The sequence below is a fragment of the Streptomyces capillispiralis genome (assembly GCF_007829875.1).
GTDB classification, from domain to species: Bacteria; Actinomycetota; Actinomycetes; order Streptomycetales; family Streptomycetaceae; genus Streptomyces; species Streptomyces capillispiralis.
In genome coordinates, this window is sequence record NZ_VIWV01000001.1 from 1,367,369 (window position 1) to 1,482,711 (window position 115,343).

General features: G+C 73.3%; 99 protein-coding genes (2 of these 99 running past the window's edge). 51 read left to right on the forward strand and 48 right to left on the reverse strand.

Annotated features, from left to right (window positions below; genetic code table 11):
* Positions 1-543, forward strand: partial view of a CAP domain-containing protein gene (locus FHX78_RS05440; protein ID WP_145866333.1) — the 3' portion only. Its footprint begins 360 nt before the window's first position; only the last 543 of its 903 coding nucleotides appear in the window; its start codon lies off the left edge, out of view; its stop codon occupies positions 541-543.
* 11 nt (positions 544-554) lie between these two features.
* On the opposite strand, the gene FHX78_RS05445 is transcribed toward FHX78_RS05440, so the two are convergent.
* From FHX78_RS05445 to FHX78_RS05485, 9 genes are all read right to left on the reverse strand, one after another.
* The gene (locus FHX78_RS05445; protein WP_145866334.1) at positions 555-2,075 is read right to left on the reverse strand and encodes an NCS1 family nucleobase:cation symporter-1; all 1,521 of its coding nucleotides are present in this window, start codon (positions 2,073-2,075) and stop codon (positions 555-557) included.
* 27 nt (positions 2,076-2,102) lie between these two features.
* On the reverse strand, positions 2,103-3,104 hold the full coding sequence (locus FHX78_RS05450; protein ID WP_145866335.1) for a TIGR03842 family LLM class F420-dependent oxidoreductase: 1,002 nt from the start codon (positions 3,102-3,104) through the stop codon (positions 2,103-2,105).
* 11 nt (positions 3,105-3,115) lie between these two features.
* A complete protein-coding gene (gene hydA / locus FHX78_RS05455) occupies positions 3,116-4,519 on the reverse strand; it encodes a dihydropyrimidinase (RefSeq protein WP_145866336.1) in 1,404 nt (467 codons plus the stop codon).
* Between the two features lie 31 nt (positions 4,520-4,550).
* Positions 4,551-5,393: a nitrilase-related carbon-nitrogen hydrolase gene (locus FHX78_RS05460; protein ID WP_145866337.1), complete on the reverse strand. Its 843-nt coding sequence runs from the start codon at positions 5,391-5,393 to the stop codon at positions 4,551-4,553.
* Positions 5,394-5,548: 155 nt separating this feature from the next.
* Positions 5,549-7,108 (reverse strand): PucR family transcriptional regulator, encoded by a 1,560-nt coding sequence (locus tag FHX78_RS05465; RefSeq protein ID WP_145866338.1) that lies wholly within the window; start codon positions 7,106-7,108, stop codon positions 5,549-5,551.
* A 27-nt stretch (positions 7,109-7,135) separates the two neighbouring features.
* Positions 7,136-8,422, reverse strand: coding sequence for an aspartate aminotransferase family protein (locus tag FHX78_RS05470; protein WP_145866339.1), 1,287 nt, complete (start codon positions 8,420-8,422; stop codon positions 7,136-7,138).
* Positions 8,419-9,261 carry a nitrilase-related carbon-nitrogen hydrolase gene (locus FHX78_RS05475; protein WP_145866340.1) on the reverse strand — a complete coding sequence of 281 codons (843 nt, stop codon included), beginning with the start codon at positions 9,259-9,261 and terminating at the stop codon, positions 8,419-8,421. Before FHX78_RS05475 ends, FHX78_RS05470 begins: the two co-directional genes overlap by 4 nt.
* Before the next feature lie 174 nt (positions 9,262-9,435).
* On the reverse strand, positions 9,436-11,277 hold the full coding sequence (locus FHX78_RS05480) for a hypothetical protein (RefSeq protein WP_145866341.1): 1,842 nt from the start codon (positions 11,275-11,277) through the stop codon (positions 9,436-9,438).
* Positions 11,278-11,447: 170 nt separating this feature from the next.
* Positions 11,448-11,711: a helix-turn-helix domain-containing protein gene (locus FHX78_RS05485; protein ID WP_145866342.1), complete on the reverse strand. Its 264-nt coding sequence runs from the start codon at positions 11,709-11,711 to the stop codon at positions 11,448-11,450.
* A gap of 33 nt (positions 11,712-11,744) precedes the next feature.
* On the opposite strand from FHX78_RS05485, the gene map reads away from it, so the two are divergent.
* The 7 genes from map (at position 11,745) to FHX78_RS05520 (ending at position 20,380) form a co-directional block, all read left to right on the forward strand.
* A complete protein-coding gene (map, locus tag FHX78_RS05490) occupies positions 11,745-12,521 on the forward strand; it encodes a type I methionyl aminopeptidase (RefSeq protein ID WP_145866343.1) in 777 nt (258 codons plus the stop codon).
* Positions 12,522-12,917: 396 nt separating this feature from the next.
* Positions 12,918-13,028 (forward strand): keywimysin-related RiPP, encoded by a 111-nt coding sequence (locus FHX78_RS05495; RefSeq protein ID WP_107056101.1) that lies wholly within the window; start codon positions 12,918-12,920, stop codon positions 13,026-13,028.
* Between the two features lie 25 nt (positions 13,029-13,053).
* Positions 13,054-14,907 carry a lasso peptide isopeptide bond-forming cyclase gene (locus tag FHX78_RS05500; RefSeq protein WP_145866344.1) on the forward strand — a complete coding sequence of 618 codons (1,854 nt, stop codon included), beginning with the start codon at positions 13,054-13,056 and terminating at the stop codon, positions 14,905-14,907.
* Positions 14,908-14,955: 48 nt separating this feature from the next.
* A complete protein-coding gene (locus FHX78_RS05505; protein WP_145866345.1) occupies positions 14,956-15,210 on the forward strand; it encodes a lasso peptide biosynthesis PqqD family chaperone in 255 nt (84 codons plus the stop codon).
* A complete protein-coding gene (locus FHX78_RS05510) occupies positions 15,207-15,644 on the forward strand; it encodes a lasso peptide biosynthesis B2 protein (protein WP_145866346.1) in 438 nt (145 codons plus the stop codon). Before FHX78_RS05505 ends, FHX78_RS05510 begins: the two co-directional genes overlap by 4 nt.
* Positions 15,641-17,752, forward strand: coding sequence for an ABC transporter ATP-binding protein (locus FHX78_RS05515; protein ID WP_208766179.1), 2,112 nt, complete (start codon positions 15,641-15,643; stop codon positions 17,750-17,752). Before FHX78_RS05510 ends, FHX78_RS05515 begins: the two co-directional genes overlap by 4 nt.
* Positions 17,753-17,851: 99 nt before the next feature.
* A complete protein-coding gene (locus FHX78_RS05520; protein ID WP_145866347.1) occupies positions 17,852-20,380 on the forward strand; it encodes an ATP-dependent Clp protease ATP-binding subunit in 2,529 nt (842 codons plus the stop codon).
* A gap of 39 nt (positions 20,381-20,419) precedes the next feature.
* Here the strand turns inward: FHX78_RS05520 and ggt are convergent, their stop codons facing one another.
* Positions 20,420-22,246, reverse strand: coding sequence for a gamma-glutamyltransferase (gene ggt / locus FHX78_RS05525; RefSeq protein WP_145866348.1), 1,827 nt, complete (start codon positions 22,244-22,246; stop codon positions 20,420-20,422).
* A gap of 152 nt (positions 22,247-22,398) precedes the next feature.
* Here ggt and FHX78_RS05530 point away from each other — a divergent pair, with 152 nt between their 5' ends.
* On the forward strand, positions 22,399-23,154 hold the full coding sequence (locus FHX78_RS05530; protein WP_189908624.1) for a hypothetical protein: 756 nt from the start codon (positions 22,399-22,401) through the stop codon (positions 23,152-23,154).
* 277 nt (positions 23,155-23,431) lie between these two features.
* On the opposite strand, the gene FHX78_RS05535 is transcribed toward FHX78_RS05530, so the two are convergent.
* The 5 genes from FHX78_RS05535 to pcaDC form a co-directional block, all read right to left on the reverse strand.
* Complete coding sequence (locus tag FHX78_RS05535) at positions 23,432-24,175, reverse strand: amino acid ABC transporter ATP-binding protein (RefSeq protein ID WP_145866349.1); 744 nt, start codon at positions 24,173-24,175, stop codon at positions 23,432-23,434.
* 145 nt (positions 24,176-24,320) lie between these two features.
* Positions 24,321-24,728 (reverse strand): DUF6278 family protein, encoded by a 408-nt coding sequence (locus tag FHX78_RS05540; RefSeq protein ID WP_145866350.1) that lies wholly within the window; start codon positions 24,726-24,728, stop codon positions 24,321-24,323.
* A 75-nt stretch (positions 24,729-24,803) separates the two neighbouring features.
* Positions 24,804-25,583, reverse strand: a complete 780-nt coding sequence (locus tag FHX78_RS05545) for an exodeoxyribonuclease III (RefSeq protein ID WP_145866351.1) — start codon at positions 25,581-25,583, stop codon at positions 24,804-24,806.
* Between the two features lie 53 nt (positions 25,584-25,636).
* Entirely contained in the window at positions 25,637-26,272 is a 636-nt protein-coding gene (locus tag FHX78_RS05550; protein WP_145866352.1) for an MBL fold metallo-hydrolase, read from the reverse strand.
* A 62-nt stretch (positions 26,273-26,334) separates the two neighbouring features.
* Positions 26,335-27,633, reverse strand: coding sequence for a bifunctional 3-oxoadipate enol-lactonase/4-carboxymuconolactone decarboxylase PcaDC (pcaDC, locus tag FHX78_RS05555; RefSeq protein WP_145866353.1), 1,299 nt, complete (start codon positions 27,631-27,633; stop codon positions 26,335-26,337).
* A gap of 583 nt (positions 27,634-28,216) precedes the next feature.
* Between pcaDC and FHX78_RS05560 the strand changes: the two genes are divergently transcribed.
* The gene (locus tag FHX78_RS05560; RefSeq protein ID WP_145866354.1) at positions 28,217-28,825 is read left to right on the forward strand and encodes a hypothetical protein; all 609 of its coding nucleotides are present in this window, start codon (positions 28,217-28,219) and stop codon (positions 28,823-28,825) included.
* Positions 28,826-29,178: 353 nt separating this feature from the next.
* Here the strand turns inward: FHX78_RS05560 and FHX78_RS05565 are convergent, their stop codons facing one another.
* Positions 29,179-30,825, reverse strand: a complete 1,647-nt coding sequence (locus tag FHX78_RS05565; protein ID WP_145866355.1) for a glycoside hydrolase family 27 protein — start codon at positions 30,823-30,825, stop codon at positions 29,179-29,181.
* Between the two features lie 406 nt (positions 30,826-31,231).
* Complete coding sequence (locus tag FHX78_RS05570) at positions 31,232-32,245, reverse strand: LacI family DNA-binding transcriptional regulator (protein WP_167531692.1); 1,014 nt, start codon at positions 32,243-32,245, stop codon at positions 31,232-31,234.
* A gap of 206 nt (positions 32,246-32,451) precedes the next feature.
* Between FHX78_RS05570 and FHX78_RS05575 the strand changes: the two genes are divergently transcribed.
* The 8 genes from FHX78_RS05575 to FHX78_RS05605 all read left to right on the forward strand — a co-directional run bounded on the left by FHX78_RS05575 (position 32,452) and on the right by FHX78_RS05605 (position 44,984).
* A complete protein-coding gene (locus FHX78_RS05575) occupies positions 32,452-33,417 on the forward strand; it encodes a glycoside hydrolase family 6 protein (protein WP_145866356.1) in 966 nt (321 codons plus the stop codon).
* Positions 33,418-34,162: 745 nt separating this feature from the next.
* A complete protein-coding gene (locus FHX78_RS05580) occupies positions 34,163-39,331 on the forward strand; it encodes a DUF6531 domain-containing protein (RefSeq protein WP_244403722.1) in 5,169 nt (1,722 codons plus the stop codon).
* A gap of 125 nt (positions 39,332-39,456) precedes the next feature.
* A complete protein-coding gene (locus FHX78_RS05585) occupies positions 39,457-39,861 on the forward strand; it encodes a hypothetical protein (RefSeq protein WP_145866357.1) in 405 nt (134 codons plus the stop codon).
* Between the two features lie 22 nt (positions 39,862-39,883).
* Entirely contained in the window at positions 39,884-40,027 is a 144-nt protein-coding gene (locus tag FHX78_RS38330) for a DUF7919 family protein (protein WP_483025211.1), read from the forward strand.
* Between the two features lie 257 nt (positions 40,028-40,284).
* On the forward strand, positions 40,285-41,427 hold the full coding sequence (locus FHX78_RS05590; protein WP_167531693.1) for a polyprenyl synthetase family protein: 1,143 nt from the start codon (positions 40,285-40,287) through the stop codon (positions 41,425-41,427).
* Positions 41,424-42,995, forward strand: a complete 1,572-nt coding sequence (locus FHX78_RS05595) for a phytoene desaturase (protein ID WP_145866359.1) — start codon at positions 41,424-41,426, stop codon at positions 42,993-42,995. The genes FHX78_RS05590 and FHX78_RS05595 overlap by 4 nt, the downstream gene beginning before the upstream one ends.
* A complete protein-coding gene (locus FHX78_RS05600; RefSeq protein ID WP_145866360.1) occupies positions 42,982-43,974 on the forward strand; it encodes a phytoene/squalene synthase family protein in 993 nt (330 codons plus the stop codon). Before FHX78_RS05595 ends, FHX78_RS05600 begins: the two co-directional genes overlap by 14 nt.
* Positions 43,971-44,984: a DUF5914 domain-containing protein gene (locus FHX78_RS05605; protein ID WP_145866361.1), complete on the forward strand. Its 1,014-nt coding sequence runs from the start codon at positions 43,971-43,973 to the stop codon at positions 44,982-44,984. Before FHX78_RS05600 ends, FHX78_RS05605 begins: the two co-directional genes overlap by 4 nt.
* A 46-nt stretch (positions 44,985-45,030) precedes the next feature.
* Here FHX78_RS05605 and FHX78_RS05610 read toward each other — a convergent pair whose 3' ends face one another.
* The 12 genes from FHX78_RS05610 to FHX78_RS05665 all read right to left on the reverse strand — a co-directional run bounded on the left by FHX78_RS05610 (position 45,031) and on the right by FHX78_RS05665 (position 63,596).
* Positions 45,031-46,599: an FAD-dependent oxidoreductase gene (locus tag FHX78_RS05610; RefSeq protein ID WP_145866362.1), complete on the reverse strand. Its 1,569-nt coding sequence runs from the start codon at positions 46,597-46,599 to the stop codon at positions 45,031-45,033.
* A 25-nt stretch (positions 46,600-46,624) separates the two neighbouring features.
* Positions 46,625-47,863: a lycopene cyclase family protein gene (locus FHX78_RS05615; RefSeq protein WP_145866363.1), complete on the reverse strand. Its 1,239-nt coding sequence runs from the start codon at positions 47,861-47,863 to the stop codon at positions 46,625-46,627.
* A gap of 389 nt (positions 47,864-48,252) precedes the next feature.
* The gene (locus tag FHX78_RS05620) at positions 48,253-49,269 is read right to left on the reverse strand and encodes a MerR family transcriptional regulator (RefSeq protein WP_145866364.1); all 1,017 of its coding nucleotides are present in this window, start codon (positions 49,267-49,269) and stop codon (positions 48,253-48,255) included.
* Positions 49,270-49,705: 436 nt separating this feature from the next.
* Positions 49,706-51,622 (reverse strand): ABC transporter ATP-binding protein, encoded by a 1,917-nt coding sequence (locus tag FHX78_RS05625; RefSeq protein ID WP_145866365.1) that lies wholly within the window; start codon positions 51,620-51,622, stop codon positions 49,706-49,708.
* A 245-nt stretch (positions 51,623-51,867) separates the two neighbouring features.
* Positions 51,868-53,697, reverse strand: coding sequence for an SWIM zinc finger family protein (locus FHX78_RS05630; RefSeq protein WP_229924005.1), 1,830 nt, complete (start codon positions 53,695-53,697; stop codon positions 51,868-51,870).
* 1,307 nt (positions 53,698-55,004) lie between these two features.
* Entirely contained in the window at positions 55,005-57,902 is a 2,898-nt protein-coding gene (locus FHX78_RS05635; protein ID WP_145866366.1) for a DEAD/DEAH box helicase, read from the reverse strand.
* 103 nt (positions 57,903-58,005) lie between these two features.
* Positions 58,006-58,584: a sugar kinase gene (locus tag FHX78_RS05640; protein ID WP_145866367.1), complete on the reverse strand. Its 579-nt coding sequence runs from the start codon at positions 58,582-58,584 to the stop codon at positions 58,006-58,008.
* Entirely contained in the window at positions 58,581-59,729 is a 1,149-nt protein-coding gene (locus tag FHX78_RS05645; protein WP_145866368.1) for an ROK family glucokinase, read from the reverse strand. Before FHX78_RS05645 ends, FHX78_RS05640 begins: the two co-directional genes overlap by 4 nt.
* 64 nt (positions 59,730-59,793) lie before the next feature.
* A complete protein-coding gene (locus FHX78_RS05650; RefSeq protein WP_145866369.1) occupies positions 59,794-60,636 on the reverse strand; it encodes an ATP-binding cassette domain-containing protein in 843 nt (280 codons plus the stop codon).
* On the reverse strand, positions 60,633-61,676 hold the full coding sequence (locus FHX78_RS05655) for an ABC transporter permease (protein WP_145866370.1): 1,044 nt from the start codon (positions 61,674-61,676) through the stop codon (positions 60,633-60,635). The genes FHX78_RS05650 and FHX78_RS05655 overlap by 4 nt, the downstream gene beginning before the upstream one ends.
* On the reverse strand, positions 61,673-62,677 hold the full coding sequence (locus tag FHX78_RS05660) for a sugar ABC transporter substrate-binding protein (RefSeq protein WP_145866371.1): 1,005 nt from the start codon (positions 62,675-62,677) through the stop codon (positions 61,673-61,675). The genes FHX78_RS05655 and FHX78_RS05660 overlap by 4 nt, the downstream gene beginning before the upstream one ends.
* Before the next feature lie 181 nt (positions 62,678-62,858).
* Positions 62,859-63,596: a GntR family transcriptional regulator gene (locus tag FHX78_RS05665; protein WP_189908629.1), complete on the reverse strand. Its 738-nt coding sequence runs from the start codon at positions 63,594-63,596 to the stop codon at positions 62,859-62,861.
* 128 nt (positions 63,597-63,724) lie between these two features.
* Here FHX78_RS05665 and FHX78_RS05670 point away from each other — a divergent pair, with 128 nt between their 5' ends.
* Complete coding sequence (locus FHX78_RS05670; RefSeq protein ID WP_145866372.1) at positions 63,725-64,747, forward strand: Gfo/Idh/MocA family protein; 1,023 nt, start codon at positions 63,725-63,727, stop codon at positions 64,745-64,747.
* A 10-nt stretch (positions 64,748-64,757) separates the two neighbouring features.
* Here the strand turns inward: FHX78_RS05670 and FHX78_RS05675 are convergent, their stop codons facing one another.
* Complete coding sequence (locus tag FHX78_RS05675) at positions 64,758-65,429, reverse strand: response regulator transcription factor (RefSeq protein ID WP_145866373.1); 672 nt, start codon at positions 65,427-65,429, stop codon at positions 64,758-64,760.
* A gap of 57 nt (positions 65,430-65,486) precedes the next feature.
* The gene (locus FHX78_RS05680; RefSeq protein ID WP_229924004.1) at positions 65,487-66,665 is read right to left on the reverse strand and encodes a sensor histidine kinase; all 1,179 of its coding nucleotides are present in this window, start codon (positions 66,663-66,665) and stop codon (positions 65,487-65,489) included.
* A gap of 251 nt (positions 66,666-66,916) precedes the next feature.
* Here FHX78_RS05680 and FHX78_RS05685 point away from each other — a divergent pair, with 251 nt between their 5' ends.
* Positions 66,917-67,117, forward strand: a complete 201-nt coding sequence (locus FHX78_RS05685) for a hypothetical protein (protein WP_145866375.1) — start codon at positions 66,917-66,919, stop codon at positions 67,115-67,117.
* Between the two features lie 27 nt (positions 67,118-67,144).
* On the opposite strand, the gene FHX78_RS05690 is transcribed toward FHX78_RS05685, so the two are convergent.
* On the reverse strand, positions 67,145-67,573 hold the full coding sequence (locus FHX78_RS05690) for a guanyl-specific ribonuclease (RefSeq protein WP_145866376.1): 429 nt from the start codon (positions 67,571-67,573) through the stop codon (positions 67,145-67,147).
* A gap of 1,005 nt (positions 67,574-68,578) precedes the next feature.
* Here FHX78_RS05690 and FHX78_RS05695 point away from each other — a divergent pair.
* Positions 68,579-69,808 (forward strand): 2-isopropylmalate synthase, encoded by a 1,230-nt coding sequence (locus FHX78_RS05695; RefSeq protein ID WP_145866377.1) that lies wholly within the window; start codon positions 68,579-68,581, stop codon positions 69,806-69,808.
* Between the two features lie 10 nt (positions 69,809-69,818).
* Entirely contained in the window at positions 69,819-70,514 is a 696-nt protein-coding gene (locus tag FHX78_RS05700; RefSeq protein ID WP_145866378.1) for a hypothetical protein, read from the forward strand.
* Between the two features lie 103 nt (positions 70,515-70,617).
* On the opposite strand, the gene FHX78_RS05705 is transcribed toward FHX78_RS05700, so the two are convergent.
* On the reverse strand, positions 70,618-71,244 hold the full coding sequence (locus tag FHX78_RS05705; protein ID WP_145866379.1) for a dihydrofolate reductase family protein: 627 nt from the start codon (positions 71,242-71,244) through the stop codon (positions 70,618-70,620).
* Positions 71,245-71,384: 140 nt separating this feature from the next.
* Here FHX78_RS05705 and FHX78_RS05710 point away from each other — a divergent pair, with 140 nt between their 5' ends.
* Positions 71,385-72,212 (forward strand): SDR family NAD(P)-dependent oxidoreductase, encoded by an 828-nt coding sequence (locus tag FHX78_RS05710; protein WP_229924003.1) that lies wholly within the window; start codon positions 71,385-71,387, stop codon positions 72,210-72,212.
* 179 nt (positions 72,213-72,391) lie between these two features.
* On the opposite strand, the gene alc is transcribed toward FHX78_RS05710, so the two are convergent.
* The gene (gene alc / locus FHX78_RS05715; RefSeq protein WP_145866380.1) at positions 72,392-73,507 is read right to left on the reverse strand and encodes an allantoicase; all 1,116 of its coding nucleotides are present in this window, start codon (positions 73,505-73,507) and stop codon (positions 72,392-72,394) included.
* Between the two features lie 33 nt (positions 73,508-73,540).
* A complete protein-coding gene (gene allB, locus FHX78_RS05720) occupies positions 73,541-74,881 on the reverse strand; it encodes an allantoinase AllB (protein WP_145866381.1) in 1,341 nt (446 codons plus the stop codon).
* Positions 74,882-75,121: 240 nt separating this feature from the next.
* On the opposite strand from allB, the gene allR reads away from it, so the two are divergent.
* Complete coding sequence (gene allR / locus FHX78_RS05725) at positions 75,122-75,928, forward strand: allantoin degradation transcriptional regulator AllR (RefSeq protein WP_145866382.1); 807 nt, start codon at positions 75,122-75,124, stop codon at positions 75,926-75,928.
* Between the two features lie 33 nt (positions 75,929-75,961).
* Here the strand turns inward: allR and FHX78_RS05730 are convergent, their stop codons facing one another.
* On the reverse strand, positions 75,962-76,276 hold the full coding sequence (locus tag FHX78_RS05730; protein WP_145866383.1) for a DUF5955 family protein: 315 nt from the start codon (positions 76,274-76,276) through the stop codon (positions 75,962-75,964).
* A gap of 204 nt (positions 76,277-76,480) precedes the next feature.
* Between FHX78_RS05730 and FHX78_RS05735 the strand changes: the two genes are divergently transcribed.
* Both FHX78_RS05735 and aceB read left to right on the forward strand, forming a co-directional pair.
* Positions 76,481-77,116, forward strand: coding sequence for a nucleotidyltransferase family protein (locus FHX78_RS05735; protein WP_145866384.1), 636 nt, complete (start codon positions 76,481-76,483; stop codon positions 77,114-77,116).
* 187 nt (positions 77,117-77,303) lie between these two features.
* The gene (gene aceB / locus FHX78_RS05740; RefSeq protein ID WP_145866385.1) at positions 77,304-78,929 is read left to right on the forward strand and encodes a malate synthase A; all 1,626 of its coding nucleotides are present in this window, start codon (positions 77,304-77,306) and stop codon (positions 78,927-78,929) included.
* A gap of 55 nt (positions 78,930-78,984) precedes the next feature.
* On the opposite strand, the gene FHX78_RS05745 is transcribed toward aceB, so the two are convergent.
* Complete coding sequence (locus FHX78_RS05745; protein WP_145866386.1) at positions 78,985-79,899, reverse strand: HipA family kinase; 915 nt, start codon at positions 79,897-79,899, stop codon at positions 78,985-78,987.
* 191 nt (positions 79,900-80,090) lie between these two features.
* Between FHX78_RS05745 and FHX78_RS05750 the strand changes: the two genes are divergently transcribed.
* Complete coding sequence (locus tag FHX78_RS05750; protein WP_145866387.1) at positions 80,091-81,287, forward strand: 4-hydroxybenzoate 3-monooxygenase; 1,197 nt, start codon at positions 80,091-80,093, stop codon at positions 81,285-81,287.
* 23 nt (positions 81,288-81,310) lie between these two features.
* Here the strand turns inward: FHX78_RS05750 and FHX78_RS05755 are convergent, their stop codons facing one another.
* Positions 81,311-82,909, reverse strand: coding sequence for an IucA/IucC family protein (locus FHX78_RS05755; RefSeq protein ID WP_167531695.1), 1,599 nt, complete (start codon positions 82,907-82,909; stop codon positions 81,311-81,313).
* Between the two features lie 100 nt (positions 82,910-83,009).
* Between FHX78_RS05755 and FHX78_RS05760 the strand changes: the two genes are divergently transcribed.
* The 3 genes from FHX78_RS05760 to FHX78_RS05770 are packed head-to-tail and all read left to right on the forward strand — an operon-like array spanning position 83,010 to position 86,656.
* Positions 83,010-84,527, forward strand: a complete 1,518-nt coding sequence (locus FHX78_RS05760; protein WP_145866388.1) for an IucA/IucC family protein — start codon at positions 83,010-83,012, stop codon at positions 84,525-84,527.
* Positions 84,528-84,572: 45 nt separating this feature from the next.
* The gene (locus FHX78_RS05765) at positions 84,573-85,847 is read left to right on the forward strand and encodes a VWA domain-containing protein (RefSeq protein ID WP_145866389.1); all 1,275 of its coding nucleotides are present in this window, start codon (positions 84,573-84,575) and stop codon (positions 85,845-85,847) included.
* Positions 85,847-86,656 (forward strand): hypothetical protein, encoded by an 810-nt coding sequence (locus tag FHX78_RS05770; protein ID WP_145866390.1) that lies wholly within the window; start codon positions 85,847-85,849, stop codon positions 86,654-86,656. The genes FHX78_RS05765 and FHX78_RS05770 overlap by 1 nt, the downstream gene beginning before the upstream one ends.
* A gap of 46 nt (positions 86,657-86,702) precedes the next feature.
* Here FHX78_RS05770 and FHX78_RS05775 read toward each other — a convergent pair whose 3' ends face one another.
* Positions 86,703-87,335 (reverse strand): winged helix-turn-helix transcriptional regulator, encoded by a 633-nt coding sequence (locus tag FHX78_RS05775; RefSeq protein WP_145866391.1) that lies wholly within the window; start codon positions 87,333-87,335, stop codon positions 86,703-86,705.
* A gap of 83 nt (positions 87,336-87,418) precedes the next feature.
* Here FHX78_RS05775 and FHX78_RS05780 point away from each other — a divergent pair, with 83 nt between their 5' ends.
* Positions 87,419-88,627 (forward strand): pyridoxal phosphate-dependent aminotransferase, encoded by a 1,209-nt coding sequence (locus FHX78_RS05780; RefSeq protein ID WP_145866392.1) that lies wholly within the window; start codon positions 87,419-87,421, stop codon positions 88,625-88,627.
* 39 nt (positions 88,628-88,666) lie between these two features.
* Here the strand turns inward: FHX78_RS05780 and FHX78_RS05785 are convergent, their stop codons facing one another.
* Positions 88,667-89,542, reverse strand: coding sequence for a helix-turn-helix domain-containing protein (locus FHX78_RS05785; RefSeq protein WP_145866393.1), 876 nt, complete (start codon positions 89,540-89,542; stop codon positions 88,667-88,669).
* Positions 89,543-89,723: 181 nt separating this feature from the next.
* Here FHX78_RS05785 and FHX78_RS05790 point away from each other — a divergent pair, with 181 nt between their 5' ends.
* Positions 89,724-90,617, forward strand: coding sequence for an MBL fold metallo-hydrolase (locus FHX78_RS05790; protein ID WP_145871682.1), 894 nt, complete (start codon positions 89,724-89,726; stop codon positions 90,615-90,617).
* A 236-nt stretch (positions 90,618-90,853) separates the two neighbouring features.
* Here the strand turns inward: FHX78_RS05790 and FHX78_RS05795 are convergent, their stop codons facing one another.
* Positions 90,854-91,759, reverse strand: a complete 906-nt coding sequence (locus tag FHX78_RS05795) for an oxidoreductase (RefSeq protein ID WP_145866394.1) — start codon at positions 91,757-91,759, stop codon at positions 90,854-90,856.
* 140 nt (positions 91,760-91,899) lie between these two features.
* On the opposite strand from FHX78_RS05795, the gene FHX78_RS05800 reads away from it, so the two are divergent.
* The 7 genes from FHX78_RS05800 to FHX78_RS05830 all read left to right on the forward strand — a co-directional run bounded on the left by FHX78_RS05800 (position 91,900) and on the right by FHX78_RS05830 (position 97,079).
* Positions 91,900-92,784 (forward strand): helix-turn-helix transcriptional regulator, encoded by an 885-nt coding sequence (locus FHX78_RS05800; RefSeq protein WP_145866395.1) that lies wholly within the window; start codon positions 91,900-91,902, stop codon positions 92,782-92,784.
* 176 nt (positions 92,785-92,960) lie between these two features.
* Complete coding sequence (locus FHX78_RS05805) at positions 92,961-93,788, forward strand: helix-turn-helix domain-containing protein (protein ID WP_145866396.1); 828 nt, start codon at positions 92,961-92,963, stop codon at positions 93,786-93,788.
* The gene (locus tag FHX78_RS05810) at positions 93,788-93,994 is read left to right on the forward strand and encodes a DUF397 domain-containing protein (protein WP_145871684.1); all 207 of its coding nucleotides are present in this window, start codon (positions 93,788-93,790) and stop codon (positions 93,992-93,994) included. Before FHX78_RS05805 ends, FHX78_RS05810 begins: the two co-directional genes overlap by 1 nt.
* Complete coding sequence (locus tag FHX78_RS05815) at positions 93,991-94,617, forward strand: hypothetical protein (RefSeq protein ID WP_145866397.1); 627 nt, start codon at positions 93,991-93,993, stop codon at positions 94,615-94,617. The genes FHX78_RS05810 and FHX78_RS05815 overlap by 4 nt, the downstream gene beginning before the upstream one ends.
* Before the next feature lie 58 nt (positions 94,618-94,675).
* The gene (locus FHX78_RS05820) at positions 94,676-95,098 is read left to right on the forward strand and encodes an acyl-CoA thioesterase (protein ID WP_145866398.1); all 423 of its coding nucleotides are present in this window, start codon (positions 94,676-94,678) and stop codon (positions 95,096-95,098) included.
* Positions 95,099-95,433: 335 nt separating this feature from the next.
* Positions 95,434-96,315 carry a lysozyme gene (locus FHX78_RS05825; RefSeq protein ID WP_145866399.1) on the forward strand — a complete coding sequence of 294 codons (882 nt, stop codon included), beginning with the start codon at positions 95,434-95,436 and terminating at the stop codon, positions 96,313-96,315.
* A gap of 98 nt (positions 96,316-96,413) precedes the next feature.
* Positions 96,414-97,079, forward strand: coding sequence for a peptidoglycan recognition protein family protein (locus FHX78_RS05830; protein ID WP_145866400.1), 666 nt, complete (start codon positions 96,414-96,416; stop codon positions 97,077-97,079).
* A 158-nt stretch (positions 97,080-97,237) separates the two neighbouring features.
* Here FHX78_RS05830 and FHX78_RS05835 read toward each other — a convergent pair whose 3' ends face one another.
* The 7 genes from FHX78_RS05835 to FHX78_RS05865 form a co-directional block, all read right to left on the reverse strand.
* Complete coding sequence (locus FHX78_RS05835; RefSeq protein WP_145866401.1) at positions 97,238-98,626, reverse strand: nucleobase:cation symporter-2 family protein; 1,389 nt, start codon at positions 98,624-98,626, stop codon at positions 97,238-97,240.
* A 219-nt stretch (positions 98,627-98,845) separates the two neighbouring features.
* Positions 98,846-100,225, reverse strand: a complete 1,380-nt coding sequence (locus FHX78_RS05840; protein WP_145866402.1) for an 8-oxoguanine deaminase — start codon at positions 100,223-100,225, stop codon at positions 98,846-98,848.
* A gap of 127 nt (positions 100,226-100,352) precedes the next feature.
* Complete coding sequence (gene pucL, locus FHX78_RS05845; protein ID WP_145866403.1) at positions 100,353-101,282, reverse strand: factor-independent urate hydroxylase; 930 nt, start codon at positions 101,280-101,282, stop codon at positions 100,353-100,355.
* Between the two features lie 4 nt (positions 101,283-101,286).
* On the reverse strand, positions 101,287-101,694 hold the full coding sequence (uraH, locus tag FHX78_RS05850; protein ID WP_145866404.1) for a hydroxyisourate hydrolase: 408 nt from the start codon (positions 101,692-101,694) through the stop codon (positions 101,287-101,289).
* Positions 101,695-101,700: 6 nt separating this feature from the next.
* The gene (uraD, locus tag FHX78_RS05855) at positions 101,701-102,210 is read right to left on the reverse strand and encodes a 2-oxo-4-hydroxy-4-carboxy-5-ureidoimidazoline decarboxylase (protein ID WP_145866405.1); all 510 of its coding nucleotides are present in this window, start codon (positions 102,208-102,210) and stop codon (positions 101,701-101,703) included.
* 150 nt (positions 102,211-102,360) lie between these two features.
* Positions 102,361-102,729 carry a helix-turn-helix domain-containing protein gene (locus FHX78_RS05860; protein ID WP_145866406.1) on the reverse strand — a complete coding sequence of 123 codons (369 nt, stop codon included), beginning with the start codon at positions 102,727-102,729 and terminating at the stop codon, positions 102,361-102,363.
* Complete coding sequence (locus FHX78_RS05865) at positions 102,726-102,977, reverse strand: YkoF family thiamine-binding protein (RefSeq protein ID WP_145866407.1); 252 nt, start codon at positions 102,975-102,977, stop codon at positions 102,726-102,728. Before FHX78_RS05865 ends, FHX78_RS05860 begins: the two co-directional genes overlap by 4 nt.
* A 304-nt stretch (positions 102,978-103,281) precedes the next feature.
* On the opposite strand from FHX78_RS05865, the gene FHX78_RS05870 reads away from it, so the two are divergent.
* The 12 genes from FHX78_RS05870 to FHX78_RS05925 all read left to right on the forward strand — a co-directional run.
* Positions 103,282-104,304 carry a lytic transglycosylase domain-containing protein gene (locus tag FHX78_RS05870; RefSeq protein ID WP_145871686.1) on the forward strand — a complete coding sequence of 341 codons (1,023 nt, stop codon included), beginning with the start codon at positions 103,282-103,284 and terminating at the stop codon, positions 104,302-104,304.
* Between the two features lie 52 nt (positions 104,305-104,356).
* A complete protein-coding gene (locus FHX78_RS05875; protein WP_145866408.1) occupies positions 104,357-105,472 on the forward strand; it encodes an RNA polymerase sigma factor in 1,116 nt (371 codons plus the stop codon).
* Between the two features lie 111 nt (positions 105,473-105,583).
* Positions 105,584-106,513 (forward strand): ABC transporter ATP-binding protein, encoded by a 930-nt coding sequence (locus FHX78_RS05880; RefSeq protein ID WP_145866409.1) that lies wholly within the window; start codon positions 105,584-105,586, stop codon positions 106,511-106,513.
* Complete coding sequence (locus FHX78_RS05885; RefSeq protein WP_145866410.1) at positions 106,510-107,280, forward strand: MlaE family ABC transporter permease; 771 nt, start codon at positions 106,510-106,512, stop codon at positions 107,278-107,280. The genes FHX78_RS05880 and FHX78_RS05885 overlap by 4 nt, the downstream gene beginning before the upstream one ends.
* Positions 107,281-107,283: 3 nt before the next feature.
* Positions 107,284-108,108 carry an MlaE family ABC transporter permease gene (locus FHX78_RS05890; RefSeq protein ID WP_145866411.1) on the forward strand — a complete coding sequence of 275 codons (825 nt, stop codon included), beginning with the start codon at positions 107,284-107,286 and terminating at the stop codon, positions 108,106-108,108.
* Between the two features lie 5 nt (positions 108,109-108,113).
* Positions 108,114-109,358 (forward strand): MCE family protein, encoded by a 1,245-nt coding sequence (locus tag FHX78_RS05895; RefSeq protein WP_145871688.1) that lies wholly within the window; start codon positions 108,114-108,116, stop codon positions 109,356-109,358.
* Complete coding sequence (locus tag FHX78_RS05900) at positions 109,355-110,392, forward strand: MCE family protein (RefSeq protein WP_145866412.1); 1,038 nt, start codon at positions 109,355-109,357, stop codon at positions 110,390-110,392. The genes FHX78_RS05895 and FHX78_RS05900 overlap by 4 nt, the downstream gene beginning before the upstream one ends.
* 110 nt (positions 110,393-110,502) lie before the next feature.
* On the forward strand, positions 110,503-111,483 hold the full coding sequence (locus FHX78_RS05905; protein ID WP_145871692.1) for an MCE family protein: 981 nt from the start codon (positions 110,503-110,505) through the stop codon (positions 111,481-111,483).
* 8 nt (positions 111,484-111,491) lie between these two features.
* Positions 111,492-112,592: an MCE family protein gene (locus FHX78_RS05910; protein WP_145871690.1), complete on the forward strand. Its 1,101-nt coding sequence runs from the start codon at positions 111,492-111,494 to the stop codon at positions 112,590-112,592.
* On the forward strand, positions 112,589-113,902 hold the full coding sequence (locus tag FHX78_RS05915; RefSeq protein WP_145866413.1) for an MCE family protein: 1,314 nt from the start codon (positions 112,589-112,591) through the stop codon (positions 113,900-113,902). The genes FHX78_RS05910 and FHX78_RS05915 overlap by 4 nt, the downstream gene beginning before the upstream one ends.
* The gene (locus FHX78_RS05920) at positions 113,899-115,179 is read left to right on the forward strand and encodes an MCE family protein (protein WP_145866414.1); all 1,281 of its coding nucleotides are present in this window, start codon (positions 113,899-113,901) and stop codon (positions 115,177-115,179) included. Before FHX78_RS05915 ends, FHX78_RS05920 begins: the two co-directional genes overlap by 4 nt.
* On the forward strand, positions 115,176-115,343 hold the start of the coding sequence (locus tag FHX78_RS05925) for a hypothetical protein (RefSeq protein WP_145866415.1). It continues 357 nt past the right edge of the window; only the first 168 of its 525 coding nucleotides appear in the window; it begins with the start codon at positions 115,176-115,178; its stop codon lies beyond the right edge, outside the window. The genes FHX78_RS05920 and FHX78_RS05925 overlap by 4 nt, the downstream gene beginning before the upstream one ends.

Below are 115,343 nucleotides of genomic sequence, written 5' to 3' on the forward strand. Positions count from 1 at the left end.
TCCACCCCCCGGCCCGCCACGACGGCCCCCAAGGCGACCACCGCGGCCCCGAAACCGACCACCGCGGCCCCGAAGCCCACCACCGCCGCGCCCGAGCCCAGCACGGCCGCCCCCGAAGCCACCGCCGGTGCGTCGAGCCCCGCCGCGACGGGCGGCACCCAGGCCTCCTCGGCCGTCGCCCGGGTCGTGGAACTCGTCAACGACGAGCGCGGCCGGGTCGGCTGCGCCCCGGTGAAGGTGAACTCCGCCCTGACCGAGGCCGCGCAGAAGCACAGCGAGGACATGGCGGCCAGCGGCAGCATGTCCCACACCGGCTCGGACGGCTCCTCGCCCGGCGACCGCATCACCCGCGCCGGCTACGCGTGGAGCACCTACGGCGAGAACGTCGCCTACGGCTACTCCACTCCCGAGCAGGCGATGGCCGGCTGGATGTCCAGCCCCGGCCACAAGGAGAACATCCTCAACTGCGCGTTCAAGGAGATCGGCGTCGGTCTCGCGCAGCCCGGCGGCTACTGGACCCAGGACTTCGGCGCGGCACGGTAGGAGCCGTACGCTCAGCCGCGCCGGTGGCCCGCCATCAGCGCGGCGTAGACCACGAGCGAGGCCGCCAGGCCCACCGCCCAGCCGTAGTCCGCGAGGGGCTTCAGGAAGGGGATGAGCCCGTCCTCGGGGAAGGGACCCTTCCCCGGGGCCGAGTGGGAGCCGCCCACCGCGAGCACCCCGCCGAGCAGGAACGCGGCGACGGCCCGCAGGTTCCAGCCGGAGGTGTACCAGTAGCGTCCGCCGGGCGTGTAGAGGCCGGGCAGGTCCAGGACCGTGCGGCGGACCAGCCAGTAGTCGGCGATGAGGATCCCGGCGACGGTGCCGAGCAGCCCACCGACCAGGCCCAGCCAGGTGAAGATGTACAGCTCGGGCGTCTCGGTGAGCTTCCACGGCATGATCAGCACGCCGACCACACCGGTGATCAGCGCGCCGGTGCGGAAGCTGATCAGGCGCGGCGCCAGGTTCGCCAGGTCGTACGCCGGTGAGACCACGTTCGCCGCGATGTTCACCGAGATGGTGGCGACGAGCACCGTCACCAGGGCGAAGAGCAGCCCGAAGACGTTGTCGGTCCGGGCGGCGAGCGCGACGGGGTCCCACACCGGGGCCCCGTACACCGCCTGCGAGCCGGAGGTGACGAACACCGACAGCAGCGCGAACAGGGTCATGGTGGTGGGCAGTCCGAGGGTCTGCCCCCAGATTTGGGCGCGCTGGCCCGCGCCGAAGCGGGTGAAGTCGGGGATGTTCAGGCTCAGGGTCGACCAGAAGGCGATCATCCCCATGAGGGAGGGGAAGAACACCGGCCAGAAGTCGGCGCCCCAGCCGAGCCGCGACGGCTGGTCGAGCAGCGGCCCGAGGCCGCCCGCCTTGTGCCCGATCCAGGCCAGCAGCACCAGCGCGCCCACGATGACGAACGGCGCGGCCCAGTTCTCGAACCGGCGCAGTGTCTCCATGCCCCGGTGGATGATGGCCAGTTCGAGGGCCCAGAACAGCACGAAGCACACCCACAGCGTCCACGGCTGGCCGCCGACCTCCGCCGCCTCGGCCCAGCCGCCGAACACCTTGCCGAGCAGCACGAAGATGCCCTGACCGCCGATCCACGTCTGGATGCCGAACCAGGCGCAGGCCACCCCGGCCCGGATCATCGCCGGCAGGTTGGCGCCGCGCAGCCCGAACGAGGCGCGGGCCAGCACCGGGAAGGGGATGCCGTACTTGGGGCCGGCGTGACCGGTCAGCAGCATCGGCGCGAGCACGATGACGTTGGCGAGCGCGATGGTGAGGACGGCCTGCTTCCAGTCCATGCCCAGCGCGACGAGACCGGAGGCGAGGAGCCAGGAGGGGATGTTGTGCGCCATCCCCACCCACAGGGCGGTGAAGTTGTACGTGGTCCAGCGGCGGCGGGCGAGCGGCACCGGCAGGAGGTCGTCGTTGACGAAGCGGCTGTCGGTGAGGGTGGCACCGGGCGGGAGCTCGACGCGTCCCGCCGGGTCGGGTATGGGATCGTCGGACGGCGTGGGCGGGACGGTCGCGGTCATGGGCGTGCCTTTCGGCGGAGGAACCGGTCAGCGGCTGAGTGCCGGGATGATCTCCGCGCCGTACGCGTCGATCGTCGTCTCCTGCGCGTCGTGCATGTCGTACACGGCGAACTGGTCCACGCCCAGGTCGCGCAGTGCCTTCAGCTTCTCGATGTGCGCCTCGGCCGGCCCGAGCAGGCAGAACCGGTCGACGATCTCGTCGGGCACGAAGTCGGTGGAGGGGTTTCCGGCCCGGCCGTGGTGGCTGTAGTCGTAGCCGTGGCGTTCCTTGATGTACTCCGTGAGCGCCTCGGGGACCATGCCGGAGTGCTCGCCGTAGCGGGCGACCAGGTCGGCGACGTGGTTGCCGACCATGCCGCCGAACCAGCGGCACTGCTCACGCGCGTGCGCCAGGTCGTCGCCGACGTACGCGGGGGCGGCGACGCAGATGGTGACCGAGGCCGGGTCGCGGCCCGCCTCCACGGCCGCCGCGCGGACGGCCTTCACCATCCACTCGGTGAGGTACGGGTCGGCGAGCTGGAGGATGAAGCCGTCGGCCTTCCGCCCGGCGAGGGCGAGCGCCTTCGGCCCGTACGCCGCCATCCAGACGGGCAGCTTCCCGCCCTCGATCCACGGGATCCGCAACGGCTGTCCGTCGACCTCCGCCTCCCGCCCCTCGGCGAGGTCGCGGATCACGTCGATCGCCTCGCCGAGGCGGGCCAGGGTGTTGGGTCTGCGTCCGGCGACGCGCATCGCGGAGTCGCCGCGGCCGATGCCGCAGACGGTGCGGTTGCCGAACATGTCGTTGAGGGTGGCGAAGGTGGAGGCGGTGACCTCCCAGGTGCGGGTGCCGGGGTTGGTCACCATCGGACCGACCTTCAGTCTCGTGGTGTTCGCCAGGATCTGGCTGTAGATCACGAAGGGTTCCTGCCACAGCACGGCGGAGTCGAAGGTCCAGCCGTGGGTGAAGCCGTTGCGCTCGGCGCGCTTCATCAGGCTGACGACCCGCGAGGCCGGCGGGTCGGTCTGCAGGACGAGTCCGAAGTCCATGGGCGGCGCTCCTAGGTGAGGTACTGGCAGGTGGACCGCGGGGTGTAGACGCCGTGTCCGGCGCGCCCGGTGTACTCCCGCTCGGTGATGACGGGCACGCCGCGCGAGAGGACCGTCTCGACCCGGCCGGTGATCCGCCTGCCCTCGTAGGCCGAGTAGTCGACGTTCATGTGGTGGGTCTCGGCGGAGAGGACCTGCTCGGCGTGCGGGTCGTAGATGACGACGTCGGCGTCGGCGCCGGGCGCGAGGGTGCCCTTCTTCGGGTAGAGGCCGAACATCCGGGCCGGGGTGGCGCAGGCGATCTCGATCCAGCGGCGGCGGGAGATGTGCCCGTCGAGGACGGCCTGGTGGAGCAGGTCCATGCGGTTCTCCACGCCCGGCAGACCGTTGGGGATCCTGGAGAAGTCGCCGCGGCCGAGTTCCTTCTGGCCGGTGAAGCAGAAGGGGCAGTGGTCGGTGGAGACCACCTGGAGGTCGTTGGTGCGCAGCCCCCGCCACAGCGCCGCCTGGTGCTCCTTCGGCCTGAGCGGGGTGCTGCACACGTACTTGGCGCCCTCGAAGTCCGGCTCGGCGAGGTTGTCGGTGGACAGGAACAGGTACTGCGGGCAGGTCTCGCCGAAGACGTTCAGGCCCTCGTCGCGGGCCCGGGTGAGTTCGGCGACCGCCTCGGTCGCGGACACGTGCACCACGTACAGCGGGGCGCCCGCGACCTGGGCGAGCCGGATGGCGCGGTGGGTGGCCTCGGCTTCGAGGAGGGCCTTGCGGACCTCGCCGTGGAAGCGGGGGTCGGTCTCGCCGCGGGCGAGGGCCTGCTCCACGAGCACGTCGATGGCGATGCCGTTCTCGGCGTGCATCATGATCAGCCCGCCGTTCCCGGCGGAGCGCTGCATGGCGCGCAGGATCTGGCCGTCGTCGGAGTAGAAGACCCCCGGGTAGGCCATGAACTGCTTGAAGCTGGTCACGCCCTCCTCGACCAGCAGGTCCATCTCCTTGAGCGTCTCCTGGTTCACATCGGAGACGATCATGTGGAAGCCGTAGTCGATGGCGCAGTTGCCCTCGGCCTTGGCGTGCCAGGCGTCCAGGCCGTGGCGCAGGGAGTGTCCGACGCTCTGTACGGCGAAGTCCACGATGGTGGTGGTGCCGCCCCAGGCGGCGGCCCGGGTGCCGGTCTCGAAGGTGTCGGAGGCGAAGGTGCCGCCGAAGGGCAGCTCCATGTGGGTGTGGGCGTCGACGCCGCCCGGGATGACGTACTTCCCGGTGGCGTCGATGGTCCGGTCGGCGGTGAAGGCCGCGGCGGCCGGGGTGGGGGAGGCGGCGAGGGCGGCGATGCGGCCGTCCTCGATCAGGACGTCGGCGTGGATCTCGTCGGAGGCGGTGACGACGAGGCCGCCACGGATGACGGTACGGCTGCTCATGGTGCTCCCTCTCCTCGCGTGCTCGGTGCTGTCAGGGGGCGGTCAGCGGCCCGTAGGCGCCGGGGGCGCGGTCGCGGTAGAACTGCCAGCGGTCGCGGACCTCGCGCAGTTTCGCCAGGTCGAGGTCGCGGACGACGAGTTCGGTCTCCTTGTCGCTCGCCGGCTCGCCGACGAACCGCGCCTCCGGGTCGACGAAGTAGCTCGTGCCGTAGAAGTCGTTGTCGCCGTACTCCTCGACGCCGACCCGGTTGATGGCGCCGACGAAGTACTCGTTGGCGACGGCCGCCGCCGGCTGCTCCAGCTGCCAGAGGTAGCCGGACAGTCCGCGCGAGGTGGCGGAGGGGTTGAAGACGAGTTCGGCGCCGGCGAGGCCCAGCGCCCGCCAGCCCTCGGGGAAGTGGCGGTCGTAGCAGATGTAGACGCCGACCTTGCCGACGGCGGTGTCGAAGACGGGCCAGCCGCTGTTCCCGGGCCGGAAGTAGAACTTCTCCCAGAAGCCTTTGACCTGCGGGATGTGGGTCTTGCGGTACTTGCCGAGGTAGGAGCCGTCCGCGTCGATCACGGCGGCGGTGTTGTAGAGGACGCCGGGCTGTTCCTCCTCGTACATCGGCAGGACCAGGACGAGTCCCAGCTCTTCCGCGAGTGCCTGGAAACGCCGGACGACCGGACCGTCGGGGACGCGCTCGGCGTACGCGTAGAAGGCCGGGTCCTGGACCTGGCAGAAGTACGGTCCGTAGAACAGCTCCTGGAAGCACAGCACTTGGGCGCCCTGGGCAGCCGCGTCGCGGGCGGCCTGCTCGTGGACCTGGATCATCGACTCCTTGTCGCCGGTCCAGGCGGTCTGGAAGACGGCGGCACGGATCACTCGGCTCATCGGGACCTCCGCTCGCTCGGTGTGCGGCGAGCCTAGGGAGGGGACGAGCGCGCGGTGAGGTGCACCGTGTCACGTCCGCGGGGGTGCGGCGTGCCACCGTGTCATCCGTCGACGAGCCCATGTTTCACCGCCGTTGTCGCAGGTGGTCGCTTGTTTCAGCGCTGTTGCGCGTCGTGCGCGAGGAGCGCGATGTGCACGGAGGCGGCCTGTTCGAAGTCGTCGAGGTCCACGCCGAGCCGGGTCTGTATCGCCTCCAGCCGGCGGTACAGGGCGGGCCGGGAGACGTGGTGGAGCTGCGCGGTGCGGGACTTGTTGCGGCCGGTGGCGAGATAGGTGCGCAGCACCGGCAGCAGGTCCTCGCCGGGCGCGCACAGCAGCCCGTCCAGCTCCCGCTCCGCGAAGGACTGCACCTCGGGGTCGTCCCGCAACAGCCGGATCAGCCCGCGCAGATGGACGTCCCGGAGCCGGACCACCAGCGGCAGGTCGAGGGCGGCGGCACAGTCCGCCACGGCGTCCGCGACGTGCCGGGCCTCGCGCAGCCCGGCGGGCACCTCGTCGAAGGAGGTGCGCGGTCCGGCGCCCGCCACCACCACCGGGCCGGCGCCGGGTTCGGCGCGCAGCCGGGCCGCGAAGTGCGCGGCGAGCGCGTCGGCGTCCTGGTCGCCGGCGAGGCTGAGCAGGACGGCGGTCGCCGTGCCGTCGAGTGCGGCGACGATGCCGGGCAGCCCCAGCAGGCGCAGTACGCGGTCGAGCCGGGCCGCCTCCCGGCCGCGCACGACGAGCGGGACGAAGGTGCGCCGGTTGACGGGCAGTCCGGCAGCGCGGGCCCGGGGCAGCAGCTGCCGGGCCGGTACGGCACCGCCGACCAGGTCGGTGAGCAGGCTCCGCGCGGACTGCTCCTCCCAGGAGGGGGTGCCGCCGCCGAGCATGCGGTGCAGCACCAGTGCCTCGGCGGCGCGGTCGGCGAGCAGCCGCCCGGTGGCCCGGTCGCCGCGGTAGCCGCACAGCACGATCCGGCCCCAGCGTTCGCCGCGCCCGCCGAGTTCGGCGCGGATCCAGCCGTCGCCCTCGCCGCCGCCGGCCTGCCGGGCGACGCGCTCCCAGTCGCGCAGGACGTCGTCCACGGCCGGCCGCTCCCCCGCCGTGCCGAGCACGCGGTGGGCGAGGTTGGCGACGACGACGGGGCAGCCGCTGTGCCGGGCGACCTCGTCGAGCAGGCGCTGCAGCGGGGCGCCGGCGGTAATCAGGGCGGTGAGGCCGGTGCGGACGGCCTCGGAGAGGCTCACGGCGGCGAACTTCCGCCGCACCAGCCGGGACTGGACCTCCTCCGTCAACTGGGCGAAGGGAAAGGGGCGGTGCAGCACCACCAGGGGCAGTCCGCACCGCTCCGCGACGCGCCGCATCGCCTCCGGCGGGGAGGGGAAGGCACGGCCGAGTCCGAGGACCAGCGCGGCGGCCTCCGCGCGGTGCAGGGAGCGGACGTACTCGGCCTGCTTGCCCTCGTCCCCGGCGAGCAGCACCCCGGTGGTGAGCACCATCTCGCCGCCGCTGAGCATCACCCCGACGTCGGCCGCCTCGGCGACGTGCACCCAGCGCACCGGCCGGTCGAGGCGGCCGGCGCCGGCGACCACCTCGGGCTGCCCGGCGAGCACCCGCTCCAGCGCGAGGACCTGCCGGACCGACAGGGCCGGTGCCGCGGCTTCCCAGGGGGTCATGGCGGGGTCCTTCTGTCTCGGTTACCGCTACGGGATGCTCCGCAGAGCGCTCTCGAGGATCGCGGCGCCCTCCTCGGCCTCCGCGACGTTCAGGGACAGCGGCGGGGCGATGCGCAGGGCGCTGGTGTCGTGGCCGCCGCCCTTGCCGATGAGCAGGCCGCCCGCGCGGGCCGCCTCCAGGACGGCGGACGCCGCCTCGGGATGGGCCTCGTCGGTGCCGGGCTTCGTCAGCTCGATGCCGATCATCAGCCCGCGTCCGCGTACCTCGCGTACGGCGGGGACGTGGGCGGCGGCGGCGCGCAGCCGCTCGATGAGCATGCCGCCGACCCGGCGGGCGTTGCCCTGGAGGTCGTGTTCCAGCAGGTAGTTCAGGTTGGCCAGGCCCGCCGCCATGGTGACCTGGGTGCCGCCGAAGGTGGAGATGCTGTTGGCGTCCAGGCAGTTCATGATCTCGGCGCGGGCGACCACGCCGCCGATGGACATGCCGTTGCCGATGCCCTTGGCGAAGGTCAGCATGTCGGGCGGGCCACCGCGGCCGTGCGCCTGCCAGCCCCAGAAGTGCTCGCCGGTGCGGCCCCAGCCGGTCTGCACCTCGTCGGAGATCCACAGGACGCCCCGCTCGTGCAGCACCTCGCGGAACGCCGCGTACAGGCCGTCGGGCGGCGAGGTGAAGCCGCCGACGCCCTGGATCGGCTCGGCGATCAGCGCGGCGGGCGGGCGGGTGTGGCCGAGGAGGTCCTTCAGGTCGTCGACGCAGGCGGCGACGAAGTCGTAGTCGTCGAGGTCGGCGAAGGGGCCGCGGGTGCGCACCCCGCCGTGCACGTACAGGGTCTGGAGCGGGGAGAGCGAGGTCGGGGACCAGCCGCGGTTGCCGGTGATGCCGACGGCGCTGAAGGAGCGGCCGTGGTAGCTGTTGCGCATCGCCAGGACCGTGTTGCTGCGCCGGTAGGTGGTGGCGAGCAGCAGGGCGGTGTCGTTGGCCTCTGTGCCGGAGGTGGTGAAGAAGACCCGGGCGTCCGGGATGCCGCTCAACTGGGCGATACGCTCGGCGAGTTCCACCATCTGCCGGTTGAGGTAGAGGGTGGAGGAGTGCAGGATCCGCCCGGCCTGGTCGCTCACCGCCTTGGTGACCTCGGGCAGGGCGTGGGCGGTCATGGTGGTGAGGATGCCGCCGAAGAAGTCGAGGTAGCGGTTGCCCGCGGAGTCCCAGACGTGGCGGCCCTCGCCGTGGGTGATCTCGATGGGCTCCTCGTAGTAGAGGGCGAGCCAGTCGGGGAGCACGCCGCGGTGGCGGCCGAGGAGGTCGTCGGTCACGGCTGTACCAGCCCTTCGTAGGCGTCGGGGCGGCGGTCGCGGTAGAAGGCCCACGTCTGCCGCACCTCTTCGATGAGGTCGAAGTCGAGGTCGCGGACGAGCAGTTCCTCCTCGGTGTCGCTGGCGGTGTCGCCGACGAACTGTCCGCGCGGGTCGACGAAGTAGGAGGTGCCGTAGAAGTCGTTGTCCCCGTACTCCTCGACGCCCACGCGGTTGATGGCCGCCACGAAGTACTCGTTGGCGACGGCGGCCGCCGGCTGTTCCAGCCGCCACAGGTGGGAGGAGAGGCCGCGGTGGGTGGCGGACGGGTTGTAGACCAACTGGGCTCCGTTGATGCCGAGTTGCCGCCAGCCCTCGGGGAAGTGGCGGTCGTAGCAGATGTAGACGCCGACCTTGCCGACGGCGGTGTCGAAGACCGGCCAGCCGAGGTTGCCGGGCCGGAAGTAGAACTTCTCCCAGAAGCCCCTGACCTGCGGGATGTGGTGCTTGCGGTACTTGCCGAGGTAGGAGCCGTCCGCGTCGATCACGGCGGCGGTGTTGTAGTAGAAGCCGGACTGCTCGATCTCGAACACCGGCACGACGATCACCATGCCGGTCTCGCGGGCCAGGTCCCGCATCCGGCGGGTGGTCGGGCCGTCCGGCACGGGCTCGGCCCAGCGGTAGTGCGCGGGGTCCTGGACCTGGCAGAAGTAGGGGGAGTTGAACACTTCCTGGAACCCGATGACCTTCGCGCCCCGCCGGGCCGCCTCGCGGGCGTGCGCCTCGTGTTTCGCCAGCATGGACTCGGTGTCGCCGGTCCAGGTGGCCTGGACCAGGGCGGCACGTACGACGTTGGGCATGAGCTGCTCCTTCGACGCGACGTCAGCGCCTCTACGCCCGTAGAAAAGGGCGCGTAGAGGGACGAACGTAAGCCTCCCGGACGGGCTTGCCAAGACCATCGTCGCCGAGGCCGCGGAGTCGATCGCGTTTGACACCCCTGTGGGTGAGTCGGGTGCGGGGCGGTGGGCGGGTGGTCAGGTGGTCAGTCCGGCGACGCGGAGGGCGTGGAGCACATCCCAGTGCCGCTCCTGCGAGACCTGCCGGGCGGCGGCGAGCAGCAGGGGGACGAGGCGCGGCGGGTCGGGGGCGGTGGCGCGGGCCGCGTCCTCGGGGGTGCGCATGCGCACGCAGGCGTCGAGCAGCGCCCGCGCCTCGCGGTGCCGCTCCTCGGCGGCCAGGTCGAGCACGGCCCGGCCGATCTCGTCGGCCGGCCGGACCACGCCCTGCCGCAGGATCCGCTCCGCGTCCCGCGCCCGGCCGGCCGTGGTGAGCGCGTCGGCCGCGGCGACCAGCCGGCCCGCGGGCAGCGAGGCGGCCTCCCACAGCAGGGTCGCCCAGTCGGCGTCCAGCCCGGCCCGCCGCATCTCGTCGGCGAGCAGCGGGTACCGGGCGGCGGGCCCGTACGCGGCGTCGGTGAGCAACGCGTGCGCCTCCCCGCTGCGCCCCTCGCTCCGCAGCCGCGCGAGCAGCCCCACGGCCCGTGCGGCCTCCCGACGGTCCGCCGCGTCGACACGCCGCCCCTGCGGGACCACCTCCTCGCCCTCCGCCTCCGCGACCCCGGCGAACCGCGCGCCCCGCGCGGCGGGCGTGACCGCGGGAGCCTCCGGATCGCCCGGGGCGCGCCGCTCGGCCCGCCTGGGCTCTGCCTCGGCGTCCGCCCCTGCGGCTCCGGCGAACCGCGCGCCCCGCGCGGTGGGCCCGGCGGCGGGAAGGACCGGTACGGCCGCGGGGGGCGGGACGGCCGGACCCTCGCCCCGGTCCACGGCGCCGGCGAACCGGGCCCCACCCCGCCGGCGCCTGCGCTGCCCACGCGCGGCGGGCGCGGGCGCGGGCGACATGGGCGCGGGCGGCACGGGCATGGGTGACACGGACGCGGGTGACACGGACGCGGGTGGCACGGGCGCCGGTTCGCGTACGGCGGCAGCACCGCGGCCACCGGCCCCGAGCGCTTCCCCTTCACCGGACCACATCCCCCGTGGCTGCCGGACCCCGCCCACGTCGCGGTCGGCGAACGACTCCCGGTCGACCGCCGGGTCCTGGACGACGCCCGGATCCTCAACCACGCCCGGATGCCGGACAACCCCGGGTTCCCCGCCGGCGGGATGCCGCACCGCCATGGCGTCGCCCTCGCGGGGCGTCCCGCCCCTGCCGGGGCCGGGCGCACGCCTGGTGGCGCCGTCCCGCCCCACCGGAGACGAACGGTCGGCGGGGCCGGGCCCCTCGGGTAACGGGGTGCGGGGTGGTGCGCCGTGGACTCCCGGCCGCCCGGGAGCGGCCGGGGGGCCGGTCCGCGGCGGCGTCGTCCGCCCGCGCCGGTCGAGGGACGTCACGCGGGCGGTGATCTCCGCGCACCTGGCCGTGGCGCGCCGGTGGTCGTCCTCGGCCCAGGCGAGGTCGACACCGAGGGCGTCGGCCTCCTCCCGGGTGGCGGCACGGGCCAGCCGGCGAATCAGCTCCGCCCGGCGCTCCGCCGCGTACCGCTGCTCGCGCAGCATGACGTCGAGCCGGTCGCCCAGGGCCTCCCGGGCCCCGGGACGGGCGTCGTGGGCGTCCAGCGCGGCCGCGTGCAGGGCGCGGGCCCTCGGCGTCTCGGTCGCTGCGGCCTCGGGCCCGTACCCGGCGGCGAGGTCCTGGAGCAGGGCTTCCAGCACGTCCCAGGGCAGCGGCTCACGCCCGTCGACGCAGGCCCGCATGCCGTCGGGGTCCCGCTGCCAGAACACCGCGCACCAGCCGCCCGACCGGTCGAGGCGGACCAGCAGCCCCCGCAGGTAGTCCGTGAACTCCCGGACCGGCGCCGGGAGTTGCTCCGCTTCCATAGCCCGCTCCCGCCAGCTCCGGAGATCTCAGCTCCGTAGGAAACACCCGGCGTGTTACGACGGCGCTACGGAGAGTTTTCCGGCGGGATGCAGGCCCGGCACCCCTGATGGGCCCACGCACCCGCGACGGGCCCACGCACCCGCAATGAACTCGGGCACCCGCGACGGGATCAGGCTGCGGCGGCCGGCGTGTCCGGCGCGCAGCGCCCGACCAGCTCGTCCATCGACAGCCCGAGCGCGCTCGCCAGGGCGGCCACGGTGAAGAACGCCGGGGTCGGGGCCCGCCCGGTCTCGATCTTGCGCAGGGTCTCCGCGGAGAGACCGGCGCTCGCCGCGACCTCGGTCATGCTGCGGCCGCCGCGCGCCTCGCGCAGCAGCCGGCCGAGCCGTTCGCCGCGTTCGCGCTCTTCGGGGGTCAAGGGGGTGCGCACCATGCCCCTTATTCTAATACCGGTATAGTAATTGGCATGGTGGAGCTGAAGACCGACACATCGATCGATGCCATGTACGAGGCGGGCCAGGTCGTCGCGAGCGCGCCGACGGCCGTACGGAAGGCCGCCGGCGTGGGCGTTTCCCTGCTGGAGCTGGACGAGGTGGCGCGGGACGTGCTGCGCTCGGCGGGCGCGTCCTCGCCCTTCCTGGGCTACCGGCCCTCCTTCGCGCCGACGCCGTTCCCCGCCGTGATCTGCGCCTCCGTCAACGACGCGATCGTCCACGGCATCCCGGACACCTACCGGCTGCGCGACGGCGACCTGGTCTCCATCGACTGCGGCGCCGAACTGGGCGGCTGGGTCGGGGACTCGGCGATCAGCTTCATCGTGGGCACGCCGCGCCCGGCGGACGTACGGCTGGTCGAGACGGCCGAGCGGGCCCTCGCGGCGGGGATCGCGGCGGCCGTCGTCGGCAACCGCATCGGCGACATCGCGCACGCGATCGGGACGGTGTGCCGCGCGGCGGGCTACGGCATCCCGGACGGCTTCGGGGGGCACGGCATCGGCCGCCGCATGCACGAGGACCCGTCCGTGCCGAACGAGGGCCGGCCGGGCCGCGGCATGCCCCTGCGGCACGGCATGGCCCTGGCCATCGAGCCGATGGTCATCGGGGGCGGCACGGACGTGTTCCACGCGGCGCCGGACGGCTGGACGCTCCGTACGCACGACGGGTCCCGGGCGGCCCACGCGGAGCACACGGTGGCGATCACCGAGAGCGGACCGCGCGTACTGACGGCCCGGGACGCCGGGTGACGCCGTCCACCGCCCGCTCGACCCGGAGGAAGCGGAGGAGCGTGGTGTGCACGGCAGGGCCGTGCGCGCGCCCCGGCGGCTCCCCTCCCCGCTCCCCTCGGATCCGGCCCGCCGGCCGGGCGAGCCCGGCAGTTGAAGCCCACGTGACAACGTTTCTTCACACACCCGTCCGAGCGACCGGCGCACGCGCGCCCCGCCGAGCTGGACGGAAACGTCCCGGCTGACAAGTGGAAGCACCACCCTTTGGCACATTGTCATACTTTCCCGGATCTTCTTGCCCTGACGGCCGGTTCTGCCGCTAGCTGGTGCCGCACCGCTCCTCGCCCCGGGCTCCGGATGGGCCCCGGGCATGTCGACGAGGGGAGCGGTCCGGACAGTCAGCACGCGAGGAGCGTCATGAAGAAGGCATACGAAGCACCGACCCTCGTCCGTCTCGGCACGTTCCGCAAGGAGACCGGCCTCCTGGGCCGGGCCGGGAACGACCGCCTCATCCTGAGCAAGAACTGACGGACGACGGTACCGACCCGACGTCATGACACCACTGCACGCGAGTGCGGGGACGGGCCCCGGCGAAGCGCACTTCACGGTCTTCACCGACCGTGAGGAAGCGGCCGCCGTGGCCCGCTCCTTCTCCCCGCCCGGCTGCCGCACTGTGAGCCACCCGTCGGGCCGGCCCTGGCTGGTCGGTCACTGGCGCGACGACGAGGCCGTCACCGTGCGCGCCGGTGACACCGCCCTGGCCGTCATCGGCTGCTGCCCCGTGGACGCGGACGAACTGCGCCGCAGGGCCGCCCGGTTGCGCGACCTCGCCGAGGTCGACGCGCTGGCCCGTTCCCTCCCCGGCAGCTTCCACCTGGTGGCCGCCCTCGACGGGATGATCCGGGTCCAGGGCACGGCCTCCGGACTCCGGCTGGTCTTCCACACGGAGATCGCCGGCACCCGGGTCGCCGCCACCCGGGCCGACCTGCTGGCCGACGTCCTCGGCCTCGACCCCGATCCCGCGGAACTGGCCGTGCGGCTGCTGTGGCCCGCGCCGTACCCGCTGTACGAGACGTCCCTGTGGCCCGCGGTCACCGCCGTACCCCCGCAGGACGCGGTGGTCGTCGCCGCGGACGGGCGCACCGCCCGGCACACCCGCTGGTGGACACCGCCGGAACCGGTCGTGCCGCTGGCCGCTGCGGCCGTCCCGGTCCGCGAGGCGCTCCAAGAAGCCGTCGACGCACGGACCCGGCGGGGCGGCGTGGTCAGCTGCGACCTGTCCGGCGGGCTGGACTCCACCTCCGTCTGCTTCCTCGCCGACCGCTCCCCCGCCCACGTGGTGGCGGGCACCTGGCCGGGACGCGACCCCGCGGACACCGACCTGTACTGGGCCGAACAGGCGGCCCGGCACCTGCCGGACGTCGACCACGTCGTCTGGGACGCCGAGGCCTCGCCGCTGGTCTACGACGATCTGCTCGGCATCGACGACATCCTGGACGAACCCACCATCGGCGTGATGGACCGCTCCCGGGCGCTGCACCACCTGCCGGGCCTCGCCGAGCGCGGCAGCCGCGTCCATCTGACCGGCATCGGCGGCGACCACGTGGCCTGGTGCTCCGAGGCGTACTACCACCGGATGCTGCGCACCCGTCCGCTGCACGCCGTGCGGCAGCTGCGCGGGTTCCGGGCCCTGTGGCAGTGGCCGCTCGGCGGCACCGTCCGGGCCCTGGCCGACACCCGGTCGTACGGGAAGTGGCTCCGCGACGCCGCCGGAGGGCTGCGTGCGCCGGCGGCCACGTCCTCCGCCGCCACGGGACTCGGCTGGGGCATGGCGCCCCGCCTGTTCGACTGGGTGACCCCCGACGCCGAGCGGTTGGCGCGGCGGGCGCTGCTCGACGCCGCCGCGACGGTCACGCCCCTGCACCCCGACCGGGGCATGCACGCGGACCTGGAGCAGATCCGCTCCACCACCCGGGTCATCCGGCAGTGGGACCACATGGCGGCCCGCACCGGACTGCCGATGGCCTCGCCCTTCCTCGACGACCGCGTCATCGAGGCGTGCCTCGCCGTCCGCCCGGCCGAGCGGGTCACGCCGTACCGGTACAAGCCGGTGCTGACCGCCGCGATGAGCGGGGTGGTCCCCGAGCCGTGCCTGCGCCGGACGACCAAGGCCACGGCCTCCATGGACGCCTCCAACGGCCTGCGCGAGAACCGCGCCGACCTGCTGGCGCTGTGGGAGGACTCCCGGCTGGAGCGGCTCGGCCTGGTGGACGGGGCGGAGCTGCGCCGGCTGGCCCGGCGGCCCGCCTCCCCCGGTCTGTCCGACGCGATCCTCTACTCGACGATCGCCGCCGAGGTGTGGCTGCGCGGGTTGTCCCGCAGCCGCAGCACCACCCGTATCCCGTAGCTCCGCGCGGCCGCGCGGCAGCGCCTCGCGGCCCGGAAAGGCGATGCCATGCCCCTGCGTTTCGACGCGCACGTCTCCACGGCCGAGACCGACTACGGAACCGTACTGCTGGATCAACGGGCCGGGACCTACTGGGAGTTGAATCCGACCGCCACGCTGGTGGTGCGGACGCTGCTGGACGGCGGCGAGGCCGCGGACGCGGCCGCCGCCCTGGTCCGCGAGTTCGACATCGAGCGGGAGCAGGCCCTGCGGGACGTCGAGGCGCTGGTCGGCGGCCTGCGGGACGCGGGGCTGGCCTCATGACGACGCCCAGCGCGCTGGACCGCCCCACCGGAGTGCCGCTGGGGCAACGCCTGGCGGCCCGTCTGGTCCTGGTGCCCGCCGTCGTGCTCGCCCTGCTGCCGCCGCGCCGCATCCGCGCGGTGCTGGCCGTGCTGCGGCGCGGCGCGGCACCCGCCACCGCCGTCCAGGCGCAGGCGGCGCGGGACGCCCTGTGCGCGGTCAGTCTGCGCTGCACCGGGCCGAAGGGGTGCCTGCCCCGGTCCCTGGGGGCCGCCCTGCTGTGCCGGCTCGGGGGGACGTGGCCGACCTGGTGCGCCGGGGTCCGTGTCGTGCCGCCCTTCACCGCCCACGCCTGGATCGAGGCGGAGGGCCGCCCGGTCGGGGAGGGTGTCCCCGACGGCTACTTCGCCCGCCTGGTCTCCGTGGAACCGCACACCCGCCCACCGGCCCGATGACCGACGCCGCCACCCCCGACGGACCGCCGGCCGAGGACCCGTCCCCCCTCGGCCGGCCCACCGGCACCACGGACAACGGCACCACGGACAACAACCGCACGGAGAACGACCGCACGGACAACGGCACCACGCACAACAACCGCACGGAGAACGACCGCACGGACAACGGCCGCACGCCAAGCGGCCGGACGCCGGCCGGTATCCCGAAGGCCGGCGGCACCGCACCCGAAGGCCCGCCCGGCCTCGACGACCCCGCCCCGGAACGCGCCGGTGCCGCCGCCCCGCCGGGTCCCCCGGACGAGGACCGCTCCACCCGGGCGGCGCTGCGCACCCTCCACCGCCTCACCGCCGGGCACCGGCGGGCCATCGCCGTGGCCGTCCTGCTGACCCTCGCGGGCTCCGCGCTCGGACTGGCCCAGCCGCTCGTGGCCCGGCACGCCGTGGACGCGAGCACCCGCGGACAGGTGGTGTGGCCGCTCCTCGGCCTGCTCGGCGCGCTGTTCGTCGCCGAGGCGGTGACCGGCTCGCTGGGCCGCTTCCTCCTGGAGCGCATGGGCGAGGGCGTCGTACGGCAGCTCCGGCTCGGCCTGGTGGACCGGCTGCTCCGGCTGGAGATGCGCGCCTACGACCACCACCGGTCCGGCGACCTCGTCTCCCGGGTCACCGCCGACGCCACCCTGCTGCGCGAGGTCGTCTCCCAGGCGCTGGCCGACCTGGTCACCGGAAGCATGGTCGCCGCCGGGGCGATCGTCCTCATGGCGTGGCTCGACCCGCTCCTGCTGCTCCTCGTGACGCTCACCGTGGCCGTCGCCGCCGCTGTCGTCACCTCGCTGCTCAAGGCGATCAGGTACGCCTCCGAGCGCATGCAGCACGCGGTCGGCGCCATCGCCGCCGACCTGGAGCGGGCGCTCGGCGCGCTGCCGATGGTCCGGGTGCACCGCGCCGAGGCGCGGGAGACGGCCCGCGTGGGCGCGCGCGTGCAGGAGGCCCACGACGCGGGCGTACGGACCGCGAAGCTCGCCGCCGTGATGAGCCCCGCCGTCGAACTCGCCGTCCAGGGCTCCTTCCTGATCGTCCTGGTCGTGGGCGGCCTGCGCGTGGGCAGCAGGACGGGCTCCCTCGGCGACCTCGTCGCGTTCCTGCTGTACGCCTCCTACCTGGTCCTGCCGCTGTCGTCCGTGTTCCAGGCGGTGGGCCTGATCCAGCGGGGCATGGGCGCCCACCGCCGTATCGAGCAGGCGATGCGCCTCCCCGTCGAGCACACCGGGCCGGCCGTCCCGGCCACCCGCGCCCCCGCCCGCACCCGGCCCCGCCTCGAGGCGCCGCGCGGCAGCGAGCCGCCCGCGCTCGCCCTGCACAACGTCCGCTTCGGCTACGACCCGGACCGGCCGGTGCTGCGCGGTGTGTCCTTCACCGTCGCCCCGCGCCGCCAGGTCGCCCTGGTCGGCCCCTCGGGCGCGGGCAAGAGCACGGTCTTCGCGCTGGTCGCGCGCTTCTACGAGCCGGACGCGGGCACCGTGCTCTTCGACGGCCGGCCGGCCGTCGAACTCGGCCGCGACGCGTGCCGGCGCCGCATCGCCGTCGTGGACCAGGACACCCACGTCGTGCACGGCACCCTGCGGGAGAACATCGCCTACGCGGTGCCCGACGCCCCGGAGGCGGAACTCCGGCGGGTCGTGGCGCTGGCGGGGCTCGATGAGGTCGTCGACCGGCTGCCGGGCGGCCTGGACGCCTTCGTCGGCGAGCGCGGGAGCACCCTGTCGGGCGGTGAACGCCAGCGCGTGGCGCTGGCCCGTGCCCTGCTCGCCCGTCCCTCACTGCTGCTCCTCGACGAGCCGACCTCCCACCTGGACGCGATCAACGAGGCGGCGCTGACCTCGGTGATGCGGGACGTGGCCCGGGAGTGCGCCCTGCTGGTCGTCGCCCACCGCCTGTCCACCGTGCGGCACGCCGACCACATCGTCGTCCTGCACCGGGGCCGCACGGTCGGTCAGGGGCGGCACGAGGAACTGCTGGCCTCCAGTGGCCTCTACCGCGAGCTGGCCGCGAGCCAGATGCTGCGGCCGGACGGCGACCGGTCGGCGGGCCGCGCCCCCTCGCCTTCCTGAACATGCCCGGCGATACGGAACGTGTCATCGTGGCATGAGCGAGCCCGGACCGGGTTACCCGGCCCGCGCACGTGGACCCAGCGAAGGAACGGATGGACGATGACGAATGGTTTCGTCGGCCCGGAGGGTGACCCGTTCGCAGAATTCCTCGCCCGCTTCTTCGGCGGACAGCGCCCCCGCCAGATCGACATCGGCCGCCTGCTCAGCCAGCCGGCCCGGGAGTTGGTGCGCGGTGCCGCCCAGTACGCCGCCGAGCACGGCAGCCGGGACCTGGACACCCAGCACCTGCTGCGCGCCGCGCTCGCCGCGGAGCCGACCCGGAGCCTGCTGAGCCGGGCGGGCGCGGACCCCGATTCGCTGGCGTCCCAGATCGACGACCGGTCCGGGCCGGTCCAGCACGGGCCGGGCGACGCCCCGCCGCCGACGTCGCTGTCGCTGACGCCCGCCGTCAAGCGGGCCCTGCTGGACGCGCACGAGATGGCCCGCGCCAGCGGCGCCGGCTACATCGGCCCCGAGCACGTGCTGAGCGCCCTGGCCGCCAACCCCGACTCGGCGGCCGGGCACATCCTGCACGCGGCCCGGTTCGCCCCCTCCGGCCCGCCGGAGGCGGCGGAGGCACCGCCGTCCCGGACCGAGCGGCCCCGTCCCGCGACCGGCACGCCGACCCTGGACAAGTACGGACGCGACCTCACCGCCCTGGCCCGCGAGGGCCGCGTCGACCCGGTGATCGGGCGGGACCAGGAGATCGAGCAGACCGTCGAGGTGCTGTCCCGGCGCGGCAAGAACAACCCGGTGCTGATCGGTGACGCGGGCGTCGGCAAGACCGCCGTGGTGGAGGGGCTGGCGCAGCGAATCGCCGAGGGCGACGTGCCCGACATCCTCCTCGGCCGGCGCGTGGTGGCGCTGGACCTGACGGGCGTGGTCGCCGGGACCCGCTACCGGGGCGACTTCGAGGAGCGGATGAACCACATCGTCGAGGAGATCCGCTCGCACTCCGACCGGCTGATCGTCTTCATCGACGAGCTGCACACCGTGGTCGGCGCCGGGGGCGGCGGCGAGGGCGGCTCGATGGACGCCGGCAACATCCTCAAGCCCGCCCTCGCCCGCGGGGAGCTGCACATCGTGGGGGCGACCACGCTGGAGGAGTACCGCAGGATCGAGAAGGACGCCGCGCTGGCCCGCCGCTTCCAGCCGATCATGGTGCCGGAGCCGACGCCCGCCGACGCGATCGAGATCCTGCGCGGTCTGCGGGACCGCTACGAGGCCCACCATCAGGTCCGCTACACCGACGAGGCGCTGATGGCGGCCGTGGAGCTGTCCGACCGCCATCTGAGCGACCGGCGGCTGCCGGACAAGGCCATCGACCTCATCGACCAGGCGGGCGCCCGGGTGCGGCTGCGGGCCCGCACCAAGGGCACGGACGTACGGGCCATGGAGCGTGAGGTCGAGCAGCTGACCTGCGACAAGGACCAGGCGGTCGCCGACGAGCAGTACGAGCAGGCCACGCAGTTGCGGGACCGCATCGTGGAGCTGAAGCGGCGGATCGCGGAGGCCGGCGGGGACGACGAGGTCGACGAGGGCCAGAGCCTGTGGGTGGACTCCGAGGCGATCGCCGAGGTGGTGGCCCGGCAGACGGGCATCCCGGTGAGCCGTCTGACCGAGGAGGAGAAGGACCGGCTGCTGGGTCTGGAGCAGCACCTGCACCAGCGGGTGGTCGGCCAGGACGAGGCGGTGCGGGTCGTCTCGGACGCGGTGCTGCGTTCACGCGCGGGGTTGGGCAGTCCGGACCGGCCGATCGGCAGCTTCCTGTTCCTGGGGCCGACGGGCGTCGGCAAGACGGAGCTGGCGCGGGCGCTGGCCGAGGCCCTGTTCGGCAGCGTGGACCGGATGGTGCGCCTCGACATGAGCGAGTACCAGGAACGGCACACGGTGAGCCGGCTGGTGGGTGCCCCGCCCGGCTACGTGGGGCACGAGGAGGCCGGGCAGCTGACCGAGGTGGTGCGCCGGCACCCGTACTCGCTGCTCCTGCTCGACGAGGTGGAGAAGGCGCACCCGGACGTCTTCAACATCCTGCTCCAGGTGCTGGACGACGGCCGGCTGACCGACTCGCAGGGCAGGACGGTGGACTTCACCCACACCGTCATCGTGATGACCAGCAATCTCGGCTCCGAGGCGATCACCCGGCGCGGGGCGACGCTGGGCTTCGCCACCGGTGACGCGGAGGCGGACGAGGAGGCGCGGCGCGAACAGGTGCTGCGGCCGCTGCGGGAGCACTTCCGGCCCGAGTTCCTCAACCGGATCGACGAGGTCGTGGTGTTCCGCCAGCTGACCGCCGAGGAGCTGCGGCGGATCACCGACCTGCTGCTGGAGAACACCCGGCGCGCGCTGAAGGGGCAGGGCATCGCGGTCGACTTCACCGACGCGGCGGTGGACTGGCTGGCCGAGCGCGGCCACCAGCCCGAGTACGGCGCCCGGCCGTTGCGCCGCACCATCCAGCGGGAGGTCGACAACGAGCTGTCCCGGCTGCTGCTCGACGGCCGGGTCCGGGAGGGCGGCCGGGTGACGGTGGACGCCGAGGACGGCCGCCTGACGTTCCGTACGCAGGAGACGCCGGCCGCCGAGCTGTGAGGGCGGGGGCGCCCCGGTCCGGGACGCCCCCCGTGCGGTCTACCGCGTCGGCTGCACGACCATCGCCGAGCCGCCGCCCCTGCGGACCTTCTCGGCCGCCGCGAGCCACTTGCCGCCGGACAGGCGCTGGACGCCCGTGGTCGCGCCGATCTCCGGGTTCTGCCGGAAGGAGTGCCCGATGGCCTCCAGGCTCGCCCGCAGCTCACTGTCGTACAGGCCGGGTTCGAGTTCGGTCTGGGCCGTGTTGCGCTGGCTGGCGCGCGGCGCGGCGATCGCGTCGACCAGCGGCAGTCCCCGGTCGAGGAAACCGGTGAGGGTCTGGAGCACGGTGGTGATGATGGTGGAGCCGCCGGGCGAGCCGAGCGCCACCACCGGCTGGTCGTGCCGGTCCAGCACGATGGTCGGCGAGATGGACGAGCGGGGCCGCTTGCCGGGGCCCGGCAGGTTCGGGTCGTGCACGGCCGGGTTGGCCGGGGCGAAGGAGAAGTCCGTCAGCTCGTTGTTGAGCAGGAACCCGCGGCCGGGCACGGTGATGCCGCTGCCGCCGGTCTGCTCGATGGTCAGGGTGTAGGCGACGACGTTGCCCCACCGGTCGGCGGTGGTGAGGTGCGTGGTGTTCTCGCCCTCGTACGTCGTCGGGGCCGCCTCGCCGCCGGTCGCGCAGGGCCGCGGGTCGCGCGGGTCGCCGGGGGCCAGCGGGCTGGTGAGGACGGCGTCGTCCTTGATGAGGCACGCGCGCGAGTCGGCGAACCGCTGGGAGAGCAGTTCCTTCGTCGGTACGTCCTCGAAGGCGGGGTCGCCGACCCAGCGGCCCCGGTCCGCGAACGCGATGCGGCTGGCCTCGATGTAGCGGTGGAGGTACTGGACGTCGCTCGCCTTGGACAGGTCGGTGCGCTCCAGGATGTTGAGGGCCTCGCCGACCGTCGTGCCGCCGGAGGAGGACGGCGCGATGGAGTACACGTCCAGGCCGCGGTACGAGGTCTTCGTGGGCGCCTGGGACTTGGCGCGGTAGGCGGCGAGGTCGCGCGGGGTCAGGTCGCCGGGGCGTGCGTTCCAGCCGGAATCCGGGTCCACGGGCGGCTTGTTGACCGTGTCGACGATGTCCTGGCCGATGTCGCCCCGGTACAGGGCGTCGACGCCCTTGTGGCGCAACTCGGCGTAGGTGCGGGCCAGATCGGGGTTCTTGAAGGTGGAGCCGACCACGGGGAGCCGGCCGCCGGGCAGGAACAGCTCGCGCGTGTCGGGGAAGTGGCGGAAGCGCGTCTCGTTGGCGGCGGTCTGCGCGCGGAAGGTGTCGTCGACGGTGAAGCCGTCGCGGGCGAGGCGTTCGGCGGGCCGCAGGACCGTGCCCAGGCCCCGCTTGCCCCACTTGTCGAGGGCGCGCTGCCAGGTGGCGGGCGTGCCGGGGGTGCCGACGCCCAGGCCGCTGGTGACGGCCTCGGCGAACGGGATCGGCTTGCCGTCCTCCAGGAACAGGCCGGAGTCGGCGGTGAGCGGGGCGGTCTCACGCCCGTCGAGGGTGTGCACGGTGCGGGACCGTGCGTCGTAGTAGACGAAGTAGCCGCCTCCGCCGATGCCGGCCGAGTAGGGCTCGGTGACGCCGAGCGCGGCGGCGGTGGCGACGGCGGCGTCGACCGCGTTGCCGCCCTTGCGCAGGACCTCGATGCCGGCGGCGGAGGCGTCGGCGTCGACGCTGGAGACCGCGCCGCCGTATCCGACGGCTTCCGGGACCTTGGGCATGTGCGGGGAGGGTCTGTCGTGCTGCGCGGGCCGGTCGTGGGCGCCGGGCGGAGCCGCCGCTCCCACCGACACCACGGCGGCACCGACCGCCAGGACTGCGAGACTCCGTGCGACAGGGCGACGCATCCGCACCTCCAGTAAGGGAACGTCCGCGCAGCTTAGTTCGTCGCCATGCTCTCGTCAGCGAGGCCACGGGGTGTGCCGCGCCGCTGTGCCGGTACGGGCCGCGACCTGCGGCTCGAACACGGGTTTGCGCGGGCCCGCTAGCATGCGCGCCCATGACCGACGACGTGCGCAACATCGTTCTGGGCGTGGTGGCCGCGGGCATCAGTGCCGCGCTGGGCTGGCTCGCCCGTACCTACCTCTGGAAGCGCAAGCTCCGCCGCAAGCAGGCCTTCTTCGGCCTGCCGGAGAACTCCGAGTCCCTGCTCGTCGTCAACCGTGATCCGGCGACGGCGGAACCGGCGGTGCACCGCTTCGACGTGTTCGCGCTGCTCGAACTCTCCGCGCTGGTCAAGGACTGCGGGGCGCACGTGCAGGTGGTCACCCAGGACGCGGCGCACCAGGGCTTCGGCGAGCGGACCGAGTTCTGCGTGGGCGGCCCGGGCTCGAACCGGCGGATGGTGGCGCACATGGCGGCGATGCTGCCGGGGGTGCGGGTGAACATCGATCCGGAGCCGGGTCCGGACCGGGGTGCCTTCCAGATCGGCGCCGAGCGCTACCGCATGGACCCGGGGGTCACCGAGTACGTGCTGCTGGCCCGGCTGACGGCGGGTGAACGGCGCGAGACCCGGCCGGTGTTCCTGTTCTGCGGCCAGCGCGCGATCACCAACCAGGCCGCCACCCGCTATCTCGCCCGCAACCACGAGCGGCTGGCCCGCAAGCACGGCTCGCACTCCTTCGTGCTGCTGCTGAAGGTGATCAACTCGCAGGCCTACGGGCCCGATGTGGTCGAGCTGGTCGCGGACGTGACGAGGGCCGCGCAGACGCCGCTGCCGGCTCCCGAGCCGCGCAAGACCCACCGGGCGACCTGAGTTCCCGCCTCCGGTCCTCCAACGGGGCACCACCCGTCCGGCGCGCAGCTGACCTTCTCCCCGCGCGGACGACCCTGTGTACGGGTCGGGTCCGCTGCGCGAGCAGTGATCTCCGGCTGCCGCCGGACGGGACTGGCCGATGTGACCGCCGCCCTCGCGGGCGGTCCCCTCCCGGCGGTGGCGTCCCCGCACCTGACGCGAAGTCCCCTCCCCCGCCGGGATGAAGGGAACATCCTAGTCGAGGTCCGGACGGACGGGTCCGCGGACGTCACCCCGCTCAGTGCTTGAGGATCTTGGAGAGGAAGTCCTTGGCCCGGTCGCTGTGCGGGTCGCCGAAGAACTCCTCGGGCGTGCGGTCCTCGACGATCCGGCCGTCGGCCATGAAGACCACGCGGTGGGCGGCCGAGCGGGCGAAGCCCATCTCGTGCGTGACCACGATCATGGTCATGCCCTCGGCGGCCAGTTGCCGCATGACCTCCAGGACCTCGTTGATCATCTCCGGGTCCAGCGCGGAGGTCGGCTCGTCGAAGAGCATCGCCTTGGGCTCCATGGCCAGCGCCCGGGCGATCGCCACGCGCTGCTGCTGCCCGCCGGAGAGCTGCGCCGGGTACTTGTCCGCCTGGTCGGCCACGCCGACGCGGTCGAGGAGTTCGCGGGAGCGCCGGTCGGCGTCCTCCTTCTTGCGTCCGCGGACCTTGACCTGGCCCAGCGAGACGTTCTGCAGCACGGTCCGGTGCGCGAAGAGGTTGAACGACTGGAAGACCATGCCGACGTCGGCGCGCAGCCGCGCCAGTGCCTTGCCCTCGTCCGGGAGCGGCTGCCCGTCGAGCACGATGGTGCCGGACTGGACGGTCTCCAGGCGGTTGATGGCCCGGCACAGGGTCGATTTCCCCGACCCCGACGGGCCGATGACGACGACCACCTCTCCCCTGCCCACGGTGAGATCGATGTCCTGGAGGACATGCAGATCCCCGAAGTACTTGTTGACGTCACGCAGCTCGATCAGCGGATCGACGGCCATACCCACCTCTACTCACTCCCGGCTGTGCGGTGGCCGCCGCACCGTATCCGGGCAAGATCGCCGACACGGCGCGACACGCACTCCCCGCCCATTAGCCGTATTTACGGCGGGCGACGGGACGGGTGCCGGCTCGCGGGCCAGGGTGTCACGCCTCGGCGACCTCCGCGTACAGCTGCGACAGCTCGGGAACTCCGTGGGCCGCCCACTGGTGTCCCGCGTCCACGACGTCGAACTCCCGGCCGGAGGTGAGCCGTACGACCGGCTGACCGTCGGGCCGGATCTCCCAGGCGGCCCCCGGCACGGTGCGCACGATGACGGTGCCGAGGTACAGCCCGGCGTCGTTGCCCAGCCAGGTCGACGTCTCCTCGTCGTCCCGCCAGCCCGGCACCAGCTGGTCCAGCGCCTCCAGCGAGGCCGGGGAGTCGTCCAGCCGGACACCCGCCCGGGACGCCTGGGAGCGCAGCAGTTCGCACTCGGCCAGGAGTTCCGCGATGCCCTCGGGACCGGGAACCCCGGCCTTCCGGCGCCCGTTGCCCAGGAAAGGGATGTTCATACCGCCAGCCTGTCATTCGTACCGCCCTCTGCACCACAGGCGCGCGGGGGCCGGGCGACGGCCGGCGGCGGGTGGCTACACGTCCAGGTCCACCACGACCGGCGCGTGGTCCGAGGCGCCCTTGCCCTTGCGCTCCTCGCGGTCGACGTAGGAGTCGGTGACCGCCTTCGCGAAGGGCTCGTTGCCGTAGACCAGGTCGATGCGCATGCCGCGGTTCTTGGGGAAGCAGAGCTGGCGGTAGTCCCAGTAGGTGAACGGGTGGTCGTACTTCAGCGGGCGCGGCACGACGTCGGACAGGCCGGCCCCGCGCAGGGAGGCGAGGGCGGCGCGCTCGGCGGGGGTGACGTGGGTGGAGCCCTCGAAGGCGGCCGGGTCGTGGACGTCGTCGTCGGTCGGCGCGATGTTGTAGTCGCCGAGGACCGCGAACGGGCGGCTGCCCGCCGCGTCGCCGGTCACGGCGGCCCGCAGCGCCTCGAGCCACTGGAGCTTGTACGCGTAGTGGGGGTGGTCCACCTCGCGCCCGTTCGGCACGTAGACCGACCAGACGCGGACCGGGCCGCAGGTCGCGGAGATCGCGCGGGGCTCCGCCGAGCCGTCGTAGCCGGGATCGCCGGGCAGGCCCTTGACGACGTCCTCCAGGCCGACGCGGGAGAGCACCGCCACCCCGTTCCACCGGCCGGTGGCGTGGACCGCCGACTCGTAGCCCAGCTCGCGCAGCTGCTCCGCCGGGAACTGTGCCTCGGCGACCTTGGCCTCCTGGAGGCACAGCACGTCCGTGCCGCTGCTCTCCAGCCAGGCCAGGAGCCTCGGCAGGCGGGCGGTGATCGAGTTCACGTTCCAGGTCGCGATGCGCATGTCCCACAACCTACCCGGCGCCTCCGACAACCCTCGACCGCCGACCCTGCGGCTCACAGCTCGGCGGTGCCGCCCGGGGCGAGCCGCAGGTGTTCCGAGCCGCCGAGGGCGCCGATCTGGCGGTCGTAGACAGGGCGGGCGAGGTCGGTGAGCAGGGCGTCGTGGATGTCGTAGGCGCGTACCGGCCGCACCTCGCGGACGTAGTCGATGACCTCCGCGATCTTGTTCCAGGGGGCCATGACGGGCAGCATCAGCGTCTCGACGGGGTGGTCGGGGACGGTGAGCGCGTCGCCGGGGTGGAAGAGCTTCCCGCCGTCGACGAGGTAGCCGACGTTGGTGACGCGCGGGATGTCCGGGTGGATCACCGCGTGCAGTTCGCCGTGGACCTGCACGTCGAAGCCGGCGGCGGTGAAGGTGTCGCCGTGGCCGACGGTGTGCACCCGGCCGGGGAACGCCGCCGAGATCCGCTCCGCCACCGACTTCAGCGTCCAGATCCCGGCGGCCGGGTTCGCCTCCAGGGCGGTGCGCAGCCGGCCCTCGTCGAAGTGGTCGGGGTGCTCGTGCGTGACCAGGACGGCGTCCGCGCCGAGCGCGGCGTCCTCCTCGCTGAACCCGCCGGGGTCGAAGACGAGGACCCGCCCGTCCTTCTCCAGGCGGACACAGGAGTGCGACTTCTTCGTGAGCTTCATGCGTCCATCCTGCCCCTCGCGTCCGCTCCCGCGCCCGGGTGCGGGGTGCGGGGGTGCGGGGCTCACTCCTGGGGTGTGGTCTCCTCGCGGACGACCTGCCGGGCCACCTCGAACGCGCGGTTCGCCGCGGGGACGCCGCAGTAGACGGCCGTCTGGAGCAGCACCTCCTTGATCTCGTCCGGCGTGAGCCCGTTGCGCAGGGCGGCCCGGGTGTGGAAGGCGAGTTCCTCGAGATGACCGCCGGCGACGAGGGCGGTGAGGGTGACGCAGCTGCGGGTGCGGCGGTCGAGTCCGGGCCGGTCCCAGACCTCGCCCCAGGCGTAGCGGGTGACCAGTTCCTGGAAGTCGCCGGAGAAGTCGTCGGTGTCGGCGAGCACCCGGTCGACGTGCGCGTCGCCCAGCACCTCCCGGCGGACCTTCATCCCGGCGTCGTACGGGTCCGGTCTGCCCTGCGTCTGCTGCGGCGGGGCGGGCGGGGCGATCTCGGCGACGGCGACGGGCTGCGGCGGGCCGGCGGCCGGCCCCGTCTTCACCACCGCCGCGGGCAGCGCGACGTGGCCGGTGGCGGTGTCGAAGCCGGGCTGCCAGGCGGTGGAGAAGTGCCTGACCAGCAGGTCGGTGACGGCGGCGGGCTGCTCCACCGGCACCAGGTGGGAGGCGCCGGGTACGACGGCGAGCCGGGCGTCCGGGATGCCGGCGACCAGGGTGCGCGCCTCGGCGGGGCCGGTGACCTGGTCCTCGGAGCCGACCAGCACCAGGGTCGGCACGCCGACGCTGCCGAGTCCGGCCCGCACGTCGAAGGAGGCGAGCGCCTCGCAGGCGGCGATGTAGCAGCCGGGGTCGGTGGTGCGCACCATCTGCACGGCCCACTCGGTGATCGCGGGCTGGGCGGCGGCGAAACCGCCGGTGAACCAGCGCTCCGGCGCGGACCGGGCGATCGGGTCGAGCCCGTTGGTCCGCACGATCACCCCGCGCTGGCGGAACTCGTCCGCGGTGCCGAAGCGGGGCGAGGCGGCGATCAGCGCGAGGGACGCCAGCCGGTCGGGGTGGCGCAGGGCCAGCTCGATGCCGACGGCACCGCCGAGCGCGCAGCCCGCGTAGCCGAAGCGGTGCACGCCGAGCCCGTCGAGGGTGGTGAGCAGCCGCGCGGTGAGGTCGGCGACGGAGCCCGCGGGGTAGGCGGGGGCGCCTCCGTGGCCCGGCAGATCGAACCGGAACACGCGCCACTGCTTCGTCAGCTCGGGGACCTGCCGGTCCCACATGTGCCATGTGGTGCCCAGTGAGGGACCCAGGATCAGCACCGGAGCGTCTTCCGGCCCGTCAAAGCGGTATTGCAGGGGGTTGGGTGGTGTCTCACTCACGGCTCCGACCCTCTCACGTCTCGCGGACGCCTTTATAACGCGGGGGTACGGGAAACCGGCTTGAGGCATCGGATGATCTCACGTCGGGTCCCGCCCGCCTGGGTGCGGTGTTCGTCGTACGCCCGGGTGCGCGGGTCGTGGCGCAACCGGGTGAAGACGATGCCGCGGAGATGACGCGTCGGCAGGCACGGGCAGTCCAAGGTCACAGGGCGTGGAGGGCTCCGTGATCGCCGCGTTGTCGGACCGTCCCTGGTTTCCGCCGCGCTCTTCGAGATGCACGACGAATGGATCGCCTTACCTCGCCGCCACTTCCGCGAAGGGGATATGGGCGATATCTACCGCAAGCTCTCTTTTGGTTCCTCCATGCCACCCAACGCACCGAAATGCAATCGCCAGTTGATCCCCAACACCGTGACGAGGGATACTAACTGGCGGATGCGTGTTCCCGACCGAGTGGCTCGCTTCGATATCCTCCCGTGCAAGTCTCCGGAAGTCATTTACCCAGAGATTACTGGGCAGTTGACCTCAGGATCTCGTGGTAGCGTCCTCGCTCGGAGGGACAGTGCAATCTGAAAGGGAAATCGTGAACACGGAGAAGATAGCCGCTCGCCGCCTCTCGCTGGAAGAGGTGACGGAGCTCGGCGTGAAGGACAGGCTCTTCGTTTCCGCCGACACGGCAGAACTCAAACTTCCCGACTGCTATGTCCCTGCTTTTCTGACCAAGGCCGGTAAGGATTTCGAGGGCGGCTCGATCACGGCGAGGACCGTATTCCAGGAAGAGGTCTCCTGCCTTCCCGACGCCGAGGACGAAGCCGGAGTCTACTTGGCCGACGAGGACGGCTCGGAGACCATCGAGGTCCTCCAGTCCGCCGGTGTCGTGCTGGACCTGGCACTGTTCGTCCCTGGTGGGGACAAGGGGTCCCTCACGGCCCTTTACGCTGCGGCCCGGCAGGCGTTCGGCGCCGACATCGTGCAGATCTGGCGCCAGGGCCTCAAGGAGGTTCCCGACGTGAAGGTCGACATCTTCGAGGAGCAGATTCCCCGGGGGCGCAAGGGGGGCGACAGCCCCAAGCGTGACCGTCGCGCGATCGACACCTACCCCACCCGCGCGGACTTCATCGAGTTCTCCGCGGGGTGGAAGCCGGTCGTAGAGGTTCACCGGCCAGTTGTTGACGACACCCCGACCATCTGAGGCGGCGTTACCTCTCGTCTCGGCCTGAGGGAACGCCGAGAACGCGTGCGCTGGACCCGGTCACCCCTGGCGTCTTAGGGAGCCGTCGGAAAACAACTCACGAACGCCGAAACGCCGTTCCCCTCGACAACCTCACGAGACAGCACAATCGAGCTCACGACGAAGCCGCCCCGGAGCACTCGGGTGCGGCTTCGTCGTTTCACGGCTCCGCGTAGAGATCTCGTCAGGACGGACGCCGGCGGGGCCTCACTGTCGCCGCATCGGCCGCCCGCCGAAGGTCTTCCCGATTGGCCGGCCGGCACGGTCGCCTTCCCCCTCCCTCGACTGCTGGGTGGAGCCCGGTGCCGTGCCGCTCACGCGCGGGTCCACTTCTGGTTGGCCTGGCCGTTGCAGGTCCACAGCACCAGCGGGGTCCCGTTGGCGGTGCCCGCCCCGTTGGCGTCGAGGCACAGTCCGGAGCGGACGTTGCGGATGGAGCCGTCGGAGCCGATGGTCCACTTCTGGTTGTTCTGGCCGTTGCAGGGCCAGGTGATGACACGGGTGCCGTTGGTGGTGCCCTGGTTGTAGGCGTCCAGGCACTTGTCGCCGTAGACGCGGATCTCGCCGCCCGCCCATGTGGTCCACAGTTGGTTGGCGGCCGTGTGGCAGTCCCACAGCAGAGTCGCGGCGCCGGCGGCCGTGGAGGCGTTGTCCACGTCCACGCAGCGGCCGGAGGCGTTGCCCCGCAGGCGTGAGGTGGTGGCGGCCAGCGGGCTGCCGCCGCTCACCCGGTACGCGGCGACGCCGTGCGCGGGGACGCTCGCCGAGATCTGCCCGGACGTGCTCGACGTGCCGCCGGTCCACAGGTCGGTGAGGGTGAACGGTCCTCCGCCCAGGCCGACCTGGGCAGCCGTCGTGGTGACCGTCGCCGCGCTCCCGCCCCGGTTGAACAGCCCCACCGCGACCGAACCGTCCGCCAGGGGCTTGGCGAACACCTCGATGGTGCCGTCGTCGCGCACCCTGCGTCCGTCCGCGCCCTGGGAGTCCTGGTTCACCGCCAGCAGACGCGGGTTGCGCAGGATCGCGCTGACGTCGGCGGACATCGTGCGGATGTCGTTGCCGGCCATCAGCGGGGCACTCATCAGCGCCCACAGGGCGAAGTGGGAGCGGGACTCGGTCAGCGACAGGCCGGGGCGGCCGACGACCAGCATGTCGGGGTCGTTCCAGTGCCCCGGGCCGGACTGTGCGGCCAGCGGTGCGTTGACGTCCAGGACGTTGCCGACGCCCATCGGGTAGCTGTTGGTGTTGCCGTTCTGCCAGATGTCGAGCAGGTCCTCGGTCGTCCGCCACAGGTCGGCGACCTCGCCCCAGTCGTACGTGGACCCCGTGATGGCGTGGAAGCTGTTGGGGTTGATGCTGTAGACGATCGGCCGACCGGTGGCGCGCAGGGCATCACGCATCAGCTTGAACCGCGCGACCTGCTCGTCACGCGTGCCGCTCGAGGAACACCAGTCGTACTTGAGGTAGTCGACCCCCCACGAGGCGAACGTGGCGGCGTCCTGGACCTCGTGGCCCCTGCTGCCCGTGGAGCCCGGGTACGTACCCACGGTCTGCGCGCAGGTGCGCTCGCCCGGCACCTGGTAGATGCCGAACTTCAGCCCCTTGCCGTGGATGTAGTCCCCCAGGGCCTTCATCCCGCTCGGGAACTTCGTCGGGTTGGCCCGCAGGTTGCCCTGCGCGTCACGCTGCGGGTCGAACCAGCAGTCGTCGACCACCACGTACTGGTAGCCGGCGTCCCGCATGCCCGAGGACACCATCGCGTCGGCGGCCTGGCGGACCTGGGCCTCGGTGATTCCGCACCCGAAGCTGTTCCAGCTGTTCCACCCCAGCGGAGGGGTGAGCGCCGGACTGCCCGGCGCGGCCGTGGCGGTGGACTGCGCTGAGGCCGTCACGGACGCGGTCACCGTCAGCACGGCGGCCGTGAGGAGGCGGAACAGTCGTCCGCCTGATCGTCTGGGCACCGGGACTCCTTCGGCAGAAAGAGAGGAGAGGGTTCGAAATTTCGACTGGCGTTCGGAAACTTCTGACGCGCCACGGATACTAGAGAGGCGACCGGTCATGTCAACACCTCGTCGAAGAGCAGGATGTGTCGCATGATCAGCAAGGGAGCAAGGCCGAGGCGCACCGAATCCGCACCAGGCGCCTCGAAGGTTTCGACGCGGCGCACGACTGGTGCGAGAAGGGTTGACGGGGTACGCCAACCTCCTACCATCCAGAACGCTCGACAAGTCGCACCATGTTCGACATGCCGAATGCGGCAGAGTCACTCCGCCCGGCGAACCGAGGTGAACACCTTCATGGATTGCCATGACCACATCAAGACACACCCGTTCGGACCGGGGCCCGCCCCTCCCGGACAGTGAGGAGTCAGGCGCTGGCCCGGACGGCCAGGCGGGTGGGGAGGACCAGCGGGGTGGGGTCCTGCCCGTTGACGAGCGCGACGAGCATGCGCGCCATCTCCCGTCCGAGAGCCTCTACAGGCTGATGGACGGTGGTGAGCGGCGGATCGGCGATCTGGGCGACCGTCAGGTCGTCGAAGCCGACCACGGCAACGTCGGCGGGGACCCGTCGGCCGGCCTCCCGCACGGTGCGCAGCGCTCCCACCGCCATGTTGTCGTTGGCGGCGAACACTCCGTCCACGTCGGGATGTTCCGCCAGTAGCGCCGCCATGACGGCGGCTCCGCTGCGCTCCGTGAAGTCCCCCTCCAGCGGCGGGAACGGATCGAGACCGGCGCCCAGCATGGCGTCCCGGTAGCCGCGGTACCGGGCGCGCCCGGCCTCGGTGTCCAGACGCCCGCAGATCACGGCCACGCGCCTCCGGCCGAGTGAGACCAGATGTTCGGTCGCCTCGCGCGCTCCGCCGACGTTGTCCACGTCCACGTACCACCGGGGAGCCGGTCCGACCGGGCGCCCGCCGAACACGACGGGCATCTGCGCCTCGTCGGCCATCCGGGTCAGCGGATCGTCCTCGCGCAGCGCCATCAGCATCACACCGTCCGCACCCCTGGACCGCAGGAGCTCCTCGACCCGCTTGCGGCCCCGGTCGGAAGCGGCCAGGCACAGCATCAGATGCAGGTCCGCCTCGTCCAGGGCGGCCGACGCCCCCACGATCACCCGAGCGAAGAACGGATCGGCGAAGATCGACGGATCCTCTCCCGAGACGACCAGGGCGGCCGCTCCCGTCTGACGGGTGGCCAGCGCGCGAGCGGTCGGATTGGGTACGTAACCGAGTTGCCGCACGGCCCGTTCGACAGCCTCGCGCTTGGCGCGGCTGACGTGCGGGGCGTTGTTGAGGGCGCGGGAGGCAACGGAGCGGGAAACACCGGCGCGTTCGGCCACCTCGTCGAGCGTCGGATGCCGACGCGGCGCTGCTTCTGCCATGGCTCGTGAGTCTTTCACAGGCGGGGAGCACTCAGGGGCACAGAGGATGGGACCGCTTCCAGTGCAGTGGCCCACAGGACCCGCGCCCCCTGTGAAAGTCGAATGCCGTACCGCCCATTGACAGCTCAACCACCCACCCGGACCATTGGGACCGCTTCCAGTGGGAGCGCTCCCAAAGCGCACCTCCTCCGAAACGAGGTACTGTCTTGAGCCGCAGACTTCGCACCCTGATGGCAGCGCTCTGTGCTCTGCCGCTGGCCTTCGCCGCCGCACCCTCCGCCCACGCGGCCGACCCCACCACCATGACCAACGGGTTCTACGTGGACCCCGACTCGAGCGCGAGGCGGTGGGCCGCCACCAACCCCGGCGACGGCCGGGCCGCCGCGATCAACGCCTCCATCGCCAACACACCGATGGCCCGCTGGTTCGGCTCCTGGAGCGGCACCATCGGCACCGCAACAGGTGCCTACGCCGGAGCGGCGGACCAGCAGGACAAGCTGCCGATCCTCGTCGCCTACAACATCTACCACCGTGACTACTGCGGCGGGCACTCCGCCGGCGGAGCCTCCTCGCCGTCCGCCTACGCCAACTGGATCGCTCAGTTCGCCGGAGGCATCGCGGCCCGCCCCGCCGTCGTCATCCTCGAACCGGACTCCCTCGGAGACTACGGCTGCATGACCCAGGCGCAGATCGACGAACGCGAGGCCATGCTCACCGGTGCCCTCGCCGAGTTCAGCCGCCAGGCCCCCAACACCTGGGTCTACATGGACGCCGGCAACCCACGCTGGGCCGACGCGGCGACCATGGCCCGGCGTCTCCACGAAGCCGGCCTCCGACAGGCGCACGGCTTCTCGCTCAACGTCTCCAACTACATCACCACCGCCGAGAACACCGCCTACGGCAACGCCGTCAACAGCGAGCTGGCCGCCCGCTACGGCTACACCAAGCCGTTCGTCGTGGACACCAGCCGCAACGGCAACGGCTCCAACGGCCAGTGGTGCAACCCCTCCGGCCGCCGCATCGGCACGCCCACCCAGAAGGGCGGAGGCGCCGAGATGCTCCTGTGGATCAAGACTCCGGGTGAGTCCGACGGCAACTGCGGTGTCGGAACCGGCTCCACGGCCGGCCAGTTCCTCCCCGAGGTCGCCTACAAGATGATCTACGGCTACTGATCCGGGACTCCCGCCGCCCGCACAGGCGACCGACAGTCCGCCGGGGCGGCGGGCACTCCCCCACCACCTCACCGGAGAGCAACGGGGCAACCCCCCGGTCCAGGGATCACCGGGGACGAGGTGCACGTTCACGAGGCTGCGGCTCGCAGGAGGTCCCGGTTGAGCACGCCGAGCCGGACCGACGCACGAGGTGGTCCCGACATGTGGAGCTCACAGAGCCCGATGCAGCCGGGCTCGTGGCAGGACGGTACGCCGACCGGCCGGGCCGGACGACGGTTCCGCCCGGGCGGCCCCTGCGGTCGTCCCGTCCGTTTCCGGCCGCGTCACCTGCTCTTGACCCGCCGTCGAGGACCGATTCACCCGCTCCGGCGCGCACCCAGGGTCGTGTTCACGCCAAAACGAGCGCCCGGTCGGAGCCCTTCGTCCGCTCGGCCAGGAACCCCAGGGGCGGGGCGGGGACGGCCCCGTCGTGTTTCGGCCCCCCGTTCGGCGCGACGTTAGTTCGAGGGTCTTCCTGATCATGCATCACCGCGACCCCTCTTCACTCCTGACCCACAGGTGATGCACTGTGCGCACACAAGCGCGAAGACTCGTCACGGCCGTCCTGGCCATGGTTCTGCTGGCCATGGCCGGCGTCGCCCCTTCCTGGGCGTCGCCCCCGGACCGCCCTGCCGCCGCGGCCCCGGGGGCCGTCACGCAGGCGAAGGCCAGGACGGCCGCCGACCTGCCCGAGCCCCCCGAGGCGATGACCCTGGCCGAGCGTCGCAGGCAGGTCGGCGAGGACCGGCACGAACGGTCGCCGATGCGTGCCTACTTGGAGGCGCCGGAGCGCAGGTCCAAGGGCGAGCCGCACCGCCGGCCGGACAGCGACCGCGTCGAACGCGGGCCCGCCGCCGAGTCGAAGGTGTCCCTGCGGCCCCTCGCGGCGGCGGCCGAGAACCCGACGTGGGTGTCGTCCTGGGCCACCGCGTACCCCGGGATGCTGTCGATCGGCGGGCAGGTGAAGCTGCCCCAGCGGGGAGACGCGTACACCGGGATGTGGCTGTACGTCCTGGACGAGGGCGGCTCCCCGGTCGTCCAGCAGGAGATCAAGAAGACCACGGACGACCCCAGCGGTGCCACCCCCGACACCGGCGCCTGGTGCTACGACTGGTGGTCGACCAACTCGTACCCCACCGACCAGTGTTTCTGGTGGGCCGGCAGCGCGCTGGGCGGCATCCTGGAGGACGGCAAGAAGTACTACGCCTGGGTCTTCCTCAACAGCGCCGACGGGACGTCGAGTCCGGGCGGCACCACCTCGCCGCTGGTGGAGGCGTTCTACACTCCGGTGATCCCCGGCGCGCAGGCGGGCATCTGCACCTGTTACGCCCAGGCGCACCGCGCCGACCCGGTCAACACGGCCACCGGCATGTTCTTCGAACAGCTCACCGACGCCTCCCTGGTGGGCCCCGGTGTGCCTCTGGCCCTGGAGCGCACCTACCGCTCCGACTCGGGCGCCGTCGGCCTGCTGGGGCGCGGCTGGGCGACACCGTTCGACGCGAAGCTGACACTCGCGACGGGGAAGGCGACGTACCGGACGGACGACGGGGCGTCGTTCGTCTTCACCCAGAACAGTGACGGCACGTACACCGCTCCGGCGGGTTCAGCGGCCAAGCTGGTCAAGGGCACGAGCACCTACACGATCACCACGCCGGACCACACAAGGCGGACGTTCAACAGCGGCGGCCAGCTCACATCCGTGGTCGACAGAGCCGGCAAGGGGCTGAGCCTGACGTACGCGTCCGGCACGCTCGCCTCCGTCAAGGACGCCGCCGGGCGCACCACCACCTTCACGCCCGGTGCCGACGGACTGCTGTCCAAGGTGGGCCTGCCCGACGGCACATCGGTCTCGTACGGCTACACCGGCGGTCTGCTGACCTCGGTGACCGACCCGGCCGGACGGACGTCGTCGTACGCCTACGACACGAACAAGCGACTGTCGTCCTACACGGACCCGGCGGGCGGCAAGGTCACCAACGTCTACGACACCGCGGGCCGTATCAAGTTGCAGACGGACCAGAACGACAAGACCACGACGTTCACCTGGGACGGCAGGAGCGAGTCGCACACCACAGCACCGGACGGCGGTGTGTGGACCGACGTGTACGCCGGCAACGTCCTGATGGAGACCATCGACCCGTACGGCAAGAGCATCGCCTACGACTACGACCGTCACCTGCGCCCCGTCGCCATCACCGACCAGCGCGGCAACACCACGGAGATGACGTACGACAGCGCCGGGCGGATGCTCACCCGCAGCGCCCCGTCCGCGCTCGGGTACGTGGAGAGCTGGACCTACGACGGTGCGGGCAACATCACCAGTCACACCGACGGCCGCAAGAACAAGACGACGTACACCTACGACACGTCGAACCAGCTGACGTCCACCACGGACCCGTTGGGCGGCAGGACCGCCTACACGTACACCGCGCTCGGTTCGCTGGAGACCGTGACGACGCCGCGCGGCAAGGTCACCACCTACGGCTACGACGCGGCCGGCAACCGGACCTCGGTCACCACGCCGCTGGGTGAGCAGACGACGTTCACCTACGACAAGGCCGGCCGGGTCCTGACGAAGACGGACCCGCGCGGCAACGTCTCCGGCGCCGACCCGGCCGCCCACACCACGACGTACGCCTACGACGGCCGCGGACTGCTCAGTTCGGCCACCGATCCGCTGGGCCGCACCACGGCCTACGCGTACAACGGCGCCGAACAGTTGACGTCGGCCAAGAACCCGGCGGGCGACACCACCACGTTCGCCTACGACGACGCCGGGCACCCGACCCGGACCACCGACCCGGCCGGCCACTCCGTCACCCGCACCTACGACGCGAGTGGACGCCTGACCTCCGAGACCGATGCGACGGGCGGCAGGACCACCTACGCCTATGACAAGGTGGGCCGCCTGCTGAGCAGCGTCTCGCCGCGCGGCAACGTCTCCGGCGCCGATCCGGCCGCCCACACCACGAGTTACGCCTACGACGCGGCAGGCAACACCACGAAGGTCACCGGCCCGACCGGCGCGTCCACCAGCACGACCTACGACGCGATCAACCGGCCCCTCGTGGTCACCGACCCGCTGGGTCACACCACCGGCTACACCTACGACGCCAACGACAATGTCACCAAGGTCACCGACGCCGCGGGTGAGACAGTCACCTCCGTCCACGACAAGAACAACCGGCTGACCAGCAGCACCAATCAGCTGGGCAAGACCACGACCTACGCCTACGACGCCGACGGCAACCTGCTCAGCCGCACCTCCCCGCTCGGCCACAAGGCGAGCTGGACGTACGACGCCGACGGCCGCCAGGCCACCGCGGTCGACCCGCGCGGCAACGCCACCGGCGCCGACCCCGCCCCGTACACGACCACCTACGGCTACGACCCGGCCGGCAACCCCACCACGGTCACCGACCCGCTGGGCGGTGTGACCACCACCGCCTACGACGCGGTGAACAACGTCGTCAAGCGGACGGACGCCGACAAGCGCGCCACCGTCTACGGCTACGACACGCTGGACCGGCTGACCGAGGTCACCGCTCCGGACGGGGCGGTCACCACGTACGGCCACGACTCGGCCGGCAACGTCACCGAGCGCACCGACGCCAACGGGCACGTCACCGCGTACGGCTACGACGCGGCCCGCCGCCTCACCTCGGTCACCGACCCGCTGAAGCGGCAGACCACCTACGCCTACGACGCCGCCGGCAGCCTCACGAAGAAGACCACGCCCCGCGGATCCACCGGCTACACGTATGACCCGCGCGGTCTGCTCACCAAGGTCGACTACTCGGACGCCACCCCCGACGCGACGTTCGGCTACAACGACGCCGGCCGCATGACGGCCCGCGCCAACTCCAGGATCTCCGAGGACTTCGTCTACGACGCGGTCGGCAACCTCACCAAGACCCGCGGCTTCGCCTACACCTACGACGCCGCCGGACAGATGCTCACCCGCAAGTACTCCGACGGCAACACGACCACCTACACCTACGACAACGACGGCCGCACCGCCACGATGCTGGCCGACGGCAGGACCACCACGTACACCTGGGACCCGGCCGGCAACCTCACCAGGTCCGCGCTGCCCAACACCGAGACCGAGGACCGCGCCTACGACCGGGCGGGCCGGGTCACCGCGGTGACCGCCACCAAGGCGGGCGCCACGGTCACGAAGACCGCCCTCACCCTCTCCCCCGCGGGCCTGCCCACCCACGTCGACGTCACCCGCGCGAGCGTCGGCACCGGCGGCTACGACCTGACCTACGACACGGCCGGCCGCCTCACCTCCGGCTGCTTCCCCCAGCCCTGGGTCGCCGGCTGCGCCGCGAGCCGCACCACGTCCTACACCTACGACAAGGTCGGCAACCGCCTGACCTCCACCCTCGGCACCACCTCCACCAGCTACGCCTACGACGCGGCCGACCAGCTCACCTCCACCACCACCGGCACCACGACCACCGCCTACGACTACGACGCCGAAGGCAACCAGACCAAGAAGGGCGCCGACACCTACGCCTACGACCTGGCCGGGCAGATCTCCGCCGCCACCGTCGCGGGCGCCGCCTACACCTACGACCACGACGCCAGCGGCAACCAGGTCGCCACCCTCAAGGACGGCACGGTCACCCACCGCACCCAGTGGGACCCCAACGCCCCGCTGCCGATCCTGGCCACCGAATACGACAGCGCCTGGACCATCAAGCAGTCCTTCCGCTACGACCCCCTCGGCCAGCCCACCTCCGTCAAGACCGGCACGGGTGCGCTCTTCTACTACCACCACGACACCCAGGGCTCACCGGTCGACGTCACGGGCAGCACCGGCACCCTCCACCAGCGGTGGGCCTACGACCCGTTCGGCACCCGGGTCCTGGGCACCACCACCGGCGGCGCCCCCGCCAGCCCGCCCTCCTACACCGGCGCCCGCTACGAGACCACCACCGGCCACCTCGACCTCCACGCCCGCCAGTACGACACCACCACCGGCCGCTTCACCCGCTCCGACCCCGCCACCCGCGCCCGGACGACCCCGTACCTCTCGCCCTACGCCTACGCCGACAACGTCCCCACCCTGCTCACCGACCCCAGCGGCCTGACCCCCGACGACCCGAACAACGACCGCGTCGACAGCCTCGGCGAGGCAGCGGGCATCTTCGGGGACGCCTTCGTCGACGTCTTCAAGTCGCCCTTCGTGCTCGCCGGGGACCTGCACGACGCATTCACCGGCGAGAACGGCGGAGCCGGCGCCTTCGTCGACAAGTACCTCCCCGTCCGCCCCGCCTACCGCCTCTACCGCGCCGAATACATGCTCCGCCAGCAGGGCTGCGACGCCCTCGCCGACCTGTACGCCGAAGCCGCCGAGGAACTCACCCAGCAGGTGGTCCTCGTCGGGGTCGGCGGCCTGACCGGGTGGCGCAAGGCCGCAGCGTCTCCTCACGGTGCGGCCGGAGCGACCGTAATGGGAGTTCCGCCTGCCGCGTCATTCACCTGGGCCGGCGGAAGTGTCCGCTACACGAGGACCGCCACAGCGATCGGCGACGACGCGAACACGATCCAGAATCTGTTGCGATCGAAGGGAAATTACGGGCATGACGTCATAGTTCACGGAAACGAGCAGGGAGAATTCATCGTCGACGGCAAGATAACGCACCCCCAGCAAATCGCTGATCTGGTCAGGGAGAATCCGTACTACGACGGCGGTCCCATCCAGCTGGTGACCTGCCACGGCGCATGCAAGGCCGCGGACGAACTTTCCGACGCGCTCGGTGGCGTGGAAGTGAGGAACGCGAGCGGTCATCAGGTGGACCTCGATCCACGCACCGGCAAGGTCCGTGAATGGCCTGAGGGCAGCCTGGGCGACCCGAGGTGAACCGGCCCGGAACAGCCCGGCAGTAGCCCGGCGGGGGCGCCCGGAACCGCGTTCTCGGGCGCCCCCGCGTGCGCTAGCGTGACCACATCCCCCGCCGCCAACAGTCCGACCCAGGAGGACATCGCATGCGTCAAGTCACCCCCCTCGGCTTGTTCGGCAGCATCTCCGGCCAGTCCCACTTCAGCCGCAACGCGGAGGAGATCAAGGCACTCTCCGGTCAGATGCCCCTCCACGAACGCGCACGTGTAGCGGAATATCTGAGAGAGGCACCCGTGATCATCGCTCTCATGGGACACACCGAGGATGTCGTGGATCAGAAATTCTCGGTCATGGGCGGATCCGCCCTTCACAGTGACGGCACCTATTACTGGCGGCGCGACACAGCCGAGTACGTGGAAACCTACGGCACGCGCCTTCCTTCCGCGTTCATGGAACACGGCGCGACAACGGATTGGCACGCACCCTCCCTCACCGACGAAGAGATCATGGATATCGACGACTTTTTCATGTCTCTCCGCACACAGGGCTGAGTGTGGTCCGAGGGTCGTCCTACTGCCCCGCACGCTCCACGCGGCGCCGAACCTGGTGATCCACCACATGACGGCGCACCACTACTGCCCGCCCGAGGAGTTCTGCCGCGCGGTGGCACGGACGGCGGGGATCGCAACGGCCAGGGAACTGACCCCGGCCGAGTGATCCACGCCGGATCGTGGCCCCCGCACCCGCGGAAGGCCACGATCCGGCGGCCGGCCCCGTGCCGGTCGCTTCCTCGGCAGGTGCGACCACCGCGGCACACGGCGCATGCATCCGGGTGTGATCCCCCCGTCGATGGGCCGCTGAGGTGAGATGTGTCCGCGACCGGCGCCGTACCGGGCAGACATCAGCGCATCCGGAACAGGGCACTCGGCGGAAGCACTGATGTGCAGATGACCGACAGTGAGAAGGGGTCGCGCATGCTTGGACCGCCGCAGGTGGTGGCCGCACCCGCCGGACTCGTCGACGACCCTCCGACCGCGTCCGACGCCGCCCGGGGGGCCGACGCAGTCCTGCGGCAGTTCCTCGACGCGCGGCTGCGCCAGTCCCGTGCCGTCGATCCGGTCTTCGCCCGGGAGCTGGCCGACCGCCTGGGCGCGCTGGTCGTGCGGGGCGGCAAGCGGCTGCGTACGGCCTTCGCGTTCTGCGGCTGGCGGGCGGCGGGCGGCTCGGGCGACGCCGGCGCGGTGCTGCGCGTGGGGGCCGCCCTCGAACTGCTCCAGGCGTGCGCCCTCGTCCACGACGACGTGATGGACGGGTCGCTGCGCCGCCGGGGAGGCCCGGCCCTGCACGTCGAGCTGGCGCGCGGCCACTGGGCCGCGGGCCTGCACGGCTCCGCGGAGACGTTCGGGACCTCGGGCGCGGTGCTCGCCGGTGACCTGGCCCTCGCGTGGGCGGACGACCTGCTGACGGAGACGGCGCTCGGCACGCCGCACGGCAGGCGTCTGCACGAGGAGTGGCGGGCGATGCGCACCGAGATGGTCGCCGGGCAGTACCGCGACCTGCACGCCCAGGCCACCCGCTCGGCGCGGGTGGACGAGGCGCTGGACATCGCCACCCTGAAGAGCGCCCTGTACACCGTCGCCCGGCCCCTCGCCCTGGGCGCGGCGCTGGCCGGCGCCGACGACCGCACCGCGGACGCGCTGCGGGCCGCCGGCCGGTGCGCCGGTCTGGCCTTCCAGCTCCGCGACGACCTCCTCGGCGCCTTCGGCGACCCGGCGCTGACCGGCAAGCCGGCCGACGACGACCTGCGGTCGCGCAAGCTCACCTACCTCCTGGCCACGGCACTCCGACTCGCCGAGGCCACCGGGGACCGCCACGCGGCCGCCGTGCTCGCCCCGGACGCCGACGCGCGGCCGGAGCGCGCCGTCGAGCGGATGCGGGCGGTGATGGAACGCACCGGCGCCAGGGAGGCGGTGGAGGCGAAGATCGTGGAGCTGACGGCCCTGAGCCTCGAACACTTCGAGCGCGCGGGCGCCCGCCCCGCCGTGCGGCGCGAGTTCGCCGCGCTGGTCGAACGCGCGTCGGGCGTGGCTCCGCGCCGGGCCGAGGAGGTCGCGTGAGGAGGGTGCCGGGGCGCACGGACCATGTGGTCGTGGTGGGGGCCGGCCTGTCCGGACTGGCCTGTGCCCTGCACCTGCTGGGCGCGGGCCGCAGGGTCACGGTCGTCGAACGGGACGGCGGCCCGGGCGGCCGGGCCGGCCGCGTGCGCCTGGGCGGCTACCAGGTGGACACCGGCCCGACGGTGCTGACCATGCCGCACCTGGCCGACGAGGCGTTCGCGGCCGTCGGGGACAGCCTGTACGACCGGGTCGAGCTGACGGCCCTGCATCCGGCCTACCGGGCGTGCTTCGCCGACGGCTCCTCGCTCGACGTGCACACCGACGGGGAGGCGATGGAGGCGGAGGTGCGGCGTTTCGCCGGGCCGGCGGAGGCGGCCGGGTACCGCGGGCTGCGGCAGTGGCTGGAGCGTCTGTACCGGGCGCAGATGCGCCGTTTCATCGACACGAACTTCGACTCCCCCTTCCAGCTGCTGCACCCGGACCTGGCCCGGCTGGCGGCGCTGGGCGGGTTCGGGCGGCTGGACGGCCGGATCGGCCGTTTCCTCTCCGACGAGCGCCTGCGCCGTGTCTTCTCCTTCCAGGCCCTGTACGCGGGTGTGGCCCCGGCGCGGGCGCTCGCGGCCTACGCGGTGATCGCGTACATGGACACCGTGGCGGGGGTCTGGTTCCCGAAGGGAGGCATGCACGCGCTGCCCCGGGCGATGGCCGACGCGGCGGCGGAGGCCGGTGCCGACCTGCGGTGGGCGGCCGAGGTGAGCACGCTGGAGCGTTCGGCGGGCCGGGTGCGGGCCGTCCGGCTGGCCTCCGGCGAGCGGATCCCGTGCGACGCGGTCGTCCTGACCTGCGAACTGCCCGCCGCCTACCGGCTGCTGGGCCGCACGCCCCGGCGTCCGGCGCGGCTGCGCCACTCGCCGTCCGCGGTGATCCTGCACGCCGGCACCGACCGCACCTGGTCCCACCTCGCCCACCACACGATCTCGTTCGGCGCCGCGTGGGAGCGCACGTTCGACGAGCTGACCCGCTCGGGCGAGCTGATGAGCGACCCGTCGCTGCTGATCACCCGCCCGACCACGCACGACCCCGGCCTGGCCCCGCCCGGCGGCCATCTGCACTACGTGCTCGCCCCCTGCCCGAACACGACGGTCGGCCCCGGTGCGGCGGCCTGGCGGGACCTCGGCCCCCGCTACCGGGACCGGCTGGTCGGTGAACTGGAGCGCCGGGGCCTGGACGGGTTCGGGGCCAGTGTGCGGGAGGAGCTCCTGGTGACCCCGCTCGACTGGGCGGCCCAGGGCCATGCGGCGGGCAGCCCCTTCTCCGTGGCCCACACCTTCGCCCAGACCGGTCCGTTCCGGCCGCGCAACCTCGTGCGCGGGCTGGAGAACGTGGTCCTCGCGGGCTGCGGGACCACTCCCGGTGTCGGGGTGCCGACGGTGCTCATCAGCGGCAAGCTCGCCGCCGCCCGCGTCACCGGCGGCCCCGGCCGTCGTGCCGCGGGCGCGCGTACGCCCGTGACGGCTGTTCCCGCGCCCTCCGCCTCTACCCCGGCAGGTGCTGATGACCCGTCGTGAACTGGACGCGGCCGGGATCACCGATCCCGCGCTGCGCGCCGCCTACACCCGGTGCCGGCGGCTCAACGCCCGCCACGGCAGGACGTACTTCCTGGCCACCCGTCTGCTGCCGCTGGAACGCCGGTCGGCGGTGCACGCCCTGTACGGCTTCGCCCGCTGGGCCGACGACATCGTGGACGACCTCGACCGGCACCGGACGCCCGACGCGCGCGACCGGCTGCTGCGCCGTCTGGAGCACGGCCTGGCGGGCGCGCTGCGGGCCGGCGGCGGGGACGAGCCCGTGGTGCGGGCCGTGGCCCACACCGCCGACCGGTACGCCATCGAGCACGAGCTCTTCGCCGACTTCCTGTCCTCGATGCGCGCCGACCTGACGGTGACGGAGTACCCCACCTACGCGGACCTCCAGGGCTATGTGCACGGTTCGGCCGCGGTGATCGGGCTGCAGATGCTCCCGGTGCTGGGGACGGTCGTACCCCGCGAGGAGGCGGCACCGCACGCGGCGGCCCTCGGGGTGGCGTTCCAGCTCACCAACTTCCTGCGGGACGTGGGCGAGGACCTCGACCGCGGCCGCGTCTACCTGCCCGGGGACCTGCTCGCCGCCCACGGTGTGGACCGGCCGCTCCTGGAGTGGAGCCGGCGCACCGGGCGCCGCGACCCGCGGATCCGCGCGGCCCTCGTCGCGGCGGAGGCCATGACGCGGGAGGTCTACCGGGCGGCGCAGCCGGGCATCGCCCTGCTCGACCCGCGGGTGCGCCCGTGCATCCGGACCGCGTTCACCCTGTACGGCGGCATCCTCGACGCGATCGCGGCGCAGGACTACGACGTGCTGCACCACCGTGCGGTGGTGTCCCGGCGGCGGCGGGCGGCCACGGCCGCGGGCGGAGCGCTGGCCGTGGCCGGTGCCCGGTGGCACGCCCGCGTCCCGCGCCGGGCGGTGGCGGCGGCTCCGGTCGCCGAGCGGAAGGAGACGATGCGGTGAGGGGGCGATCGGGTGGCGGGGCGCGCTGGACGCCACCGTTGCGGCGCCGGCGTCACGGCCCGGACTGGGCGGCTCAGACGCCGACCTGGCACCGGGCGAGGCCGGCGCTCATCGCCGACGCCCTCAAGCGCGCGTCCGCCCGCCCGTCCGGCAACTGGTTCGTGGTCGGTGCCTCCCGGGCCCTGCGCGCCGCGGACCGCCCGTACGGCAGGACGGTCGGTGGCACGGAGGTCGTGCTGTGGCGCTCCGGCACGGGTGAGCTGCGGGCGGGTCCGGGCGCGTGCCCGCATCTCGGTGCTCCGCTGCGTGACAGCCGGGTGGTGTGCGGCACGCTGGTGTGCCACTGGCACGGGCTGGCCCTCGAGGGGGCGCCGTTCGCCGGGTGGCAGCCGTTCCCGGTGCACGACGACGGCGTGCTGGTGTGGGTGCGCCTGGACGAGGTGGGCGGTGAAGAGCCCACCGAGGGTCCCGTCGTCCCCGTACGGCCCGTGGCGGGCAGCGGGGTGGACGCCGTGTTCACGGCGGTGGGGCGGTGCGAGCCCCAGGACGTCGTGGCCAACCGGCTCGATCCGTGGCACGGCTCGTGGTTCCACCCCTACTCGTTCGTCGACCTGTCGGTGGCACGGGAACCCCGGGGCGAGGAGGACGACGCCTTCGTCGTCGACGTCTCCTTCCGGGTGGCCGGGCGTCTGGTGGTGCCGGTGCGGGCCGAGTTCACCGCGCCGGAGCCGCGTACGGTCGTCATGCGCATCACCGACGGCGAGGGGGCCACGTCCGTGGTGGAGACCCACGCGACGCCGCTGACCGGCAGGGACGACGAACGGCCTCGGACGGCCGTGGTCGAGGCGGTCGTCGCCGCCTCGGACCGGCGCGGTTTCGCGCTGGCCAGGGCCGCCGCCCCGGTGCTGCGTCCCTTGATGCGGCGTACGGCCGGGCGGCTGTGGCGCGACGACCTGGCCTACGCCGAACGGCGCTGGGCGCTGCGCAGCACCGGACGGTTCCCCGGATGATCCGCGCCGGGGGCTTACGGGCCCCCGGCGCACCGCCGGCCGTCGGTCAGGGGGACGGGTGGTGGTCCGCGAGGGCGCCGAGTGCCCGCAGCACGGGGGAACGGCCCGCCCGGGGGACCGTCCACAGCACCTGGCCGCGTACGCCCCAGTCGCCGAGGAGGGCGTTCGCCGCGAGGAAGCCGGTGGTGGCGGCCCGTTCCATGAGGGCGACCGGCAGGTCGCAGCGGATCGCGTCCCCGGCGAGGGTCAGCCACCGGTGGGGGGTGCGGACGGTGGGGCGCCGGTGGTGCGAACCGACCGGGAAGAGCGGGCAGTCCGCCCGCCACTCGTGCCGGGCGTCGACGACGCGCGCCGCACCGGTCTCCGGGTAGACCCGGTGCAGCCGGTCCACGAGCATGTCCCGCACCTCCTTCGGTTCGGCCACGGGGTCCACGGCGTAGGCGTGCAGTTCCACCACCGAGCCCCCGGTCCGCGCCGCCCAGCGGGCGGCTTCGCCCTCGTACCGCTCCAGGACGCTGATGTTGTCCAGGCCGTCGTAGCCGCTGGTGCCGAGGAAGCCGGGGCGGTCGTGGCGGACCGGGCGGTCGAGCCAGAGCCGGGAGACGAGGAAGGGCGGGGCGGTGCGCAGGGCGGCGATGTCGTCGCGCCAGGCGGCCGTGCCCAGTGCGGGGGACGCGTCGACGATCCGGCGCAGTCCGCCGGTGTCGGCGGCGAGCACCACGGCCCGGTGGCGGTGGACGCCGGTGCCGGTGCGCACCTCCGCGCCTCCGCCGTCGTGGGGGCGCACCTCGTGCACGGGGACGCCGGTGCGGACGTCGGCTCCGAGCCGTCGGAGGTAGTCGCCGAGCGGCTCCCACAGTGCCTGCGGGAACGGCTCGTCCGGCACGTCGAAGAGCAGTCCCTCCGCGGATCCGAGGAAGTAGATGTGGAACATCAGCAGCAGTTCGGCGGCGGACAGTTCGCGCGGGTCGGCGAAGAAGCTGCGCGAGAACACCTCGAAGGCCAGGTGGTGCGCGGCTTCGGGGAAGCGCACGCGCTCCAGGAAGCCGGTGGCGCTGACCTCGTCGAAGCGCTCGTACACCTCGGGCACGCGCACGTCGAGGAGCGGCAGGGCCGCCCGGGCGTTCAGGGCGGCCAGGTCACGCCAGCCGAAGGTGGGGCTCAGGGCGACGAAGCCGAGCGCGCTGAACGGCGGGGTCCTCGGGACGCGGGCGAAGCTGTCGGTCAGGCCGCCGCTGTGCCGCAGGGGGTAGTCGGGCAGCGGGGTGAGCCGGGCGAGCGCGGGGTCGGTGCGGCGGAGCAGGCCGCGGAGGTTGTAGTACTGGCGGAAGAAGGCGTGGAAACCGCGGGTCATGGTCACCTGCGAGCCGTCCACGAGCGTGGTGCGCCGGCCGGACAGCCGACCGCCGAGGGAGTCCTCCCGCTCGTAGAGGGTGACGCGGGCGCCGCGTTCGGCCAGCAGGGTGGCCGCGGCGAGTCCGGCGATGCCGCCGCCGATCACACCGACGGACGGCGCGTCGCCGTGCGGGAGGCGGTTCCTTCCGGGTGGGGGGTGGAGGATCTCGGCCTTGCGGTCGCGGCCGCGTCGCGCGGCGGGGCCGGGGCGGGCGTTCACCGGCCGTGCTCCTTTGCCTCGGGGCTCATCGGTGGCTCTCTCCGTTTCGTGCGGGGGGCCGGGAAGGGTGTGAACGGCGGGGCAGGAAGGGCAGTTCGGCTGCCGTGCGGAGCATCGGCCAGACGGGGGTGCGCAGCCCGATGCTCCCTTCCTCCGCCGGTGTGGTGGCGCCGTCGAGGAAGCGCAGCAGGCGTTCGGGCGGGACGCGGCGGAACAGCCTGGTGAAGAAGTCCGGTCCGTTGATCCGCCCGGTGTCCAGGGCGCGCAGCAGTACCGCGTCCATGGCCAGCGCCCGTCGCCCGTGCGGCGGGGGCACGGTCCCGTGTCCGTCGCGCAGGGCGGCGGCGATGGCCCTGCTCTGCCGTTGCACGGCGGCGAAGGTGTAGCCGGTGGCCGGACGGGTCGCGCCGCCGGCGGTGCCGATGCGGAAGACGGCCTTCCCGGTGCGGAGGGGGAAGCGGGCGTCGGTCATGGGGATGACGCCCTGCTCCGTCCGCTCCACGGTGAACGCGCCGAGTCCGAGGACGTCGTGGCAGTAGTGGCCGAGTGCCGCCTCGTAGGCGTCGGTGGTCAGCGGGGTGCGGGAGAACTCGGTGTACTCCACGAGCGCCCGGTCCGGGGCCAGCGGCAGCACGTAGCCGAAGGCGAGCCCGTGCGCGGGCTGGGGCACCCGGAAGTCCATCAGGTCGGCGACCGCCGGGTCGAACCGTGCGGCGTCGGTGTGCACGAACCAGCCGCGGAAGTGCTGGAGCATCCGCGTCCGGGCGGGCGGCAGGCCGGGCAGCGGACGCGAGTCGAACACGCGCCGGGCGCGCAGGGTCAGGTGCCGGCCCGTGGGGAGCGTGCACCGGACCACCGCGCCTCCGGGCACGTCGCGTACGGTGTCCGCCGTCGCGCGCAGGAGGCGCCCGCCCGGTGAGCGGGCCAGGAGCGAGTGGACGCGCTGTTCGAAGGCCGTGGAGCGCACCATGCGGTAGGTGAAGGGGGCCGGGTCGACGGTGACCCGCCGGCCGTCGGCACCGTGCACGCGCAGCACGGACCAGGACGCGCAGACGACGTCGTCGAGGTCGCCGCGGCCGGTGTCCCAGTAGCACCAGGTGCGTTCGGCTGGGCGCGGTGGTCCGTCCGGCGGCTCGACCACGGTCACGGTGGCGCCCGTCCCGGTGAGCCGGTGCGCGAGGCTGAGACCGGCCGCGCCGCCACCGAGGATGACCACGTCGGACGTGTCCGATGTGCCGGACGTGCCGCCGGGGGGAGGTGTCACCGGGGCCGCCGCTCGTTGCGGCGCGGGGCGGTGGGCGGCGGGTTCGGGGCGGGGGTGGTGAGGGGCGGGTGAGTGCGCCCGGGGGCCGGTCCGTCGGTGGTGGCATCACCCGGGGCACCGGTGGCACCGGCCACCGGGGCGTGTGCGCCGCTCACTTCCACGCTTCACTCCGGATACGGGTCGGGGAGTCACATCGGATCGTTCACTGCTTCCGGCCGACGGCCCGCCGCGGATGCGGTGGGGCGCGGATGCGGCGGGGCGCGGCCGGCACCGCCGGTCGCCCGTCGGCGGAGTGCGGCCGCGACCGCGACCGCGACCGCCGGCCCAGCGGACCACGTTCCCCCTGCGGATGTCAGGCACCACGGCCGAGTGCCCCGGACGACCACGCCTCAACGGGCGACCACCGACTCCAGGGCGGCGACGGCTTCGGCGAGCCCCGCCGGACGCGCCAGTCCGGCCACCGTCTGCCCCGCCCAGCCCGGCCCGAGGGTCAGCACGACCGGCCTGCGACGGGCACCGCGCACGCCCCACTCCATGCCGGCGACGTGCTGGGCCAGCGGCCGGCTCGCGGTGGTGCGGGACTGCGCCCACAGTCCCACGGCGGCCGGCCCGGTCCGCCGTACCGCCGCGACCAGGGACTCCACGGGCAGGGCGCCGCCGAACATGCGCACCGGGACGCCGCGTTCGGTGAGCGCGGCGGACAGCACTTCCAGCGGGAGCGTGTGGTTCTCCCCCGGCACGCAGGCGAGCACCGTGGTGGCGCCGGGGCGGTCGGCGACCGTGGCGGGCGTGGTGCGCCGCAGCGCGCCGGAGACGTGCCAGGACAGGAAGTGCTCGACCTCGACGTACCTCTCGCCCGACGACTCCCACTTGCGGCCGACGGCCTGCAGCGTGGGCACGATCACCTCGGTCCAGGCGGCGACCAGTCCGTGGTCGGTGATGGCGGCGAGCAGGAGCCGGTCCAGGGCTGCGGCGTCGAGGCGCAGCGCCGCGCGGGCGATGCCCTTGCACTCCTGGCGCACGTCACCGAGCCGCAGCCCGCTGCCCGCCCGGCTGCGGGCCGGCGGCCGCCGTGACCCGGCGGCCGTCTCGCGGGCCGGGGCCCTGCGCTCCGGGGTCGGGGGCGGCGGCTCCTCGCCGCGTGCCAGGCGCGCGGCCTCGGCCGGGGGCAGTCCGGTCGCCGTCAGCGCGCACATCCGCTCCAGCCGTGCCACGTCCCCGGCGGTCCAGCGCCGGTGCCGGCCACCGGTGCGGTCCTCGGGGCCGAGCCCGTAGCGGCGGTCCCACGTGCGGACGGTGGTGGGAGCCACCCCCAGACGCCGTGCCACCTCGCCGGTGGTCAGCCCGCCGCCCGGCGGGACGCGCTCGCCGTCCCCCTGCTCACCGTTGCCCGTCAACGCGCTCATCACCCCACTGTACGACGCACAAACGACGCAGGTCGTCCGCGTCGTCCGGTGCCTCCCACACTGGGGCCACACGCACGGCAGGCCGGGCGGAGCAGGCCGTCGGACGTGCCGATCGGCGGGCGGACCTCCGTCCCGCGCGACGCACGGCAGGAGGAGTCAGGCCATGAGCACCGACACGCGATCCGCCACCGCCCCCGTGACGCCCGGGGAGGAGACGCGGTACGAGGAGGAACAGCCGGACGGAAGAAGCACGCCTGTGCGGTGCGGGCCGGCGGCCGCGGTCTCCGGTGGCACCGTGGGTGCCGGGACCGCCGCCGCCGACGGCGCGCCCGGTACGGGGAGACGTACGCGGGTGCCGGGACCGGGCTCCCGCTGTCGGATCAGTGGGGCGTCCGAGACGGTGCGGGACGTCGAGGACGTCCGGCAACCGGTCCGGTCACGGGGAGCCGGCGCTCGTCCGAGCGGGCGACGGCGTCCCGCGGTCCCCGTCCGGCACCGGGTCGGCCGGTGCGGGCAGGCCGGCGGGTCCGGCTACCGGGTCGTCGCCGGGGGCCGGCTCCTCGTTCTCGCCGAGGAAGCCACCCGACTGGTGCTGCCACAGCTTGGCGTAGGCGCCGTCCGCGGCGAGCAGTTCCTCGTGGGTGCCCTGCTCGACGATGCTTCCCCGGTCGAGGACGACGAGCCGGTCCATGCCGGCGACGGTGCTCAGACGGTGGGCGACCACAAGGGCCGTACGCCCGTCCATCAGCCGCCACAGGGCGTCCTGGACGAGGAGTTCGCTCTCCGAGTCCAGCGCGCTGGTCGCCTCGTCGAGCAGCAGGACCGGGGCGTCGCGCAGGATGGCCCTGGCGAGCGCGACGCGCTGGCGCTGGCCGCCCGAGAGCTTCACTCCCCGCTCCCCCACCAGGGTGGCGAAGCCGTCGGGGAGTTGTTCGGCGAACTCCGTGACGTGCGCGGCCGCGGCCGCCGCGTGGATCTCCTCGTCGGTGGCGCCGGGCCGGGCGAAGGCGATGTTGTCCCGCAGGCTGCGGTGGAACATGGCGGGTTCCTGCGGGACGTAGGCGATCAGTGAGCGCAGGTCCGACTGGCGCAGCCGGCTGATGTCCTGACCGCCGATCAGGATGCGTCCTTCGTCGATGTCGGACATCCGCAGCAGGAGCCGGGTGAGTGTGGTCTTGCCGCCGCCGGACCTGCCGACCAGACCGATCCGCGCGCCCGCGGGCACGTCCAGGTCGAGCCCTCGGAAGATCGGCTTCGCACCCGCGTGGGCGAAGGTCACCGCCTCGAAGCGGATGCCGGTGTCCCGCGGCGCGAGCGGTTCGGGCCGCTCCGGGTCGAGCACGGTGGGCGGATCCAGCAGCAGTTCCGTGAACTGCGCCGCCTCGGTCATCGAGCTTTCCAGACGCCGGTAGATCTGGTTGAACTCGAACATGATCTGGGTCGCGTTGAAGTAGTAGGTGAACGCGACGACGACCTCCTCCACCCCCTGGCCCGAGCTGCCGAAGGCGATGACGACCAGCAGACCCAGCACGTTGGTCAGCACGGACAGGGGGGCGATCAGGGTGTCGACCCGCAGATTGCCGTAGTCCCACGATCTCAGCGTCAGGCGCCGGGAGTCCGCGACACGGCTGCGGTGTTCGTCGGCCTCCCGCCGCTCGGCCGCGAACGCCCGGATCGTCTCCATGTTCGTGAGGCTGTCGGCGACATGGCCGGAGACCCGGGCGATCGCCGCCTCACGGTCGTTGACGAGCCGCTGCCGACGGCGGATCAGGGGCGTCGCGGCCACCACGGTCAGCGCGATCATCAGCAACAGGCCGACGACGAGCATCGGTTCGTAGCTCCACAGGACGACGGCACCGAACGCCAGGGGGACGAGACTGCCCACGATCCGGTACGTCATCGTGTCGACGAAGTCCTCGAAGCGCTTGCCGAAGCTGAGCACCCGCTTGGTCAGGGAGCCGGCGAAGTTGTCGTGGAAGAACGCCGCGTCCTTGGCGAGGAGTTCGTCCATACCGCTCACATACAGGTGTTCCATGCCGAGCGCGTCCACGCGGTTGAGGCAGTGCAGTCCGATCCGCCACACCACCTCGGCGAGCAGCAGCGTCACCCCGAAGCCCAGCACGTACGGCAGCGCCGACGCGATGGTGAGGCCGTCGTCGGCGGCGGCCTGGCCCGCCAGCTTGGCGATCAGCAGGGGTGCCACGTACCGGATGCCGATGTTGCCCACGGCCGGTAGCAGCAGCGCGGGCAGGGCCAGTAGTCGTAGTCGCAGCAGTTCCCGGACGTAGTGGCGCAGTGCCAGAACGACCGCGCTCCTGCCGGGTGTCGGTCCTCGCGTATCTGTCGTCCCCATCACACTCCCCGAATTTCGGAAGACGGAAGTCTCCCGTCCGCGGAGCTTCCCAGTCCAGGCATTTACGGCGGACCGGAGAGAACCGGACACGGCTGTGTTCGTCGTGCGCGAGAAGCGTATCCGGTGGTGGGGCGGTTATGGGGCGGGACGGCGGTGGTCGGTGGCCGTCGTCCCCGGGTCCCGGACCCTGCCGGCGGGCGTTGGTCCGTTCGGGTCATGGGCGGCCTCGTGCCCTCGCCGCCGGCTCACAGGTCGTCCGGGGTGTCCAGACCGGTCAGGGCGCCCACCGGGTCCGGGTCGGGGGTGCCGCGGGGCCACCAGTCGTCGCGGCCCGGCTCGGACTCGTAGGCGTACCAGAGGTTGTCGCGGCCGAGGCGGAGCTGGACGTGGCCCCGCGGATGGGTGAGGCGGTTGCGCCAGGGGCGGAAGGCCGGGTGGTCCGCGGCGAGGAGGAGGGGGCGGGCCCGGTCGAAGCGCCCGGCCGGCGGGTCCCACGGCTCCTCCAGGACGGCGAGGCCCCTCCGTCCGCCCTGGCGCCAGGCGGCGACCGCGCGCGCCAGCTCGGCGGGGGCACGGCCGGTGGCGGTGGCGAGCGAGGAGTACAGCGCGCGGGTGGCCGCGGTGAGGCCGGAGCCGGGGCGGGCCGCGGCGAGCCGCACCGCGTCGTGCCACAGGGTGAGCCCGCCGACCGGGTCGCGGCCGGTGGTGAGCAGCGCGTGCGCGCGGGCGGCGGCGTCGGTGGCCAGCTGGTCCAGTGCGAACGGGTCCGGCCCGCCCGGGGACGCCGGGTAGACGGGCGGCTGTTCGGGATGCGGCGGTGCGGGCAGCGGGGCCGGGAGCGGCGGAAGGCCGCCGTCGCGCCGGGCGAGTGCTTCCGCGGCCCGTACGCCGGGCAGGGGCTCCGGTTCCCTTCCCTGGGCGGCGCGGGCCGCGCGGGCGGCGCTGAGCCGGGACAGCGCGTCGATCACCTCGCGCTCGCCGCGCCCACGCAGCAGGAGCAGCACGAACGGGTCGGCGTCGAGGAGCCGGGCCGTCTGGTAGCAGAGGGCCGCGGCGTGCTTGCAGGGGTGCCCGGAGTCGGGGCAGCTGCACCTCGGGGCGAGGTCGCCGGGGCCGGGCAGCAGGGGGACTCCGCAGTCGGCGAGGGACTGGGGCATCTCCTTGTCCAGCAGGGCGGCGATGTGTCCCGGCCGCTCGGCGGCGGCGTCCAGGAACCGCTCCCATTCGGCGTCCTCGAAGGTCCGCAGCCGTACCTGCACGCGGTACGGCCGCGGGCGGCTGCCCCGCACATAGGCGAGGACGAGCCCGGGTGTGACGGTGATCGCGTCGACGTGGCCCTGCTCCGCGTACCCGCGCCCGCGCGCCAGGCGGGCCGCGTCCAGCGCGCCGTCCTCCAGCGCGGTGATCCACGCCCTGCCCCACCACGTCTCGGCGCGGCCCTCGTCGGCCGAGGGGCGGGGTGGGAACGCCGGGAAGGTGCGGCGCAGGTCGCCGTCCCGCGCGGGGGCGGCCATCGAACGCGGCGTGGCGCGGGGGGTGTCGGGCACGCCGGACGTGCTGGAGACACCGGGGATGCGGGGCGCCGCCGGCGGCACCGGGGCGGGGGTGGCGGATGCGGTGTGCGGCACGGGGGCGGGAGTGGCGGGGGTGGTGTCCGGTACCGGGGCGGGAGTGGTGTTCCGCGCGGGATCCGGTGGGGCCGGGGTGTGGGGAGCGGAGGGCGTCGCGGCGGCTGAGGTCTCCTGATGCGCGCGGGTGTCGGGACCGGGCTCGCCCTGGGGGGCGTCCTCCGGGGCGGGCAGCTGGAAGGCGTCGGCGAGCGCCGCGCGTAGCTCCCGCGCACGCTCGTCGGCGGCACGGTCGCCGCGCGTGGTGCGGGGCACCCGGGGGGCGGGCGACGGTGCGCGCCGGTGCGGGGCGGGGGCGAGACCGGGCCGGTCGTCGGCCTCCTCGCGGGCGCGCCGCGCCTCCTGACGGGCGGACCGCAGGGCCTCCCGCGCGATGTCCCCGGGACGCCGGGCGGCCGGGCGCGCCGCGTCACCGGGCCCGGTGACAGGACCGGGAACCGAGGACACGGAGCCGGGACCCGAGGACACAGGACCAGGAGCCGAGGACACGGGTCCGGGACCCGAGGGCGCGGGACCGGGACCCGAGGGCGCGGGACCGGGACCCGAGGGCGCGGGACCGGGACCCGAGGGCGCGGGACCGGGACCCGAGGGCGCGGGACCGGGACCCGAGGGCGCGGGACCGGGACCCGAGGGCGCGGGACCGGGACCCGAGGGCGCGGGACCGGGACCCGAGGGCGCGGGACCGGGACCCGAGGACACGGGTCCGGGACCCGAGGGCGCGGGACCGGGACCCGAGGGCGCGGGACCGGGACCCGAGGGCGCGGGACCGGGACCCGAGGGCGCGGGACCGGGACCCGAGGGCGCGGGACCAAGACCCGAGGGCGCGGGACCAAGACCCGAGGGCGCGGGGCCAAGACCCGAGGGCGCGGGGCCAAGACCCGAGGACACCGGACCGGGCGTCGCCGCGGCGGCCCGGCCGCTGCGCGGCGCCGTGCCCCGGTTCGTCCCTGGGGCGGGCGGCACCGCGTCCCGTGCTCGGGCCGCGTCCGCGCCCTCCCTCGCGCCCTCGCCCTGGACCTCGACCGTCGTGGCGTCGGGTACCGGCTCGTCGGGCGCCACGGCACGTCCCGCCGCCGTGTCGGCGTCCGCCGTCTCGGGGGCGTCCGCCGGCTCGGCGGTCGCCCCGGACTCGACGCCGCCGTCCGCCCCATCGTCCGCTGGTGTCCCGGAGGACGTCGCGGTGCCGGACGCCCGACCACCGACCGTCGGCCCGTCGGACGGCAGCGCGCCGGACTCGGCGCCTCCGCGCGCTTCCTCGTCCGGAGCATGCTCGTCGGCCCCCGCCCCGCCGGAGGCCACGCCACCGGCCGGCACCTCGGCGGCCGCGGCGTCACCCCCCGCGTTCCCGTCCTCACCGCTTACGCCCTCACCGGACCTCGACCCGGCGGACCTCACCCCTCCGGACCTCCCCTCCCCGGGCGTGACGCCCTCGCCGGGCTGCGTGCCGTCGAGGGGCGCCTCGGTCCGCGCCGGCGCGTCTTCGGGGGCGATCCGGTCCGTGGGGGCCACGGTGTCTCCGCTGCCGGAGGCAGGGGCGCCGCTGCCGCGCCGGGCCCGTACCGCGCGGCGCAGGGCCTCGCGGGCCATGTCGGCCGGACGGCGCTCCGGCCCGGCGGCGGGCGGCCCGGCGGCGGGCGGCGCGGTGCCGGGCGGCGTCGTGGGCCGGACGGGACCGGCGGGGGGCGCCGGCTCGCGGGTCGCCCGTGCGCGTGCCGCGCGCAGGGCCTCGCGGGCCTCGTCGGACGGGCGGGGAGTCATGCCGGCCTCCGCAGCGACACCAGGTCGGCGAGGTCACGGTCCGACAGTTCCGTCAGGGCCGACTCGCCGGAGCCGAGGATCGCGTCGGCGAGGGCGCGCTTGGACTCCAGCATCTCGGCGATGCGGTCCTCGACCGTGCCCTCCGTGACGAGGCGGTGGACCTGGACCGGCTGGGTCTGGCCGATGCGGTAGGCGCGGTCGGTGGCCTGTTCCTCGACCGCCGGGTTCCACCACCGGTCGAAGTGGACGACGTGGCCCGCGCGGGTCAGGTTCAGTCCGGTGCCGGCGGCCTTGAGGGACAGCACGAGCACCGGGGTCGCCCCGCTCTGGAAGCGGTCCACCATGCGCTCCCGCTCCGGCACCGGCGTACCGCCGTGGAGGAGGTCGACCGGGACCGCCCGCTCGGCGAGGTGCGCGGTGATCAGACGGGCCATGCCGACGTACTGGGTGAACACGAGCGCCGAGCCGTCCTCGGCGAGCAGGGTGTCCAACAGCTCGTCCAGCAGGGCGAGTTTGCCGGAACGGGCGGCGAGCCGGTCACCGCCGGCCCGCGCGTGCTCCTCCTTCAGATACAGGGCCGGGTGGTCGCAGATCTGCTTCAGCGAGGTCAGCAGTTTCAGCACCAGGCCGCGGCGGCCCATGCCCTGCGCGGTCTCGATGGCGGCCATCGACTCGCGCACCACCGCCTCGTACAGCGCGGACTGCTCGCGGGTGAGCGGTACGGGGTGGTCCGTCTCGGTCTTGGGCGGCAGCTCGGGCACGATGCCGGGATCGGACTTCTTGCGCCGCAGCAGGAAGGGGCGCACCAACCGGGCGAGCCGCCGGGCCGCCTCCTCGTCCTCCCCGGTCTCCACCGCGCGGGCGTGCCGGGCGCGGAAGGACTTCAGCGGGCCGAGGAGTCCCGGGGTCGTCCAGTCGAGGAGGGCCCACAGCTCGGAGAGGTTGTTCTCCACGGGGGTGCCGGTCAGCGCCACGCGCGCGGGCGACGGGATGGTGCGCAGGGCCTTGGCCGTCGCGGAGTGGGGGTTCTTGACGTGCTGGGCCTCGTCGGCGACGACCATGCCCCAGGCGTGCCCGGCCAGGGCGGGCGCGGCCGAGCGCATGGTGCCGTAGGTGGTGAGGACGAAGCCGCCGGTCGGGCCGTCCAGGGTGCGGTCGGGGCCGTGGAAGCGGCGGACGGGGACGCCGGGAGCGAAGCGGGTGATCTCCCGCTGCCAGTTGCCGAGCAGGGAGGCGGGGCAGACCACCAGGGTCGGTTCGGTGCGGGCCCGCTTGAGGTGCAGCGCGATGAGGGTGATCGTCTTGCCGAGGCCCATGTCGTCGGCGAGGCAGCCGCCGAGGCCGAGGGAGGTCATCAGGTCGAGCCAGGCGAGGCCCCGGAGCTGGTAGTCGCGCAGGGTGGCGTCGAGACCGGGCGGCGGTTCGGCGGGCCGGACGCCGGCGGTCAGACGGGCGTGCAGCGCGGCGAGGGATCCGGCGGGGACCGCCTCGACCGTCTCGCCGTCGATCTCCGTGCTGCCGGTGAGGGCGACGGACAGCGCGTCGACCGGGTCCAGCAGCCCCAGGTCCCGTTTGCGGGCCTTGCGGACGAGGGCCGGGTCGACCAGCACCCACTGGTCGCGCAGCCGGACGACCGGGCGGTGGGCCTCGGCCAGGGCGTCCATCTCGGCCTCGGTGAGCGGGTCGCCGCCGAGGGCGAGCTGCCAGCCGAAGCGCAGCAGGTCCTCGCTCTCGAAGAAGCCGGTGCCGTCGGTGGCGGAGCCGGGGGCGGGGCGGACCACCGCGGTGGCGGTCAGGTCCTGCGCGAGGTCGCGCGGCCAGTGCACGGCGACCCCGGCCGCGGCGAGCCGGGTGGCCGCCACGCCCAGCAGGTCGTTCAGCTCGTCCTCGGACAGGGCCAGCACGTCGGGCACGTCCTGGTCGGAGAGTCGGTCCAGCGGGGGCCAGACGCGGGCCGCGCGGCGGACGGCGAGGGCGGCGTCCACCCGCGCGCGGGGGCCGAAGGCGCCGTCCGCCTCACCCGACCACAGGGCCGCCGCGTCGGCCACCAGGGTCGGGTCGGCGAGGCTGTGCACCTGCACGATCGCGGCACCGGCGCCGCGGGTGCCGCTCCCGTCCCCGCCGGCTCCGTCCCCGGCGTCGAAGAGGTCGTACGCGGAGAGGTCCAGGCGGAGCGAGATCCGCACCCCGGCGTCCATGCCGGCGGCGACCTCGGCGGCCCAGTCGTGGGCGTGGGGCAGCCGCTGGGGCTTCCGCGCGGCGAACGGCAGTCCCGAGGCGTAGGGCGCGGCCGGGGTGCGGGGCAGGGTGTCGGCGACGGCGTCCAGGAAGGCGCGGACCAGTGCTTCCGGCCGGGGCAGCCGGAGGGCTCCGGGGCCGGGCAGCGGGACGGCGTGGCCCTCGGGGGGCAGGGCGGCGGCCACCGCGCGCAGATGGGCCACGTCGTCCGGGTCGAGGGGTCCCGCGCGCCAGGCGTCGTGGCCGGTGGCGGTCAGGCCGGGCAGCAGCCGGCCGCGGGCCGTGAGCCGCAGGGCGTGCAGGGCGGCGGCGCCCCAGCAGGCGGTGGCGGGGTGGGCCGCGGGGTCGTGGCGGGCGCGGACGAGCAGCGGCAGGGCCTCGTCGACGGGGAGGGACAGGGCGGGGACGGTCCGGCGGCGCACCCCGGCGCCGTGCGGACGGACGACGGTGAGGTCGGCGGGCCGCGCGGGGCCGTCGGTGGAGTCCGGGATGCCTTCCCCGGCGGGGGCGGCCTCGGGGTCGTAGAAGGCGAACCGTCCCTCGCGCGGGAGGGGTGCGGGCAGGAAGACGGCGGCGAGCCGGACGGGGACGTCCGCCCCGTCCGCGCCGCCGGGGCCGGTCGTGTCCCGCCCGGCCGTCACGGTCCGCTCACTCATGCGTCCGGTCACCTCCCGCCCGCGTGTCGCATCAGCCGTCTTCGACTCTACGGGCGGGGTCTGACAATCGGCCCCGGCGGCCGGTCCGGTGCCGCGCCCGGGATCAGGGCACGGTGCGGGAGACGAGGTAGACCCTCGGGTAGCCCGGCTTGTCGTGGTTGACGACGACGTCGTGCGTGGGCGCCGGGTTCTCCTGTTCGTGGACGAGGCCCGACCAGGTGCCGGGGCCGTCGAAGGTCCAGCCGGTGACGTCCCGGTCGCGCTCGCCGATGGTGATGTCGTCCCGCTTCAGATCGCTCTGCTGCACGCCCAAGCTGGTGAGGAAGGCGCGCAGGCCCGCGTCGGTGGTCTCGAACTCGACGTACAGGCGGCTGGTCTTCCAGTTGTTGGTCTCGTAGGTGGCCACCCACCACGCGGGGTGCGGGACGGGCACCTGGTAGAGCCGGCGCTGGAGCTTCGACGGCCAGCCGTAGGTCAGGCCGGTCGCGGAGTACTTCGCCTCCTTGTCCTTGCCGCTGGCCCTGCTCTGGTTGGCGGAGATCACCAGGTAGCCGGCCGGGATGCCGATGAGCAGCACGATGGTCAGCAGGGTGAGCGCCCTGCGCCGGATCCTGTGCAGTCGGTCCTCGGGCGGGCGGGGCTCGCCCGGGGATCCCACCTGCTGGGGGAACGGGCCGGTCACAGCGTCTCCTGGGTGGTGCGGCGGGCCTCCGCGTACCGCTCGTAGCGCTCGTACCGCTCGACCCGGCGGCGCTTGGCGCGGCGGAAGCGGCGGGCGACCAGGCGGGCGAGGTCGGCGGCGCCGACCATGCCGGCCTCGGGGCCGAGCTGGGCGCGGACGATGTGGGCCTCGGGGCGGTAGCCGCGGCCGGTGAGCTGGCGCTTGAAGGCGTCCCGCGCGGGGCCGATCAGCAGGTCGTCGGCGGCGGAGACGCCGCCGCCGATGACGAAGCAGGAGGGGTCGAGGGCGGCGGCGAGGTTGGCGATGCCGACGCCGAGCCACTGGCCGATGTCCTGGAGCAGTTCGATGCACATGGCATCGCCCTCACGGGCCAGCTCGGTGATCATCGGACCGGTGATGTCGGCGATGTTGCCCTTGACGTGCTCGATGATCCCGTAGGCGACCGGGGAGTCGGCCGCGGCCAGCTCGCGTGCCTCGCGGACCAGCGCGTTGCCGGAGCTGTACTGCTCCCAGCAGCCGCGGTTGCCGCAGGGGCAGCGGTGGCCGCCGGGGACGACCTGCATGTGGCCGAACTCGCCGGCCACCCCGTACTTGCCGCGCTTGACCTGCCCGTCCTCCAGGATCGCGCCGCCGATGCCGGTGCCGAGCGTGATCATGACGAGGTGGTCCTCGCCGCGCCCGGCGCCGAAGCGCCACTCGGCCCAGGCGGCGGTGTTGGCGTCGTTGTCCACCAGGACGGGGACGGCGAGGCGGCCGGCGATGCGGTCGCGCAGCGGTTCGTTGCGCCAGGACAGGTGGGGGGCGAACAGCACGCGGTTGCGGTCGGCGTCGACCCAGCCGGCCGCGCCGATGCCGACGGCGTGCACGTCGTGCCGGTCGGACAGGTCCAGCACCAGTTCCACGATGGTGTCCTCGACGACCTTCGGGCTCTTGGACTTGTCCGGGGTCTCCGTGCGCAGCCGCTCCAGGATGTTGCCGTCGGCGTCGACGACGCCCGCCATGACCTTGGTGCCGCCGATGTCGATGCCCACCGTCGGGACGCGGGGCGCCGTCAGGTGGGAGCGGCGCTCCCTGGTGCCGACGGTTCTCAGGACCGGGGCGCGGCGGGAGCCGATGGGGGCGGTGAAGTCGCGGTAGGTGCTCATCGTGTGCGATTGTGCCGCACCGGTGCGGTGATTGTGGTGCGGGGCAGGTGGGGGGTGGTGCGGATCATGGCCGGGTGCGGGTGCGTCGTGGCCGCTCGCGCGGTTCCCCGCGCTGTTCGGCCGGCCGGAGTTCATGGCGTAGGTCGTCCAGTTCGTTGCCTCCGGCCATTTGTCTGGTCAGCTCGTCGAGGGTGATCTCGTCCCGCGTGTGGTTGCCCGCCATCGTGCCGCGCTTCAGGAGGACGAAGCAGTCGCCCACCAGGTACGCGTGATGCGGGTTGTGGGTGATGAAGACGACGCCCAGACCCTGGTCGCGTGCTGCGGCCACATATCTGAGGACCACACCTGACTGCTTGACGCCCAGTGCCGCCGTCGGCTCGTCCAGGACCAGGACCTTGGCGCCGAAGTACACGGCGCGGGCGATCGCCACGCACTGGCGTTCGCCGCCGGAGAGGGTGCCGATGGGCTGGTCGACGTCGCGCAGGTCGATGCCCATGCGCAGGAGTTCCGCGCGGGTGGTGCGGCGCATGTGGTCGACGTCCATGCGTCGGAAGGGGGCGATGCCCTTGCGCGGTTCGGAGCCGAGGAAGAAGTTCCGCCAGACCGGCATGAGGGGGACGACGGCCAGGTCCTGGTGGACGGTGGCGATGCCGCGGTCCAGGGCCTCGCGCGGGGAGGCGAGGCGGGTCGCCTCCCCGTCGAGGCTCAGTGTGCCGCCGTCGTGCTGGTGCAGACCGGCGATGATCTTGATGAGCGTCGACTTGCCGGCTCCGTTGTCGCCGAGCACGCAGGTGATCTCGCCGGCGTGCACCGCCAGGGACACGTCGTGGAGGGCGCGGGCGGTGCCGTAGCGCTTGCCGACGCCGGACAGCTCCACGAGCGCCGCGCGGTGGTGGGTCGGTGTCACTTCGTGGCCTCCGCGCGGCGGCGTACCCAGGTGTTGAGCAGGGTGGCGAGGAGCAGCATCGCCCCGAGGAAGAACTTGAACCAGTCCGGGTTCCACTCGGCGTAGACGATGCCCTTGCTGGTCATGCCGAAGAGCAGGGCGCCGACCGCCGCACCGACGGCGCTGCCGTGGCCGCCGGTGATCAGGCAGCCGCCGATGACGGCCGCGATGATGTAGATCAGCTCGTTGCCGACGCCCTCGCCGGACTGGACGACGTCGTAGCTGAAGAGCAGGTGCTGGCCGCAGATCCAGGCGCCGAGGGCCACGCCCATGTAGAGGGCGGTCCTGGTCGCGGTGACGGGGACGCCCACCGCGCGGGCGGCGTTCTCGTTGCCGCCCACGGCGAAGATCCAGTTGCCGGCGCGGGTGCGCAGCAGGATCCAGCTGCCGAGGGCGGTCAGGGCGAGCCACCACAGGACGGTGACCTTGATCTGTACGCCGCCGAGGGTGAGGGTCGAGGCGAACAGGGCCCGTGCGCTGTCGAAGCCCTCCATGTCGGCGACGGTCCGGGTGGAGACGGTGCCGCTGATCAGTTTGGTGAGGCCGAGGTTCAGGCCGGTCAGCATGAGGAAGGTGCCCAGCGTGACGATGAAGCTCGGCAGTCCGGTACGAGCCAGCACGAGGCCGTTGAAGGCGCCGACGGCCAGGGTGACCAGCAGGGACACGCCGACGCCGACCCAGACGTTGGCGGTCAGCTGGTAGCTGAACATCGACGACAGCAGGGCCGACGAGGTGACCATGACCCCGGCCGAGAGGTCGAACTCGCCGCCGATCATCAGCAGGGCGACGGGGACGGCCATGATGCCGATCGTGGAGGCCGCGTAGAGCACCGTGCCGAGGCTGGAGGCGCGCAGGAAGCCGTCGGCGGCGAGGGCGAAGCAGCAGAAGACGGCGAGGGCGCCGGCGAGGGAGCCGAGTTCGGGGCGGGTCAGCAGCCGCTGGAGCGCCGGAGACCTGCGCAGAAACCTTTCACCAGGGGCCTCGTGGGGTGTCTCGCTCATCGGGTGCCCCGCTGTGCGTAGGCCGCGAGCGCGGCGGCGTCGTCCTCGGTGATGATCTGCGGTCCGGTGAGCACCGGCCGGCCGCCGCCCAGGACGTCCGCGTTGTACCGGTACAGCCACAGCAGGTCGACCGCCTCGTAGCCCTGGAGGTGGGGCTGCTGGTCGACGGCGAACCCGAGGCTGCCGTCCTTCAGGCCGGCGGCCACCTTCGCGTTGAGGTCGAAGGTGTCGATCTCGGCGTCGCTGCCCGCGCCCTCGCGCGCCTTCGCGGCGGTGTCGGCGTAGGGGGCGCCGAGCGTGACGACGGCGTCCACCCCGGCGTCGGACTGGAGCCGGGCCTCGATCGCCGACTGCACGTCGGGCATGCTCGTGCCATTGACGTGCAGCCGGACCAGTGTCCCGTCGAAGGTCTTCGCCACGCCGTCGCAGCGCTGCTCGTGACCGACGTTGCCCTGCTCGTGCAGGACGCAGAGGGCCTTCTCGCGGCCCCGCGCGTTCAGCTCCTCGCCGACCGCCTCACCGGCGATCGTCTCGTCCTGGCCGATGTGGGTGAGCGCGCCGAACCGCTTCGACTCGGCCGAACCCGAGTTCACGGTGACCACGGGGATGCCGGCCTCGCGGGCGCGCGCCAGGGACGCCTTCAGCGCGTCCGGCTTGGCGAGGGTGACGATGATGCCGTCCACCTTCTTGTCGATGGCCGCGTCCACGAGCTGCGCCTGCTGCTGCGCCTCGTCGTCGTGGGAGTACAGGAAGCGGATGTTGTCCTTCGCGGCGGCCTGCCGCGCACCGTTCTGGACGATGTCCCAGAAGGTGTCGCCGTCCCCCGCGTGGGTGATCATCGCGAAGGTCCAGCGGGGTGTGTCCACCGCCGCCGTTCCCCGGGCAGCCGCGGCCGCACGGGCGTCCTCCGCCCGTTTGCCGCCGGTACCGCTGCACCCGGCGAGCGAGAGGCCCAGCGCCCCCGCCACCGCGATGCCCACCCAGGTCGAAAACCGTGCCACGAGGACTTGCCCTTCTTGCTGTGCTCTTGCGTGCGAAGGGGCTGATGACCACACCAGCCCCAAACGCCCCATTCTCGAACACGGGCTTCGGGCGTCCCCGCGCGGGGACCGCATGCCGGTCACATTGTCCGGACATTGCGACGAAGCGGGGTGCGGGGCGCCCCGCGGGGCGCCGCGGCACTCAGGGCCGTACGAGCAGCTGGAACTCGAAGGAGTAGCGCGAGGGCCGGTAGGTGTGGGTGCCGAACTCCACCGCGCGGCCGGTGTCGTCGAAGGTCACGCGCTCCATGGTGAGCAGCGGGGCACCACTCCGCTCGCCCAGCCGCTCGGCCTCGGCGGCGGTGGCGGCCCGCGCGCCGATGGTCTGGCGGGCGCTGTGCAGGGTGATCCCGGCGGCCCGCATCAGCCGGTACAGACCGGTGGCCTCCAGCTGCCCGGTGTCCAAATCGAGCAGGCCCGGCGGCAGGTAGTTGCACAGGTACGCCATCGGCTCCCCGTGCGTGCACCGCAGCCGTTCGAGCTGGTGCACCTCGCTGTCCTCGGCCACCCCGAGCGCGGCCGCCACCTCGGCGGACGCCGCGACAAGGGTGTTGACCAGCACTTTGGTAGAGGGTCGCTGACCGGCCGTCTCCAGGTCGTCGTAGAGGCTGCTGAGCTCCAGCGGGCGCTTGACCCGGCTGTGCACCACCTGGGTGCCGACCCCGCGGCGGCGCACCAGCAGCCCCTTGTCGACCAGGGACTGGATGGCCTGGCGCACCGTCGGCCGGGACAGGCCGAGCCGGGCGGCGAGCTCGATCTCGTTGCCGAGCAGGGTGCCGGGGGTCAGCACGCCGTGCTCGATGGCGGACTCCAGCTGCTGGGACAGCTGGAAGTACAACGGCACGGGGGAGCCGCGGTCCACGCTCAGCTCCAGCTGCACGGTCGGGTCCACTTCTGGTTTCGGCACGGGCCGAGCGTAGCTCCGTGCGCTGTTGACGGGAAGTCGTGTAGTTCGGTTGTCCGGACATACGGATTGACAGGGAGCGACGCCGGCCCCACTTTGTTTCCATGCGCATCGGGGTCATCGGTACGGGCCGCATCGGCACCATTCACGCCCACACACTCAGCAGGCACCGCGACGTCGGGTCCCTGATCCTCACGGACGTGGATCCGGCGCGGGCCCAGGCCCTCGCCCACCGGCTCGGCGAGACGGCGGCGCCCGGAGTGGACGAGATCTACACCTGGGGCGTGGACGCCGTGGTGATCACGGCGGCCACGTCCGCCCACGCCGATCTGATCGGCCGGGCGGCGCGGGCGGGGCTGCCGGTGTTCTGCGAGAAGCCCATCGCCCTGGACCTCGCGGGCACGTTACAGGCGATCACGGAGGTCGAGACCGCCGGGACCGTGCTGCAGATGGGCTTCCAGCGACGGTTCGACACCGGCTACACGGGCGCGCGCGAGGCGGTGCGTTCGGGCAGGCTCGGGCGGCTGCACACCGTACGGGCGATGACGAGCGACCCGGAGCCGCCGCCGGCCGGGTATCTGCCGCAGTCCGGCGGGCTGTACCGGGACACCCTGATCCACGACTTCGACGCCCTGCGCTGGGTGACCGGCCGGGAGGTCACCGACGTCTACGCGACCGGGTCCGACGCCGGGCCCCCGATGTTCCGCGAGGCGGGCGACGTCGACACCGGCGCGGCGCTGCTCACCCTCGACGGCGGCGTGCTCGCCACCGTCACCGCGACCAGGATGAACGGCGCGGGCTACGACGTGCGCATGGAACTCGCCGGGGAGCGGGACCAGATCGCCGTCGGCCTGGACGACCGTACGCCGATCGCGTCCACCGAACCGACCGGGCCGCCCGCCGCCGACAAGCCGTGGACCGGGTTCCTGGAGCGGTTCGGGCCCGCGTACCGGGCCGAGCTGATCGCGTTCGTCGAGGTGGTGCGGGGCGAGCGGGCCAACCCCTGCGACGGCCGCGAGGCCCTTCAGTCGCTGCTGATCGCGGAGGCGTGCGAGCTGTCCCGGCGCGAGCGCAGACCCGTGCGGCCGACGGAGCTGGTGAGCGGGGCCACGGCGGCGTTCACCTGACACCCGGGGCTCACGGGCCGTCCGTGTCCTCCAGGAGGCCGGCGTCGTGGGCGAGCAGGGCGATCTGCACGCGGTTGTTGAGGCCCAGCTTGGCCAGGACGCGCGAGACATGGGTCTTGACGGTGGCCACGCTCATGTAGAGCTCCGCGGCGATGTCGGCGTTGGCCAGACCCCGGCCGACGGCGAGGGCGACCTCGCGCTCGCGGTCGTTGAGGCCGGCGATCCGGGCCCGCGCGCGGGCGCGCCGCGTCCCGGCGGCGCCGGCCGCGTGCGCCATCAGCTGCCGGGTGACGGCGGGCGACAGCACCGGATCGCCGGCCGCGACCCGGCGCACCGCGGCGACGATCTCGGCGGGCGGTGTGTCCTTGAGGACGAATCCGGCGGCGCCCGCGCGCAGCGCCCGCAGCACCTGCTCGTCGGCGTGGAAGGTGGTGAGCACGACGACCTGCGGGGCGTCCTCGCGCCCGCGCAGCGCCTCGGTCGCGGTGAGACCGTCCACCGCCGGCATCCGGATGTCCATCAGGACGACGTGCGGGCGGGTGCGGTCGACGAGCGCCTCGACCTCGCCGCCGTCGGCGGCCTCACCGACGATCTCGATGTCGTCCGCGCCGCCCATCATGAAGGCCAGCCCGGCCCGCACCAGCGGGTCGTCGTCGACGAGGAGCACTCTGATGGCAGTCATGGTCCGTACGTAACCACGGCCCGGCGGGGCGCCGACACCGGTACCGGCCGTTCCCAGTCATCCCCACGGCAGCCGTGCCCGCACCTCGAACCCGCCGTCGGGGGTGGGGCCGTGCTCCAGGGCGCCGGCCGCCAGGATCGCCCGTTCGGTGAGACCGATCAGGCCCTGCCCGGCGCCGGGAACGTGCGGTACGTCCCGCTCCGGCGCGGGGTTGCGCACGGTCACCTCCAGGCCCTCCCCCGGGCCGCCGGTGACGGTCACGGTGACCTCGGCGCCGGGGGCGTGCTTGCGGGCGTTGGTCAGGCCCTCCTGGGCGATCCGGTAGGCGGTGCGGCCGACGGAGGCGGGGACCGCGCCCGGGTCGGTGACCCGCTGGTCCAGGGTGACCTTCATGCCGGCCCGGCGGGACTCGGCGACCAGGGTGCCGAGCGCCGCGAGGGTCGGCTGCGGCCGTCCCGAGTCGTCGGACTCCCCGGCACGCAGGACGCCGATGATCTCCCGCAGGTCCTGCAGGGCCTCGTGCGCGCTCTCCCGGATGACGCCGGCCGCCCGCGCGATCTCCGCGCCCGGGGCGTCGGGCCGGAACTCGAGCGCGCCGGCGTGCACGCTCAGCAGCGTCAGCCGGTGCGCGAGCACATCGTGCATCTCCCGCGCGATGGCCTCGCGGGCGAGCCGCTGGGCCTGCTCGGCCCGCAGCCGCGCCTCCGTCTCGGCCCGCCGGGCCCGGTCCCTGAGGCTCAGCATGAGCTGCCGCTTGGACCGGACGAACATGCCCCAGCCCACGACGGCGACCATCAGCACCATGAGGAGGACGATCGAGGCGAGATACGGCAGGTCCGGGTCGGGGCGCCACCAGAAGTAGAGCGGGACCAGGGCCACCTGCGCGCCGGCCGCCCAGGCGACGTAGCGGAAGGGCCGGTGCACGGCGAGCGTGAACAGGGCGATCACGGCGACGCCGCCGGAGGTCTCCGAGACGAAACCGACCGGGGCCATGACGGCGGCCAGCCCGAACGGCCACCGCCTGCGCAGCCAGAGCGCGGCGCAGGACAGCGCGCCCAGCGCCTGGTCGACGGCGGCCAGCGGCTCGGGGACACGGGGGTTGGCGCTGAGCGCCTCGGCGCCGAGCAGGCCCACCCCGGCGGCCAGCAGGAAGCAGGAGAAGTCGACGAGCCAGTCGCGCACGGTGCGCCGGGGGCGGCGCCCGGAGCGGGCCGCGTCGGGGGCGAGCTCATGCATGAGGGCGGACGGGAAGAACCACCGTCGTCCCGTGAACTCCGGGGCGTCGCGAGCCCCCTGGTCACCAGTCACGGTCGACAAATCTATGCACGGGGCACCACGGGCGCCGTGCCGTCGGGGGGATCCGCGACCGAAGTCGCGGCACCGCAGACTTTCGGCGGTCCGCACGACTGCGATCGTGCCCTTCCGTCGGTGAGGGCTCGCCCCGCGGCCGATGTGGGTGGGGGGTCCGCGGGGCGAGAGTCGGTGGCATGAAGCAACTGCTGGAAGTGCTGGGTTTCCTCGCCCTGGTGCAGGGCGTCGCGGGTCTGGTGAGCGCGTTCTCCGACGCGGACTGGGGGCTCGTGCGGCGCGTCGGTCTCCTCGACGGCCGCGAGGTCCACGGGAGCGTCGCCCTGCTCGTGCTGGGCGTCGCCCTGTTCGCCGCCGCGGAGAGCCGGAGGCCCGGCTGATCGCCTCACGGACCTCCGGCCCGGCGGTCAGCAGCCGTGGTCGACCAGGTCGAACGAGGCGTAGTGGTCGGCGGTGTAGTAGTCCTCCCGGTACTCCTCACCGGTGACGATCCGGCGCGCGCCGCGAGTGGGGGAACCGGGCGTGATCACCGTGTACTCGTGGTAGTAGCCGGTGGACTGGCCGGGCAGCAGGCCCTCCCGGTTCTGGAAGACGGTCCCGTCCTGCTCGAACGGGTAGGGGCCGCCCTGCTCGATCAGGTCGAGCGTGTCGTGCGCCTCGGGGGGCAGGTCGCTGTAGCAGATGTCGCCGACCGCCTGGACGGAGGCGGCGACCGGGGTGGGGGCGGCGGGCGCGGCGGCGTGGGCCGTGGTCGCGGTGACCGTGCCGCCCAGGAGGAGGGTGGACAGGAGTACGGCTGCGGCGCCGGTCCGAGCGGCGCGTGGGGGGAATCGCATGACCTCATGATGACGCGCGTAGACGCTGGCATGTCAATGACAACTACAAGGAGTTTTCCGTCAGGTCCGGTGAACGGAAGGGGACTTGGGGCTTCGGCGGCCGCCAACCCGGCGCGGTCCTGGACATGGCGCGCAGCCGCCATCACCCCGGGACGCGGCACCGCACGCCCTCCGGTCACCCCGACGCGCCATCCCGCCGGCCGTCGAGCCCCTCACGGGCAGGGATGTCACGGCGCCCGAGGCGCACCCCCGGGCCGCCGCGGCGCCGGACCCGGTGCGCCGCACGCCCGGGAGAGGCCCGTACGTCCGTGCATCGACATACGCCGCACGCCCGGAAGAGGCCCGTCCGTCCACGCATCGGCAAGTGCCGCACGCCGGCAGCGGCCCGCATTTCGGTGAATCGGCGTGCACCCCACCCCCGGAACGGCCCGCGCGTCCACGCACAGGCGGCGCGCCGCATTCGGCGGTGCCGGTGAGGGTCGTCATGGAGGAACGGGCGGTCATTACCCTCCCTGCCGCGGTCCGCGCAAGGCCGTGCGGCCCATCGCGGACATGAATGTCCGGGGTCACGCGCGAGCGCGTTCCGGAAAACAGGACCGCCCGCACGTCGCGGACGAGTCGATGACCGCCCGCAATTCCCACCCTGGCACACCATCGGGGCGTCAGGAAAGATCTTCACCGAAGAAATCCCGTATGCGAGACGGGGCTTGACGGACAGTCACGATCAATGCATCCTCCAATCACTTCCCGCCGACGGATCGCCTCCGGCCCCGAGATACCGGCTCCACCTGCCATGACAGTCCAATGAATCGCATATTTCTCGATGGTTAAAGGAAATGCAGATCCAGTGAAGAATCGTTTCTTCTCGTGGAGACGCACACCTGTCGGAAGGCCGCACCGAAGTACGTGAGCAGGAAGTGAGAATTCCTCATGTTCACCGGCGGAATGACCCGCGAGCCGGCGCGACAACCGCGCGAGCAACTCGCCGACAAAAGGAGAAGAACAATGAGTGTTGACGTGGTGCGGGAATCCGCCCTGGCCGACCGGGTCGTCATCTGGGAGGAGTCCGCACGGGACGGAGCCCAGGCGAAGACCCTGATGTCCCCCGACTTCCGGGTCCGCCTCGCACGCGAGCAGGGGAAGATGTTCGGCGAGGACGGGCCCCGGCACGTGGTCTTCGCCGCCGGGTTCCCGGCGGTGTGCGCCGAGGAGTTCGAGGCGGTCCGGAAGGTCGCCGTCGAGGCCGAGGGCACGGTCAGCGTGTCGGCGGTGTGCCGGGGGACGGCCCGGGACGTGCGGCAGGCCGTGGCCTCCGTCAAGGGCACCGAGCACGCGCGGATCATGGTGATCGTGCCCGCCTCGGAGGCGATGGCGCAGGTGATGACCCACCGCCCCGCCGCCGAGGCGCTGGCGGCCGGCGTGGACCTGGTCAGGGAGGCCCTCGACACGGACGACTCGGTGATCGTCGACGTGTGCCTGGCCGATGCCTCGCGCGCCGACCACGCCCTGATGGCCGCCTACTCCGCGCAGATGACCGAGGCCGGCGCCGGAGTCGTCGTCCTGGCCGACACCGTCGGCGACCAGCTCCCCGCCGAGGCCGGCGCGATGTTCACCGCCGTACTGGACCAGGCCGGCCCGGACGTGGTGTTCGCCTCCCACCTGCACAACGACCTCGGGCTGGGCCTGGCCAACACGCTCCAGGCCGTGCAGTCCGGCATCCGCGTGGTGTCCAGCTCGTGGCTGGGCATCGCCGAGCGCAGCGGCCTGGTCGCCACCGAGCAGCTGCTGTTCCTGCTCGCCTACCGGCCCGACCGCGCCAAGGAGCTGCTGGGTGAGCACGCGACGCCGTGGTGGACCGCGCCCGACCTGACCCGGCTTCCCGAGATCGCCCGCATGGTGTCCCAGGAGACGGAGGTGCCGCTGAGCGTGACCACGCCGATCGTCGGGAGCGGGGTGGGGACCATCTCCACCGGCACCCCCTTCGTCCACCCGCAGCTGTTCCAGCCCTACGACCCCCGCGAGCTGCTGGGCATCGAGCCCCGCATCCTGCTCACCCACCTGGCCAGCGCCCGAGTGATCACGGCGGTCGCCGCGCGGCTCGGACGGGATCTGGACCGGGAGCAGACGAAGGCGGCGGCCCAATGGGTCAAGAGCCGCGCCTACCGGCAGGGCCGCGCCCTGGTCGACGAGGACGAGTTCGCCGGCTTCCTCGACGGCCTCGTCGCCACCTCCTGAGAGGCACCGCATGACCAGCAGCCCCACCCTCGACGCCGGCCGTGTCCGGCAGGCCCTGTCCGGCGGGCGGGCAGTGGTGCTCCCCAACCCCGCACCCCTGACCTACGTCGTCGCCGCCACCGCCCCGCGCGCCGTCAACCTCGCCAAGGCACGGCCCGCCGACCAGGCGGTCGCCCTGTGGGTCCACCACTCCCGCACCGCGGACACCGTCTTCGACGCCCTCGACCTCGGACCGGAGCTGGCCGCCGCGGCCCGGCGTCTGCTCACCGAGGAACGGGTGACCCTGCTCGCTCCGCTGCGGGCACACCACCCGCTGCCCGACTGGCTGGAGCCGGCCGCCAAGGACGGGTGGACCCTCCTGTTCGGCGCGCGCTGGACGCCCCTGCTCCCGGTGGTGCGGGAGCATCCGGTCCTCTACGTCAGCAGCGCCAACCGCACCGGTCACCCGCCGGCCGCGACCGCCTCCGCCGCCCGGGCGATGTTCCCCGACGACGTCCCCGTCCTGGACCCCGCCTCGCTCCCCGGCACCGAGGAGGAACCGACGGGGACACCGCGCGCGGCCACCACCACCGTGCGCCTGCACCCCGACGGCTCGCTCGGTCTGCACCGCGGCGGCGCACAGGACCGGACGTACGCGGGTGCCGGTACCTATCTGGACCACCTGCGCACCGCCTACGGCCTCCCCGAGGGCCCGGCACGGCCCTAGGAGGCCACCACCGGGAGGCGTCGCGACGGCCACCGGATCGGTACGGTCCCCGGGACGCCTCCCGGCGCGCGGCGCGGCGCCACGGGTACGGCCGCCGCCGTGGTCAGGCGTCCTCCGGGAGCCCGTACGTGCCGTACACGGGGCTGCCCGTGACGTCGTAGCTCTGGACGGACACTCCGGCGGCGGTGATGTGCCCGCCGGTGTGCCGGAAGGCGGTCGGCAGCGACCCCTCCGCGAACAGGCGGCGTCCGGCTCCCAGGACGACCGGGTACGTCAGCAGGTGCAGGGTGTCCACGAGTCCGAGCGTGAACAGGGACCGGGCGAGGGCACCGCTGCCGTGCACCTGGAGCTCGCCGTCGGTGCGCTCCTTGAGGGCGGTGACCTCCTCGGCCAGATCGCCGCCGATCACGGTGGTGCCGGCCCATCCGGGGTCGGTGAGGGTGCTGGAGGCGACGTACTTCGGCAGGGCGTTCAGCTTGCCGGCGACCGGGTCGGCGGGGTCGGTCATCTTCGGCCAGTACCCGGCGAAGATGTCGTACGTACGGCGGCCGAGGAGGAAGGCGCCCACGCGGGCGAAGACCCCGTCGACGAACCGGCCGAAGTCCTCGTCCACGTACGGCACGCTCCAGCCTCCCTGGCCGAAGCCGTCCCTGGTGTCCTCCTGGGGGCCGCCGGGGGCCTGGTAGACGCCGTCGAGGGTGACGAAGCTGATGACAACGAGCTTGCCCATGGCGGGTTCCTGCCTCTCGTGCGCGGGGCCGTGCCGTCATCAGCTCAGACCCCGGCGGGGCCCGCAACTCATCGGCCGTGCGCGAGGTCGGCGTCCGTTCGCCGCCAGCACCCGCGCGGCGGGGGCGCTGGGATGGCCCCATGACCGATGAGACCCCTGAGATGACCACCGAGACCGCCCGGACAACCGAGGCCGGCGAGACCACCGAGAGCACTGAGAGCACTGAGAGCACTGAGAGCAGCCTGCTCGGCAAGGCGGCCCTGGTGACCGGCGCGAGCCGTGGGATCGGTGCGGCGACGGCGCTGCGGCTCGCGCGGGAGGGCGCGGACGTGGCCGTGACCTATGTGAACGGCAAGGAGGCGGCCGAGGACGTCGTCCGGGCCGTCGAGGCGCTGGGGCGCCGCGCGGTGGCCCTGCGCGCGGACGTCGGCGACCCGGAGGACGCGGCCGGGGCGGTGACGGCGGCCGTGCGGGAACTGGGCCGGCTGGACGTCCTGGTGAACAACGCGGGCGTCGGTGTGCTCGGCCCGGTGGAGACCCTGTCGCTCGAAGACGTCGACCGGGTGCTCGCGGTGAACGTGCGCGGCGTCTTCCTGACCTCCCGGGCGGCCGTCGTCCACCTGCCGCGCGGAGGGCGGATCATCACCGTCGGCACCTGTATGACCCAGCGCGTGCCCGGTCCCGGCGGGACGCTCTACGCGATGAGCAAGTCGGCGCTGGTGGGGCTGACCAAGGCCCTCGCGCGGGAGCTGGGCGAGCGCGGGATCACGGCGAACATCGTCCACCCCGGCCCGATCGACACGGACATGAACCCGGCGGACGGGCCGTACGGCCCCGGCCAGGCGGCGATGACGGCGCTGGGCCGTTTCGGCACGGCCCAGGAGGTCGCCGACACGATCGCCCACCTGGCGGGGTCCGCGTACATCACCGGCGCGGAGTTCGCCGTGGACGGTGGTCACGCGGCCTGACCCACGCCGGCCGTACGACGGCGCGGGGCGTCCGCCGGGTTCGGCCGATGTCCCGCGCGCCGGGCCCGGGAGGGCGTCCCGCGCGCCGGGTCGGGAGGCGTCGGGGTGCCGGTGTCACGGCAGCGCGGGCCCCGGGGTGCCGGGGGCCCGGGATGCCGGGGCGCCGTTGCTGCCGGACGTCAGCCGGTCAACTCCCGGTGGCGGGCCGCGAGTTCGGCTGCCCCCCGCTCGGTCGGGGAGCCGAACAGCCGCAGCCGGGAGATGCCGCCGTCGGGGAAGATGTCCACGCGCGCGTGCGTGCCGACCGCCGGTTCCGGCAGGACGAAGCGGTGGTCGGTGTCGGGCTGGAGGCGGGTGCGGGGCAGGATCTCCCGCCAGTCGCCGTCGTCGCCGTCCTTCACCGAGACCGACGCCCAGCCCGCGCTGTTGCCCTTCAGGTAGGCCGTGTCGATCTCCACGGCGCTGATCCGCGCCTGGGCGACCAGCCGGTAGCGGATCCAGTCGTGGCCCCGGTCGCGGCGGCGCCGGGTCTCCCAGCCGTCGTCCATCTTGCGGGAGCGGTCCGGCCGGATGGTGTGGGTGGCCGGCGAGTAGAAGAGGTCCGAGGCGTCCTCGACCCGGCCGCCGTGCTCCAGGGCGACGACGTCGAAGGTGCCGAGCGCCGCCAGCCACACCGGGTCCGGGACGACCTCGCCGTAGACGCGCATCCGGGCGATGCCACCGTCGGGGTGCTGCTTGAGGCGCAGGTGGGTGACGCGCTGTTCGGCCGCCACGGCGAAGCCGTTGGCCGCATGGCCGCCCACCGGGGTGCGCGGCACCAGCGTCGTCCACTTCACGTCGTCCGCGAGCAGTTCCTCCGGGGAGGGGGCGCCCGCGACCGAGGTGGCCTCGACGGACACGGCCTGCGGGTAGTTGCCGCGGAAGTGCGCGGTGTCCACGACGACGCCGCGGACGACGCCGGGCGCGCCGAGCCGGATCAGCGCCCAGTCGTGGTCGTCGGCGGCCGGCCAGGGGTGCTCGGCGGAGGCGCCGCGGCGGCGCCGGGTCTCCCAGCCGTCCATGATCTTGCCCTTGTGCCCGAAGCGCTCGGGGTCGAACTCGGCCCGTCCCGGCAGCAGCAGGTTCTCGCGCTGGGCGAAGAACTCGTCGTTGGCGGCGATGACTCCGGCGCCGAGGCGGCGGTCGGCGAGGTCGGCGTGGTGGGTGAAGGGGAAGTCGGCGGTGCGGTAGTCCGCGTAGGGGTCACCGCCGCTGTAGGGGTGTGCGTCGCCGGTGAAGCTCTCGATCGCCGTCACGGTGATCCGGTCCTGCCTTTCGGGTGCGGGGTGTCAGTGGGAGCGGGTGAGGAGCCGGCCCTTCGGTGCGGTGAACGCGCCGTCGGCGACGATGCGCCGGCCGCGCAGCCAGGTGGACCGGACGACGCCGTACAGGGTCCTGCCCGCGTACGCCGTCACGCGGTTGCGGTGCTGGAGGGCCGCCGGGTCGACGGTGAACGTCTCGTCGGGGGCGAGGACGGCGAAGTCGGCGTCGTGTCCGGGCGCGATGGCGCCCTTGCGCCCGTCGAGTCCGACGAGCGCGGCCGTGCGCGTCGACATCCAGCGCACCACGTCCTCCAGGCCGTGGCCGCGCCTGCGGGCCTCGGTCCAGACGGCCGGCAGGCTGAGTTGCAGACTGGAGATGCCGCCCCAGGCGGTGGCGAAGTCGCCCGTCTTGAGGTCGGCGGTGGACGGGGAGTGGTCGGTGACGACGCAGTCGATGGTGCCGTCCGCCAGGGCCTGCCAGAGCAGGTCCTGGTTGGCGGCCTCGCGGATGGGCGGGCAGCACTTGAACTCGCTGGCGCCGTCCGGGACTTCCTCCGCGGTGAGGGTGAGGTAGTGGGGGCAGGTCTCGACCGTGACGCGCACGCCGTCGGCCTTGGCGGCGGCGAGCAGCGGCAGCGCGTCGCCGGAGGAGAGGTGCAGCACGTGCACCCGGGCGCCCAGCCGCCGCGCCTGTCCGACGAGGTGGGCGACGGCGGTGTCCTCGGCGTGGCGCGGGCGGGAGGCGAGGAAGTCGGCGTACCGGGGGCCGCCGTGCTGCGGGGCGGCGGCGAGGTGGTGCGGGTCCTCGGCGTGCACGATCAGCAGCCCGTCGAAGGCGGCGATCTCCGCCAGCGAGCGGGCCAGTTGCTCCTGGTCGAGGTGCGGGAACTCGTCCACGCCCGAGGGCGACAGGAAGGCCTTGAAGCCGAAGACGCCGGCCTCGTGCAGCGGGCGCAGGTCCTTGGTGTTGTCCGGCAGGGCGCCGCCCCAGAAGCCGACGTCGATGTGGGCCTTGTCGGCGGCGACCCGCCGCTTGGTGCGCAGGTGGTCGACGGTGGTGGTGGGCGGGAGGGAGTTGAGCGGCATGTCGATGAGCGTGGTGATGCCGCCGGCGGCGGCGGCCCGCGTGGCGGTCCAGAAGCCCTCCCACTCGGTGCGGCCGGGGTCGTTGACGTGCACGTGGGTGTCGACCAGGCCGGGCAGCAGGACGTCGTCGCCGAGGTCCTCCAGGCGGGCGCCGGCGGGGACGGGGGCGTCGTGCGGCCGTACGGCGGTGATCGTGCCGTCGGCGACCGCGACGGACGCGGGGCGCGTCCCCTCGGGAGTGATGACGCGCGTCGAGCGCAGCACCAGTTCGGCGTCGGACACCCGGATCCTCCTGATCGTCCGTCCGGCAGAATTCAACGTTCTGTTGAAGGAGTCTTCACCTCCACCCCTACCCCGTCAAGGGCACGCCTTCCCCGTGGAGCGACCGGCGGGACTCCTCTGGACGATTCCACAACACGAAATTAGACTTTCGCAGTGCAGAACGTAGCTCTGCACAAGCGGGCAGTGGACCGGCTGCCGGGTAGTCTTCTGCCCTTCTGCCAGCCCCGAAAGGAACGCGCCGTGCCGACGTCCAGCGCCAGCACCACCGACTCCGCCAGGTCCGCCGCCAGTGGCGGTGTGCAGTCCCTCGAGCGCGCCTTCGATCTGCTCGAACGGATGGCGGACGCGGGCGGCGAGGTCGGCCTGAGCGAGCTGTCCGCGTCCAGCGGACTGCCCCTGCCGACCATCCACCGGCTGATGCGCACGCTCGTGGCGTGCGGCTACGTGCGCCAGCAGCCCAACCGCCGTTACGCACTCGGCCCGCGGCTGATCCGGCTCGGCGAGTCCGCCTCCCGGCTGCTGGGCACCTGGGCCCGGCCGTATCTGGCCCGTCTGGTGGAGGAGACCGGCGAGACGGCGAACATGGCGCTGCTCGACGGCGACGAGATCGTGTACGTGGCACAGGTGCCGTCCAAGCACTCCATGCGGATGTTCACCGAGGTCGGGCGGCGCGTCCTGCCGCACTCCACCGGCGTGGGCAAGGCCCTGCTGGCCGGCTTCCCGGCGGAGGAGGTACGGGCCCTGCTCGGCCGGACCGGCATGCCCGCCGCGACGGACAAGACCATCACCACCCCGGACGGCTTCCTCGCGGCGCTGGAGGACGTACGGCGCCAGGGCTACGCGATCGACGACAACGAGCAGGAGATCGGCGTCCGCTGTCTCGCGGTGCCGGTGCCGGACTCCCCCACGGCCGCGGCGATCTCGATCTCCGGTCCGGCGGGCCGGGTGACGGAGGCGGCGACGGAGCGGATCGTGCCGGTGCTCCAGCAGGTCGCGGCGGAACTCTCCGAGGTGCTCACCACGTCGGGCGCCGCCCCGACGGCCTGACGCGCGCGGCCCGCCTGACGCGCGGGGCCCGGGTCAGCCGCGCGGGGACCGGCCGAACAGGTCGACCGCCTCGCGCAGCTCCCGGACGCCCTGGTTCAGCGCGCTCACCGAGCCGATCGCACCCGCGACCAGCAGCAGGGAGCGGCGCAGCCGGGGGACGTCCGGGTCGCCGGCGGCGGCCAGTGCGGCCAGTGCGGCCAGTTCTTCCTCCGCGATGCTCCGGTCCCGGAACTCCGCGGGATGGGCGGCGAGTTGGCGGCGTAACCGGGACACGGCGGAGGACAGCTCCCTCACCCGTGGATCCACCTGACTGCCGGGTACCCGCCTCTGCTCCACGCTGCGCAACACAGTCCTCCCCCTGGCACGTCGACGTGCGCCTCCCCTGCCCGGTCCCAGCCCCCGCCGACCGGTGCGCGCCAGTAAACGCCACCCCGGGGCCTTTGCGCCAGTCCGCTGCGTCATCGACTTGCTCCACAGCGTGACGTCGTGGCCCGGGGCGCCCGTTCTCCGCGCCGTCCCGGCGGCTCGCGCCGGGTGCGGTATGCAGGACGTATGACGACACCTCAGACGGGCCGGGACACCGCGGCGGTCGCCGGGCTGCTGCTCGCGGCGGGCGGCGGCCGGCGGCTCGGCGGCAGGCCCAAGGCGCTGCTCACCCATCGGGGACGGCCGCTCGTGGAGCACGCGGTGGCGGCGCTGCGCGCGGGCGGCTGCGCGCGCGTGCACGTGGTGCTCGGCGCGCGGGCGGAGGAGGTGCGCGCCCGCGCCTCACTGCCGGACTGCGTCCTGGTGGACAACCCGGCGTGGGAACAGGGTATGGGCACCTCGCTGCGGGCGGGCCTCAAGTCACTGGCGGGCACGGGCGCACGGGCCGCGCTGGTGGCGCTGGTCGACCAGCCGGGCATCGGACCGGAGGCGATCGCCCGGGTGCTCGGCGCCTACGACTCACCGCGGTCGCTGGTCTCGGCCGCCTACGACGGCGTGCGCGGCCACCCCGTCCTGTTCGGTGCCGCGCACTGGACCGGGATCGCCGCGCGTGCGACCGGCGACCGGGGGGCACGCGCCTACCTGAAGGAGCACGCGGAGCGGGTCGTGCTGGTCGAGTGCGGCGACGTCGCCGAGGCGTACGACATCGACACCGAGGCCGATCTGGCACGCCTGGAACCGGCCCCCGGTGGCGGTGAGTGAGAGCGGTGGCACCGAGCGCCACCTTCCCTCGACCCGGAGAATCTCGACATCAACAAAACATTGAACTTCCACCATGAGGAAACTACTATCCACTGCTCAGAAGCGTCCGCCCTCCGCACGGGCGTCCGCAGCCGTACCCGGGTCGACCGGCACCCGGTGCCACCCTCGCCGAAGGAAGTGACAGCTGATGTCCGCACCAGCGCCGTCCCCGCTGGCCGTCGTCGACGCCGAGCCCCTGCCCCGGCAGGAGGAGGTCCTCACCGACACGGCGCTCGCCTTCGTGGCCGAGCTGCACCGGCGGTTCACGCCCCGGCGTGACGAACTCCTCGCCCGCCGCGCGGAGCGCCGCGCCGAGATCGCCCGCACCTCCACCCTCGGCTTCCTCCCGGAGACGGCCGCCGTCCGCGCGGACGACTCCTGGAAGGTGGCCCCCGCCCCGGCCGCCCTGGAGGACCGCCGCGTCGAGATCACCGGCCCCACCGACCGCAAGATGACCATCAACGCCCTGAACTCGGGCGCGAAGGTCTGGCTCGCGGACTTCGAGGACGCCTCGGCGCCCACCTGGGAGAACGTGGTCCTCGGCCAGCTCAACCTGATCGACGCCTACACCCGGACCATCGACTTCACCGACCCGGCGTCCGGCAAGTCCTACGCCCTGCGCCCCGACGAGGAGCTGGCGACGGTCGTCATGCGCCCGCGCGGCTGGCACCTGAACGAGCGCCACCTCACCGACGCCGACGGCACCCCCGTGCCCGGCGCGCTCGTCGACTTCGGCCTGTACTTCTTCCACAACGCCAAGCGGCTGATCGACCTCGGCAAGGGCCCGTACTTCTACCTGCCGAAGACCGAGTCCCACCTGGAGGCCCGCCTGTGGAACGAGGTGTTCGTCTTCGCTCAGGAGTACATGGGCGTCCCGCAGGGCACCGTGCGCGCCACCGTCCTGATCGAGACGATTACGGCCGCCTACGAGATGGAGGAGATCCTCTACGAGCTGCGCGACCACGCCTCCGGACTGAACGCCGGCCGCTGGGACTACCTGTTCTCCATCGTCAAGAACTTCCGTGACGGCGGCGCGAAATTCGTGCTCCCGGACCGCAACGCGGTGACGATGACGGCCCCGTTCATGCGCGCGTACACCGACCTCCTCGTGCGCACCTGCCACAAGCGCGGCGCGCACGCGATCGGCGGCATGGCGGCGTTCATCCCCTCCCGCCGCGACCCCGAGGTCAACAAGGTGGCCTTCGAGAAGGTCCGCGCCGACAAGGACCGCGAGGCGAACGACGGCTTCGACGGATCCTGGGTCGCCCACCCCGACCTGGTCCCGATCGCCATGGAGTCCTTCGACCGGGTGCTCGGCGAGAAGCCGAACCAGAAGGACCGGCTGCGCGAGGACGTCCACGTCGAGGCCGCCGACCTCATCGCGATCGACTCGCTCGACGCCAGGCCGACGTACGCGGGCCTGGTCAACGCCGTGCAGGTCGGCGTCCGCTACATCGAGGCCTGGCTGCGCGGGCTCGGCGCGGTCGCCATCTTCAACCTGATGGAGGACGCGGCCACCGCGGAGATCTCCCGCTCCCAGATCTGGCAGTGGATCAACGCGGGCGTGGTCCTCGACAACGGCGAACGGGTCACCGCCGAACTGGCCCGCGAGGTCGCCGCCGAGGAACTGGCGAACATCCGCGCGGAGCTCGGCGAGGAGGCCTTCGCGGCCGGCAACTGGCAGCAGGCCCACGACCTGCTACTGAAGGTCTCCCTCGACGAGGACTACGCCGACTTCCTGACCCTGCCGGCGTACGAGCAGCTCAAGGGCTGAACCCGGGCGGACGGCTCCGGGTGGCGTGCGCCGCCCTGAGCCGTCCGTGCGTCCGTCATCCCAGGTGGACCGACCAGTCCTGGGCGGCCGCGGGCTTGCCGTGCAGATCGGGGACGCTCTTGAGCCAGTCCGGGCGGCCCTGCCGCGTCCGCGCCGCGCGCCGGGCGTTCTCCTCGGCCAGCTCCCGGGCGCTCGGGAAGTCGGTCGGCAGCCAGGCCGCGGAGGCCCGCGCCCGCGCGTACAGGTAGCGCACGTACGCCGCCCGTGTCTCCCCCGGCGTGGCGAACCCCGGCTCGTCGGCCAGCCATGCGTCCGGCACCTCGGCGGTGATCTCCCGCAGCAGCTCCTCGGTCACCTTCGGCGCCAGTTCGGCGTCGGCCGCCCGTACGTCGGGGCCGTAGTGGCCGAGCGCGTGGTGGCGGAAGTCGTAGGCCTTGGCCGGGTCGGCGCCGTCCCAGCGGTGGTGGAAGACGAGCGCGGCGCCGTGGTCGATGAGCCACAGCCGCGGCGGCGCGACCCCGAGCGTCGGCCAGACCACCAGGTTGGAGCTGTGGACGGTGCGGTCCACGTTCACCGTCAGCGCGTCCAGCCAGACGATCCGGCCGGCCTCCACCGGGTCGACGGGGAACACCTCGGCGACCTCGGGCGTGAGGTCCCGGGCGCCCGGCAGGTAGTCCATGCCGAGGTTCACCCCGGCGCTGGCGGTGTGCAGTTCGCGCACCTCCTGGTGCGGCTCGCCGGCGGCGATCGCCGGGTCGAAGTGGGCCAGCACCAGCTCGGGGAACCGCAGCCCCAGGGCGCGGGCCAGCTCCCCCACGATCACCTCGGCGACCAGCGCCTTGCGCCCCTGCGCGGACCCGGTGAACTTCACGACGTAGGTGCCGAGGTCGTCGGCCTCGACGACACCGGGGACCGAGCCGCCGGTGTGCAGGGGCTCGACATAGCGGACCGCCGTCACTTCTCTCAGCACGTTCTCAGCCCACCGTCCGCCCTTCGGCACCCGCTTCCGACAACAAGCGAGCATAGTGACCGACGGTGACCACCGGCGAGGGGCGCCCCGCCCGAAGGGTGCCGGCCGGGGGCGGGCGCCGGCGGACGGGCTTCCGGCGGGCGCGGGGAAGCCGTGGCGGGGGCCGGACGCGGGGCCCGAGAATGCGGGCCATGTCCTCCTCACGCATCCGCAGCCGTACGCAGATCGCCATCGTGGGCGCCGGCCCGGCCGGGCTCATGCTCTCCCACCTGCTCGCCCGGGCCGGGATCGACTCGGTGGTCATCGATCTGCGCGGCCGGCGGGAGATCGAGTCGACGCACCGTGCCGGGATCCTGGAGCAGGCGTCGGTGGACCTGCTGGCCGGCACCGGCGTCTCCGACCGGGTGCACCGGGACGGCGACCGCCACGACGGGATCGAGCTGGCCTTCGGCGGGGGCCGTCACCGGATCGACTTCCGGCGCCTGGTCGGCGCGTCGACGCGGCTCTACCCGCAGACGGACGTCTTCGTCGACCTCGCCGACGCCCGTGAACGCGACGGCGGGGACGTCCGGTTCGGCGTCGGCGACGTGTCCGTCGACGACCTCCTCTCCGACGCGCCGGTCCTGCGGTTCACCGACGCCGGCGGTGCCCGCCACGAGGTCCGCGCCGACGTCCTCGTGGGCGCCGACGGATCGCGCGGCCTGTGCCGTCGCCAGGTGCCGGAGGCGCACCGCGCGCAGTACTCCCGGACGTACCCGTTCGCCTGGTTCGGGATCCTCGCCGAGGCACCGCCCAGCGCGCCGGAGCTGGTCTACCACCACTCGCCGAGGGGCTTCGCGCTGATCAGCCGGCGCACCGAGACGCTGCAGCGGATGTACTTCCAGTGCGACCCCGGGGAGGACGTCGCCGACTGGTCCGACGACCGGATCTGGGACGAACTCCAGTCCCGGGTCGGCGCCAACGGCCACCGGCTCGTGGAGGGGCCGATCACCTCCCGGTCGGTGCTGCCGTTCCGCAGTTTCGTCCAGGAGCCGATGCACCACGGGCGGCTGGTGCTCGCCGGGGACGCCGCCCACACGGTGCCGCCGACCGGCGCCAAGGGCCTCAACCTGGCCCTCGCCGACGTGCGGGTGCTGGCGGAGGAGCTGGAGCGGGTGGTGGCGGGCGGGGACACCGCCCCGCTCGCCGCCTACAGCGAGCGGGCGCTGCGCCGGGTGTGGAAGGCGCAGCACTTCTCGTACTGGATGACCACGATGCTGCACACGCTGCCGGACGCCACCCCGTTCGACGTCCGGCGCCAGGAGGGCGAGCTGGCCGCGGTGACCGGCTCCACCGCGGGGTCGGCCTATCTCGCCGAGGCCTACACGGGCTGGCCGGGGGAACGCTGATCCCCGGGCGGGCGCGGGCGGGTTCAGCCGCCGGCCAGCGGGTTGGGCAGCGGCAGGTAGCGGGCGTCCGCGCCGTCCGCGCCGGTCCAGCGCAGCAGGAGGTTGGTCTTGGCGGGCAGGGTCGGCGCGGTGAGCAGGGCGGGGATCTCCGGGAGGTCGTGGCGGGACAGTTCGCGGCGGACCGCGGGCCACGGGTCGAGGCCCGGGTGGCGTTCGGCCAGCGCGGCGGCGATCTCGGTGAGGTGGTTGACGAGCAGGCAGTACACCAGCCGCTCCCAGCCCGCCTCCCGGGACACCGTGGGCAGCGCCGTCCCGCGCGTGGCGTCCGCGAGCAGCTTCACGCCCTCCGCGTCGCGGAACAGGGCCTGTACGGGCATGCCGTCGGAGTCGACGGCGATCAGCGTGTTCTGCAGATGGGCCTCCAGGACGACGCCGTGCCGGTCGAAGGCGGTCAGCGCCGGCGGCACCACCCGGGCGAGGTACGCCCGCCACCAGTCGGCCGGGCGCGCGGTGCCGGCGAGGGGGTCGCCGTCGAAGCCCTCCGCCAGGGCGGCCGCCAGGTACGCGGTCGTGCCGGGCCTCAGGTGGTCGCGCAGTCCGTCGCGCACCACGACGGCCAGGTGTTCGAAGGCGAAGCCGGCGGTGCGGTGGCCGCGGTCGCTGAGCCAGGCCGCCGGGACGTCGGACGCGGTGGTGCCGGTGGACTCGGCCATCCCGGCGAACGCGGCGCTTACGGCGGTGTCGGTGCCGCGCAGGGTGCGCAGGTCGTGGCGCCACAGCCGGCGGATGTCGTTGGTGATGCGCACGTCCAGGCTGAACTTCAGGAACAGGCCGGGTCCGGGCGCGTACACCGTGCGGACCGCCGCCGTGGGCCACACCTCGAAGTCCGTGGTGCCGAGCCGGATCAGCCGGCCGTCGGCGAAGGCGGGCGCCAGGTCGCGGGCGGTGAGGTCCAGCTGCCAGGGGTGGGCGGGCAGCAGGCGGTAGCCGGGCGGGGCGGTGCCCAGGGCGTCGAGGGCCGCGGTGTCGCCCTCCTCCGCCACCGTGTCCGCCCGCACGCCGAGCAGCGCCAGCGGGAAACGGGCGTACGCCTCGGGCGCGTACGGCAGCCAGGCGGCCACCGGGCCGCCGCCGCGCGCCTTCGGGGCGGGGTGGTGGGTGTGACCGGTGAGCAGGGACTGCTCGGAGCGCAGGTAGGGGTCGTCGGGCGGGGTGGCCCGTTCACGGGCGGTGAGCAGCGCGGCCACCGCGTCCCGGCTGTCGGCCATCTCGGCGGGGAGTTCGTGGTTGGACAGGCCGGTGTTCCGGCGCAGTTCCTCGGCGACGAGTTTCACCAGTTCGGTGTGGCCGACGCGGTGCCAGGCGCCGCCCGTGAACACCTCGGGCGCGGCGGGGCGGCGGGTGCCGCGCACCCGCAGCAGCCGGTCCACGCCCGGGAGGTGGTAGGTGCGGTGCGGGCCGTCGTGCGGGGCCTCGTATGGGGCCTCGTGCGGGGCGGGCAGGGGACGAGCCACCTCGCGCAGCAGGCAGTTGAGCAGCGGCACGGCCGCGTAGGCGTCGGCGCGCCCGGCGAGGTCTGCGCGGCTCGCCGCGTCGTCTGCGGGCGGGGGGATGAGGTCCACGCGTTCTGGTTCCCTACGGTCTGTCCGGGCGGAGACGATCAGTATGTCGGTCGCCGACCGCCCCCATGTCCCACCCCGTGCGTACCCGAGGAGTCCGCCCGTGCACCGTCCCTCCACCGCCGAGGCCGAGATCGCCGACGAGCTGAGCGTCGTACGGCCCGGCCTCGTGCCCGGGTACACGGGCGCGCTGCCCGGTGCCCGCGCGGCCGTGCTGACCCGGCTGTGGCGCGGCCTCGCGCACGAGCCGCTGCCGTGGATCGCCCGCCGCGAGGAGGCCCGTGACGGCCTCACGCTGTGCCTGGCGGACGGGCGGCGGCTGCACGGCCCGCGGGCGGATCCGTACGCGACCGGCGCGTACGTCACCGCCGTACGGCTGGACGGGGTGGCGTACGACGATCCGGCTCGGCTGGTGACGGATCTCGGCGTACCGCACGCGGAGGGGTTCGCGGCCGAACTCGGGCACGGCACGGCGTCGTTGGCGCTGTCGCGGGCGGACCGGGAGGAGGTTCCGGCCGCGTGGCCGGCGCGGGACTGGGAGTGGGAGCAGCGGGTGGTCGACGGGCATCCGTTCCATCCCAACTGCCGTTCCCGGCCCGGCTTCTCGGTGGCCGAGCAGCTCGCGTACGGGCCTGAGCACCGGCCGGTGGTGGAGCTGGGGCTGGTGCCGGTGCCGGCCGGGGAGTGCCTGGTGGCGGGGGTGTGGCCGGAGGGGCTGCGGGAGGCGGGGCGGCTGGTGGTGCCGGTGCACCCGTGGCAGGCGGCGCACGTGCTGAAGCGGGACGGGGAGCGGCCGGGTGAACAGCGGCTCCCGGCCCATCCGTTGATGACGCTGCGCACCCTCGCGCTGCCGGACGGGCCGCATGTCAAGACGGCGCTGAGCGCCCGGCTGACGTCGTCGGTGCGGGACATCTCGCTCGCTTCGGTCGGCGCGTCGATGGTGCTGTCGGACTTCGGGGTGGCGGTCGCGGCGCGGACGGACGGGCTGCTGCACATCACCCGCACGCTGGGCGCGGTCGCGGCCGGGTCCCCCGACCTCGCGGCGGTGCTGCGCGAGTCGCCCGAGGTGTACGCGGCGCCCGGTGAGCGGGTGGTGCCGGTGGCGGCGCTGGCAACGACGGAGCTGCCCCGTTCCCCCGGCTGGCTGGGCCGGTTCGCCCGGCTGGCGCTGACGGTCGGGATGCGGCTGCTGGAGCTGGGGGTGGCGCTGGAGGCGCACGGCCAGAACCTGCTGGTGGTGCTGTCGCCGGCCGGTGAGCCGGTGCGGCTGGTCTACCGCGACCTGGCGGACCTGCGGGTCGGTCCGGCGCGGCTGGCCCGGCACGGCATCGCGCTGCCGGAGCTGCCCGCGCGCATGGTCACGGACGACGAACGCGTGCTGCGCCGCAAGCTGTTCGGGTCCCTGGTCGCGGGCGCGCTGGCGGGGGCGGCGGGCTCGGGGCCGGCGCTGCGGGCGGCCCTGGAGGGCGCCGTACGGGACCTGCCGCGCTCCCCCGACCGGTCGGCGCTGGCCGACGGGCCGCTGCCGGCGAAGGCGCTGACGCTGATGCGGCTGTCGCCGCGGACGAGCGGTGACCAGTGGGCGGAACTGCCCAATCCCCTGCATGCGAAGTTCAGGTGACGGACCGTTTTGAATCAGGTGCGGCCTGATCAATAGGATCCGCCGATGATCAGAAGAAAACGGCCGGTGGCAGGCGTCTGCGCCCTGCTCGCCGCACTGACGGCCGGGATCGCCTTCCCGGCCGGGGCGGCCGCCGGTGAACCCACGGGGCGACACGCGCCCAAGGTGAACCTCGTCCTCGACGTCAGCGGCTCGATGCGGGCCCGGGACATCGACGGCCGCTCCCGGATGGAGGCGGCCAAGCAGGCGTTCAACGAGGTGCTGGACGCGACGCCGGAGGAGGTGGAGCTCGGCATCCGCACCCTGGGCGCGGACTACGCCGGCGACGACCGCAAGGAGGGCTGCAAGGACACCGCGCAGCTCTACCCGGTCGGCCCGCTGGACCGCACCGAGGCCAAGACGGCGGTGGCCACGCTCGCCCCGACGGGCTGGACGCCGATCGGCCCCGCCCTGCTGAAGGCGGCCGACGACCTCGACGGCGGCGACGGGTCCAAGCGCATCGTGCTGATCAGCGACGGCGAGGACACCTGCGCCCCGCTCGACCCGTGCGAGGTGGCCCGGGAGATCGCGGCAAAGGGCATCGGCCTGACCATCGACACCCTGGGCCTGGTGCCGAACGTCAAGATGAGCCGGCAGCTCAGCTGCATCGCGGAGGCCACCGGCGGCACGTACACCTCGGTCGAGCACCAGGACGAACTCACCGACCGGGTCAACGAGCTGGTGGACCGCGCGGCCGATCCGGTGGTGACGCCGGTGGCCACGGAGGGCGCCGGCTCGTGCGCGAAGGCGCCGACCCTGACGTCCGGTCTCTACACCGACCGCGAGGAGTTCGGGCAGCAGCGCTGGTACCGCGTGGAGGTGCTGCCGGGACAGGAGCTGCGCGCCTCGGTGAGCGTGGCCGCGGACCGGGCCGTGCGCCCGGACTACGGCGTGCTGCTGCGGGCCGTCACGGTGCACGGCCGGGAGACCGTGCGCGGCGAGGCGACCGGCAACGGCCGTACGGACGTGCTGTCCACCGGTCTGCGCCACCCCGAGCCGGAGCGGGAGGACGACGACGGCGACAAGCCGGCCGCCGAGGTCGTGTGCCTGGTGGTGACCAACTCCTTCTCGGCGGACGACGGGGTGAAGACCACGCCCGGTCTGCCGCTGGAGCTGACCATCGACGTGGTGGACGGGCCGGACGCGGCGGACGACGTGGCGTCGTTCGGTCTCGGCCGGGGCTGGTGGCTGCTCGGCGCGCTGGTCCTCACCGGCTTCCTCGCCGGTCTCGTCTGGGGCTGGCTGTCACGCTGGCGGGTCGCCGTCTGGAGGACCAACTGATGCGTTCCGTACGACTGGTGGGCGCCGCCCTGCTGCTGCTCGGGGCGGCCGCCGCGCCCGCCGCGGCCGACTCCTCGCCCTCGCCCGGCACGGGTGAGGACGACGGGGCGCCCACGCGCGCCGGCACCTCGTTCCGTACCGCCACCGAGGTCGAGCAGGGCCGGACCGCCACGGCCCGCGCCTCCACGGGCGACTACCTGTACTGGTCGTTCCCGGCCGACGCCGGGCAGCGCCTCACCGTCCGCGCGTCGGTGAAGCTGCCCGAGGAGCACGCCGCCCAGACCTGGCAGCTCGACGTGTACGACGGTCTGCGCCGCCGCCAGGCCTGCCAGTACGGCGCGCAGACCCGCACCGCGGGGGCCGGCGCGGCCTCGGTGGAACTGGAGTGCGTGCTGCGCACCGTGCGCGGCTGGGCGGAGCCGTGGGCCAGTGACCCGCTGCCGGGCACGTACTACGTCCGGCTCACGGCGCTGCGCGTCCCGACGGCCGGCCTGGGCCAGGCCGTCGACACCGAACTGCGGGTGGAGTCCAAGGACATGGGCGGCGCGGCGGCCGTGGACGGCGCCCTGTCGCAGCCGCTGGTGCCCGGTGTCGCGGTCCCGGCCAGGGAGGACCTGGCGGAGGACGACGACTCACCCACCGCGGTGCTGGCCGATCTGGAGCCCGAGGACGGCTGGACGTCCGGCTGGTGGTCCGACCGCTGGCTGTGGACGGCGGCGGGCGGCGCGCTGGCCGCGCTGGCGGGGGTCGTCGGGTACCGGCTGACCCGGGGGCCCGGGCGTCCGCCCGGGGTGCCGCCGCGGGCGTGACACGGTTCTGGAAGGCCCGCCCTGTGCGGGCCTTCCGCCGTTCGCGTCACATCTCCCGCAGGGCCTTGGCGAAGGTGCCGTCCCCGCTCACCTCGACCCGCCCGGCGCGCACCGCGCCGGACAGGGACAGTTCGCCGCGGCCGACCGCCGTGCACGTCCCGGTGTCCAGGGACAGCAGGGCGTCGGGCTCCCCGGGGGCCGGTCCGTCGCCGTACACGGGCCCGTCCTCCGCGCCGACGCGCAGGTGGAACCGCCCCTCCTCCAGGCGGACTTCGACGAGGCCCCGGCCCACGCCGTCCAGGGCCCGCAGCAGGGGCAGCGCGAACCAGTGCGCGCGCACCGCGTCCGTGGGCCGCCGCTCCCCCAGTTCGGCCTCTCCCCAGGCGCCGAGCGCCTGCAGCACGGGCAGCAACGCGGTGCCGCGCGGGGTGAGTTCGTAGACGAAGGCCGCGCCGGGCGGGGGCAGCCGACGGCGGGTGGCGAGGCCGTCGCGCTCCATGTCCTTCAGCCGCGAGGCCAGTACGTCCGTGCTGACACCGGGCAGGTCCGCGTGCAGGTCGGTGTAGCGCCGCGGTCCGGCGAGGAGTTCGCGGACGATCAGCAGGGTCCAGCGGTCGCCGACGGTGTCGAGCGCACGGGCGGTGGAGCAGTACTGGTCGTAGCTTCGGCGAGGTGACATGCGACGCAGTCTAGACATGTTGTTGGACTTTCCAAGCGTGGACTTGGTAAAACCAAGCAACACCACGCGAGGGGAAGCGGCACATGGAGTTCCGGCAGTCGAGCAAGCTCAGCGAGGTCTGTTACGAGATCCGCGGTCCGGTCATCGAGCACGCCAACGCGCTGGAGGAGGCGGGGCACAGCGTGCTGCGCCTGAACACCGGCAATCCGGCCCTGTTCGGTTTCGAGGCGCCGGAGGAGATCCTCCAGGACATGATCAGGATGCTGCCGCGGGCGCACGGCTACACCGACTCGCGGGGCGTCCTCTCCGCCCGCCGGGCCGTCGCCCAGCGCTACCAGACACTGGGCCTGGAGGTCGACGTCGACGACGTCTTCCTCGGCAACGGCGTCTCGGAGCTGGTGTCGATGGCCGTACAGGCCCTGCTGGAGGACGGCGACGAGATCCTCGTCCCGGCACCGGACTTCCCGCTGTGGACGGCGGTGACCACCCTGGCCGGCGGCAAGGCGGTCCACTACCTCTGCGACGAACAGGCCGACTGGTACCCGGACCTGGACGACATGGCCGCGAAGATCACGGACCGCACGAAGGCCGTGGTCATCATCAACCCCAACAACCCCACCGGCGCGGTGTACCCGAAGGAGGTCGTCGAGGGCATCCTCGACCTGGCCCGCCGCCACGGCCTGATGGTCCTCGCCGACGAGATCTACGACCAGATCCTCTACGACGACGCCGTGCACCACTCGGCCGCCGCCCTCGCCCCCGACCTGGTCGTCCTCACCTTCTGCGGCCTGTCCAAGACCTACCGGGTGGCGGGATTCCGCTCCGGCTGGCTGGTGGTCACCGGCCCGAAGCAGCACGCGAAGGACTACCTGGAGGGCCTGACCATGCTGGCCTCCATGCGCCTGTGCGCCAACGCGCCCGCCCAGTACGCCATCCAGGCCGCGCTCGGCGGCCGACAGTCCATCCGCGAGCTGACCGCGCCCGGCGGCCGGCTGCGCGAACAGCGGGACGTGGCCTGGGAGAAGCTGAACGAGATCCCCGGCGTGAGCTGCGTGAAGCCGAAGGGCGCCCTGTACGCGTTCCCGCGCATCGATCCGTCCGTGCACCGGATCCACGACGACGAGAAATTCGTCCTGGACCTGCTGCTGCGGGAGAAGATCCAGGTCGTCCAGGGCACGGGCTTCAACTGGCCCTCCCCCGACCACTTCCGCATCCTCACCCTCCCCCACGCGGACGACCTGGAGGCGGCGATCGGCCGGATCGGACGCTTCCTGAGCGGGTACCGGCAGTAGTCCCGCCGCACCGGCATCCCCCCGAGGCGTGGCCCCGGTTCACGCGCCGGGGTCGCCCCTGCCGATGCCGCAGGCCTGGCGCAGCACCGTCAGGGCCGTGACGGAGGGGGAGCCGGGTTCGGCGGTGAAGGTGACCAGGGACTGGTGGGGTTCCTGCGGGACGTGCAGGGTCTGCTGGGTGAGGGTCAGGTCACCGACGACCGGGTGGGCCAGGTCGTAGACGTCGCGGCCGCAGGGGTCGACGGTGTGTTCGGACCACATGCGGGCGAACGCGGCGCTGTGGATGGCCAGTTCGCCGACCAGTTCGGCGAGGCGCGCGTCCCCGGGGTTGCGGGCCGTCAGGATGCGCAGGTTGCCGACCACGGCGCGGGCCTTGGCGGGCCAGTCGCGGTAGAGGGCGCGGGTGTGCGCGTCCAGGAAGACCAGCCGGGACATGTTGGGCCGGGTGTCCGGGTCGTCGGGCGAGGCCGGGTCCAGGTGTCCGGCGAGCAGGGCGTGCCCGGCCCGGTTCCAGGCGAGCACGTCGTTGCGGCGGCCGAGGACGAGGGCGGGCACGTCGCTCATGGCGGCCAGCAGTGTCCGCAGATCGGCGGAGGCGTGTTCCGTCCGGGGCGTCTCCGGTCCGGGCCGGTGGCTCGCCGCCGCCGACAGGACGTGCAGGTGTTCCCGCTCGGCCGTGGTCAGCCGCAGGGCGGTCGCGATCGCGTCGAGGATCTCGGCGGAGGCGTTGAGCGACTGGCCCTGTTCGAGCCGGGTGTAGTAGCCGGCGCTGACCCCGGCGAGCATGGCCAGTTCCTCCCGGCGCAGCCCGGGCACCCGGCGCCGGTCCCCGTACCGGGGCAGGCCGACGTCGTCCGGGCCCAACTGTGCCCGCCGCGCCATCAGAAACTCGCCGAGCGGTGATCTGCGCTGCATGCCGGCAAGTATGCGCCGGGGGCCGCGGCCGTAGCCTGCACCTGTCAGGGGTAGGCAGCAGCGGGCCTGGCTGCCCCCGCCCGGGGCCTCCAGAGTCGACGGCATGACAGCGAACAGCACCCCCTCCGCCCCCTCGTCCGCGGCGGAGGCGACGACCGCCCTGGCACCCCGGGTCACCACGATGAAGCTGGGTGACGTCGAGATCACCCGGGTCCTCGAGTTCTCCGAGACCTCACCGATGACCACGGACGTCTTCTTCCCCGGCAGCAGGCCGGAGGAATGGCAGCGCCATGCCGCCCTGCTCGACCCGGACCACTGGGACCCCGTCACCGACCTGACCCGCGTCGCCACTCAGACCTGGGCGCTGCGCAGCGAGGGCAGGGTCATCCTGATCGACACCGGCGCGGGCAACGGCAAGTACCGGCCGCTGCAACCGATCTGGTCGTACCTGAACACCAACTACCTGGAGAACCTCGCCGCGGCCGGCATCGAACCGGAGGACGTCGACCTCGTCGTCAACACGCACCTGCACGACGACCACGTCGGCTGGAACACCCGGCTCGACGGACGCGACTGGGTCCCCACCTTCCCCAACGCGACGTACCTCATGCCGCGACCCGACGTCGAGTACTGGCGTCCGGAGAACCTGCACCGCACCATGTTCGGCCGGGGCAACCAGAACGTCTACGAGGACAGCGTCGACCCTGTGCTCGACGCCGGCCTCGTCACGGTGTGGGAGGACTCCTACGTCATCGACGCCAACCTCCGGCTCGAGGCGGCCCCCGGGCACACTCCGGGTTCCTCGGTCGTCCACCTCGTGTCCGGAGGCGACCGCGCGGTCTTCGCCGGCGACCTGATGCACGGCGCGATCCAGGTCCACGAGCCGCACCTCAACAGCTGCTTCGAGGAGGACGAGGACGCCGCCCGCGCCAGCCGGGCGCGGATGTACGCGTACGCCGCCGACCACAACGCCCTGGTGCTGCCCGCCCATCTGCCCGGCCACGGGGCCTTCGAGATCCGGCGCGAGGGCTCCGGGTTCGGGATCTCCGGCTGGGCGCCGTTCTCCCGCACCTGACCACCGGCTCGAAGCCGTCCCGTGTTCGGCCCGGCCCTCGGAATCCGGGGGCTTTCCGGGCCGGTGCACGCCCTGCGGGCGGTCGGAGCCGTACGCGGGGAGGACGTCCGCAGGGCGTGGCACCGGCCGGACGCGGGGGGCGTCCGCAGGGCGTGGCACCGGCCGGACGCGGGAGGGGTCACCGGCCGGACGCGGGAGGGGTCACCGGCTCGCGGCCCGCTCCGGCCGGCGACGGCTCACAGGTAGCGGACGCCCGTCAGTTCTTCGGCCACCGCCCAGAGCCGCCTGCCCACGGCCGGATCGGCCGCCTCCCGGCCGATCCGGGCCTCGGTGACCCGGCCGCGTGTCTCCCCGAACCCGGACGGCCCGAAGAACTGACCTCCCCGCACACCGGGATCGGTCGCGGCGCGCAGTTGCGGCAGCGCGCCCTGCTCCACCGGCTGCGTGACCAGCAGGCCGAGCCGCGCGATCACCTGTCCGAGCCGGCCACGGTGCTCCCAGGCGCGCGGAGTCAGGTTGGTGCGGGTGAGACCGGGGTGGGCCAGTGTGCTGATGACCGCTGATCCGGCGGCGCGCAGGCGCCGGTCCAGTTCGACGCCGAAGACCGTGGTGGCGAGCTTGGACCGGCCGTACGCGGAAGCGGCCCCGTAGGCACGCTCCGACATCAGGTCGTCGAAGTCGAGGTGCGCGTTCTTGTGGGTGATCGAGCTGAGGCCGACCACCCGGGCCTCCCTCGCCGCCTCCAGCCTGTCGAGCAGCAGGCCGGTCAGCGCGAAGTGCCCCAGCATGTTGGTGCCGATGTGCAGCTCGAAGCCGTCGGCGGTGGTGCGGCGCGGGCCGAGCAGTACCAGCCCTGCGTTGTTGACCAGCAGGTCGACCGCCGGATGGTCGGCGGCCAGCTTCGCGGCGAACGCGCGGACGGAGTCGAGCGAGGCCAGGTCCAGCTCGCGCACCTCCGTGTCACCGCCGATCCGGCGGGCGGCCTCCGCACCGGCGGCGGTGTCGCGGACCGCGAGCACGACGTGGGCGCCCCGGCGGGCCAGCTCCGTCGCCGTGATCAGGCCGAGGCCCGAGTTCGCGCCGGTCACGACGGCGATCCTGCCCTGCTGGTCGGGGATGCGGTCGGCGGTCCATCCGGCCATGCGCTGCTCCTGGGGGTCGGCGGGGTGTGCGTGGGGTGCACCGACGACGTTAGGAGCGGTGCGGGCCGGTTCGGTCGTCCTCGTTTCCCTAGGTTTGCGGGACCTACCTTGGGCGCCCGGTGAGGAGACACACTGGGGGCATGACCCATCCGTACGCCCGTGAGCTCGGTGATTTCCTGCGCGCCCGGCGCGACCGGCTGCACCCACGGGACGTGGGTCTGGAGCCCGGCGGCCGGCGCAAGGTCACCGGGCTGCGCCGCGAGGAGCTGGCCCTGCTGGCCGGGCTGAGCACCGACTACTACCAGCGGATGGAGCAGGGCCGGGAGGTACGCCCGTCCGACGACGTCCTGGACGCGCTGGCCGGCGCGCTCGGCCTCGACGAAGCGGAACGCAGGCACCTGTTCGGACTGGCCCGTGCCGCCCGCCGACCGGTTCCCGCCCGGCCGGACCGCGGTCCGGAGAGGGTTCCGGACAGCACCCGGCGGCTGCTGCGGGTCATGGACACCCCGGCGGTCGTACTCGGCCGCCATCTCGACCTGCTCGCCTGGAACCCGATGGCGGAGGTGCTGCTCGGCAGCCCGGACGGCTACCCGCCCGACCGGCTCAACATGCTCCTGCTGCTGTTCGACGACACGCAGACCGGCGAGCGGAGCTGCCCGGACTGGGAGCGTCAGGCCCTGGAGTACATCGGCATGATGCGCGCCGCCGTCGCCACCGACCCCACCCATCCGCGCGCCACCTCGATCATCGGCGAACTGAGTATCCGCAGCGCCGAGTTCCGGCGGCTGTGGGCCCGGCACGACGTGCGGGTCTCGGTCAGCGGCACCAAGACCTTCCGGGTCCCCGAGGTCGGCGACGTCGTCCTGGACTGGGACACCTATCCGCTGCCCGGCCGGCCCGGTCCGGTCATGCTGGTCTTCACCGCCGAGCCGGGCAGCGCCGACGCGGACCGGCTGCACCTCCTCGCGTCGTTGCGCGCGAGCCGCTCGCACGGCAAGGCGGCCCCTCCGGCCGCCTCCCACTGAGCCCGATGCCGACGTTCCAGCCGCTCGCCGTGGCCATTCGCCCCTGACCCGCACAGGGACGACGCCGGTACGCGAGGTCTCCGTACGCCTGCTGTCCGGGCCTGTCCGGGCCGTGCCGCGTGACGTCCCGCACCGACGACGGGTTGAGCACGGACGGGACATGGAGGTGTGGGGACATGAGTGTGGAACCTTACGGCGCGGACCAGGAGTCGGCGGCCGTCCTGCGGACCGTCGGGCGGGTCACCAAGATGTGCCGGGAGTGGGAGGGGATGACCCGGGCCGAACTCGGGACGCACATCGGGTACAGCGAGGAGCAGGTGTCCTCCGTCGAACGCGGGCGGAGGGCACCGATGGAGGAGTTCCTCGACGCGGCGTACCGGGTGCTCGAGGCGGGCGGACTGCTCTCGGGGCTGAAGAACGATGTGTCGAAGGCCCGGTTCCCCAAGAAGGTACGGGACTTGGCCAAGCTGGAGGAAGAGGCGGTCGAGCTGTGCGCCTACGCCAACCACGTCGTGCACGGCCTACTGCAGACACCGGAGTACACGCGGGCCATCTACGGCATGCGGCGGCCTCCGTACACCGAGGAGCAGGTGGACGAACTCGTCGAGGCGCGCTTGGCTCGTCAGAGGATCTTCGATCAACAGCCCTCTCCCGTCTTCGGTTTCGTCCAGGAAGAGGTGACGCTACGCCGTCCGCTCGGGGGCAGAATGGTGATGCGGAAGCAGCTCGAACGCCTGTTGGAGGTCGGTCAGCGGCGGAACGTGGAGATACAGGTGCTGCCCACCGACCGTGAAGACCACGCGGGGCTCGCGGGGGCACTTCAACTGCTGCGGCTGGAGGAGGGGGCAACCGTGGGTCACATCGAAGTGCAGCTGATCAGTCGGCTGCTCTCCGACCCCAAGGAGATCCAGATCCTTGAGATGCGCTATGGCATCATCCGGGCCCAGGCCCTCACGCCCCGTGAGTCGCTGGCCTTCATTGAGAAACTGCCGGGAGAGACATGATGACCAACCGCCGGACCGGGAGCGGTCCCGCGCTGGAGTGGTTCAAGAGCAGCTACAGCACGAACGACGGCCCGGAGTGCGTCGAGGTCGCCTTCACCTCCGCGACCATCCACGTCCGCGACTCGAAGCACGTACGCGGCCCCCGCCTCACCTTCGCCCCTCACCAGTGGGCCGCCTTCCTCCCCTACGCCTCCGGACGCCGATGACCCGACCGCTCACCGCCGCGCAGCGCCGCGTCGTCGACGCCGCCGATCCCGGTACGGGGCGGCTGCGGGGCACGCCGGCGCAGCTCGCCGCGCTGGTCAAGCGCGGGCTCGCCTTCCGGCATCCGAGGCCACCCCACGATCACTTCCTGACCCCGGCGGGACACCGGGAACGTACAGCTGAGGCGGCGGCGCCCGAGCCGGTGGAGGCACCGGCCGCGACCGGGGTGTTCGCCGCGCGGGTCGGTGGCGAAGACCCCGCGCCGGAGTCCGGCCCCGCCCGGCTCCGGGAAGTGCGCGGTGCCTGGCAGGGCCTGCTGGAGCTGCGCCGGATGACCAACCCCGACGGTGCCACGGACCGGCCCTGCGGCTGGGAGCGTGCGCATCTGGTGCGGGCCGCCGCGCTCGCCCTGGAGGCCGCCGGGCACCGCCCGGCCACCGAGGGCGAGGGCGGTTACCGGGTGCGGGAGACTCCGCAGCCGGAGGCGGTCGCCGTGTACGGACCGGACGGCGGGGCGCTGCGGGCGTGCGCGGCCACGCTGGAGGGGGCCGGGTGGCAGGTCGGCGAGTACACGGAACCCAGAACCCGCACGCGCTATCTGCTGGCGTCCCCCCGCCGTAAGTGAGGGTCGTGCCAGGATCGGTGCGCAGGGCAACGAACCGAGCAGGCGTGAAGGGGACGCAGTGAGTCAGCCGTTTTCCGTCCGCGTGACCGTGCGCGGGTACGAGACCGACGTTCAGGGCCACCTCAACCAGGCCGTGTACCTCAACTACGCGGAGCACGCGCGCTGGTCGCTGCTCCAGGAGGCGGGCATCTCCCAGTCCGGCCTCATCGCGCGGGGCGTGGGGCCGGTCGCCCTGGAGACCACCATCCGCTACCGGCGCGAACTGCTCGCCGGTGACGAGGTCGACGTGAGCTGCGCCTTCGCCTGGAGCGGCGGCAAGACGTTCACCATCGAGCAGACGATCACCAAGTCCGACGGCACGGTGGCGGCCGACATCACGGCGGTCGGCGGCCTGTTGGACCTCGCGCGGCGCAAACTCGTGCCGAACCCCCAGGAGGTCTTCCGGGACTTGGCGAAGGACCCGGGTCTGTTCGGGCTGTAGCACCCGGGCGCCGGCCGGTTCGCGTACACGTCGCGCGCCGCCGGCGCACGTTCGTGCTCCCCCTCCGGCGGGGGCGTCGCACGGGCCGGAGGGGGTGGGCCGGGCCCCGTTTCCGGGTTTCAGGCAGTGAAAGTTTCCGCCGTCCGGGGCCAAGTCTCCAGGCCATCCGTTCCTGCAGTGGACCAGACCACGAGCGAGGACCGGCGGGGCTTTACACGCGTAGACCCCGCATGCGTAACTGATGACGCGCGCACGTCAAACAGCAACGGAACTGCCAGGTGGCAGCGGCCGACGTCACCTCCTTCGCTCATCCCCACATGTGTCAGGAGGCAGCCATGTTCTCTCTCCCCACCCGCTCGTCCGGCACTCGCAGACGGATGGCCACGGCGCTCGGCGTCCTCGCGGCCGCCCTCGCGCTGACGGCCACCACCGCGGGCGGCGCGACCGCCGCGCCGCAGCCCGACCGGGACCGCGTGAAGATCGAGCCCGGCGAGGCGTACATGGGTGCGGGCACCCGCATCCACGAGGGCACCCCGGCCGGGGAGCCGACGATGGGCGTCATGGCGCCGACCGACGGCGTCCAGGGCATCGACGTCTCGCACTGGCAGGGCGCCATCAACTGGACCTCCGTGCGCAACGCGGGCATCCAGTTCGCCTGGATGAAGGCGACCGAGGGCACCACCTACAAGGACTCGAGCTTCAACACCAACTACCCCGCCGCCTACCACGCGGGCGTGATCCGCGGCGCGTACCACTTCGCCCGCCCCAACGTCTCCAGCGGCGCCACCCAGGCGAACTACTTCGTCAACAACGGCGGCGGCTGGTCGCGCGACAACATGACGCTCCCGGGTGTCCTGGACATCGAGCACAACCCGTACGGGGCGATGTGCTACGGCCTGTCCACCACGCAGATGCGCACCTGGATCACGGACTTCTACAACACCTACAAGTCGCGCACCACGCGTGACGTGGTGATCTACACGACGGCGAGCTGGTGGAACACCTGCACCGGCAACTGGAGCGGCATGTACAGCAAGAGCCCGCTGTGGGTGGCGCACTGGGGCACCTCGGCCCCGACGATCCCGGCCGGCTTCCCGACCTGGACGGTGTGGCAGTACACCGCCACCGGCTCGGTCAGCGGCGTCTCCGGCAACGTGGACCGCAACCAGTTCAACGGCTCCCGCGACCGGCTCCTGGCGCTCGCCAACAACACCTGAGACCCGAGGCAGTACGCGATCACGCGGGAGAGCCGGCGGCCGTCCGCCGCCGGCTCCTCCGTCTCCCCCCACTCCCCCTCCCTCCCCGAGGAGTGATCGTGCATCCCGAGAACGCCCTGAGGCGCCGCCTGCTGATCGCCGGCGCGGCCGGTCTGGCCGCCGCCACCGCCCTGCCGGGTACGGCACGGGCCGGAGCGCAGGCCCCGGACGCCGTCGAGCCGGACATCGACTCCACCACCGCCTGGGGCGCCCGGTCCCCCCGGGGAACCATCAGCGTCCTGCAGTACCGGCCGAGCAAGCTCGTCATCCACCACACGGTGAGCGCCAACACCGCCGACTTCTCCCGCGCCCAGGCCCACTCCCACGCCCACTGGGTGCAGAACCTGCACATGGACAAGAACGGCTGGGTCGACACCGGCTACCACTTCCTGGTCAGCCGGGGCGGCTGGATTACCGAGGGACGGCACGGCAGCCTCCAGGCGCTCACCGGCGGACGGAACTTCGTCCTCGGCGCCCACACCTCCGGGCAGAACAACACGGCCGTCGGGATCGCCTGCGAGGGCGCCTACCACGACGGGGCGGTACCGCCCACCGCCCAGTGGGACGTCCTGGTGACCCTGTGCGCGTACGCGTGCGTGCGGTACGGCGTTCCGTCCGCGCAGATCTACGGGCACAAGGACTACGGCGACACCCTCTGCCCGGGCGTCTACCACGACATGCTGCCCAGGCTGCGGGAGGAAGTGGCGGCGGCCCGGACGGCGTGAGCGCCGCCGGCGGCATGCCCCGGACGCCGGACCGTGCCCCGGACGCCGGACCGCTCCGCACACCGGACCGTGCACCGGACACCGGACACCGGACCGTGCTCCGGCCGGGGCCGGTCCGGCGCACTGGGCGCCGGGCCGGGCCCGGCCGGCCGCCGGCCTCACGGCGTGGCCGGGGCCTTCGCCGCGCCGGTGATCTCCTCGCCCGCCTCCATCGGGTGGGTGACGTCGGCGGCCTCGCGGCTGCCGTTGCCGAGGTGGTTGAAGACGAGGTTCAGCGCGACCGCCGCCACGCAGCCGGTGGAGATGCCGGAGTCCAGGACGATCCTGGCCGTCTCCGGGAAGGAGTGGTAGAACTCCGGCGCGGTGATCGGGATGATGCCGACGGCCAGCGAGACGGCGACGATCAGGACGTTGTTGTCCTTCTCCAGGCCGGCCCTGACCAGGGTCTGGATGCCGCTGGCGGCGACCGAGCCGAACAGGACCACGCCCGCGCCGCCGAGCACCGGGCGCGGTACGACGGCGATCAGCGAGGCGGCCATCGGGCACAGGCCCATCAGGACGAGGAAACCGCCGCCGGTGGCGACGACGTACCGGCTGCGGATCCTCGTCATCGCCACCAGGCCGATGTTCTGCGCGAAGGCGCTGCACATGAAGCCGTTGAACAGCGGGCTGATCGCGGAGCCGAGGGTGTCGGCGCGCAGGCCGGCGGCGATGGTCCGCTCGTCGGCCGGGCGGTCGACGATCTCTCCGAGCGCCAGCATGTCGGCGGTGGACTCGGTCATGGAGACCACCATCACCACGCACAGCGAGACGATCGCGGCGAGCTGGAACTGCGGGGCGCCGAAGTGGAACGGCGTCGGGAAGCCGACGAGGTCCGCCTCGGCGACCGGCGAGAAGTCGGTGACGCCGAACGGGAGCGCCAGCAGCGTGCCGCCGACCAGGCCCAGCAGGACGGCGATCTGCTTGACGAAGCCGCTGGTGAAGCGGCGCAGCAGCAGGACCATCAGCAGCGTGGCGCCCGCCAGGCCCAGGTTGGTGGCGGAGCCGAAGTCGTCGGCCGCGGGGCTGGCGCCCTGGGCCCAGCCGAAGGCGACCGGCAGCAGCGAGACACCGATGAGGGTGATCACGGTGCCGGTGACGACCGGCGGGAAGAAGCGCACCGCCTTGCTGAAGAAGGGCGCCGCGAGGAAGCCGAGGAGGCCGGCGACGATCACCGCCCCGAAGATGACCGGCAGGGCGTCGTCCTTGTCGTCGGTGGAGGCGACGATCGCGGTCATGGGGGCGACACCGGCGAAGGTGACGCCGTTGACGAAGGGCAGCCGGGCGCCGATCTTCCAGATGCCGAGGGTCTGCAGGAAGGTGGCGAGGCCCGCGGTGAACAGGCAGGCGCCGGTGAGGAAGGTGAGTTCGCTGCCGGTGAGGCCGATGGCCGCGCCGACGATCAGGGGTGGTGCGACGACGCCCGCGTACATGGCGGCCACGTGCTGCAGGCCGGTCGTCGCCATCTTGAGCGCGGGGAGTTTCTCGTCAACGGGGTGGTCGGCCACTGCCGCTCTCCTCCGGTCGGGTACACGGCGGCCCGGGAGGGTCGTCGTGGGTGTCAAGGAGGTGGTGCACATGGTCGTGCGGGACCAGGACGGAGAGGTGACCGCTCCGGGGCGGGCGTGACGAACGCGCGCCCCGGAGACGGCCGTCGCGGCCCCGGTGCGGGGTCCGCGGTCTCCGGCCGGGAGCCGTCCCTCCCGGCCGGAGACGTCAAGGGGGGTTCAGCCCTGTGCGGCGATCCGGGCCAGCCGCCGCGCCTCGGCGCGGGTCGCGCGGGCGATCTCGTCCTCGTCGGCCGTGAGCAGCCGGCCGTCCTCCACGATCCGGCGGCCGTTGACGAAGGAGGCGGTGACCGGCGCCGGCGCGCCGAGGACGAGGGCGGCCACCGGGTCGGCGATGGAGGCGTGGGCGAGGGTGTCCATCCGCCACAGCACCAGGTCGGCGAGCTTGCCGGGTTCCAGGGAGCCGATCTCGCCGGCCCGGCCCAGCACCCGGGCACCGCCGTACGTGCCGAGCCGCAGGGCCTGCCGGGCGGTGAGGGCGGCCTCGCGGTGCGCGCCGAGACGGTTGACCAGCAGGGCGTTGCGCAGTTCCGTGTGCAGTTCGCCGGACTCGTTGGAGGCGGTGCCGTCGACGCCGAGGCCGACCGGGACGCCGGCCGCGAGCATGTCCGGGACGCGGGCGATGCCCGCCGCCAGGCGTGCGTTGGAGGACGGGCAGTGGGCGACGCCGGTCCCGGTGCGGGCGAAGGCGGCGATGTCGGAGTCGTTCATGTGGACGCAGTGCGCCATCCACACGTCCTCGCCGAGCCAGCCGGTGGACTCGAAGTAGTCGGTGGGGCCCATGCCGAACAGTTCGTGGCAGAACTTCTCCTCCTCCACGGTCTCCGAGCCGTGGGTGTGCAGGCGCACCCCGAGCCGCCGGGCCAGTTCGGCTCCCTCACGCAGCAGTTCGGTGGAGACGGAGAAGGGGGAGCAGGGGGCGACGGCGACCTGGGTCATGGCGTCGGAGGAGGGGTCGTGGTGCTCGCGCACGGTCTCCTCGGTGGCGGCGAGCGCGCCCTCCAGGGTCTCCACGGCGAAGTCCGGGGGCAGGCCGCCGTCCTTCTCGCTGCGGTCCATGGAGCCGCGGGCGAGGGTGAAGCGGACGCCCATGTCGCGGGCGGCGCGGACGACGGCGCCGGACAGGTCGCCGGAGCCGTGCGGGAAGACGTAGTGGTGGTCCATGGCGGTGGTGACGCCGCCGCGGGCCATCATCGCGAGGGAGCCCCGGGCCGCCGCGTGCACCATCGGCTCGTCGATGCGCGCCCAGGTGGGGTAGAGGGCGACGAGCCAGTCGAAGAGGTTGTGGTCGGTGGCCAGGCCCCGGGTGAGCCACTGGTAGAAGTGGTGGTGGGTGTTGACCAGGCCGGGGGTGGCCAGGTGCCCGGTGGCGTCGATGCGGTGCACGACGTTCTCCAGGCCCTCGGGGGCCGGGCCCGCGCCGAGCGATTCGATGCGGTTGCCGTTGAGGACGAGGTGGCCGGAGGCGTGTTCGGTGTCGTCCGGGTCGACGGTCGCGATCGCGCAGTTCTCGATGACGGTGCGCCGGTCTGCTGCCATGGTTCGTCCTTTTCGCTCACGGGAGGGGCACGGCAGGACCCTGGGGGATTTGAGTGCCGTGGCCGGGGACGTGTTCCCCGGCCACGGGTGCCGAAGGGTGTGCGGTCGGCCGGATGGGGGCGGGCGGTCAGAGGTTGGTGAGGTCCACCGGGATCCGCGGCTCGCAGCCGTCGCGCAGGACGGTGGCCTCGATCAGGCCGTAGGGCCGGTCGGCGGCGAAGTAGACGGCCCCGTCGGGGGTGTCGTTCTTGAGGCCGAACGGTTCGAGGTCCACCAGGAAGTGGTGGCTGTTCGGGAGGGAGAAGCGGACCTCGTCGATCTCGTCGCGGTTCTCGATGATCCTCGCGCCCATCTGGTACAGCGTCTGCTGCAGGGAGAGGGAGTAGGTCTCGGCGAAGGCCCGAAGCATGTGCGTCCTGGCCTGCTCGTAGGAGGTCTCCCAGTCGGGCATCTGCTGCGCGTCGTCACTCCAGCCGAACCGCCAGCGGCCGGAGACCGAGGTGGCGAGGATGCGGTCGTAGGCCTCCTTGAGCGTCGTGTACTTGTCCTTGACGTAGCCCCAGAACTCGGAGTTCGTGGAGTTGAGCACCGTCAGGTCCTTCAGGCCGGAGACGACCTCCCACCGCTCGCCGTCGTAGGTGACCTGCGTCAGCCGGGTCTCCTGGCCCTTGCGGACGAAGGAGTGCCGGGGCTCGTCCGAGGTCTCGATGCGTTCCCAGGCGTACTCCTCGATCCGGATGCGTGCCCGGTGGATGGGTTCCTGGGAGGTGACGAAGTGGCGGGCGAGGTGGATGCCGAACTGCTCGGCGGACTCGATGCCGTGCTCCTTGGCGAACGCGTACACCGTGTTCTTGGTGGTGTCGGTCGGCAGGACGCTGGCGTTGGAGCCGGAGTAGTGGACCTCGTCCATGTCGCCGGACAGGGCGACGGAGACGTTCAGGTCCTTGATGTGGTGGGTGGCGCCGTCCCGCGTGATCCTGACGACTCGGTTCTCGGCCTTGCCGTACTGGTTCTGTCCCAGGACCACGGGGCGGGCAGGGCGGGAATGGACGGTCATGTAGCTAGCTCCCTCGGTAAACGGAGTAGCCGAACGGGTTGAGCAGCAGCGGTACGTGGTAGTGCTCGCCCGGCGCGACGGCGAACGTGACCGTCACCTCCGGGAAGAACACGGCCGCGGTACCGCTGTCCCGATTCGCGGGGGCGTCCTGCTGCGCATCGGCTTGCTTCTTGGCGGCCTTCTCGAGGTACGGCTCCACCGCGAAGTCGAGCCGTACGTGGGTGGTTCCCTCCGGCAGTGCCGGCAGGTCCTTGCAGCGCCCGTCCGCGTCGGTCGCGGAGCCGCCGAGCGTCCGCCAGTCCGCCGCGCGTCCGGAGCGGGCGGCGAGGTGGACGGCGACGCCCGCGGCGGGGCGGCCGGCGCTGGTGTCCAGGATGTGCGTGGACACGGAGGCGGTGGTGTCGGTGCTCATGCCGCGTCAGTCCCCTTCGACGAGTCGGGCCAGCCGGATGCGGTTGATCTTCCCCAGTTCGGTGCGGACGATCTCGCGCTCCCGGTCCGGCGCGTTGCCGAGGCGTTCCCTGACGGCGTCACGCATCTGCTCGCCGGTCCGGCCGGTGGCGCAGATGAGGAACACGTGGCCGAACTTCTCCTGGTAGGCCAGGTTCAGTTCGAGCATCTCGGCCTTGAGCCCGTCGGGGGCGCCGGCCATGCCGCTCTGTTCGCGGGCGGAGGCCGGGTCCCCCGGCTTCGGGCGGCCGATCGGCGGGTGCCCGGCCATCGCCTCGTGGAGGTCCGCCGTGGTCAGGCCGGCCACGGCGGCGTCACTGGCGGCGTACAGCTCCTCGGCGGTGCCGTACGGGCGGGCGGCGAGCAGGCGCCGGGCCCACGCCGTGGAGGCGCATGCCTCGTGGAGCGCGGCGAGCGCCGCGTGCTCCTCCAGGGCGTTGAAGCGGGCCAGGCCCGGGGGCGTGGAAGTCGACGTCACGGGAGCCTCCGTGGCCGCGAGCGGCCTTCGTGCTGCGAACGGGCGTGCCGACAGTGAACGCCGTCACACGAGAGCACGTCAACAGTTTGTTGAAAATTCGGGGTGACGAAGAGGAGCGCCCGTCATCCGCACGTCACCCGCGCCCCGTGGTCAGGAACCCTTCTCGCGGTTGAGGTAGTTGTAGACGGTGAAGCGGCTGACCCCGAGCGCGCTCGCCACGGTCTCCACGCCGTGCCGGACGGCGAAGGCGCCGCGCGCCTCCAGACCGCGCACGATCTCCTGCTTCGCCCTGCGGTCCAGGTCCGCCAGGGGCATGCCCTTCCTGCGCTCCAGGGCCGCGAGGATGTGGTCCAGGGAGTCCGCGAGCTGCGGCAGGCGTACGGCGACCACGCTCGCGCCCTCCCAGGAGAGCACCACGTCGTCGGCGCCGGCCTCGTCGGGCGGGACCATCTCGCCGCCCATGGCGTCGACCAGCGGCTTCACCGCCGCGATGAACGCCTCGTCACCGCCACCGGTCACCGCCCGCCCTCCTCGACCACGTTGACCTGGAGCGAGATCCGGGTGGCGCCGGCCGTCAGCGTCCTGCGCAGCAGCGCGTCCACGGCGGTGAGCACCGCGTCGGCACCGCCCTCGGCGGTGTTGCCGAACGGGCCGACGTCCACCGTGTCCAGCTCGGCCGCTTCGAGGACCTCGCGGGCCACCACCGCGTGCGCGGGCGCCTCGTCGAGGTCGAAGGGCTCGGTCGTGAACTCCACTTTCAGTCGCACTGTGCCCCCATGGCATCCGCTCCGACCCGCGCGTCCCGGCAGGTCCGCGCCCCGGGCCCGGACCGCCCGGCGGCTTGGGGAGACCCTAACGGACCTGCGCGCCGGCGGCGCCCCGCGAGAAATCCCCGGTCACCGCGACGGACCCGGCCCGGTGGCGCGTAGAGCAGGCGGAGGACGTCCGCAGGGAGGGGAGCTGGTCATGACGGGACACACGGGGTGGCGTGCCGGTGCCAGGGGCGCCGGAGGCACGAGGGGTACGAGGGGCGGCAGGGGTGTCCGGGGCACGGCGGTGGCGGTGACGGCGATGGCGCTGCTCACCGGATCGCAGGCACCGGGCGCGGGTGAGGCGCGGGCCTCGGCGGCCGCCCGGCCGGCACCGGCCGGGCACGGTCCGGGTGTCTCCGGCGACACCGTCTACCGCACCGACCTGCCGCCCCTGCGCACCGGGGAGCGCGACGGGCGCGACGGCCCCGCGGCGGGCGCCGCCCTGCCGGCGAGCGTGTTCGCCGCGTACCGGAGGGCGGAGGCGGAACTCGCCCGCACCGCGCCGGGCTGCCGGCTGCGCTGGCAGCTGCTGGCGGCGATCGGCCAGGTGGAGTCCGGGCAGGCGCGCGGCGGCCGGGTCACCGCGGACGGGACGACCGTGACGCCGATCCGGGGCCCGCGGCTGGACGGCGTCGCCTTCGCCCTCATCCGGGACACCGACGGCGGCGCCTATGACGGGGACGCGGAGTACGACCGCGCGGTCGGCCCGATGCAGTTCATCCCGTCCACCTGGGCCCGCTGGGGCGCGGACGGCAACGGCGACGACCGGCGCGACCCGCACAACGTGTACGACGCCGCGCTCGCCGCCGGACGCTACCTCTGCGCGGGCGGCCGGGACCTGTCCGACCCCGCCCAGCTGGACCGGGCGATCCTGGGCTACAACCACTCGACGGCGTATCTGCGCACGGTCCGGGCCTGGTACGCCTACTTCCTGTCCGGTCACCGGGTGGTGCCGGACGGGTCCGCCGCCGCCCCGGCGCGCCGCGGGTCCCCCCGGGCCACGGCGGAGCCGTCGTCCTCCCCGTCGGCCCGCCCGTCCGCGACCCCGTCCCGGACGCCCGCCGCGCCGTCCCCCGCGCCTGCCCCCACCGCGTCCCGCCCCGCGGGCGACGCGGACCCGGCGGGCGGGGAGCCCGGGCTCCCCGTGCCCGGGCCGGGCGTGTCCGCACCGGGCATCACCGCCCCGGGGGCCGTTCCGCTGCCCGGCGGCGCTCCGCTGACCAGCAACGGTGCGGACTCGATACCCGGCACCCCCTCCCCAACCGCCGCTACCGAACGGTAATGTCGCCACCCGCCGGACGGCACGGGACCGGTGGGTGAGCGAAGGGGCCCTCATGGCGACGGACATGCCTGCTCAGGCACAGGCGGCGCGGGAGCGCTGGGAGCGGATGTGGGGCCACCGTGAGCACTTGCTCAAGGTGGCCCGGCGCCGCTCGATGAGCCAGGAGGACGCCGAGGACGCGGTGCACGAGGCGATGCTGCGGGCCGCCGAGCGTCCGGACCTGGACGACGAGCGGCTCGGCGCCTGGCTGACCACCGTGACCATGCGGCTGTGCGTGGACCGCTACCGCCAGGTCCACCGGGAGGCCGAGGTGCGCACCAGCCCCACGCTGGTCGCGCCCGGCCCGGTGCCCGTCGAGGAGGCCGTGTGCGACCGGGCCGAGGCCCGGTGGCTGGCGGTGCGCAGCGGCGAACTGCCCGCCCGGCAGGCGGAGGCGCTGCGGCTGAAGTCGCTGGACCTGGACGTCGGCCAGGTCGCGGTGCACATGGGACTGAGCTACCGGACGGTGGAGTCGCTGCTGGCCCGGGCCCGGCGCACGCTGCGCAACTCGCTGGCCGGGACGCTCGGCCTCGCGCTGTTCCTGTGCGGCCGGGGACGGCCCCGCACGGGCGGCAAGGCGCAGGCCGTCGCCGTCGCCTCCACGGCGGCCACGCTCGCGGTCGCCGGGTTCGTCGTGCCGTACTCCCTGGAGGACGGCGGCGGCCCGACACCCCGGTCCTCCCGCTCGCAGGACGCCGGTGTGCCCCACCCCGGCGGCACCACCGGGCCGTCGTCCCCCGCGGCCGGCCCGGACCGGACCCCGCCCGGGCCGCTGCGCCCTGACCCCACGGGCGCCCCCGCCGCCGGCTCGTCGCTCGTGCCCGCCCTGCCGGGACTGCCCGAGGTGACCGAGGTGACCGGGCTGCCCGTGCTGAGCCGGACCGAGGTCCCGCCGGTGCCGTCGGTGCCGCCGGTGCCCGAAGTGAGCGGGGTGCCCGGGGTGGGCGGGGTGCCGGACCTGCCGGAGCTGCCCGACGCGGGCGGCCTGCCCGACCTGCCGGGGGACGGTTCCGTGATCCCGACGGCGCCCGCGCTGCCCTCCGCGCCCCCGCTGCCGTCGGCGGACGCCGACGGGGCCGCGCCGGACTCCGGCCCGCTGTCCGGCGCACCCTCCGTTCCGGCGCCGTAAACCTTCCGCGCCGCCCCTTCCGAAAAAAATTCCGGTCCGTCGCGACGGACGGCCCGCCCCTCCCCGTAGAGCAGGTGTCGGAGCTGCTCCCGTGGGCGAAGGGTGAACCGGATGGGTGTCGAGATCTGCGTGGAAGGGCTGACCAAGTCCTTCGGCCGTCAGGTCATCTGGCAGGACGTCTCGCTGACGCTGCCCGCCGGGGAGGTCTCGGTGATGCTCGGCCCCTCGGGGACGGGCAAGTCGGTGTTCCTCAAGACGCTCGTGGGGCTGCTCAAGCCGGACCGGGGCTCGGTGCGGATCGCCGGGCGCGACATCACCACGCTGCGCGAGCACGAGCTGTACGAGGTGCGCAAGCTGTTCGGGGTGCTGTTCCAGGACGGCGCGCTGTTCGGCTCGATGAACCTGTACGACAACATCGCCTTCCCGCTGCGCGAGCACACCCGCAAGTCCGAGAGCGACATCCGGCGCGTCGTGCTGGAGAAGATGGACATGGTCGGGCTGATCGGTGCCGAGGAGAAGCTGCCCGGCGAGATCAGCGGCGGCATGCGCAAGCGGGCCGGGCTGGCCCGGGCGCTGGTGCTCGACCCGGAGATCATCCTGTTCGACGAGCCGGACTCGGGCCTCGACCCGGTCCGCGTCGCCTACCTCAACCAGCTGATCGTCGACCTCAACGCCCAGATCGACGCGACCTTCCTGATCGTCACCCACGACATCGCCTCGGCCCGGCAGGTGCCCGACAACATCGGGCTGCTGTTCCGCCGCGAACTGGTGATGTTCGGGCCCCGGGAGCGGCTGCTGCACAGTGACGAGCCGGTCGTGCGGCAGTTCCTGCACGGCAGGATGCAGGGGCCGATCGGCATGGCGGAGGAGAAGGACGCCGCGCAGGTCGAGCAGGAACTCGCCCAGCTCGACGACACCGGGCGCGACCAGCGGCTCACCCCGCGCCTGCTGCCGGGTCCGGGCATCGCCCGCCCGCCCCGCTGGGAGGCGATCGCCCGGCGCGAGGCGGAGCCGCACTGCGCCGAGGGGGCCGGCGCATGAGCCCGTCCCCCACCGGCGCGCTGCGCCACTCCGGCAGCCTGTTCGCGCTGGCCCTCGACGTGCTGCGCACCCTGCCCCGACGCCCCTTCCAGACGCGGGAGTTCATCCAGCAGGCGTGGTTCGTCGCCAGCGTCACCATCCTGCCGACGGCGCTCGTGTCGATCCCGTTCGGGGCGGTCATCGCGCTGCAGATCGGCAGCCTGACGCGGCAGTTGGGGGCGCAGTCCTTCGCGGGCGCGGCCTCGGTGCTGGCGGTGCTGCGGGAGGCCTCGCCGATCGTGACCGCGCTGCTGATCGCGGGCGCGGGCGGCACGGCGATCTGCGCGGACCTCGGGGCGCGGAAGATCCGTGAGGAGATCGACGCGATGCAGGTGCTCGGCATCGACCCGATCCACCGGCTGGTCGTGCCGCGCGTACTGGCCTCCATGGTGGTGGCCGTGCTGCTGAACGGCCTGGTGTCGGTGGTCGGCGTGGCGGGCGGCTACTTCTTCAACGTGGTGCTGCAGAACGGCACTCCGGGCGCCTACCTGGCCTCCTTCACCACCCTCGCCCAGCTCTCCGACCTGTGGGCGGCGGAGCTGAAGGCGCTGGTGTTCGGGGCGATCGCCGGGATCGTCGCCTCGTACAAGGGGCTCACCGCCAAGGGCGGGCCCAAGGGGGTGGGCGACGCCGTGAACCAGTCCGTGGTGATCACCTTCATGTTGCTGTTCGTGACCAACTTCGTGATGACCGCCGTGTACTTCCAAGTCGTCCCGCAGAGGGGTTAGCCGGTGCGCACACGACGACTCCTCGAACGCCCCCTGCGCTCCCTGGAGGAGCTGGGCACCCAGCTGTCCTTCTACGGCCGTTCGCTGGCGTGGACGGGCCGCACCCTGCGCCGCTACAAGAAGGAGGTGCTGCGGCTGCTGGCCGAGGTGAGCTTCGGCCGCGGCGCGCTCGCCGTGGTCGGCGGGACGGTCGGCGTGATCGCCTTCCTGTCGTTCTTCACCGGCACCGAGGTCGGCCTCCAGGGCTACGCGGCCCTCAACCAGCTCGGCACCTCCAACTTCGTGGCCTTCCTGTCGGCGTACTTCAACACCCGGGAGATCGCCCCGCTGGTGGCCGGGCTCGCCCTGTCGGCGACGGTCGGCGCCGGGTTCACCGCGCAGCTCGGCGCGATGCGCATCAGCGAGGAGACCGACGCCCTGGAGGTGATGGGCGTCCCCTCGCTGCCGTTCCTGGTGACGACCCGGATGATCGCCGGGTTCGTCGCCGTGATCCCGCTGTACGTGGTGGGGCTGCTGTCCTCGTACCTGGCCGCCCGGACCATCACCACCGTCTACTACGGGCAGTCGACCGGCACCTACGACCACTACTTCCACCAGTACCTGCCGCCGGTCGACGTGTTCTGGTCGTTCGGCAAGGTGATCGTCTTCGCGGTGCTGATCATCCTGGTGCACTGCTACTACGGCTACCACGCGAGCGGCGGTCCGGCGGGCGTGGGCGTCGCGGTGGGCCGTGCGGTGCGCACGTCGATCGTGGCGATCAACGTCCTCGACTTCTTCCTGTCCCTGGCGATCTGGGGCGCCAACACGACCGTACGGATAGCGGGGTGAGCGCGGTGGGAGTGCTGCGACTGAGGCTGTACGGCATCGTCTTCCTCGCCGTGCTGGCGCTGCTGCTGTCCCTCGCGGTGGCCGTCTACCAGCAGGCGTTCACGCCCGTCGTCAAGGTCACCCTGGAGGCCGGCCGGCTGGGCAACCAGCTCGACCCGCGGGCCGACGTGAAGCTGCGCGGGCTGCTGGTCGGGGAGGTGCGCGCGGTGCACGCGGACGGCACCGGGGCGACCCTCGACCTCGCCCTGAAGCCCGAGCACGTGGGCCGCATCCCGTCGGACGTACGGGCCCGGCTGCTGCCCAAGACGCTGTTCGGCGAGAAGTACGTCGACCTGGTGGCGCCCGGCGGCTCCGCGGCCCGGCCGATCCGGGCCGGCGACGTCATCACCCAGGACCGCACGACGGTCGGCATGGAGGTCCAGCAGCTGATGAACGACCTGCTGCCGCTGCTGCGCACGGTCGAGCCCGGTGAACTCAACGCCACGCTCTCCGCGTTCGCCGGCGCCCTGGAGGGCCGCGGCGACCGCGTCGGCGGCAACCTGACGCGCCTGGAGGCCTACCTGCGCGAGCTCAATCCCCATCTGCCGTCGCTGAAGGAGGACATCTCCCGCTTCGCGGACGTCGCGGAGGTGTACGGCGACGCGGCACCGGACCTGCTGCGCGTCCTGCGCAACACCGTCACCACCAGCCGCACCCTGGTCGAGAAGAAGGACCGGCTGGCGTCGGCGCTGCGCACCACGGCCACCGTCGCCGGGACCGGGCGGGACTTCCTCGACACCAACGGCGACCGGCTGATCACCCTGGGCCGGGTCTCCCGCCCCACCCTCGACCTGTTCGCCCGCTACTCCCCCGAGTACCCGTGCCTGCTGGCCGGACTGGTCCGGCAGAACAGGGCCGCCGAGGAGACGTACCGGGGCGGCAGGATGCGGATCACGCTGGAGGTGGTCCGCGCCCGGCCGGCGTACGAGCCCGGCGAGGAGCCCGTCTACGGCGAGCGGTCGGGGCCGAACTGCCACGGCCTGCCCCATCCGCGGGTGCCCGCGCCGCACGTGGACCTCGACGACGGCGCGGGACCGGGAACCTCCGGGGGCTCGGCCGGGCCGTCGCCCGTGTCCGCCACCGCCGGTGAACAGCGCGCGGTCGGCTCGCTCGTCGCCCCCGTGCTGGGCGTGCCGGCGGACGAGGTCCCGCCCGTGGCGACCCTGCTCTTCGGCCCGCTGGCCCGGGGAACGGCGGTGAGCGTCGCATGAGCACGTCCAAGGCCCGGCAGACCGTGGCCCCGCTGGTCAAGTTCGGCCTCTTCGCCGTGGTGACGATCCTGGCGACGGCGCTGCTCGCCGCCACCATCGTCAACATCTCCTTCGAGCCGCAGCACTCCTACCGGGCGGTGTTCAGCGATGTCACCGGCCTGGAGGAAGGTGACGACATCCGGGTCGCCGGGGTGCGCGTCGGCGAGGTGGAGGAGATCAGGATCAAGGACCGCACCCGGGCCGAGATCACCTTCAGCGTCCGCGCCGACCGGCCGCTGCTGACCACGACCGGCGCGGTGGTGCGCTACCGCAACCTGGTCGGCCGGCGCTACGTCGCGCTCACCGAGGGCGCGGGCAGCGGCACCCGGCTGCGGCCGGGCGGCACCATCCCGCTGGCGCGGACCCAGCCCGCGCTGGACCTCAACGTGCTGCTGAACGGCTTCAAGCCGCTGTTCGCCGCGCTCAGCCCGGAGGACGTCAACAGGCTCGCCACCGACATCGTCCAGACCCTCCAGGGCGAGGGCGGCACGGTGAACAGCCTGCTGGCGCACACCGCGTCGCTCACCACGACGCTCGCCGACCGCGACGAGCTGATCGGCTCCGTCGTCACCCACCTCAACACGGTCCTCACCACGCTGGACCAGCGCAGCGGCCGGTTCTCCGGGCTGCTGAAGCAGCTGCGGCGGGTGATCTCCGGGCTGTCCGCCGACCGCAAGCCGCTCGGCGAGTCGCTGGTGGGCATCGGCGACCTCACGGAGGCCACCTCGGGTCTGCTGAAGGACGCCCGGCCGCCGCTGAAGGACGACATCGCGGAGCTGAACGAGCTGACCGGAACGCTGAACGACAACGAGAAGACGGTGGAGGGCGTGCTGAAGCGGCTGCCGAACAAGCTCAACGAGCTGACCGGGACGGCGTCCTACGGCTCGTGGTTCAACTTCTATCTGTGCGACTTCGACGGCCGGGTCGTGCTGCCGGGGAGCGACCGGGTGCTCGAGCCGGGGCTGCACGTGGCACGGGCGAGGTGCGGCGCATGAGCACCCGTTTCCTCCCGCGCCGTAGGCGCCGGCCGGAGCCTTTGATGAAGGTGCGCATCGAGCCTCCGCGCCTGCCGCGACTGCGGCGCCGCACGGGACGCGGGCCCCGGATGAAGCCGTTCCGGGAGCGCAATCCCGTGATCATCGGTGCCGTCGGGCTGACCGTCCTCGCCCTGCTGACCGTCGCCGCGTTCCACGCCGACGACCTGCCGCTGATCGGTGGCGGCACCCGCTACAGCGCGGCGTTCTCCGAGGCGGGCGGGCTGAAGCCCGGCGACGAGGTGCGCATCGCCGGGGTCGAGGTGGGCACGGTGGAGACCGTCGACCTCGACGGCGACCACGTCGAGGTGGTCTTCAAGCTGCGCGGCGAACCGGAGTTCGGCCGGGAGACCGGCGCGTCGATCCGGGTGGAGACCATCCTCGGCGCCAAGTACCTCGCCCTGCACCCCGAGGGCCCCGGGCAGCTCCCGGCGGGCAGCGAGATCCCGCTGCGGCGCACCGTCCCGGCGTACGACGTGGTGGAGGCGTTCAGCGATCTGACGACCACCACGGAGGAGGTCGACACCCAGCGGCTGGCGCAGGCGCTGGACACCCTGTCGGCCACCTTCGAGGACTCCCCGGAGGAGGTCCGCGCCTCCATCAAGGGGCTGTCGAAGATCTCCCGGACGGTCGCCTCGCGCGACAAGGAGCTCCGCGAACTCCTCGACCGCGCCAACGGCGTCAGCGGCGTACTGGCCGAACGCTCGGGCGACTTCAGCGCCATGGTCAAGGACGGCAACGAGCTGTTCAAGGAGATCGGCAAGCGCCGCAAGGCCATCCACAAGCTGCTGACCACCTCCGCCGAACTCGGCGTCGAACTGTCCGGGCTGGTCGAGGACAACCGTAAGGAGATCGGCCCCGCGCTGAAGAACCTCGACACGTTCGTCAACATGCTGGAACGCAACCAGAAGAGCCTGGACCGCAGCGTCGCCCTGCTCGCCCCCTACGTCCGGGTCTTCTCCAACACCCTCGGCAACGGCCGCTGGTTCGACAGCTACATCCAGAACCTGGTCGCGGCACCCGTGGCGCCCAGGACGGGAGGCACCCCGTGAGGAAACGCATCGCGCTGGTCACCGCCCTGGCCCTGGTCGCCGCGCTCACCTACGCGCTGTGGCCGCGCCCCGGCACCGTGCGCGTCACCGCGTACTTCCCCCGCACGGTCGGCATCTACCCCGGCTCCGACGTGCGGGTGCTGGGCGTGCGGATCGGCGAGGTCGGGAAGATCGTGCCCGAGGGCGGCCGGGTGCGGGTGGAGCTGGAGTTCGACGAGGACCGCCGGGTCCCGGCGGACGCACAGGCCGCGATCATCAACTCCTCGGTGGTCAGCGACCGTTACGTGCAGCTGCTGCCGGTGTACCGCAAGGGCCCGGCGCTGCGCGACGGCGACGTCATCCCCGAGTCGCGCACGGCCGTCCCCGTCGAACTGGACCGGATCTTCGACAGCCTGCACACCACGGCCGAGGCGCTCGGCCCCGAGGGCGCCAACAAGGACGGCGCGCTGTCCCGGCTGCTCGGCGTGAGCGCCGACAACCTCGACGGCCAGGGCGAGAACCTGCACCGGACCGTCGAGGACCTGGCGGACGCGGCCGGCACCCTCTCCGACGGCCGGGGCGACCTGTTCGGGACCGTGCGCAACCTCCAGGTGTTCACCTCGGCGCTGGCCGCCGACGACAAGGAGGTGCGGGCGTTCAACACCAGCCTCGCCGAGGTCGCCGAGCAGCTCGCCGGGGAGCGCGAGGACCTCGCGGCGGCGCTGAAGAACCTCGGGACGGCCCTCGGCGACGTGTCCGACTTCGTGAGGAAGAACAAGAAGTCGCTGACGTCGAACGTGGAGGGACTGAGCAAGGTCACCAAGGTGCTGGTCACCCAGCGGGCCGCGCTGGAGGAACTGCTGGAGGTCGCCCCGACCGGCCTGTCCAACCTGCAGAACGCCTACAACCCCTCCTCCGGCACCCTCGACACCCGCAACAACCCCGACCACCCGCAGGACCCGGCCGCCCTGCTCTGCTCCCTGCTGCGGACCACCGGCGACGAGGGCGGCGAGAACCCCGACTGCGAGGAGCTGGAGCGGCTCTTCGACTCCCTGCCCGAACTGCCGCGGGCGCCGGCGTCCGGCTCGGTCGACCGCACCCTCGGCGGGATCCTGGAGGCCGACGCATGAGCGCACGAGACACCGGCGTCCGGCCCTTGGGGGCACGGCGCCGCACCGGCGCCGCCGTCTGGGCGGCGGCGGGCACCCTGCTGCTGTCCGGCTGCGAGTTCAACGGCTGGCACGACGTGCCGCTGCCCGGCGGCGCCGCCGCCGACGACCGCGCCTTCCACGTCACCGTCGAGTTCCGGGACGTGATGGACCTGGTGCCGCAGTCCTCGGTGAAGGTCGACGACGTCACCGTGGGCGCGGTGGAGAAGGTCGAACTGGACGGCTGGCACGCCCGGGTGCGGCTGCGGGTCGCCGACTCGGTGAAGCTGCCCGCCAACGCCGTCGCCGAACTGCGGCAGACCAGCATGCTCGGCGAGAAGTACGTGGCGCTGTCCGCGCCCGCCGGCACCGCGCCCGTGGGACGCCTCGCCGACGGGGACCGCATCCCGCTGTCCCGCAGCGGCCGCAACCCGGAGATCGAGGAGGTGCTGTCCGCGCTGTCGGCGCTGCTCAACGGCGGCGGAGTGGCCCAGCTGAAGACCATCACGGTCGAGCTGAACAAGGCCCTGGACGGCCGGGAGAACCGGGTGAAGTCGCTGCTGAAGGAGCTCGACACCTTCCTCGGCGGCCTGGACGGGCAGCGCGAGGAGATCGTCCGCGCGCTGGAGGGCATCGACCGGCTGGCCAAGCGGCTCGGCAGGGAGAAGAAGACCATCGCGGACGCGGTCGACACCATGCCGCCGGCCCTGAAGGTCCTCGCCGACCAGCGCCGCGACCTGACGAAGATGCTGACGGCGCTGTCGAAGCTCGGCACGGCCGGCACCCGGGTCGTCAACGCCTCCCGCGACGACATGGTCGCCAACCTCGAACGGCTCCGGCCGATCCTCCAGCAGCTGAACAAGGCGGGCGACGACCTGCCCAACTCCCTGGAGCTGCTGACCACCTACCCGTTCCCGCGCAATGTCACGGACGCGATCAAGGGCGACTACGTCAACCTCCAGATCACCGCCGACCTCGATCTGTCGCACATCTACGGCAACCTGGCCGACGAGCCCGGCGAGGACGAGGCCGGGCCGCGGCCGCCGGACACCCCGGACCTGCCGGACGTGCCGGAGCTGCCCGGCGTGCCCGAGGTGCCGGACGTCCCGCTGCCCGGCCCGTCCGCCCCCGCCCTGCCCGACGCGCCCACCGCGCCGTCGTCGCCCGGGGGCGGCGGCCCGCTGTGCCCGCCGGTGTGCACCGCCGGCTTCGGCGACGGGGACACCCGCCGTCTGCCGCCGGGGACCGACCTGGCGCTGGCCGAGCTGATGCTGAAGGGGATGCAGCCGTGATCACCACAACGGTCAGGGCCCAGTTGCTGGCGTTCGCCACCGTCACCGCGGTGGGCGTGACGTACGTGGGCACCGAGTACACCGGTCTCGCGGACACCCTCCTCGATCGCGGGTACACCGTCCGGGCCCAGTTCACCGGCTCCGGCGGGATCTTCTCCGGCGCCGAGGTCACCTACCGGGGCGTGCCGGTGGGCCGGGTGGGCGCGATGCGGCTGACCGGTGACGGTGTGTCGGTGGCGCTGGAGATCGACGACGAGGCACCGCGCATCCCGGCCGACACGGTGGCCGTGGTGGCGAACCGGTCGGCGGTGGGCGAACAGTACGTCGACCTCCAGCCGCGCCGCGACGGCGGGCCGTACCTGCTCGACGGCGCCTCGATCCCGCGCGAGCGCACCCGGGTGCCGCTGCCCACCACCGATCTCGTGGTCGGCCTGGACCGCCTGGTGAACTCGGTCGGCAAGGACGACCTGCGCACCACCGTCGACGAGCTGGGCAAGGCGTTCGCCGGCACCGGGCCGCACCTGGGCCGGCTGGTCGACTCGGGCAACGCGCTGGTGGAGTCGGCGTCCGAGGCCCTGCCGGAGACGGTGGCACTGATCGAGGACTCGCGCACGGTGCTCAAGACCCAGGCCGACCAGGGCTCGGCCATCAAGGCGTTCTCCCGTGATCTGGCGGCGCTCACCGCGCAGTTGAAGTCGAGCGACGGCGATCTGCGCCGGCTCATCGGGAACGCGACACCGGCCGCGGTGGAGATCAACTCGCTGCTGAAGTCCACCGGGTCGAGCGTGCCGGTGCTGCTCGCCAACCTGATCAGCGGCGGCCGGGTCACCGTGGCGCGGCTGCCCGGTGTGGAGCAGGCGCTGGTGACGTTCCCCGTGGTGGTGTCGGGCAGTTACACGGTCGTCCCCGGCGACGGCACGACCCACTTCGGAATGGTCCTCAACGCCGACGACCCGCCCGCGTGCACCCGTGGCTACGACACCCGGCGCCGCGACCCGGCCGACACCGGCACGCGCGGCGCGAACACCGGCGCCCACTGCGCCGAGCCGCGCGGCAGCGACACCTCGGTGCGCGGCGCGCAGAACGCCCCCGGCTCCTCCTCCCGTTCGGGCGGGGCGCAACCGGCGGCGCACGTCACCCCGTACGACCCGGCGACCGGCATCGCGGCCGGACCGGACGGAAGGCCCGTCGAGATCGGCTCGACCGGCGGCGAACAGAGCATGTTCGGAAAGGAGTCGTGGCAATGGCTGCTCGTCGGACCGATGGCACGGGCATGAGCGGACGGATACGCGCGGGGGCCCGGCGCCTGGCGCGGGCGGGGCGCTCCCGGGCGGTGGCGGCGGGTCTCGCCGCGGCGACCGTCCTGACCACCGGGGCGGCACTGTGGCTCGCTCTCGGGGTGCAGGAACAGCGGGAGACCGAGCAGCGGCGCCAGGACGTG

Excerpts from the sequence above, each read along its gene's own strand:
- FHX78_RS05450 (WP_145866335.1), bottom strand. The coding sequence starts at position 3,104 with ATGGACTTCGGACTCGTCCTGCAGACCGACCCGCCGGCCTCGCGGGTC.
- FHX78_RS05670 (WP_145866372.1), top strand. The coding sequence starts at position 63,725 with ATGCGCATCGGGGTCATCGGTACGGGCCGCATCGGCACCATTCACGCC.
- FHX78_RS05885 (WP_145866410.1), top strand. The coding sequence starts at position 106,510 with ATGAGCCCGTCCCCCACCGGCGCGCTGCGCCACTCCGGCAGCCTGTTC.
- FHX78_RS05770 (WP_145866390.1), top strand. The coding sequence starts at position 85,847 with ATGCGTTCCGTACGACTGGTGGGCGCCGCCCTGCTGCTGCTCGGGGCG.
- FHX78_RS05780 (WP_145866392.1), top strand. The coding sequence starts at position 87,419 with ATGGAGTTCCGGCAGTCGAGCAAGCTCAGCGAGGTCTGTTACGAGATC.
- FHX78_RS05705 (WP_145866379.1), bottom strand. The coding sequence starts at position 71,244 with ATGGGCAAGCTCGTTGTCATCAGCTTCGTCACCCTCGACGGCGTCTAC.
- FHX78_RS05880 (WP_145866409.1), top strand. The coding sequence starts at position 105,584 with ATGGGTGTCGAGATCTGCGTGGAAGGGCTGACCAAGTCCTTCGGCCGT.
- FHX78_RS05785 (WP_145866393.1), bottom strand. The coding sequence starts at position 89,542 with ATGCAGCGCAGATCACCGCTCGGCGAGTTTCTGATGGCGCGGCGGGCA.
- FHX78_RS05700 (WP_145866378.1), top strand. The coding sequence starts at position 69,819 with ATGACCAGCAGCCCCACCCTCGACGCCGGCCGTGTCCGGCAGGCCCTG.
- FHX78_RS05795 (WP_145866394.1), bottom strand. The coding sequence starts at position 91,759 with ATGGCCGGATGGACCGCCGACCGCATCCCCGACCAGCAGGGCAGGATC.
- FHX78_RS05585 (WP_145866357.1), top strand. The coding sequence starts at position 39,457 with ATGCGTCAAGTCACCCCCCTCGGCTTGTTCGGCAGCATCTCCGGCCAG.
- FHX78_RS05735 (WP_145866384.1), top strand. The coding sequence starts at position 76,481 with ATGACGACACCTCAGACGGGCCGGGACACCGCGGCGGTCGCCGGGCTG.
- FHX78_RS05710 (WP_229924003.1), top strand. The coding sequence starts at position 71,385 with ATGACCGATGAGACCCCTGAGATGACCACCGAGACCGCCCGGACAACC.
- FHX78_RS05765 (WP_145866389.1), top strand. The coding sequence starts at position 84,573 with ATGATCAGAAGAAAACGGCCGGTGGCAGGCGTCTGCGCCCTGCTCGCC.
- FHX78_RS05500 (WP_145866344.1), top strand. The coding sequence starts at position 13,054 with ATGACACCACTGCACGCGAGTGCGGGGACGGGCCCCGGCGAAGCGCAC.
- FHX78_RS05520 (WP_145866347.1), top strand. The coding sequence starts at position 17,852 with ATGACGAATGGTTTCGTCGGCCCGGAGGGTGACCCGTTCGCAGAATTC.
- FHX78_RS05800 (WP_145866395.1), top strand. The coding sequence starts at position 91,900 with ATGACCCATCCGTACGCCCGTGAGCTCGGTGATTTCCTGCGCGCCCGG.
- FHX78_RS05505 (WP_145866345.1), top strand. The coding sequence starts at position 14,956 with ATGCCCCTGCGTTTCGACGCGCACGTCTCCACGGCCGAGACCGACTAC.
- FHX78_RS05905 (WP_145871692.1), top strand. The coding sequence starts at position 110,503 with ATGAAGCCGTTCCGGGAGCGCAATCCCGTGATCATCGGTGCCGTCGGG.
- FHX78_RS05495 (WP_107056101.1), top strand. The coding sequence starts at position 12,918 with ATGAAGAAGGCATACGAAGCACCGACCCTCGTCCGTCTCGGCACGTTC.
- FHX78_RS05805 (WP_145866396.1), top strand. The coding sequence starts at position 92,961 with ATGAGTGTGGAACCTTACGGCGCGGACCAGGAGTCGGCGGCCGTCCTG.
- FHX78_RS05680 (WP_229924004.1), bottom strand. The coding sequence starts at position 66,665 with ATGCATGAGCTCGCCCCCGACGCGGCCCGCTCCGGGCGCCGCCCCCGG.
- FHX78_RS05460 (WP_145866337.1), bottom strand. The coding sequence starts at position 5,393 with ATGAGCCGAGTGATCCGTGCCGCCGTCTTCCAGACCGCCTGGACCGGC.
- FHX78_RS05675 (WP_145866373.1), bottom strand. The coding sequence starts at position 65,429 with ATGACTGCCATCAGAGTGCTCCTCGTCGACGACGACCCGCTGGTGCGG.
- FHX78_RS05540 (WP_145866350.1), bottom strand. The coding sequence starts at position 24,728 with ATGAACATCCCTTTCCTGGGCAACGGGCGCCGGAAGGCCGGGGTTCCC.
- FHX78_RS05545 (WP_145866351.1), bottom strand. The coding sequence starts at position 25,583 with ATGCGCATCGCGACCTGGAACGTGAACTCGATCACCGCCCGCCTGCCG.
- FHX78_RS05580 (WP_244403722.1), top strand. The coding sequence starts at position 34,163 with ATGACCCTGGCCGAGCGTCGCAGGCAGGTCGGCGAGGACCGGCACGAA.
- FHX78_RS05475 (WP_145866340.1), bottom strand. The coding sequence starts at position 9,261 with ATGCCCAACGTCGTACGTGCCGCCCTGGTCCAGGCCACCTGGACCGGC.
- aceB (WP_145866385.1), top strand. The coding sequence starts at position 77,304 with ATGTCCGCACCAGCGCCGTCCCCGCTGGCCGTCGTCGACGCCGAGCCC.
- pucL (WP_145866403.1), bottom strand. The coding sequence starts at position 101,282 with ATGACCGTCCATTCCCGCCCTGCCCGCCCCGTGGTCCTGGGACAGAAC.
- FHX78_RS05465 (WP_145866338.1), bottom strand. The coding sequence starts at position 7,108 with ATGACCCCCTGGGAAGCCGCGGCACCGGCCCTGTCGGTCCGGCAGGTC.
- FHX78_RS05900 (WP_145866412.1), top strand. The coding sequence starts at position 109,355 with ATGAGCACGTCCAAGGCCCGGCAGACCGTGGCCCCGCTGGTCAAGTTC.
- FHX78_RS05685 (WP_145866375.1), top strand. The coding sequence starts at position 66,917 with ATGAAGCAACTGCTGGAAGTGCTGGGTTTCCTCGCCCTGGTGCAGGGC.
- FHX78_RS05625 (WP_145866365.1), bottom strand. The coding sequence starts at position 51,622 with ATGGGGACGACAGATACGCGAGGACCGACACCCGGCAGGAGCGCGGTC.
- FHX78_RS05445 (WP_145866334.1), bottom strand. The coding sequence starts at position 2,075 with ATGACCGCGACCGTCCCGCCCACGCCGTCCGACGATCCCATACCCGAC.
- ggt (WP_145866348.1), bottom strand. The coding sequence starts at position 22,246 with ATGCGTCGCCCTGTCGCACGGAGTCTCGCAGTCCTGGCGGTCGGTGCC.
- uraH (WP_145866404.1), bottom strand. The coding sequence starts at position 101,694 with ATGAGCACCGACACCACCGCCTCCGTGTCCACGCACATCCTGGACACC.
- FHX78_RS05815 (WP_145866397.1), top strand. The coding sequence starts at position 93,991 with ATGACCCGACCGCTCACCGCCGCGCAGCGCCGCGTCGTCGACGCCGCC.
- FHX78_RS05570 (WP_167531692.1), bottom strand. The coding sequence starts at position 32,245 with ATGGCAGAAGCAGCGCCGCGTCGGCATCCGACGCTCGACGAGGTGGCC.
- FHX78_RS05480 (WP_145866341.1), bottom strand. The coding sequence starts at position 11,277 with ATGGAAGCGGAGCAACTCCCGGCGCCGGTCCGGGAGTTCACGGACTAC.
- FHX78_RS05530 (WP_189908624.1), top strand. The coding sequence starts at position 22,399 with ATGACCGACGACGTGCGCAACATCGTTCTGGGCGTGGTGGCCGCGGGC.
- FHX78_RS05635 (WP_145866366.1), bottom strand. The coding sequence starts at position 57,902 with ATGAGTGAGCGGACCGTGACGGCCGGGCGGGACACGACCGGCCCCGGC.
- FHX78_RS05690 (WP_145866376.1), bottom strand. The coding sequence starts at position 67,573 with ATGCGATTCCCCCCACGCGCCGCTCGGACCGGCGCCGCAGCCGTACTC.
- FHX78_RS05825 (WP_145866399.1), top strand. The coding sequence starts at position 95,434 with ATGTTCTCTCTCCCCACCCGCTCGTCCGGCACTCGCAGACGGATGGCC.
- FHX78_RS05915 (WP_145866413.1), top strand. The coding sequence starts at position 112,589 with ATGAGCGCACGAGACACCGGCGTCCGGCCCTTGGGGGCACGGCGCCGC.
- FHX78_RS05695 (WP_145866377.1), top strand. The coding sequence starts at position 68,579 with ATGAGTGTTGACGTGGTGCGGGAATCCGCCCTGGCCGACCGGGTCGTC.
- FHX78_RS05870 (WP_145871686.1), top strand. The coding sequence starts at position 103,282 with ATGGCGCTGCTCACCGGATCGCAGGCACCGGGCGCGGGTGAGGCGCGG.
- FHX78_RS05875 (WP_145866408.1), top strand. The coding sequence starts at position 104,357 with ATGGCGACGGACATGCCTGCTCAGGCACAGGCGGCGCGGGAGCGCTGG.
- FHX78_RS05600 (WP_145866360.1), top strand. The coding sequence starts at position 42,982 with ATGACCCGTCGTGAACTGGACGCGGCCGGGATCACCGATCCCGCGCTG.
- FHX78_RS05655 (WP_145866370.1), bottom strand. The coding sequence starts at position 61,676 with ATGAGCGAGACACCCCACGAGGCCCCTGGTGAAAGGTTTCTGCGCAGG.
- FHX78_RS05590 (WP_167531693.1), top strand. The coding sequence starts at position 40,285 with ATGCTTGGACCGCCGCAGGTGGTGGCCGCACCCGCCGGACTCGTCGAC.
- map (WP_145866343.1), top strand. The coding sequence starts at position 11,745 with ATGGTGGAGCTGAAGACCGACACATCGATCGATGCCATGTACGAGGCG.
- FHX78_RS05775 (WP_145866391.1), bottom strand. The coding sequence starts at position 87,335 with ATGTCACCTCGCCGAAGCTACGACCAGTACTGCTCCACCGCCCGTGCG.
- FHX78_RS05790 (WP_145871682.1), top strand. The coding sequence starts at position 89,724 with ATGAAGCTGGGTGACGTCGAGATCACCCGGGTCCTCGAGTTCTCCGAG.
- FHX78_RS05550 (WP_145866352.1), bottom strand. The coding sequence starts at position 26,272 with ATGAAGCTCACGAAGAAGTCGCACTCCTGTGTCCGCCTGGAGAAGGAC.
- FHX78_RS05510 (WP_145866346.1), top strand. The coding sequence starts at position 15,207 with ATGACGACGCCCAGCGCGCTGGACCGCCCCACCGGAGTGCCGCTGGGG.
- FHX78_RS05645 (WP_145866368.1), bottom strand. The coding sequence starts at position 59,729 with ATGAGCACCTACCGCGACTTCACCGCCCCCATCGGCTCCCGCCGCGCC.
- FHX78_RS05485 (WP_145866342.1), bottom strand. The coding sequence starts at position 11,711 with ATGGTGCGCACCCCCTTGACCCCCGAAGAGCGCGAACGCGGCGAACGG.
- FHX78_RS05840 (WP_145866402.1), bottom strand. The coding sequence starts at position 100,225 with ATGGCAGCAGACCGGCGCACCGTCATCGAGAACTGCGCGATCGCGACC.
- FHX78_RS05535 (WP_145866349.1), bottom strand. The coding sequence starts at position 24,175 with ATGGCCGTCGATCCGCTGATCGAGCTGCGTGACGTCAACAAGTACTTC.
- FHX78_RS05810 (WP_145871684.1), top strand. The coding sequence starts at position 93,788 with ATGACCAACCGCCGGACCGGGAGCGGTCCCGCGCTGGAGTGGTTCAAG.
- FHX78_RS05750 (WP_145866387.1), top strand. The coding sequence starts at position 80,091 with ATGTCCTCCTCACGCATCCGCAGCCGTACGCAGATCGCCATCGTGGGC.
- FHX78_RS05515 (WP_208766179.1), top strand. The coding sequence starts at position 15,641 with ATGACCGACGCCGCCACCCCCGACGGACCGCCGGCCGAGGACCCGTCC.
- hydA (WP_145866336.1), bottom strand. The coding sequence starts at position 4,519 with ATGAGCAGCCGTACCGTCATCCGTGGCGGCCTCGTCGTCACCGCCTCC.
- FHX78_RS05620 (WP_145866364.1), bottom strand. The coding sequence starts at position 49,269 with ATGAGCGCGTTGACGGGCAACGGTGAGCAGGGGGACGGCGAGCGCGTC.